At 66.0% G+C, this 115,343-nt stretch carries 102 protein-coding genes, 1 tRNA gene, 1 rRNA gene and 1 pseudogene (2 of these 105 only partly in view); 47 read left to right on the forward strand and 58 right to left on the reverse strand.

Annotated features, from left to right (window positions below; translation table 11 throughout):
* The 6 genes from ABD05_RS34170 to ABD05_RS34195 all read right to left on the reverse strand — a co-directional run.
* Window positions 1–652, reverse strand: the 5' portion of a protein-coding gene (locus ABD05_RS34170) for a dicarboxylate/amino acid:cation symporter (protein ID WP_047904730.1). It extends 638 nt beyond the left edge of the window; only the first 652 of its 1,290 coding nucleotides appear in the window; the start codon lies at window positions 650–652; its stop codon lies beyond the left edge, outside the window.
* Window positions 653–834: 182 nt separating this feature from the next.
* Window positions 835–1,749: a LysR substrate-binding domain-containing protein gene (locus ABD05_RS34175; RefSeq protein ID WP_047904522.1), complete on the reverse strand. Its 915-nt coding sequence runs from the start codon at window positions 1,747–1,749 to the stop codon at window positions 835–837.
* Window positions 1,750–1,881: 132 nt separating this feature from the next.
* On the reverse strand, window positions 1,882–2,841 hold the full coding sequence (locus ABD05_RS34180) for a D-alanyl-D-alanine carboxypeptidase family protein (protein WP_082146332.1): 960 nt from the start codon (window positions 2,839–2,841) through the stop codon (window positions 1,882–1,884).
* Window positions 2,842–3,177: 336 nt separating this feature from the next.
* Window positions 3,178–4,527: a reverse transcriptase family protein gene (locus ABD05_RS34185; RefSeq protein WP_047904523.1), complete on the reverse strand. Its 1,350-nt coding sequence runs from the start codon at window positions 4,525–4,527 to the stop codon at window positions 3,178–3,180.
* A 270-nt stretch (window positions 4,528–4,797) separates the two neighbouring features.
* Complete coding sequence (locus tag ABD05_RS34190) at window positions 4,798–5,763, reverse strand: dTDP-4-dehydrorhamnose reductase family protein (RefSeq protein WP_047904524.1); 966 nt, start codon at window positions 5,761–5,763, stop codon at window positions 4,798–4,800.
* Between the two features lie 189 nt (window positions 5,764–5,952).
* Window positions 5,953–6,366, reverse strand: a complete 414-nt coding sequence (locus ABD05_RS34195; RefSeq protein WP_047904525.1) for a DoxX family protein — start codon at window positions 6,364–6,366, stop codon at window positions 5,953–5,955.
* Window positions 6,367–7,442: 1,076 nt separating this feature from the next.
* On the opposite strand from ABD05_RS34195, the gene fliD reads away from it, so the two are divergent.
* A complete protein-coding gene (fliD, locus tag ABD05_RS34200; protein ID WP_047904526.1) occupies window positions 7,443–8,957 on the forward strand; it encodes a flagellar filament capping protein FliD in 1,515 nt (504 codons plus the stop codon).
* 295 nt (window positions 8,958–9,252) lie between these two features.
* Here fliD and ABD05_RS34205 read toward each other — a convergent pair whose 3' ends face one another.
* The 4 genes from ABD05_RS34205 to rbsK form a co-directional block, all read right to left on the reverse strand.
* Entirely contained in the window at window positions 9,253–9,900 is a 648-nt protein-coding gene (locus ABD05_RS34205) for a hypothetical protein (protein ID WP_047904527.1), read from the reverse strand.
* A gap of 637 nt (window positions 9,901–10,537) precedes the next feature.
* Window positions 10,538–11,485 (reverse strand): dihydrodipicolinate synthase family protein, encoded by a 948-nt coding sequence (locus tag ABD05_RS34210; RefSeq protein WP_047904528.1) that lies wholly within the window; start codon window positions 11,483–11,485, stop codon window positions 10,538–10,540.
* A 60-nt stretch (window positions 11,486–11,545) separates the two neighbouring features.
* Window positions 11,546–12,865 (reverse strand): MFS transporter, encoded by a 1,320-nt coding sequence (locus ABD05_RS34215; RefSeq protein WP_047904529.1) that lies wholly within the window; start codon window positions 12,863–12,865, stop codon window positions 11,546–11,548.
* Window positions 12,866–12,925: 60 nt separating this feature from the next.
* Window positions 12,926–13,852, reverse strand: a complete 927-nt coding sequence (gene rbsK / locus ABD05_RS34220; RefSeq protein ID WP_047904530.1) for a ribokinase — start codon at window positions 13,850–13,852, stop codon at window positions 12,926–12,928.
* A gap of 241 nt (window positions 13,853–14,093) precedes the next feature.
* Here rbsK and ABD05_RS34225 point away from each other — a divergent pair, with 241 nt between their 5' ends.
* Window positions 14,094–15,179, forward strand: coding sequence for a LacI family DNA-binding transcriptional regulator (locus ABD05_RS34225; RefSeq protein ID WP_047904531.1), 1,086 nt, complete (start codon window positions 14,094–14,096; stop codon window positions 15,177–15,179).
* A 25-nt stretch (window positions 15,180–15,204) separates the two neighbouring features.
* Here ABD05_RS34225 and ABD05_RS34230 read toward each other — a convergent pair whose 3' ends face one another.
* From ABD05_RS34230 to ABD05_RS34245, 3 genes are all read right to left on the reverse strand, one after another.
* Window positions 15,205–16,275, reverse strand: a complete 1,071-nt coding sequence (locus ABD05_RS34230; protein WP_047904532.1) for a lysozyme inhibitor LprI family protein — start codon at window positions 16,273–16,275, stop codon at window positions 15,205–15,207.
* Between the two features lie 326 nt (window positions 16,276–16,601).
* Complete coding sequence (locus tag ABD05_RS34240; RefSeq protein ID WP_202967918.1) at window positions 16,602–17,723, reverse strand: Fic family protein; 1,122 nt, start codon at window positions 17,721–17,723, stop codon at window positions 16,602–16,604.
* A 93-nt stretch (window positions 17,724–17,816) separates the two neighbouring features.
* Window positions 17,817–18,734: a LysR family transcriptional regulator gene (locus tag ABD05_RS34245; RefSeq protein WP_047904534.1), complete on the reverse strand. Its 918-nt coding sequence runs from the start codon at window positions 18,732–18,734 to the stop codon at window positions 17,817–17,819.
* 128 nt (window positions 18,735–18,862) lie between these two features.
* On the opposite strand from ABD05_RS34245, the gene ABD05_RS34250 reads away from it, so the two are divergent.
* Both ABD05_RS34250 and wrbA read left to right on the forward strand, forming a co-directional pair.
* Complete coding sequence (locus ABD05_RS34250; protein WP_047904535.1) at window positions 18,863–19,588, forward strand: pirin family protein; 726 nt, start codon at window positions 18,863–18,865, stop codon at window positions 19,586–19,588.
* 61 nt (window positions 19,589–19,649) lie between these two features.
* Window positions 19,650–20,252, forward strand: a complete 603-nt coding sequence (gene wrbA / locus ABD05_RS34255; protein ID WP_047904536.1) for an NAD(P)H:quinone oxidoreductase — start codon at window positions 19,650–19,652, stop codon at window positions 20,250–20,252.
* Window positions 20,253–20,375: 123 nt separating this feature from the next.
* On the opposite strand, the gene ABD05_RS34260 is transcribed toward wrbA, so the two are convergent.
* From ABD05_RS34260 to ABD05_RS34290, 7 genes are all read right to left on the reverse strand, one after another.
* Entirely contained in the window at window positions 20,376–20,681 is a 306-nt protein-coding gene (locus ABD05_RS34260) for a hypothetical protein (RefSeq protein WP_047904537.1), read from the reverse strand.
* A 227-nt stretch (window positions 20,682–20,908) separates the two neighbouring features.
* The gene (locus ABD05_RS34265) at window positions 20,909–21,643 is read right to left on the reverse strand and encodes an LrgB family protein (RefSeq protein ID WP_047904538.1); all 735 of its coding nucleotides are present in this window, start codon (window positions 21,641–21,643) and stop codon (window positions 20,909–20,911) included.
* Entirely contained in the window at window positions 21,640–22,011 is a 372-nt protein-coding gene (locus tag ABD05_RS34270) for a CidA/LrgA family protein (protein ID WP_047904733.1), read from the reverse strand. Before ABD05_RS34270 ends, ABD05_RS34265 begins: the two co-directional genes overlap by 4 nt.
* Before the next feature lie 332 nt (window positions 22,012–22,343).
* Window positions 22,344–23,378, reverse strand: coding sequence for an alpha/beta hydrolase (locus tag ABD05_RS34275; RefSeq protein WP_047904539.1), 1,035 nt, complete (start codon window positions 23,376–23,378; stop codon window positions 22,344–22,346).
* A gap of 54 nt (window positions 23,379–23,432) precedes the next feature.
* Window positions 23,433–23,861 (reverse strand): organic hydroperoxide resistance protein, encoded by a 429-nt coding sequence (locus ABD05_RS34280; protein WP_047904540.1) that lies wholly within the window; start codon window positions 23,859–23,861, stop codon window positions 23,433–23,435.
* A gap of 223 nt (window positions 23,862–24,084) precedes the next feature.
* Window positions 24,085–24,651 (reverse strand): TetR/AcrR family transcriptional regulator, encoded by a 567-nt coding sequence (locus tag ABD05_RS34285; RefSeq protein ID WP_047904541.1) that lies wholly within the window; start codon window positions 24,649–24,651, stop codon window positions 24,085–24,087.
* 151 nt (window positions 24,652–24,802) lie between these two features.
* Window positions 24,803–25,399: a TetR/AcrR family transcriptional regulator gene (locus ABD05_RS34290; RefSeq protein ID WP_047904542.1), complete on the reverse strand. Its 597-nt coding sequence runs from the start codon at window positions 25,397–25,399 to the stop codon at window positions 24,803–24,805.
* Window positions 25,400–25,556: 157 nt separating this feature from the next.
* Here ABD05_RS34290 and ABD05_RS34295 point away from each other — a divergent pair, with 157 nt between their 5' ends.
* Together ABD05_RS34295 and ABD05_RS34300 are read left to right on the forward strand one after the other, a co-directional pair.
* Window positions 25,557–26,576, forward strand: coding sequence for an alpha/beta hydrolase family protein (locus tag ABD05_RS34295; protein WP_047904543.1), 1,020 nt, complete (start codon window positions 25,557–25,559; stop codon window positions 26,574–26,576).
* 98 nt (window positions 26,577–26,674) lie between these two features.
* Window positions 26,675–28,528: an ABC transporter ATP-binding protein gene (locus ABD05_RS34300; protein WP_047904544.1), complete on the forward strand. Its 1,854-nt coding sequence runs from the start codon at window positions 26,675–26,677 to the stop codon at window positions 28,526–28,528.
* Window positions 28,529–28,591: 63 nt separating this feature from the next.
* On the opposite strand, the gene ABD05_RS34305 is transcribed toward ABD05_RS34300, so the two are convergent.
* The 9 genes from ABD05_RS34305 to ABD05_RS34345 form a co-directional block, all read right to left on the reverse strand.
* The gene (locus tag ABD05_RS34305; RefSeq protein WP_047904545.1) at window positions 28,592–30,082 is read right to left on the reverse strand and encodes an aldehyde dehydrogenase; all 1,491 of its coding nucleotides are present in this window, start codon (window positions 30,080–30,082) and stop codon (window positions 28,592–28,594) included.
* A 25-nt stretch (window positions 30,083–30,107) separates the two neighbouring features.
* Window positions 30,108–31,523: an amidase family protein gene (locus ABD05_RS34310; protein WP_047904546.1), complete on the reverse strand. Its 1,416-nt coding sequence runs from the start codon at window positions 31,521–31,523 to the stop codon at window positions 30,108–30,110.
* Between the two features lie 47 nt (window positions 31,524–31,570).
* Window positions 31,571–31,951 carry a cupin domain-containing protein gene (locus tag ABD05_RS34315; RefSeq protein WP_053060038.1) on the reverse strand — a complete coding sequence of 127 codons (381 nt, stop codon included), beginning with the start codon at window positions 31,949–31,951 and terminating at the stop codon, window positions 31,571–31,573.
* A 71-nt stretch (window positions 31,952–32,022) separates the two neighbouring features.
* Window positions 32,023–33,315, reverse strand: a complete 1,293-nt coding sequence (locus ABD05_RS34320; protein WP_047904547.1) for an NAD(P)/FAD-dependent oxidoreductase — start codon at window positions 33,313–33,315, stop codon at window positions 32,023–32,025.
* A gap of 26 nt (window positions 33,316–33,341) precedes the next feature.
* The gene (locus tag ABD05_RS34325; RefSeq protein WP_047904548.1) at window positions 33,342–34,904 is read right to left on the reverse strand and encodes a DUF3138 family protein; all 1,563 of its coding nucleotides are present in this window, start codon (window positions 34,902–34,904) and stop codon (window positions 33,342–33,344) included.
* A 21-nt stretch (window positions 34,905–34,925) separates the two neighbouring features.
* Window positions 34,926–35,858: an ABC transporter permease subunit gene (locus ABD05_RS34330; RefSeq protein WP_047904549.1), complete on the reverse strand. Its 933-nt coding sequence runs from the start codon at window positions 35,856–35,858 to the stop codon at window positions 34,926–34,928.
* Window positions 35,855–36,838: an ABC transporter permease subunit gene (locus ABD05_RS34335; protein WP_047904550.1), complete on the reverse strand. Its 984-nt coding sequence runs from the start codon at window positions 36,836–36,838 to the stop codon at window positions 35,855–35,857. The genes ABD05_RS34330 and ABD05_RS34335 overlap by 4 nt, the downstream gene beginning before the upstream one ends.
* Before the next feature lie 10 nt (window positions 36,839–36,848).
* A complete protein-coding gene (locus ABD05_RS34340; protein ID WP_047904551.1) occupies window positions 36,849–37,982 on the reverse strand; it encodes an ABC transporter ATP-binding protein in 1,134 nt (377 codons plus the stop codon).
* Window positions 37,983–37,993: 11 nt separating this feature from the next.
* Window positions 37,994–39,115: a polyamine ABC transporter substrate-binding protein gene (locus ABD05_RS34345; RefSeq protein ID WP_047904552.1), complete on the reverse strand. Its 1,122-nt coding sequence runs from the start codon at window positions 39,113–39,115 to the stop codon at window positions 37,994–37,996.
* Between the two features lie 240 nt (window positions 39,116–39,355).
* On the opposite strand from ABD05_RS34345, the gene ABD05_RS34350 reads away from it, so the two are divergent.
* Window positions 39,356–40,189: a helix-turn-helix transcriptional regulator gene (locus ABD05_RS34350; protein WP_047904553.1), complete on the forward strand. Its 834-nt coding sequence runs from the start codon at window positions 39,356–39,358 to the stop codon at window positions 40,187–40,189.
* Between the two features lie 152 nt (window positions 40,190–40,341).
* A complete protein-coding gene (locus ABD05_RS34355) occupies window positions 40,342–41,514 on the forward strand; it encodes a porin (protein WP_047904554.1) in 1,173 nt (390 codons plus the stop codon).
* 146 nt (window positions 41,515–41,660) lie between these two features.
* Here ABD05_RS34355 and ABD05_RS34360 read toward each other — a convergent pair whose 3' ends face one another.
* Window positions 41,661–42,152, reverse strand: a complete 492-nt coding sequence (locus ABD05_RS34360; protein WP_047904735.1) for a hypothetical protein — start codon at window positions 42,150–42,152, stop codon at window positions 41,661–41,663.
* Between ABD05_RS34360 and ABD05_RS38470 the strand changes: the two genes are divergently transcribed.
* A complete protein-coding gene (locus tag ABD05_RS38470; protein ID WP_158361732.1) occupies window positions 42,142–42,291 on the forward strand; it encodes a hypothetical protein in 150 nt (49 codons plus the stop codon). The genes ABD05_RS34360 and ABD05_RS38470 overlap by 11 nt on opposite strands.
* Window positions 42,292–42,370: 79 nt before the next feature.
* Here ABD05_RS38470 and ABD05_RS34365 read toward each other — a convergent pair whose 3' ends face one another.
* The 3 genes from ABD05_RS34365 to ABD05_RS34375 all read right to left on the reverse strand — a co-directional run bounded on the left by ABD05_RS34365 (window position 42,371) and on the right by ABD05_RS34375 (window position 44,770).
* A complete protein-coding gene (locus ABD05_RS34365; protein ID WP_047904555.1) occupies window positions 42,371–42,838 on the reverse strand; it encodes a hypothetical protein in 468 nt (155 codons plus the stop codon).
* A 112-nt stretch (window positions 42,839–42,950) separates the two neighbouring features.
* Window positions 42,951–43,613, reverse strand: coding sequence for a hypothetical protein (locus ABD05_RS34370; RefSeq protein WP_047904556.1), 663 nt, complete (start codon window positions 43,611–43,613; stop codon window positions 42,951–42,953).
* A gap of 170 nt (window positions 43,614–43,783) precedes the next feature.
* Window positions 43,784–44,770 (reverse strand): LysR substrate-binding domain-containing protein, encoded by a 987-nt coding sequence (locus ABD05_RS34375; protein WP_047904557.1) that lies wholly within the window; start codon window positions 44,768–44,770, stop codon window positions 43,784–43,786.
* A 57-nt stretch (window positions 44,771–44,827) separates the two neighbouring features.
* On the opposite strand from ABD05_RS34375, the gene ABD05_RS34380 reads away from it, so the two are divergent.
* The 3 genes from ABD05_RS34380 to ABD05_RS34390 all read left to right on the forward strand — a co-directional run bounded on the left by ABD05_RS34380 (window position 44,828) and on the right by ABD05_RS34390 (window position 47,908).
* Window positions 44,828–45,748 carry a DMT family transporter gene (locus tag ABD05_RS34380; protein ID WP_047904558.1) on the forward strand — a complete coding sequence of 307 codons (921 nt, stop codon included), beginning with the start codon at window positions 44,828–44,830 and terminating at the stop codon, window positions 45,746–45,748.
* A 615-nt stretch (window positions 45,749–46,363) separates the two neighbouring features.
* Entirely contained in the window at window positions 46,364–47,518 is a 1,155-nt protein-coding gene (locus ABD05_RS34385) for a branched-chain amino acid ABC transporter substrate-binding protein (protein WP_047904559.1), read from the forward strand.
* Window positions 47,519–47,605: 87 nt separating this feature from the next.
* Window positions 47,606–47,908 carry a hypothetical protein gene (locus ABD05_RS34390; protein ID WP_047904560.1) on the forward strand — a complete coding sequence of 101 codons (303 nt, stop codon included), beginning with the start codon at window positions 47,606–47,608 and terminating at the stop codon, window positions 47,906–47,908.
* Window positions 47,909–48,001: 93 nt separating this feature from the next.
* Here the strand turns inward: ABD05_RS34390 and ydiJ are convergent, their stop codons facing one another.
* Entirely contained in the window at window positions 48,002–51,049 is a 3,048-nt protein-coding gene (gene ydiJ / locus ABD05_RS34395; RefSeq protein WP_047904561.1) for a D-2-hydroxyglutarate dehydrogenase YdiJ, read from the reverse strand.
* Between the two features lie 153 nt (window positions 51,050–51,202).
* Between ydiJ and ABD05_RS34400 the strand changes: the two genes are divergently transcribed.
* On the forward strand, window positions 51,203–52,093 hold the full coding sequence (locus tag ABD05_RS34400; protein ID WP_047904562.1) for a LysR substrate-binding domain-containing protein: 891 nt from the start codon (window positions 51,203–51,205) through the stop codon (window positions 52,091–52,093).
* A gap of 28 nt (window positions 52,094–52,121) precedes the next feature.
* Here ABD05_RS34400 and ABD05_RS34405 read toward each other — a convergent pair whose 3' ends face one another.
* Window positions 52,122–52,973 carry a LysR substrate-binding domain-containing protein gene (locus ABD05_RS34405; protein ID WP_027792175.1) on the reverse strand — a complete coding sequence of 284 codons (852 nt, stop codon included), beginning with the start codon at window positions 52,971–52,973 and terminating at the stop codon, window positions 52,122–52,124.
* Window positions 52,974–53,083: 110 nt separating this feature from the next.
* On the opposite strand from ABD05_RS34405, the gene ABD05_RS34410 reads away from it, so the two are divergent.
* On the forward strand, window positions 53,084–53,731 hold the full coding sequence (locus ABD05_RS34410) for a LysE family translocator (RefSeq protein ID WP_047904563.1): 648 nt from the start codon (window positions 53,084–53,086) through the stop codon (window positions 53,729–53,731).
* 30 nt (window positions 53,732–53,761) lie between these two features.
* Here ABD05_RS34410 and ABD05_RS34415 read toward each other — a convergent pair whose 3' ends face one another.
* Window positions 53,762–55,099, reverse strand: coding sequence for an epoxide hydrolase family protein (locus ABD05_RS34415; RefSeq protein ID WP_047904564.1), 1,338 nt, complete (start codon window positions 55,097–55,099; stop codon window positions 53,762–53,764).
* 96 nt (window positions 55,100–55,195) lie between these two features.
* Entirely contained in the window at window positions 55,196–55,981 is a 786-nt protein-coding gene (locus tag ABD05_RS34420) for a sulfite exporter TauE/SafE family protein (RefSeq protein WP_047904736.1), read from the reverse strand.
* 292 nt (window positions 55,982–56,273) lie between these two features.
* On the opposite strand from ABD05_RS34420, the gene ABD05_RS34425 reads away from it, so the two are divergent.
* The gene (locus ABD05_RS34425; RefSeq protein WP_047904565.1) at window positions 56,274–57,617 is read left to right on the forward strand and encodes an aminotransferase-like domain-containing protein; all 1,344 of its coding nucleotides are present in this window, start codon (window positions 56,274–56,276) and stop codon (window positions 57,615–57,617) included.
* Between the two features lie 46 nt (window positions 57,618–57,663).
* Here the strand turns inward: ABD05_RS34425 and ABD05_RS34430 are convergent, their stop codons facing one another.
* From ABD05_RS34430 to msuE, 4 genes are all read right to left on the reverse strand, one after another.
* Entirely contained in the window at window positions 57,664–59,112 is a 1,449-nt protein-coding gene (locus tag ABD05_RS34430; protein ID WP_082146333.1) for an APC family permease, read from the reverse strand.
* A gap of 100 nt (window positions 59,113–59,212) precedes the next feature.
* The gene (locus tag ABD05_RS34435) at window positions 59,213–60,442 is read right to left on the reverse strand and encodes an SfnB family sulfur acquisition oxidoreductase (protein ID WP_042975765.1); all 1,230 of its coding nucleotides are present in this window, start codon (window positions 60,440–60,442) and stop codon (window positions 59,213–59,215) included.
* A gap of 174 nt (window positions 60,443–60,616) precedes the next feature.
* Window positions 60,617–61,720: a dimethylsulfone monooxygenase SfnG gene (gene sfnG / locus ABD05_RS34440; RefSeq protein WP_034182536.1), complete on the reverse strand. Its 1,104-nt coding sequence runs from the start codon at window positions 61,718–61,720 to the stop codon at window positions 60,617–60,619.
* 35 nt (window positions 61,721–61,755) lie between these two features.
* A complete protein-coding gene (gene msuE, locus ABD05_RS34445; RefSeq protein ID WP_047904738.1) occupies window positions 61,756–62,316 on the reverse strand; it encodes an FMN reductase in 561 nt (186 codons plus the stop codon).
* A 228-nt stretch (window positions 62,317–62,544) separates the two neighbouring features.
* On the opposite strand from msuE, the gene ABD05_RS38205 reads away from it, so the two are divergent.
* The 3 genes from ABD05_RS38205 to ABD05_RS34455 all read left to right on the forward strand — a co-directional run bounded on the left by ABD05_RS38205 (window position 62,545) and on the right by ABD05_RS34455 (window position 65,994).
* The gene (locus ABD05_RS38205; protein WP_148669206.1) at window positions 62,545–62,913 is read left to right on the forward strand and encodes a hypothetical protein; all 369 of its coding nucleotides are present in this window, start codon (window positions 62,545–62,547) and stop codon (window positions 62,911–62,913) included.
* Complete coding sequence (locus ABD05_RS34450; protein WP_082146334.1) at window positions 62,910–64,064, forward strand: sigma-54 interaction domain-containing protein; 1,155 nt, start codon at window positions 62,910–62,912, stop codon at window positions 64,062–64,064. Before ABD05_RS38205 ends, ABD05_RS34450 begins: the two co-directional genes overlap by 4 nt.
* 229 nt (window positions 64,065–64,293) lie before the next feature.
* Window positions 64,294–65,994 (forward strand): dihydroxyacetone kinase family protein, encoded by a 1,701-nt coding sequence (locus tag ABD05_RS34455; protein WP_047904566.1) that lies wholly within the window; start codon window positions 64,294–64,296, stop codon window positions 65,992–65,994.
* A gap of 43 nt (window positions 65,995–66,037) precedes the next feature.
* On the opposite strand, the gene ABD05_RS35395 is transcribed toward ABD05_RS34455, so the two are convergent.
* The 4 genes from ABD05_RS35395 to ABD05_RS34475 all read right to left on the reverse strand — a co-directional run bounded on the left by ABD05_RS35395 (window position 66,038) and on the right by ABD05_RS34475 (window position 68,813).
* A complete protein-coding gene (locus ABD05_RS35395) occupies window positions 66,038–66,508 on the reverse strand; it encodes a hypothetical protein (RefSeq protein WP_175804810.1) in 471 nt (156 codons plus the stop codon).
* A gap of 50 nt (window positions 66,509–66,558) precedes the next feature.
* Window positions 66,559–66,846, reverse strand: a complete 288-nt coding sequence (locus ABD05_RS34465) for a DUF1330 domain-containing protein (RefSeq protein WP_047904567.1) — start codon at window positions 66,844–66,846, stop codon at window positions 66,559–66,561.
* Window positions 66,847–66,988: 142 nt separating this feature from the next.
* The gene (locus ABD05_RS34470; RefSeq protein WP_047904568.1) at window positions 66,989–67,792 is read right to left on the reverse strand and encodes an HpcH/HpaI aldolase/citrate lyase family protein; all 804 of its coding nucleotides are present in this window, start codon (window positions 67,790–67,792) and stop codon (window positions 66,989–66,991) included.
* 160 nt (window positions 67,793–67,952) lie between these two features.
* Complete coding sequence (locus ABD05_RS34475) at window positions 67,953–68,813, reverse strand: HTD2 family dehydratase (RefSeq protein ID WP_047904569.1); 861 nt, start codon at window positions 68,811–68,813, stop codon at window positions 67,953–67,955.
* 319 nt (window positions 68,814–69,132) lie between these two features.
* Here ABD05_RS34475 and ABD05_RS34480 point away from each other — a divergent pair, with 319 nt between their 5' ends.
* The 8 genes from ABD05_RS34480 to ABD05_RS34515 all read left to right on the forward strand — a co-directional run bounded on the left by ABD05_RS34480 (window position 69,133) and on the right by ABD05_RS34515 (window position 76,181).
* The gene (locus ABD05_RS34480; RefSeq protein ID WP_047904570.1) at window positions 69,133–69,600 is read left to right on the forward strand and encodes a MarR family winged helix-turn-helix transcriptional regulator; all 468 of its coding nucleotides are present in this window, start codon (window positions 69,133–69,135) and stop codon (window positions 69,598–69,600) included.
* A complete protein-coding gene (locus ABD05_RS34485) occupies window positions 69,597–71,729 on the forward strand; it encodes an FUSC family protein (protein ID WP_047904571.1) in 2,133 nt (710 codons plus the stop codon). Before ABD05_RS34480 ends, ABD05_RS34485 begins: the two co-directional genes overlap by 4 nt.
* A gap of 34 nt (window positions 71,730–71,763) precedes the next feature.
* Window positions 71,764–71,976: a DUF1656 domain-containing protein gene (locus ABD05_RS34490; RefSeq protein WP_039369242.1), complete on the forward strand. Its 213-nt coding sequence runs from the start codon at window positions 71,764–71,766 to the stop codon at window positions 71,974–71,976.
* Window position 71,977: 1 nt separating this feature from the next.
* Window positions 71,978–72,955 (forward strand): efflux RND transporter periplasmic adaptor subunit, encoded by a 978-nt coding sequence (locus ABD05_RS34495; RefSeq protein WP_047904572.1) that lies wholly within the window; start codon window positions 71,978–71,980, stop codon window positions 72,953–72,955.
* The gene (locus tag ABD05_RS34500) at window positions 72,952–74,451 is read left to right on the forward strand and encodes an efflux transporter outer membrane subunit (protein ID WP_047904573.1); all 1,500 of its coding nucleotides are present in this window, start codon (window positions 72,952–72,954) and stop codon (window positions 74,449–74,451) included. The genes ABD05_RS34495 and ABD05_RS34500 overlap by 4 nt, the downstream gene beginning before the upstream one ends.
* A gap of 189 nt (window positions 74,452–74,640) precedes the next feature.
* Window positions 74,641–75,066, forward strand: a complete 426-nt coding sequence (locus ABD05_RS34505; RefSeq protein WP_047904574.1) for a TOBE domain-containing protein — start codon at window positions 74,641–74,643, stop codon at window positions 75,064–75,066.
* Between the two features lie 87 nt (window positions 75,067–75,153).
* Window positions 75,154–75,756: a nitrogen fixation protein NifQ gene (locus ABD05_RS34510; protein ID WP_047904741.1), complete on the forward strand. Its 603-nt coding sequence runs from the start codon at window positions 75,154–75,156 to the stop codon at window positions 75,754–75,756.
* A 59-nt stretch (window positions 75,757–75,815) separates the two neighbouring features.
* Complete coding sequence (locus ABD05_RS34515; protein WP_047904575.1) at window positions 75,816–76,181, forward strand: bleomycin resistance protein; 366 nt, start codon at window positions 75,816–75,818, stop codon at window positions 76,179–76,181.
* Between the two features lie 135 nt (window positions 76,182–76,316).
* On the opposite strand, the gene ABD05_RS34520 is transcribed toward ABD05_RS34515, so the two are convergent.
* Window positions 76,317–77,378, reverse strand: coding sequence for a DMT family transporter (locus tag ABD05_RS34520; protein ID WP_047904576.1), 1,062 nt, complete (start codon window positions 77,376–77,378; stop codon window positions 76,317–76,319).
* Window positions 77,379–77,873: 495 nt separating this feature from the next.
* The gene (locus ABD05_RS34525) at window positions 77,874–78,593 is read right to left on the reverse strand and encodes a ProQ/FinO family protein (RefSeq protein ID WP_082146335.1); all 720 of its coding nucleotides are present in this window, start codon (window positions 78,591–78,593) and stop codon (window positions 77,874–77,876) included.
* Window positions 78,594–79,350: 757 nt separating this feature from the next.
* Here ABD05_RS34525 and ABD05_RS34530 point away from each other — a divergent pair.
* Window positions 79,351–79,935, forward strand: coding sequence for a DUF2889 domain-containing protein (locus tag ABD05_RS34530; RefSeq protein WP_047904577.1), 585 nt, complete (start codon window positions 79,351–79,353; stop codon window positions 79,933–79,935).
* 97 nt (window positions 79,936–80,032) lie between these two features.
* Here the strand turns inward: ABD05_RS34530 and ABD05_RS34535 are convergent, their stop codons facing one another.
* Both ABD05_RS34535 and ABD05_RS34540 read right to left on the reverse strand, forming a co-directional pair.
* A complete protein-coding gene (locus ABD05_RS34535; RefSeq protein WP_047904578.1) occupies window positions 80,033–80,524 on the reverse strand; it encodes a flavodoxin family protein in 492 nt (163 codons plus the stop codon).
* 193 nt (window positions 80,525–80,717) lie between these two features.
* Window positions 80,718–81,374: a TetR/AcrR family transcriptional regulator gene (locus ABD05_RS34540; protein ID WP_047904579.1), complete on the reverse strand. Its 657-nt coding sequence runs from the start codon at window positions 81,372–81,374 to the stop codon at window positions 80,718–80,720.
* Between the two features lie 83 nt (window positions 81,375–81,457).
* Between ABD05_RS34540 and ABD05_RS34545 the strand changes: the two genes are divergently transcribed.
* From ABD05_RS34545 to ABD05_RS34555, 3 genes are all read left to right on the forward strand, one after another.
* A complete protein-coding gene (locus ABD05_RS34545) occupies window positions 81,458–82,585 on the forward strand; it encodes an MBL fold metallo-hydrolase (RefSeq protein ID WP_047904580.1) in 1,128 nt (375 codons plus the stop codon).
* A 2,025-nt stretch (window positions 82,586–84,610) separates the two neighbouring features.
* Window positions 84,611–85,306 (forward strand): ParA family protein, encoded by a 696-nt coding sequence (locus ABD05_RS34550; protein ID WP_006759638.1) that lies wholly within the window; start codon window positions 84,611–84,613, stop codon window positions 85,304–85,306.
* A complete protein-coding gene (locus ABD05_RS34555) occupies window positions 85,299–86,330 on the forward strand; it encodes a ParB/RepB/Spo0J family partition protein (RefSeq protein WP_047904581.1) in 1,032 nt (343 codons plus the stop codon). Before ABD05_RS34550 ends, ABD05_RS34555 begins: the two co-directional genes overlap by 8 nt.
* 93 nt (window positions 86,331–86,423) lie before the next feature.
* On the opposite strand, the gene ABD05_RS34560 is transcribed toward ABD05_RS34555, so the two are convergent.
* On the reverse strand, window positions 86,424–87,740 hold the full coding sequence (locus ABD05_RS34560; protein ID WP_047904582.1) for a replication initiation protein: 1,317 nt from the start codon (window positions 87,738–87,740) through the stop codon (window positions 86,424–86,426).
* Between the two features lie 2,598 nt (window positions 87,741–90,338).
* On the opposite strand from ABD05_RS34560, the gene ABD05_RS34565 reads away from it, so the two are divergent.
* On the forward strand, window positions 90,339–90,647 hold the full coding sequence (locus tag ABD05_RS34565; RefSeq protein WP_047904743.1) for a hypothetical protein: 309 nt from the start codon (window positions 90,339–90,341) through the stop codon (window positions 90,645–90,647).
* 179 nt (window positions 90,648–90,826) lie between these two features.
* On the opposite strand, the gene gcvA is transcribed toward ABD05_RS34565, so the two are convergent.
* Complete coding sequence (gene gcvA / locus ABD05_RS34570; protein WP_047904583.1) at window positions 90,827–91,732, reverse strand: transcriptional regulator GcvA; 906 nt, start codon at window positions 91,730–91,732, stop codon at window positions 90,827–90,829.
* A gap of 140 nt (window positions 91,733–91,872) precedes the next feature.
* Here gcvA and ABD05_RS34575 point away from each other — a divergent pair, with 140 nt between their 5' ends.
* Window positions 91,873–93,171 (forward strand): adenylosuccinate synthase, encoded by a 1,299-nt coding sequence (locus ABD05_RS34575; RefSeq protein WP_047904584.1) that lies wholly within the window; start codon window positions 91,873–91,875, stop codon window positions 93,169–93,171.
* Window positions 93,172–93,469: 298 nt separating this feature from the next.
* The gene (locus ABD05_RS34580; RefSeq protein WP_047904585.1) at window positions 93,470–94,411 is read left to right on the forward strand and encodes a LysR family transcriptional regulator; all 942 of its coding nucleotides are present in this window, start codon (window positions 93,470–93,472) and stop codon (window positions 94,409–94,411) included.
* 269 nt (window positions 94,412–94,680) lie between these two features.
* On the opposite strand, the gene ABD05_RS34585 is transcribed toward ABD05_RS34580, so the two are convergent.
* From ABD05_RS34585 to ABD05_RS34595, 3 genes are all read right to left on the reverse strand, one after another.
* Window positions 94,681–95,394, reverse strand: a complete 714-nt coding sequence (locus ABD05_RS34585; RefSeq protein ID WP_047904586.1) for a dienelactone hydrolase family protein — start codon at window positions 95,392–95,394, stop codon at window positions 94,681–94,683.
* Window positions 95,395–95,716: 322 nt separating this feature from the next.
* Window positions 95,717–96,028 carry a DUF4148 domain-containing protein gene (locus tag ABD05_RS34590; protein ID WP_047904587.1) on the reverse strand — a complete coding sequence of 104 codons (312 nt, stop codon included), beginning with the start codon at window positions 96,026–96,028 and terminating at the stop codon, window positions 95,717–95,719.
* Between the two features lie 343 nt (window positions 96,029–96,371).
* The gene (locus tag ABD05_RS34595) at window positions 96,372–97,337 is read right to left on the reverse strand and encodes a GlxA family transcriptional regulator (protein ID WP_047904588.1); all 966 of its coding nucleotides are present in this window, start codon (window positions 97,335–97,337) and stop codon (window positions 96,372–96,374) included.
* 214 nt (window positions 97,338–97,551) lie between these two features.
* On the opposite strand from ABD05_RS34595, the gene ABD05_RS34600 reads away from it, so the two are divergent.
* The 3 genes from ABD05_RS34600 to ABD05_RS34610 all read left to right on the forward strand — a co-directional run bounded on the left by ABD05_RS34600 (window position 97,552) and on the right by ABD05_RS34610 (window position 99,670).
* Entirely contained in the window at window positions 97,552–98,193 is a 642-nt protein-coding gene (locus ABD05_RS34600) for an HD domain-containing protein (protein WP_047904589.1), read from the forward strand.
* Window positions 98,194–98,738: 545 nt separating this feature from the next.
* Window positions 98,739–99,194 carry a type II RES/Xre toxin-antitoxin system antitoxin gene (gene parS / locus ABD05_RS34605; protein WP_031403156.1) on the forward strand — a complete coding sequence of 152 codons (456 nt, stop codon included), beginning with the start codon at window positions 98,739–98,741 and terminating at the stop codon, window positions 99,192–99,194.
* Window positions 99,191–99,670 carry an RES family NAD+ phosphorylase gene (locus ABD05_RS34610; RefSeq protein WP_047904590.1) on the forward strand — a complete coding sequence of 160 codons (480 nt, stop codon included), beginning with the start codon at window positions 99,191–99,193 and terminating at the stop codon, window positions 99,668–99,670. The genes parS and ABD05_RS34610 overlap by 4 nt, the downstream gene beginning before the upstream one ends.
* A 37-nt stretch (window positions 99,671–99,707) precedes the next feature.
* Here ABD05_RS34610 and ABD05_RS34615 read toward each other — a convergent pair whose 3' ends face one another.
* The 3 genes and pseudogenes from ABD05_RS34615 to ABD05_RS39225 form a co-directional block, all read right to left on the reverse strand.
* Window positions 99,708–100,646, reverse strand: coding sequence for a site-specific integrase (locus tag ABD05_RS34615; protein WP_047904744.1), 939 nt, complete (start codon window positions 100,644–100,646; stop codon window positions 99,708–99,710).
* Between the two features lie 83 nt (window positions 100,647–100,729).
* Window positions 100,730–100,954 (reverse strand): annotated as a pseudogene (locus tag ABD05_RS34620) (DUF2165 family protein); the annotation flags it as partial.
* 22 nt (window positions 100,955–100,976) lie between these two features.
* Window positions 100,977–101,132, reverse strand: coding sequence for a hypothetical protein (locus ABD05_RS39225; RefSeq protein WP_238594206.1), 156 nt, complete (start codon window positions 101,130–101,132; stop codon window positions 100,977–100,979).
* Between the two features lie 335 nt (window positions 101,133–101,467).
* Between ABD05_RS39225 and ABD05_RS34625 the strand changes: the two genes are divergently transcribed.
* From ABD05_RS34625 to ABD05_RS34665, 9 genes are all read left to right on the forward strand, one after another.
* On the forward strand, window positions 101,468–103,453 hold the full coding sequence (locus ABD05_RS34625; RefSeq protein WP_047904591.1) for a gamma-glutamyltransferase family protein: 1,986 nt from the start codon (window positions 101,468–101,470) through the stop codon (window positions 103,451–103,453).
* 79 nt (window positions 103,454–103,532) lie between these two features.
* On the forward strand, window positions 103,533–103,901 hold the full coding sequence (locus tag ABD05_RS34630; protein WP_047904592.1) for a hypothetical protein: 369 nt from the start codon (window positions 103,533–103,535) through the stop codon (window positions 103,899–103,901).
* Between the two features lie 311 nt (window positions 103,902–104,212).
* Window positions 104,213–104,755: a hypothetical protein gene (locus tag ABD05_RS34635; protein WP_047904593.1), complete on the forward strand. Its 543-nt coding sequence runs from the start codon at window positions 104,213–104,215 to the stop codon at window positions 104,753–104,755.
* A gap of 378 nt (window positions 104,756–105,133) precedes the next feature.
* Window positions 105,134–105,913, forward strand: a complete 780-nt coding sequence (locus ABD05_RS34640; protein ID WP_047904594.1) for a hypothetical protein — start codon at window positions 105,134–105,136, stop codon at window positions 105,911–105,913.
* A gap of 153 nt (window positions 105,914–106,066) precedes the next feature.
* On the forward strand, window positions 106,067–106,366 hold the full coding sequence (locus ABD05_RS39390) for a CbrC family protein (protein WP_274521918.1): 300 nt from the start codon (window positions 106,067–106,069) through the stop codon (window positions 106,364–106,366).
* Window positions 106,332–107,582, forward strand: coding sequence for a metallophosphoesterase family protein (locus ABD05_RS34650; RefSeq protein ID WP_047904596.1), 1,251 nt, complete (start codon window positions 106,332–106,334; stop codon window positions 107,580–107,582). The genes ABD05_RS39390 and ABD05_RS34650 overlap by 35 nt, the downstream gene beginning before the upstream one ends.
* Window positions 107,583–107,585: 3 nt before the next feature.
* Complete coding sequence (locus ABD05_RS34655; RefSeq protein ID WP_047904597.1) at window positions 107,586–111,056, forward strand: YhaN family protein; 3,471 nt, start codon at window positions 107,586–107,588, stop codon at window positions 111,054–111,056.
* Window positions 111,057–111,177: 121 nt separating this feature from the next.
* Window positions 111,178–111,702 carry an HD domain-containing protein gene (locus tag ABD05_RS34660; protein WP_047904598.1) on the forward strand — a complete coding sequence of 175 codons (525 nt, stop codon included), beginning with the start codon at window positions 111,178–111,180 and terminating at the stop codon, window positions 111,700–111,702.
* Window positions 111,703–111,711: 9 nt separating this feature from the next.
* A complete protein-coding gene (locus ABD05_RS34665; protein WP_047904599.1) occupies window positions 111,712–112,398 on the forward strand; it encodes a DUF429 domain-containing protein in 687 nt (228 codons plus the stop codon).
* A gap of 174 nt (window positions 112,399–112,572) precedes the next feature.
* Here the strand turns inward: ABD05_RS34665 and ABD05_RS34670 are convergent, their stop codons facing one another.
* Window positions 112,573–113,010: an ATPase gene (locus tag ABD05_RS34670; protein WP_167347870.1), complete on the reverse strand. Its 438-nt coding sequence runs from the start codon at window positions 113,008–113,010 to the stop codon at window positions 112,573–112,575.
* 698 nt (window positions 113,011–113,708) lie between these two features.
* Here ABD05_RS34670 and ABD05_RS34675 point away from each other — a divergent pair.
* Together ABD05_RS34675 and ABD05_RS34680 are read left to right on the forward strand one after the other, a co-directional pair.
* A 16S ribosomal RNA gene (locus tag ABD05_RS34675) occupies window positions 113,709–115,241 on the forward strand.
* Between the two features lie 62 nt (window positions 115,242–115,303).
* Window positions 115,304–115,343: transfer RNA gene (locus ABD05_RS34680), tRNA-Ile, on the forward strand (it continues 37 nt past the right edge of the window).

The following is a 115,343-nucleotide window of genomic DNA, read 5'->3' on the forward strand; positions in this document are numbered from 1 at the left end:
CCAGGCCGTTCATCGTGATCGCGGATGCCAGCGCGCCGAACACACCGACGGGTGCGAGCCGCATCACATAGTCGGTCAGCTTCAGCATTGCAGGGACGAGCGCATCGATGCCGGCGATCAGCGGCGTGACACGCGGGTCCTTTTTGATCGCACTCAGAACGACGCCAAACAGCACGGAAAAGACGAGGATCTGCAGGATGTCATTTCGAGCCATCGCATCGATGATGCTGGAAGGAAACGCATGCGTGACGAAGTCCTTGAAGTTCAGACCCGCGGTGTTGAGACCGGTTGCCACATCGGCACTGGTCTGCGTCATATGCAGCCCCGCGCCGGGCTGCAGCGCATTCGCGAGGACGAGGCCAAGCGCGAGCGAGAAAAGCGACGCGCACACGAACCATCCCACCGACCTGAACCCGATTCTGCGCACGTCGCTCGTCCCTTCCATGCCGGCGAGCCCGGACACCAGCGTGGCGAAGACGAGCGGTGCGATGATCATCTTCACAAGGCGCAGGAAGATGTCCGTGATGATCGAGAAGTACCCTGCGATTGCCTTGGCTTCTGCAGCACCGGCGACACTCCGATGACACACGTAACCGACGACGACGCCGAGCACCATGCCAGCCAGAATATAGAAAGTCAGGCGATTTTTCATTTCCATCAGTCCGAGGAATGCGTACAAGGGTCCGACGTGACCGCAGTACGCTGGCAGGAGGCAAAAACGTCGTTAGCGGCGCGACGTTTCTGTGTATGGGACGGATGATAGAGATGATCGAAAAAGGCTCGATGCGGGTCCTGCATGGGGATATGCGAACCTCACATAACGCGGGATAACCCCTAATCGGCGGCCGGCGACGCGGCGCGAAGATGGCGCCAGAGCGCGTCCAGAAACTCACTGCGATTCGATGCATCGCGGTAGACGCGAAGTTCGATTTCGAGGTTCCATGCGTCCCGGCCCGCTGGAACCAGTTCGCACGCGTCGAGCTCGGCGACGATCGAGCTTTTCGGAAGCCACGCGACGCCTTCGCCTTCCAGGACCAGTTTCTTGACAACCTCCGCCATGTCGGACTCGTAATGCAGCCGCAAGGCCGGGCTCGTATCGACTCGACTCAAAAGGAGTGCGAGGCAGCGGCCGAAATAGCTGGTTTCCGTATACGAAATCAACGGCAACGCATGGGTCGCCGTTCCAGGCAACCGGAACGCGGGCCCACCACGCGGGTTCGGCCGGCAGACAGGCATCAGTACATCGACGCCCACGGCGAGATGCTCGTACTTGGTCGGGTCGAGATGGAGGGGAAGCTCCGGGTGATGATAGGCAAACATCAGTTCGCAGTTGCCGTTCACGAGCATCAGGATCGAGTCGTGGACATTGGTGGGTATCACCCGCGCACGTACATCCCCGAAACGGCCAGTGAGCGCTTTCAACCAGCCGGGCAAGAAGCCCAGCGCGATCGTATGACCCGCCGCAATCCGCAGGCCTTTGCCCGCCATGCGCTGGTCATTGCGAATGATGGCTCGCGTATCGAACAGCTTTCCCAGTATGTCTACCGCTGCCTCCCGAAACAATTGTCCGGCAGGCGTCAGGGTGGGAGGGAAGCTGCTGCGGTCGATGAGATCCGCGCCGACCCACTGCTCGAGCGACTGAATGCGCCTGCTGAACCCCGACTGGGTGACATTCCGGAATTGCGCCGCCCGCGAGAAGCTCTGATATTGCGAGAGGGCGATGAAGTCCTCGATCCACTTGATTTCCATATCGGGTCCTGTGACAAGGCGGTAGCTTCTGCGAGATCGATGGATTCTACGCCCGGCCCCTTTCCCGATAACGTCGCAGGACGCGGATGTCATCAGGCCCGGCACGACCGTGCGCTCCAGCGATCGATGCGTTCAGGTTCCGTTCGACTTTGCGCCGCTCGGCTGAGAGATGCGGGTGACGACGTGCGGTCCGCTGCCGTCATGGACCGGATAGTCCTCGTATCTCGAGAACGCGTAGTTCAACAGGCCAGCGGCGCCCGTTATCCGGTCACCAGCCGTTGGTGCACCCAGGAGCACGGCGAAGACTCGCCTGGTCATAGGGGGAGACGTCTGCTTTCTTTTCGCGGTTGCGACGATGCAGTAGCCGGCCGCCTGGGTATGCCCCGTCTTCATGCCATCGACCGACGGGTCCTTTCCAAGCAGCCAGTTCTTGTTCCGCTTCTCGAACTTGCCGAATGCGAAATGCTGCTCCGACGAGAACGCGTAGTACTCCGGGAAGTCCTTGGTGAGGCGCAAGGCCAACGTGGAAAGATCGCGAGCAGTCGAGTAATTTCCCGGCGTCGTCATGCCCGACGGCGTCGCGTAGTGGGTATGCTTCATTCCGAGCTGCCGTGCCGTTTCGTTCATGAGTTGCTCGAATCCAGCTGGCGAGCCTCCGACGCGCTCGGCCAGGACAAGTGCGGCATCGTTGGCAGAGGCGGCAATCAGACCGCGGACGAGCGCTTTGACCGGCACCCGTTGCCCCGGTATCAGGTACATTTTTGCCTCGTCGTTGCCGACTTCACCGATGGCCGCGGCGCCCACCTGCACTTTCTCGTCCCAGCGCACGGCTCCACGCTTCAAGGCGCCGAGCACGAGGTACGCTGTCATGAGCTTGGTGAGCGATGCCGGCTGACGTTCGGCGTCCGCGTTATGCTCCACGAGTATCTGATCGGATTCGCCGTCAACGACCATCCATGACACGGCCTGGACGTCGGACGGTGGCTGCGCGGCCGCACCTCCGGCTGTCAGGCATGAAGCGATTCCCGCCGTGACGAGAAGGCGTCGAAAAAGAAAATTGGAAAACCGGGGCGTCAAGTTTGAAACCTGCATGAAGACATTGTTGATCTTGCAGACGACGTTTTCCGCGGCAACGATGCGGCAAGTCGCGGTGCATGGACCGGGCCGCTCATCTTAGACGCGCGAAGCGCCTGGCTCCATGCCACTTTCGCATGACGTCATGCTGAATCAGCAAATGTGAGACTTTGGACCACTAAACGATTGCGGTCGAATTGTCGGCAATCGGCGCGCCCTGACGTCTTCGACAAGATAGCCGACAAAGCACGACGTGGCCCATCGAGCAATACGACAAACCTGTCCAGGTGACCGCTTGATGCTTGACGGAACGACGTGCCGTTTGCCGGCCGAACCCGATGTCTGCCCGGAGCCTTACCGGTCTGCGCCGTCGACGTCCCACGCGATCCGGTCGAACAACCCGCGCAGCTTCGCGCCGCGCGCCGCGTTCAACGCTGCCGCATGCGCGACCCGTCCGGCCAGATGCGCGCGGAAATCCGGATGCGCGTCGCGATTCTGCGACGTCGGCCCGCTCCGGATGCAGTTGGTCAGGATGGCCTTCAGCAGATCGAACTCATCGCGCGCCAGATTCGGATGACGGTTGACGACCACGCCGGCCAGATGCTGCCGCGTGCCCCGCCGCATCACGCGGGTCTTGCGCAGTTGCAGCGCGAAGCCCTCCTCGAGCGCGATCGCGGCGACCCTGACCTGCAGCCGCTCGACGTCGCGCGCGAGCGTGCCGCCACCCGAAAACGCGAGATCGTCGGCATAGCGCGTGTAGGTCGCATCGAGCGAACGCGCGAGCGCGGCGAGCCGCATGTCGAACCGGAATGCGCTCAGGTTCGCCAGCGCCGGCGACGTCGGCGCGCCCTGCGGCAGATGCCGGTTGCGATAGCGCTGCCGGGCGATCCAGTCGAGACGGTCATGCAGGTCCGGTGCGAGCAGCCGCGCCGACGGCACGCGGTTGGTGCACAGCCCGGTGAGCGTGCGCGCGACTTCGGCCGGATACCCGAGCGTGACGAACAGCGCATGGACCCGCGCGGCACGCACCGACACGAAGAAATCCGCGAGATCGAAGCGGACGACCACGTCGCGATCCGCGTGCGGCGCCGCAAACGACACGATTCCGTGCCCCTTGCGAAAACCGTGTACCGCGCCGTGCGGCGCAATGCGATCGAGCAGCCCGTGCAGGATGCGGCGCTGCGCTTCGCGCAGCCGCCCCTTCGGGATCTCGACCACGCGGCACCCGCCGCTGCGCTTGTCGACCGCAACGTACGTGTAGTGATGCAGCGGTGTTGCGCTGCCGCGCGCGTCGACGCGCCAGCGGTCGGACAGCCAGTCGAGCTCCGGCACGCTCACGCCGAGCCAGCCGGCGAGATCGCCGGGCGTCGCCCATTGCGGCACGTCGCAGCCGGCGAGCGGCGCCGGCAACGGCCGCTGGACCGGCGGCCGCCGTACGACGCGGATCACGGCCGGCCGATCGTCGCCGTACCACGCGCGCACGAATCCGGGCGCATCGGCCAGGTTCGCCGCCAGCGCGTCGATGTCGGTATCGGCCCAGTTCGCGCCGAAGCGCGCGAGCGCGGCATCCGCGACTTCGTGCGTCCACGGCGGCGCAGCACCGAGCACGGCCGTCATCCGGGCGATGACGCCATCGCGTTCGGGCGATCCGGCCAGCATCGCTTCAGCAATCGTGCGAACGGTATCGAACAGGGATACGTACATGGAAATCGATGGGCGGGACGATGAGCCAACGTGACTGGTGCTGCGAGAGCCGCCGTTGCGCAACGCGCAACGTCCGCTCTTGCGACGCATCGGGGTATCGAGCTCATCCACGGGGTAGCCCCGTAGTCCTGGAACATCGGCTGCCTGTTCCGGGCGTGTGCTTGACCCACCGCCCCGCGTCGCGACTTTAAAGGCCGGGCATGCAGGATGTCAAACCCGGCGGCAGGCCGGCGTCGCGCGGGCGACGCTGCCCGCGAGTGGCGCCCGATCCTACAGCACCTGCGGCGCATCGCGCAGCACGGTGCGCAACGCGGTATCGAACGGCGTCGCGTAATCGATCCCGAGTTCGCGCACGCGCGATGCGTCCAGATGGCAATCGTACGGGCGCGGCGTCGCGTCGGCCGGCGTGTCGATCGGCGCGAGCGATGCGTCGATGCCGAGCGCGGCCGCGATCCGCTGCGCGATCCCGTACTTCGTCATCGGCTCCTCGCCCGACCAATGACGGATGCCCGTGACGGACCCGCCCGCGAGATGACGCAACGTCAGGTCGCGGATAACTTGCGCGACGTCCGGCGTGTAGGTCGGGTAACGAATCGCCCATGCGTCCATGCCGACCGCGTCGGCACCCGGGCGCGCGGAAGCGACGATCGCGGGGACGAGGCTCGTGACGGCCGATTCGCTCCAGTCGGCGATCGGCCCGTAAAGCAACGGCAGGCGCAGCACGCACGACAACGGCGACGCGGCGAGCAGTGCTGCCTCGCCTTCCAGCTTCGTGCGGCCGTAGATGTTCAGCGGATTCGGGGTGGCGTCTTCACCGTACGGGGCGGCCTTGCCGTCGAATACGTAATCGGTGGAGATGCCCAGCGTCCATGCGCCATATCGCGCGGCGAGCGCGCCGATGCGAGCCGGGGCGGTGACGTTGATTGCGCGCGCCGCGGCCGGGTCGCGTTCGCAGACGTCGGGGCGGCGTTCGGCTGCGCAGACGATCACGGCGGCCGGCTTGCGGGTTTCGAAGAGGTGTTCGAGGGACGGCTGGTCGAGCGCGTCGAGTCGGGCGATGTTTTCCGGCGGCAGCGCGAGCAGTCTTGCGCCTGCGCTTTGTGGGTTCCGGATGGTCGCGAGCAGCGTCAGCGACGATTCGCGGGCCAGCGACGCGGCAACCGCTCGACCGAGCAGGCCGGAGGCGCCGATGAGGAGAATGGTCGGGAGTTCGGGCGACGAGGTTGGGCTTGGCATGGGCGGCGATTCGGTGACGTGGGGAAGCGCGAGGTCGCGTTCGGCGTTCGAGACCTGATCGTTCGGAGGATAGCGGAAAAGGTCAGCAATCTCCGAAACCGCCTCACCCCATCCATCGCTGAAAAAAGTAAAGCCCGGTGCGCATCCGCGCACCGGGCCCGTCACACCGGACAGAAACTTCGCCCCGCGTTACTTCCGGTCGAACGAATACCGCCCCGGCCCGGTCAGCGCGAGCAACAGCAACCCGCCGATGATGCTCACGTTCTTGTAGAAGTTGATCATCGCCATGTACTGGTCCATTCCCTGCAGCGCCCAGTAGCGATGGCCGATCAGCGCGGTCGCGAGCGTATAGGCGGCGAACACCAGCGCGAGCGGACGCGTATAGAAGCCGATCGCGATCAGCGCGCCGCCGGCCAGCTCGACCGCCACCGCGATCGCGGCCGCCAGCTCGGGCGCCGGGTTCCCCGTCGACGCCATGTACGCGACCGTGCCCGAGAAGCCGCTCAGCTTCTGCCAGCCGAACAGCACGAACAGGATCATCATCAGCACGCGAGCCGCCAGCAGCAGCTCGTCCTTCTTCGACTCCAGCGAAATGTAACGCATAGCAATCACCCTTGAATTGACGGTTCGATGCATCCGCTGCCGATACACGCCGAATCGGCGAGCCAGGCCGGCAACGGACCACTCCTCGCACGATCGGACAACGGACCGGCCGGCCCGTCGCCGAAGAATCCGCCCGGTTGCGCCGTTCCTGGCGCGCTCCGGATCGGTTCTGGCGAAGCACGGAACGAAGTCTACTGTCTCCTCATGAATCATCAATCCTTCAAAAAGCGATTCGCTGTCTCTCTTTAGTGGACAATCTGGCGCAACAAGGCCGTTCCACAGTGGCTGATTAGGCAGCGCCAACGAATCCCGGTCCCGCTCGATCCAATCCGTTCTCGTGTTTCCGGATCAGGAAAACTGCCACCTTCTTCCGGTCCACCTTATCCAATCGATATTGTTTTCGGCAATTGACACGTACCGGTCACAACAACGCGTCTCGACAGTTATATAGCGGCACGTTCGACGCGCGACTCAAACGCCATTGCTTCAGTCCGGAAATTCGACCGCCTTTGCAATCTGCGAACGATCTTCTTTCGAGCAAGGACACATGGCCCGGAAATGAGGATTGACAAACGAAAACGTTTCACGTGCATGCGGCCGATGTCGAATTTGGTGGGGAATCGTACGCCTGACAAGGCTCACAGCTCGACACCAACCACGATAAACGCCTGCCCCACGCAGCCGCTTCGCCTGATGTTTAGCGACATGAGCGAAAACTTCCTCATCAAACATCCATGCTTTCATCAAGTTTTCAATGGCGGCAAAAATCCCTGAATAAATACAAATAAAATCATGTGTTTACGCTGAAAGATTGCAGACTCCAGTCACACATTCACCCGCACCACTCCTGCCTACAGTTTTCTCAAGAAACATTACAAAAAATTACCAATTAATGCCGATTTAAATATACGATGGCGCACCGATTCGTTCTTACGTTTCCCTGACGCCTCCCGTGAACCCCGGAATGCGTCGCGCGGGAGGCAGCATGCAGGCGAATCGCGACGAGGCCGCCCGGATCACCGCAGCGGACTCGACAGCCGTTCGTCACAGGATCGCCATTCAACCGGAGTTCACCCATGCCAACGAACACGCCCGTGACCAGCGGCGCGAACGCGAACAGCCTGATGCAGCAGGCGGCGCAATCGATCATCAACGGCTCGACCGGCAATCCGTCGATGGACGTCGGCACGCTCGTCAAGACGCTGGTGAACGCGAAGACGGCCGGCCGGGCCGCGACGCTTGCCGCGTCGCAAGCGACCGGCAGCACGCGGATTTCCGCATTCGGCGCACTGTCGTCGGCGCTGGGCGCGCTCGAGGCGGGCCTCACGTCGCTGACGAACGGCGGGCTGCAGTCGACGTTCAACGCCGTCGCGAGCGGCAAGGGCCTCACCGCGACGGCCGGTGCGGGCGCGGTCGCCGGCACCTACACGGTCGGCGTCACGCAGATCGCGACCGCGCAGGCGCTGTCGTCGGCGGGTTTCAACGGGACCAAGGCGCTCGGCACCGGCACGCTGACGCTGTCGCTCGGCAGCCAGTCGTTCAAGGTCGAGGTCGGCAGCACGAACAACACGCTGTCGGGCATCGCGGCCGCGATCAACGCCGCGTCGAACAATCCGGGAATCAGCGCGACCGTCATCAACGGCACCGACGGCGCGCACCTCGTGCTCGCATCGTCGAAGACGGGCGCGGCGAACGCGATCAGCGTCGCGGTCGGCAACGTGGCCAATGACAACGGGCTGTCGAGCCTCGGCGTCACGTCGACGGCCGACACGGCCGGCGGCGCGTCGAAGATCGAATCGGCGAACAGCGCGGCCGCGTGGAAGCAGAGCGCCGTCGCGCAGGATGCGAAGTTCACGATCAACGGGATCGCGTCGGCCAGCGCGAACAACGCAGTGTCGGGCGTGCTGACCGGCATCACGCTGAACCTGTCGGCGGCCGCGGTCAGCGCGACCGATACGCAGACGCTGACGGTCAGCACCGACACGAAGTCGCAAGCGGCGACGATCACGAATTTCGTGAACCTGTACAACACGGTCGTCAAGACGATGGGCGCGCTGACGAGCTACACGCAGGGAGCGAACTCGCAGGGCGCGCTGATCGGCGATTCGACGCTGAACACGATCCGCAACTCGCTCGCGTCGATCGTCGCGCGCGGTGTCGACAGCGGCGCCACCACCGAAAAGGGCAACGGGCACGCGAGCCTGCTGTCGATCGGCATCAAGCTCGAGAAGGACGGCACGCTGAACGTCGACAGCGCGAAGCTCGGCGACACGCTGTCCGCGAACCCGACGGCGGTCGCTCGCCTGTTCAACCCGACGAACGGGATCGGCACGCGCCTGACCGAGCAGATCACGCAATTTACGAAGAAGAGCGGAATGATCGACGTGCGCACGACCGCACTGAACGCCGATCTGAAGCGCATCACGCAGCAGCAGTCCGATCTGTCCGACTACGCCGCGCAATTGACGAAGCAGTACCAGGCGCAGTTCACGGCGCTCAACACGCTGATGGCCAAGATGAACTCGAACACGCAGTACCTGACGCGGCTGTTCGGCGGCGCAAACAGCAGCGGCACGCTGGCGAAAAGGTGAACGGGCGGGCATAGCGGCGACCGCTTCGGCGGTTCCCGCGCAATGGTTCGAGCGGTTCGAGCGGTTCGAGCGGTTCGAGCGGTTCGAGCGGTTCGAGCGGTTCGAGCGGTTCGAGCGGTTCGAGCGGTTCGAGCGGTTCGAGCGGTTCGAGCGGCCGCGCCGCCGAACCGTGGTGCGTTGCGTACCGCCTGGAAGCGTTCACGCGCGGCGGTGCACAAGCGCTTGCGGTTACTTCATCAGGCCACACGATCGCGGCACGCAGCCCGCACGCGGCGTGCCCGATACGCGCGTGCCGTCAGCCCAGCCCCTCAACACGGTCCGCGAACAAATCGATCGCGCGCGACACCTGACGCCCGAAATAGCCGGGCCGCTCGCGTTCGTACGCGCGCAGCAACGTCGTGCATTCGCGCTCGGCCCAGCGCCAGACGGGGCCCTGCTTCGCGAACACCGGATGATCGTGCAACTCGGCCGGCACCGCGTGCTCGTCCTCCCAGCCCCAGAAATACGCCTGGTACGCGCGGGCGAACGGCATCCCCAGATTGTTCGCGACGGTCTCGTCGTGGCGCAGCGTGAAGTCGACGACCTCCTTGCGCACGCGGCCGCCGACATCGTCGTGGCGCGCTTCGATCCAGCAGTGATAGCGCGCGAGCTGCGACAGATGCCGCGCGGTGCGGCGCCGCTCGCGCGTCGTGCACAGCGCGTACAGGTTGCCGCCGCCGAAATCCATCACTTCGCCGCCCGCGAACGGCCGGTAAGGCTTGCCGGTCAGCAGCGTCAGCACCTGCGCGCCGACGATCGCGTAGTCGGCACACCGCATGTAACCGCTGCGCGTCGTCGCTTCCGATACGCTCCGGTGGACGGCCTCGTCGATCACGGCGTGCAGCATGGCATCTACCGGCGCCCCCAGGATCGGTGGCTGGCTAGTCGTCGTCACTGGTTGCATCGGAGGTGGATACGGATTCAACGGTTCATCGGTAAAAAACGCTCCGCGGCATAATATTACGAATCGTTACAAGCACCGATAGAAGGATTGAGCAGATTTGTGTGCTTTTGTCGTGGGCCGCTGGAGCGTGCCGGACAGGCCGGCGGACGCCACGGAAGCAGTACGCAACGCGGTAGACAGACGTGCGTCGGCACCGCGCTCGCGGATCGCGGATCGCGGGTGATTCGATTTTGTATGGCGGTGGATGAAGGCCGGACGGCGTGTCGGCCTCGTGTCGGCGTTGCGCCGCGTCGCGTGACAACGGGCACCGTGCCCGTCGCGGCCGGTTGCCATTGCGGCGCGGTCGCGAGCAGGTGGCATCGCCGCCACCTGATGCAATCGGGAATCCCGGTGGTTTTATCGCATTGCGCACCCGGCATGAACGCGGCGCCGCGTTCACACCATCCGGAACGTTGCAGATACACCGTTAACACCGCATCGCGCGACGCGTTCGAAACGCATCGCGAGACATCGATTTTTCTTGCGACAAACCTGCGCGCCTGCCGCACGCTTCTTGATGAAAAAATGCGAAAGCGACCGCATGCGCGCCACGCGATCCCGTCGCGCGCCGCGTGCTCCACACGGCGCGCCGCATCCGCTATTGCGCAACGATCCGCCGGCGGAAATGCTCGGTACCGGCCACGATCTTGTCGAGCACCGCGTCGAGCGCCCAGAATCGTTCGCGCACATCGTAATCGATCGCGCGGCATTTGATCGACCCGAAGGTGCCGATCCGCTGGTGATAGAGCTTCGCGAGCGCCGGGTAGCCCAGCACTTCCGACACCGCCGACACGACCAGGAACGTCGACAGTTCGTCGGCCAGCGCCGGGTTCGTGTCTCCTTGCGTGCGCAACCAACGGTAGAGATCCGGATGGAAGTTGGTGAATACGCCGTTGAAACCCGCGGACCCCGCCTTCATCGCGTCCCATGCAATCGCGGCGTTCGCGTTCAGGATCTTCAGCGGCGATCCCGCGGCGAGCGCGACCCGCCGCTTCACGGTCTCGAGGTCGCAGCTCACGTCCTTGAGCATCACGAACCGGCCCGTGTCGATGCACGCGCGCAATTCGTCATCCGACAGGAGCCGCCGGTAAGGCGCCGGGCACTCATACAGGCCGAGCGGCAGATCCGACGGCAGTCGCGCGAGCAGCTTGTGAAGACGGTCGAGCAACGCGGCGCTGCCCTTGCGCTGCGGATCGAGCCGGTTGGTCACGAGCACGACGCCCTGCGCACCCGATTCGGCCGCCGCGCACAGCTCGGCGACCTGCGCGTCGAGATCGTCGCTGATGTGCCCCGATGCGACGACGGGCACGCGCCCGGCCACCCGCTCGACCACGAAACGCGCCAGTTCCGCGCGTTCGGCAAGACTCAGGAACTGCATCTCGCTCGACTGCGCGACCGCGAACAACGCATCCGCGCCATGCGCCAGATACCATTCGATGAGCCGCTCGAGCCCTGCGTAGTCGATCGCGCCGGCGTCGTCGAACGGCGTCAGCATCACCGGTACGATCCCCTCGATGGTCACGCTCGATTGCTGCTGGTGTTGCATCTGTTTCTCCTTCCTTCAGTGAATACGTGGTGCAGGCTGCGTGCCTGGGGCCGGTTCACGCTAAGCCGGCAACGCTTCGGACGCGGCATTCGCGGCCTGCTCGGGAATCGGCTTGCGCACCAGCAGCAGGTAGGCCATCGCGCCGGCGAACGCGATCGCCGCGGCGGTCAGCAGCGCGGGCACGAACGACCACTTCTGCGCAATGATGCCCGTCAGGATCGGCGCAAGCGCACCGCCGATGAAACCGCCGAAATTCTGGATCGCACCGAGCGATGCGACGCGGTTCGGCGGCGCTGCCGCCGTCGCGAGCGCCCACGAACTGGCCGACGCCGCGTTGGCGAGAAAGATCACGACCGAAATGCATGCGAGCGCAACCGCATTGCTCTGCACGAGCGCGGCCGGGATCGTGAATGCGACCATCCCGAGCATCGCGACCACCACCGCATTGCGGCGGCTCACGACCGGCGAACGGCTGCGACGCGTGACCACGTCCGACAGCCAGCCGGCGACCAGCGAGCCGACGAATCCGCACAGGAACGGCACCGACGCGGCGAATCCGGTACGGATCAGGCTCATGTGCCGCTCCATCGTCAGGTACCCGGGCAGCCAGGTCAGGTACACCCAGTTCAGGTACACGGAACCGAAAAAGCCGATCAGCATCCCCCAGGTCGTGCCGTGCGAGAACAGGCTGCGCCATTCGCCGAAAGTCAGTTTCGGCGCCGCGACGACGCTTTGCGCATCGGCATCGAGATAGCCGCGCTCGTCGGCGGTCAGTTGCGCGCGCACCGGATCGCGGTACAGCGCAAACCAGACGACGGCCACGACGAGACCGAGTGCGCCCGTCGCAATGAACGCCCAGCGCCAGTCGAACGACGCGACGACGATCGACAGCAGCAACGGCGCGAGCGCGGTACCGAGCGGCGACGCGGCGTTGAAAATGCCGGTCGGCGTGCCGCGCGCACGCAGCGGAAACCAGTTGCTCACCACCCGCGCAGCCGACGGGAACTGCGGCGCCTCGCCGATGCCGAGCACGATGCGCGCGACGATGAACCAGCCGAAGGTGGACACGATGCCGCCGGACGCCTGCGCGAACGACCAGACGATCAGCCCGATACCGAGCAGCCGGCGCGGACCGATGCGGTCGACGAGCCCGCCCACCGGAAACTGGCACAGCGCGTAGCTCCACGAGAACGCCGACAGCAGCAGCCCCATCTGCGCGAGCGACAAGCCGAGATCGCCCCGGATCGCCGAGCTCGCGACGGCCAGCGTGCCGCGATCGAGATAATTGACGATCCCGCTCGCCATCAACAGCGCAAGCGCGATGCGTTGTCCGCGCCGGATACGCGGCGGCGCGTGCGGAACAGATTGGTTTTCGCTCATTACGTTTGTCTCCATGTCACTGGTATCGGCCGGGTCCGGCCTTTCCGTCTCATGCGGAATTCAGGTATCCATACGTGTCACTTCTTCGCGTGTCGGGATCGAGGTCTGTGCGCCGTAGCGCGTGACGCTGATCGCGGCCGCACGCTGACCGAAGCCGATCGCGTCGTCCATCGACGCGCCGCTCGCCCGCGCCGCCGCAAACCCGCCGACGAACGTGTCGCCTGCCGCAGTCGTATCGACCGCGACCACCGCCATCGCGCGATGGCGACCGTTCCCTGCGCTGCCGCGCCAGCAGACGCCGCGCGCGCCGAGCGTAACCAGCACGTTGCCGACGCCCTTCGCGCGCAGCGCATCGGCGGCGCGCACGGCCGACGCATCGTCGCCGACGGCGATGCCGGTCAGCGACTCGGCTTCGGTTTCGTTGACGACGAGGTAGTCGATCCGCGCCAGCAATGCGTCGAACAGCGGCTGCGCAGGCGCGGGATTGAGCAGCACCGGCGTGTGGTGCGTGCTCGCACAGGCAATCGCGCGCGCCACGGTCGCGATCGGCACTTCAAGCTGGCAGACGAGCAGCGCCGCCCCGGCGATCGTTTCGCGCGCCGCGTCGATCCGGTCGGCATCGAGGCACGCATTCGCGCCGGGCACGACGACGATGCTGTTCGCGCCGCCGTCGTCGACCGTGATCGCGGCAACGCCGGTCGTCGCGCCGCCGATGCGATGCAGGTGCGTCACGTCGATCCGTTCCGCCGCCAGCGCGCCGTGCAGGCGTGCACCGAACGCGTCGTCGCCGACGCAGCCGATCATCGCGACCGGCGCACCCAGGCGCGCGGCCGCGACCGCCTGGTTCGCCCCCTTGCCGCCGTGAACGGTCTGGAATTCCGTGCCGAGCAGCGTCTCGCCCGGCACCGGCAGGCGCGGCGCACGCGTGACGAGGTCGATGTTCACGCTGCCGACGACAGCGATATGCGATGAACGGGCACTGTTCATTTTGAAATGTAACCGCTTACATTTGAGGCGGACAAAATGGCCGGGAAGGCCGTCGTCGATGAAAATTTCGCGATGCGGATGGAATATGTGTCTGACATAATACGGAACAGCATCAAGATAGCGCTTACATTCTCACAGGATCGAATCGGGATGCAAGCGGGACCACCATGAATCGAGGGTAAACAATGACGGTTTCGACAGCGCATGGCGTCGGCAACACCGCCACGCCGGGAGACGGCCGATGAGCACGCCCCCGTCCCGCGGCGGCGCGGCGCGTGCGCGCCGCGGCAGCGGCCGCTCGGTGCTCGGCGATGTCGCGAAGCTGGCCGGCGTGTCGACCGCGACCGTCTCGCGCGTGTACAACGATCCCGGCAAGGTGTCGGCCGACGTGCAGCAGCGCGTGCGCGACGCGGCGCGCGCACTGAACTGGATTCCGAATGCGGCCGGCCGCGCGCTCGCGTCCACGCGCACCCATATCACCGGCGCGATCATTCCGACGCTCGACGACCAGGTGTTCGCGTCGCAGGTCGCGGGCATGCAGACGGTCATGGCGGAGCACGGCATCACGCTGTTCCTCGGCTGCTCGAACTACGATCCCGCGCAGGCGCTGGCGCAGGTGCGCGCGATGCTGTCGCGCGGCGTGGAAGCCGTGTCGCTGGTCGGCGAAGCGTATCCGCCGGAACTGTTCGAACTCCTTGCGATGCACGGCGTGCCGTATGTCGTCACGTACGCGTATCGCGACGACAGCCCGCACTGCTGCATCGGCTTCGACAACCGCGCGGCGTTCGCGCGGCTCACCACGCACCTGCTCGATCTCGGCCACCGCGATTTCGCGATCATCATGCAGCCGTCGGCCGACAACGACCGCGTGCAGGCCCGCCTGCGCGGCATTCACGACACGCTTGCCGCACACGGGCTCGCGGTACGCCCGGTGCATCAGCACGAAGGCGCGGCCACGATCGCGTTCGGGCGGGCGAGCCTGCGCGCGATCGCCGACAGCGACGCGGCGACGCGGCCGACGGCCGTGATCTGCGGCAACGATGCGCTCGCGCTCGGCGCGTTGCTCGAGGCGCAGGCGCTCGGCATCGACGTGCCCGCGCAATTGTCGATCACCGGGTTCGACGATATCGCGCTCGCGCGCGAGATCCAGCCGCCGCTGACGACGATGTGGGTCGACACCGATGCGATCGGGCGCCAGGCCGCACATGCGTTGCTCGACGCGCTCGAGAATGGCGCAACGGGGCCCGGTCATGCCGTCCTGCCCGAGTTGCGCATGCGGGAATCGGCCGCGCCGCCGGCGCAGGCTCGCGTGTCGCGCAAAAAATGAAGACGCGTCGGGCGACTCCGGCTGCTTACTGCATCACGTCGATCGGCAGCGTCTTGTCGAGATTGTCGTGCCACGCCTGGATGGTCTTCGGCACGTTTTTCTTCCACGCCGGCGCGTTCGAGTAATAGCGCATCCGGACCTTGTTCTGCGCGTCGAATACGAGCAGCCCGATCCACAGATCGGTGCCGCGGCTCATCACGATCGCCGCGTTCGTCGTCGCGATGCCGCGCACCCAGTACGACTTCACGCGCGCGTTGAGCCCGTCGAGATCCTTTTCTTCTGCGCTGTAATTGACCATGTCGACGAGCGTCGAGTAGTCGGCGCCGAGCAGCTTGTGCGCGGTCGCGTTCTGCGTCGCGTCGGTCACGACCTTGAGGCTCAGCAAGTCGGCCTGCGGCTTGGCCTGGAACTGCGATGCGGTCACGTAGTCGCCCGAGTAGACGACGCCCGCGCCGGCGCCGCAATCGAAATCCGCGCCCTGTTGCGTGACGCGAATGCGTCCGCCTTTCCGGTCGAAATCGAGCCGGCATTTGTCCTTGCGGTAGGTGCCGCTGTCGCCGTGCAGCACGATGTCGCCGTCGAGCCCGCCGGTATTCGCGCCGTTGTTGGCGCTCAATTCGAAATGCAGGCGAGGCGCGGTGCCGGTCAACGTCAGCACGCCGCCGAACGACGGATTGTCGCTCGTCAGGTACCACGTCTGCTGCCAGCGGTCGGCGGCAAGCGGCGTGCCGTTCAGGCTCGCGAGCCGTTCGCGATAGCGGTCGCCGAGGCACGGCGCATCGTTGCCGCACTGGTCGCGCTGCTTGAGCCACTTCAACTGCGCGGCCTTCAGCGCGGCCGTATCGCCGCCTTTCGCAAGCGCCTTCTTCCACGCGGCCGACAGGTCGCCGTCGAGCTTCGACAGCGCGGTGTCGGCGCAGATCGTCTTCTCGGCCGGCGAAGCGGCCTTCGCGCAGTCGAAGCCGGCCGCACGCGCGGCGATCGGCAACAGCGCCAGCAGCGCGGCCGCCGCGACGGATCGCAGGTGCGTGTACCGCGCATCACGTGCGGGAATCGCGGCTTGCCCGCGCGCGTTCGATCGGTTCTGGATGGTCATCGGCTTGGATCGTCGCTGGGTCGCGTGCCTGTAGAAGCTACCTGCACGCGACATTCGAGGTAAAAACGCCCGGCCCGGCATGCGACGCATGCCGTCGCCCGCCGCAGCGTAACCCGAATGCACGACGCCGATCAATCGACGTTCGATGTCGGCGCAACCGTCCCGGCGGCCACGCTGCGTTGCACGATGCCGTCGCGTGATGCGGCTTTCGCGGCGGCATCGATGATCCCGATGAACGCCATTGCGCCATCGCCTTCGTGTGCGGGTGCGGGTGCGGGTGCGGGTGCGGCACCCACCGTCGAAGCCGGTTTCGATGCGAGCCGGCGTCAGCCGTCGAACGGCACCAGCTCGTAACTCGTGCTCCGCCCGCCGGACGATGAGCGACGCAGCACACCGTGCTCGACGAGTTCCGTGATGTCGCGCAGCGCCGTGTCTTGCGAGCACTTCGCGAGGGCCGCCCACTTGGTGGTCGTCAGCTTCCCTTCGAAACCGTCGAGCAAGCGATTCATGACCTTGACCTGACGTTCGTTCATCGCGAAGCCCGCACGTCGCCGCCAGAAGCGCGCCTTGACCAGCACCGCGTCGAGCGTCGTGTGCGCGTGATCGATGGCGCTGCCGAGTGCATTCAAGAACCACGCGAGCCATTCCGTGACGTCGAGCGAACCGCGCTGCGTCCGCTCCAGCACGTCGTAATACGCGTTGCGCTCACGCTGGATTTGCGCCGACAGGCTATAGAAGCGTTGCGGACTCCGATCGGCGCGCGCGAGGACGAGATCCCCGAGCGCTCGCGCGATACGGCCGTTGCCGTCGTCGAACGGATGGAGCGTGACGAACCAGAGGTGGGCCAGGCCGGCCCGGATCAGCAGGGGTTCAACCGGCGCGGCATTGAACCAGGCGAGAAAGCGCGCGATCTCGCCGGTCAGGCGCGCGGCGGGCGGTGCTTCGAAATGCACGCGCTGTCGACCGATCGGCCCGGACACCACCTGCATCGGCCCGCTTGCATCCGTACGCCATGCGCCGACCGTGATCCGCGACATCCCCGAATAGCCGGTTGGGAACAGGGCTGCATGCCATCCGAACAGACGGCTTTCGGTGACCGGTGCCGCCGAATGAGTCGTCGCATCCAGCACCATGTCGACCACGCCCTCGACGTGGCGATCGACCGGCGCCAGCGCACCGATATCGACCCCGAGCCGGCGCGCAATCGACGACCGGACCGATGCGACGTTCAGGTTTTCGCCCTCGATGGCGCTGGTCTTGACGACGTCTTCCGTCAGCGCAACCAGGCTCGCCTCGTCGCGCAGCGCCAGGCCGACATCCGCCAGTCGCCCGGCCAGCATGCCTTGCGCACGGCTGACGTCGGCGAGTGACGTGGCAAGTGCAGGGAGATCGAAGCGCCATGCAGGCCAGTCGGCCGATTCCCAGATGAAGGTGTAATCTCCGCTCATGATGCGGAGATTATCCCATCGATTCACCGCATGGCTCAATATTCTCCGCAAATTCTACGGAGAATAACGTCTCTATTCACCGCACGCCGCCCGCTACCGCCGCCTGCCGGCCCCGCCCTTCGCCGCCGGCGCGGCCTCCCCGAGCCGCTCCGCGAGAAACCCGATGAACGTGCGCAGCGTGACGAACCCTTCGCGATGCTGCGGAAACACCGCGTTGAGCGTGATCGGCGACGGCGCATACGCGTCGAGCACCGGCACGAGCGCGCCGCTGTCGAGCGCCGCGCCGACGATGAAGTGCGGCAGCAGCGCGATGCCGAGCCCCGCGATCGCCGCGTCGCGCACGACTTCGCCGTTGTTCGCGACGAGCGGCCCCTGCACGTCGAACGTGCGCGCCGCGCCGTCGACGCGGAATTCCCAGCCGACGCGCCGCTCGCGCCCGTACAGCAGGCACGTGTGGCCGGCGAGATCGGCCGGCGTCTCGGGCGTGCCCTGCCGCTTCAGATAGGCGGGGCTCGCGCACGCGATCATCCGCCACGCACCGAGCGGGCGCGCGATCAGCGACGAATCCTCGAGCGAGCCGATCCGCAGCACCAGATCGAAGCCCTCGCCGATCAGGTCGACGCGCCGGTCTGTCAGGTCGAGGTTCAACCGCACGGCCGGGTGCGCGGACAGGAATTCGGCGATCAGCGGCGACACGTGCGTGATCCCGAACGACAGCGGCGCGCTGATCTTCAGCGAGCCGTGCAGCTCGGTGCTGCGCACCGACATCGCCTGCTCGGCGTCGGCGATCTCCGCGAGGATCCGCTGCGCCCGCGCATAAAACTCCTGCCCCGATTCGGTCACCGCGAGATTGCGCGTGTTGCGGTGCAGAAGCCGCACGCCGAGCGACGCCTCCAGCGCCATCGTGCGCCGGCTGACGAACTGCTTGGACAGCATCAGCTGGTCGGCCGCCGCCGTGAAGCTGCCCGCGTCGACTGTCGCGACGAAGATCCGCAAGTCGTTGAGTTCCATATTGTCCACTCCATAGCGACAGTCATTATCGCTACAGCCATTTATTTGTCAAATCGATTGACCTAAGATTCATCTCAACGAACGGCCGGGCCCACTTCCGAGGTCCGGCGACTTCAAGGACAGAAATCATGATCGAAATCCGTGCAGCAAACCAACGTGGCCGTGCGGAGCATGGCTGGCTCAGCTCCCGTCATACGTTTTCGTTCGCGAATTACTACGATCCGAAGCAGGTCGGCTTCTCCGACCTGCTCGTGATCAACGACGACCGCGTCGCGCAGGGCGGCGGCTTCGGCACGCACCCGCACCGCGACATGGAAATCCTGTCGTACGTACTCGACGGCGCGCTGGAACACAAGGACTCGATGGGCACCGGGTCGGTGATCGTGCCGGGCGACGTGCAGTTGATGAGCGCGGGCACGGGCGTGCGCCACAGCGAGTTCAACCATTCGGCGGAAAGGCCGGTCCACTTCCTGCAGATCTGGGTCGGGCCGGCCGAAAAGGGTGCCGAGCCGCGTTATCAGCAGACGAATGTCGCGGCCGACGACAAGCGCGGCAAGCTCACGCTGGTCGTGTCGCCGAACGGCGACGCCGGTTCGCTGAAGATCCGCCAGGACACGCGGATCTACGCAGGCCTGTTCGACGGCGATGAACGCGCTACGCTGGAACTGGCACCGGACCGCTTTGCTTACGTGCACGTTGCACGCGGCAGCGTGACGGTCAACGGCGTGACGCTCGGCGAAGGCGACGGCGCTCGCATCCGCGGCGAACAGGCGCTGACGTTCGCCGACGGCAACGATGCCGAAGTGCTGGTGTTCGACCTGCGTCCGGTCGAAGTGACGGCCGAGTGGGCATGACGCCCGTTCGGGAAACCGGGCCCCGCTGAAAGCGGGGCCCTTTTAATCGGAGATTCGCAACATGGCCAAGGTACTCGTTCTTTACTACTCGTCCTACGGGCACGTCGAAACGATGGCGCAACACATCGCGGAAGGCGCGAAATCGGTGCCCGGCGTCGAGGTCGCGCTCAAGCGCGTGCCGGAAACGATCCCCGTCGACCAGGCCAGGGCCATCGGCGTGAAGGTCGACCAGGCCGCACCGGTCGCGACCGTGGACGAACTCCCCGATTACGACGCGATCATCTTCGGCACGCCGACCCGCTTCGGCAACATGGCCGGCCAGATGCGCACGTTCCTCGACCAGACCGGCAGCCTGTGGATGAAGGGCGCGCTCGTCGGCAAGATCGGCAGCGTGTTCGCGTCGACCGGCACGCAGCACGGCGGCCAGGAAACGACGATCACGTCGTTTCACACGACGCTGCTGCACCAGGGGATGGTGATCGTGGGTGTGCCGTACGCATGCAGCGGGCTCGTCAACATGAGCGAAATCACCGGCGGCACGCCGTACGGCGCGACGACGCTCGCGGGCGCGGACGGCAGCCGCCAGCCGAGCGCGAACGAACTCGAAATCGCTCGTTATCAGGGCAAGCACGTCGCGGAACTCGCGAGCAAGCTCGCGTCGTAACGCGCCGCACCATCCGGGAAAGCGCCGGCCGCGCCCGGTCCGGCATTCCCGGAAAGCCGCACATGAACGGACGGCGCCGAGGCAACCCGGCGCCGTCCGTTCATGCCGTATACCGGCCGGCCGTTACTGCCCGGAAGCCGGCGCGGCGGGCGCCGCGTTCGTCGCGGGCGCCTTCTGCACGGCGTTCTGCGGATAGTTGCTCTGGTCGTTGGTCAGCCGATAACCGCTGCCGGTGCCGATCGCCTTCAGGTCCGACGCGTGGCGCGCCCGGGCCGCCTTGCGCGCCGCCTTCTTCTGCGCCTTGTCGAGCTGCTTCTGCGTCGGCGCGGACGCCGGATCCTGCGCGTATGCCGCCGGCGCGGCGGTCAACAGCAGACCGAACGACGCCGTTACTGCTACTGCCACCGAAACCACGCGAGACTTCGTCATGGCCGGACCTCCTTGTCGATTGTTGGTTGTGAGTCGAACACCGGTACGCACGCGACGACTTGCGAGAACGGCGCCGATGCAACGTTAGCCGATCGCTGCGCAAATGTCCGTGTGCGTTCCTGAATTCTCCCGATAACGGCAGCGATACGTGCGCGCCGGGCACGCCGTCGTGCCGGCAAGCCCTCCGCGCCCATCAGGGAAACCGATAACCCGGGGGCAGCCTGCGCTCAAACCCAGCGCGACAACACCGGCAGCAGGATCGGCACGACGAAGGCCGTCAGCACGCCGTTCAGCCCCATCCCGAGCCCGGCGAACGCGCCGGCTTCCTCGCTGACCTGGAACGCGCGCGCGGTGCCGATCCCGTGCGACGCGACGCCGAGCGCGAACCCGCGCACGGCCGGCTCGTCGATCCGCAGCGCGTTGAGGATTCCGCGCGCGCACACCGCGCCGAAAATCCCGGTCGAGATCACGAGCACGGCGGTCAGCGACGGAATGCCGCCGATCTCCGCGGCGACCGCCATCGCGATCGGCGTCGTCGCCGATTTCGGCGCGAGCGACGCGATCGTCTGGTGCGATGCGCCAAACAGCGCGGCGATGCCGACCGCCGACACGATCGCGGTCAGCGAGCCCGCGAGCAGGCCGACGAGCAGCGGCAGCGCGCTGCGCCGCAGCTTCGACCACTGCCGGTACAACGGCAGCGCGAGCGCGACGGTCGCGGGGCCGAGCAGGAAATGGACGAACTGCGCGCCTTCGAAGTAGGTCGGATACGGCGTATGCGTGATCGTCAGCAGCACGACGATCAGCGCGACCGCGATCAGCACCGGGTTCGCGAGCGGATTGAAGCGCGCCCGCGCATACACGGCCTGCGCGAACAGATACGCGACCAGCGTGATGGTCAGGCCCAGCAACGGGCTCGCGGCGAGGTAGACCCAGATCGCGCCGAGTTTCGGGAAGGCCGTCATTGCGTGCCCTCCGCGGGACCGCCCGCGCGGCGTTGACGCCGCAGCAGCGCGCGCGTGACGAGCGCCGTCACCGCGATCGCGAGCGTGGTGCTCACCGCCAGCGCGACGACGACCGCGACCGCGTCGCCGCGCACGCGGTCGGCCGACACCATGATGCCGACACCGGCCGGCACGAACAGCAGCGACAGGTGGCGCAGCAGTTCGAGCGCGGTCGGCTCGATCGCGTCGGCCACCTGCGGGCGCAGCATCACGAAGCCGAACAGCAGCAGCATGCCGATCACCGGGCCCGGCACCGGCAGGCCGAACAGATAGGACACGCCTTCCCCGAGACACTGGAAGACCAGCAAGACCGCGAACGCCTGCAGCATGAACCGCTTCTCCAGAAGGTGGCCGCGATACCGCGCGGCCAATATGCCGGCGGCTTGCGGCGCCGGCGTGGACGATATGCGCGATCGTATCAACAATGCCCGCAGGCGGTCGCGACGACGCAATCTCACGATCGCACGATCCCGCTTCGACCGTTTCAATCCGGTCGGATCAGGCAAGAGATCGGGTGGAACCGGGCGGGACGAAGGAGCGATGTCGCGCCGGTCCGGACGCCAGTGATGTCGCCTTTCGCCGCGCCTGTCGTCCGCATGCAAAAAAACGGCGGGAATGAGCCCGCCGCCTCTTCGTTCGCATCCAAATGCCACCCGGCGCGTTACTTCAGCCGCGTCGCGATTTCATTCGCCAGCGCCTTCGTCGCGGCCTTCGTCGGTGCATCCGCTGCCAGCGCGTTCAGCAGACCGAAATCATGGATCGTGCCGTCATAACGCGTGGTCGTCGCATCGACACCGGCCGCGTCGAGCTTGCGACCGTATGCTTCGCCTTCGTCGCGCAGCACGTCGAACTGCGCAACCTGGATCAGCGCGGGCGGCAGGCCCTTCAACTGCGCGGTGCTCGCGCGCAGCGGCGACGCGTAGATCTCGTTGCGCTGCGCTTCGTTCTTCGTGTACGCGTCCCAGAACCACTTCATCATCGGCCGCGTCAGGAAGTGGCCCTGCTGATACGCGTTGTACGAGCCCGTGTTGAAGTTGTGGTCCGTGACGGGCCACATCAGGCCCTGGAAGCGGATCGCCGGGCCGCCCTTGTCCTTCGCCATCAGCGACACCACGGCCGCCATGTTCCCGCCGACGCTGTTGCCGACCACCGCGAGGCGGCTGCCGTCGACTGCGATCTCCGCACCGTGCGCAGCCACCCACTTCGTCGCCGCATACGCCTGGTTGATCGCGACCGGGTAATGCGCTTCCGGCGACGGGGTGTAGTTCACGAACACCGCGACGGCGCCCGATTGCACGACCAGATCGCGCACGAGGCGTTCATGCGTCGGGAAGTCGCCGAGAATCCAGCCGCCGCCGTGGAAGAACATGAACACCGGCAGCGTGCCCGTCGCGCCCTGCGGGCGGACGATCGTGATCGGCACCGACAAGCCGTCCTGCTCAATCGTGCGGTTCGACACGTCGATGCCCGACAGGTCCACCTTCGCGCCGTTCTGCGCGTCGACCAGCACCTGGCGCGCCTTCGCGGGGCTCAACGTTTCGAGGCCGGGCCCCTTCTGGCCGTTCAGCGCGGCGAGGAACCCGCTCGTCACCGCATCGGGCCGGACGGCTTCGGCGCCGGCGGCAAATGCGGTGGACGCGGTGGACAACGCGGCTGCAACAGCGGCGGCGATCAGCAGCGGCTTGACGATCTTCATGATGAAACTCCTGGGCTTAACCGGTGAATGACGATGGATGATTCGCAGTACGATTTATTCGACGAGCGTGAGCGTGACGTCGATGTTGCCGCGCGTCGCGTTCGAGTACGGGCAGACGAGGTGCGCGCGATCGATCAGCGTTTGCGCGGTATCGCGATCGAGGCCCGGCAGCGAGATCTTCAGTTCGACTTCGATGCCGAAGCCGTTCGGGATCGCGCCGATGCCGACGCTGCCTTCGATGGCGGCGTCCGCGGGGATCGCGATCTTGTCGCGGGCCGCGACGAACTTCATCGCGCCGATGAAGCACGCGCTATAGCCGGCCGCGAACAGTTGCTCGGGGTTCGCGCCTGCGCCGCCTGCGCCGCCGAGTTCGCGCGGCGTGGTCAGCTTCAGGTCCAGGCCGCTTTCGGGCACCGTGGCACGACCGTCGCGGCCGCCGGTGGCTTTTGCATGAGCGCGGTACAGCACTTTTTCGATCGACATGACAGACTCCTTTTCAACCAGTGAGTGAAACAGCCTTCCAACCCGGGACCGCGCGCCGAAAGCCTTGCCGCCGGCGTCACGCTTATTTATCTACTCATAGATAGATAAACGTCCCCAAAAAATGCAGGCGGTCGATCCACCTGCTCCGATTATCTATCTACCAACAGATAGACAACAAAACCCAACAAAAGGCGGCGAACCGCCTGACTGCCTGCCCCGCCCGTCAGGACCGGGTTTTCCAGACGGCCTCGACATCCTCGAGACGCGCCCGCGTGTGAAACAGCCGGCTGGCCAGCACGCTGCCCTGGAACGCCGCGTACAACGTGCGCGCCGCCGTTTCGGGCTTGCCGCTGAACTGCAGCGTGCCTTCCTTCGCGCCGTGCGCCAGCAATTCGGCGAGCCAGTTCTCGTTGGCCTTGAAGAATGCCTGCACGGCCTGCCGCACGTTCTCCGGCAACGATTCGATGTCGGCCGCGAGCATCCCGCACAGGCAGATCTGGTTGCCGTCGCCGAGCGTCCGGCCGAACAGCTTCGTGTACAGGCTCAGCTTCACGTCGGCCGGCAACGCGGGATCGATCGCCCGCATGGCCGCGAGGACTTCGTCGCTGTACGCCGCCACCGCTTCCAGCACGAGATCGTCCTTCGACGGGAAGTAGTAGTGGATGCTCGACGTCTTCACGCCCACCAGGTCGGACAGGTCTCGATAGCTGAAGCCGTTGTAACCGCGCAGCATCATCAGCGTGATCGCGTGGTCGAGAATCTGTTCGCGGACGGTCGGTTTCGTTTCCATGGATCGAACTTTATCTACTCGTAGATAGACAGTCAAGGACTTTTTTGGGGGCGGGATGCGCCACCTATCCGCGCGCGTCTGGCTAGAGCCGTCGAAGGCGCTGGCCTGGATGGCGTCACGCTCGAATCGCGTCATGCCGGCGCCACCGAGCTCACTGCGGCCTCAGCATCCGCTGAATGATCGTCCGCAACATCGCGCGGTGCGTGCGCGGCTTGAACCCCGGCTCGAACACGACGCGCCCGACCGCGCCTTCCGCAAGCGCGAGCAGCCATGTCGCGACCAGGTCGGGCTTCAGGCTCCCGTCGATCCGCCCTTGCGCGATGCCGCGCTTGATCAATGCAACCATCCGCCCCTTCACCTGCGCCTCGTTCGCCGCGAACAGCGCGGCGACTTCCGGATTGCGCGTCGCCTCGGCCGCAGTCTCGATGCTGATGCGCGCATAGACGGGATCGCTCGACAGTTCCATCAACGCCAGCGCGATCTCCTCGATCGCGACCAGCGCGTCGTCCGCTTGAGCGTGCTGCGCGAACAGTTCGGCCATCTCGCGCTGGTCTTCCTGCGCGACCGCCTCGATGATCGCCGCCTTCGTCGGGAAATAGTGAAACAGGTTGCCGGGGCTCATGCCGGCCGCCTTGCATATCGCGGCCGTGGACGTCGCATGGAAGCCGTCGCGCGCAAAACAGTCGATCGCGGCATCCAGGATCTGGCGCCGCTTCGCTTCCACTCTTTCGGGATCGATCTTTCTCAACGGGAACTCCGGGCTCGACGATGGCTCAAATATTTATTAGACTGATCAGTCGATCTATTATCATCGTGATGTCCCGTTGGCGTCAAGGCGCGGTGCTCGAGCACGTGCCGCCAGCGGGTTCGCATTGTCAACTTCACACCACCGGTCAGAAGGCCCCTTGAAACGCATCGTCATCACCGGCATCGCACTCGTCCTGCTCATGCTCGTCGCGCTCACCGCGCTTGTGCTGCGCGGCCTGTCCGATTTCGAGCTGAGGGGTGCAAGCGTGTCGACGCTCGTATTCCGCGCCGGCGGCGCCGATCTCGCCGGCACGCTCGCGCTGCCGGCCCATGCACCCGGCGCGCCGATCGTGCTGCTCGTCCACGGCGACGGGCCGCGCACGCGCTTCTCGGACGACGCGATGCTGCCGCTCGTCAACAGCCTGCTCGACGCCGGCATCGGTGTGTTCGCGTGGGACAAACAGGGCACCGGCCGCAGCGGCGGCGACTGGCTCACACAATCGATGCAGGACCGCGCGAACGAAACGATCGCGGCGATGGCGCGCGTGAGCGCGGCCGCCGGCCCCGCGCACAAGGTCGGCCTGCTCGGCTTCTCGCAGGGCGGCTGGGTCATTCCGCGCGTCGCCAATGCGGTGCGGCCCGCGTTCTCGGTGATCGTCGGCGGCGCCGTCAACTGGCGCCGGCAAGGCACCTACCTGACGCGGCAGCAGCTCCAGGCAACCGGCCTGCAGCCGGATCGAATCGATGCGACACTGGCCGCCGAGCGACGCGACAACGACGCAATCTTCGGCCGGGCGGACGTGCCGGCCGATCCGGGCCGGCGGCCCGACATCGAGCCGCGTCGCTTCGGCTTCATCGCGCGCAACTATCTGGAAGACGCGTCGCAGGCGCTCGCGACGATGCAAGGGCCCGTGCTGGCCGTGTGGGGCGCGATGGACCGCAATGTCGATCCGGTCGACGAGGCCAACACCTATGCGCACGCGTTTGCGAGCCGGCCCGACCGGCGCGTCGTGGTCGTGCCCGGTGCGACCCACGCGTTGCTGCGCGCCGGATGGTTCGACTACCAGCTCGAGTCCGACTGGCCGAAGTGGAAGACGTGGCTGTATGTGGCGCTCGGGCGCCACGCGTATGCGCCGGGCACGCTCGACCCGATCGAGGCCTGGATCCGGTCGCAATGAACACGCGTGCAGCACGGCCGCGACGCGGATCGCGCCGCGCATGAAACAGGCAATAACGGCCACGCCGATCGGCGCGGCCGCATCAAGGAGAAGTTCCAATGTACTCGTGGTTTGAACGGCGCCTGCCGACTTTCCCGCTCGAAGATCCCGTTACGCCGCCGCGGGGATTCTTCTCGTTCGTCTGGGCGTGCACGAAAGGCGCGCGAGGCTGGATCCTGCTGATCGCGCTGACGTCCGCCGCGCTGGCCGCATACGAAGCCGCGCTGTTCGCGATGATGGGGCGCGTGGTCGACTGGCTGTCGTCGGCGACGCCGGCGGAGTTCGGCGGCCGCCACTTCGGCACGCTTGCCGGCTTCGCGGCGATACTCGCCGGCAGTGCGCTGCTGATCGCGCTGCATACGATGGTCAAGCACCAGGTGCTCGCGATCAACTTCCCGATGCGGCTGCGCTGGCTGTTTCACCGGCTGATGCTCGACCAGAGCCTGTCGTTCTATGCGAACGAGTTCGCGGGCCGCGTGACGACCAAGATCATGCAGACCGCGCTCGCCGTGCGCGACGCGTTGTTCATGTCGGTCGACGTCGTGATCGGCGTCGCCGCGTACCTGATCGGCGTCCTCGCGCTCGCGGCGAGCTTCAACTGGCAACTGATGATTCCGCTCGTGCTGTGGGCGCTCGGCTACGGCGCGGCATGCGCGTTTTTCGTGCCGCGCCTGGGCGCCGTCGGCAGCCGGCAGGCCGACGCGCGCGCGTTGATGACCGGCCGCATCACCGACGCGTATTCGAACATCACGACCGTGAAGCTGTTCTCGCATACGCGCCGGGAAGCCGACCACGCACGCCGCGCGATGGAAGCGTTCAAGGCGACCGGCGATGCGCAGATGCGGCTCGTCAGCGCGTTCGAGATCGTCAACCACCTGCTTTCGACGCTGCTGCTGATCGGCTCGACCGGCCTCGCGCTGTATCTGTGGATGCATGGCGAGGTGAGCGCGGGCGTCGTCGCGGCCGTGATCGCGATGGCGTTGCGCCTGTCGAGCTATTCGCACTGGATCATGTGGGAGATGACCGAGCTGTTCGAGAACGTCGGCACGATCCAGGACGGCATCAACACGCTGACGAAGGTGCGCAGCGTGGTCGACGCGCCCGATGCGAAGCCGCTCGCGGTGCAGCGCGGCGGGATCGTGTTCGACAACGTGCAGTTCGCGCACGAGGACAACGATCGTGCGGTGTTCGACGGGCTGAACCTGACGATCCGGCCGGGCGAGCGGATCGGGCTGATCGGCCGCTCGGGCGCCGGCAAGTCGACGCTCGTGAACCTGCTGCTGCGTTTCTACGACGTGGGCGGCGGCACGATCCGGATCGACGGACAGGACATCGCGCACGTGACGCAGGACAGCCTGCGCAGCGCGATCGGGATGGTCACGCAGGATACGTCGCTGCTGCACCGGACGATGCGCGAGAACCTGCTGTACGGTCGCCCCGATGCAACCGAGCGCGAAATGCAGGACGCGGCCGTGCGCGCGGAGGCGTCCGAGTTCATCGACCGGCTGCGCGACCGCCACGGGCGCAGCGGCTACGACGTCGAGGTCGGCGAGCGCGGCGTGAAGCTGTCGGGCGGCCAGCGGCAACGCGTCGCGATCGCACGCGTGATGCTCAAGGACGCGCCGATCCTCGTGCTCGACGAAGCGACCAGCGCGCTCGATTCCGAAGTCGAAGTCGCGATCCAGCGCAGCCTCGACAGCCTGATGAGCGGCAAGACGGTGATCGCGATCGCACACCGGCTGTCGACGATCGCGGCGATGGACCGGCTGATCGTGCTCGACGAAGGCCGCATCGTCGAGGAAGGCACGCACCAGCAACTGCTGCAGGCGGGCGGCATCTATGCGGCGCTGTGGGCGCACCAGAGCGGCGGGTTCCTCGGCGAAACGGCGGAGACGGAAGGCGCGGAGCAGTAGGCCGCGCATCACGAAACGTGCGACGCGCGGCCTCGTTGCAAAGGCCGCGCATCGCACCGGACGTTACAACCGGACGATCGTCGATTTCAGCTCGGTGTACTTGTCGAGCGCATGCAGCGACTTGTCGCGCCCGTTACCCGACTGCTTGTAGCCGCCGAACGGGAAGTTCATGTCATCGCTGCCGTCGCCGTAGCAGTTGACCCACACGGTGCCCGCGCGCAGCCGCCGCGCAACCTGATGCGCCGTCGGGAGATCGGCCGACCATACGGCCGCGGCCAGCCCGTAGTCAGTGTCGTTGGCAATCCGCACGGCCTCGTCGACGTCGTCGAATTCGATCACCGACAGCACGGGCCCGAAGATCTCTTCGCGCGCGACCGTCGCATCGGCTGCGACCTCGAACACCGTCGGCTCGACGTAGAACCCGCCCGTCTCCTCGCGCACGCGCGCGCCGCCTGTCACGAGGCGGCCTTCGTCACGCCCGAGACCGATATAGCCCATCACGCGATCGAGCTGCACGCGATCGACGATCGCGCCCATCGTCACCGTCGGATCGAGCGGATGCCCGGGCGCGAAACGCCGCGACGCGTCGACCAGCTTCGCGACGAACGCGTCCTTGATGTCGCGATGCACGAGCAGACGCGAGCCGGCCGTACACACTTCGCCCATGTTGAAGAAGATCGCATCGGCCGCCGCCTGCGCGGCACGGTCGAGATCGGGGCAATCGGGCAGCACGATGTTCGGCGACTTGCCGCCCAGTTCGAGCCACACACGCTTCAGGTTCGACTGCGCTGCGCACGCCATGATCTGCTGCCCGGTACGCGTCGACCCGGTAAACGCGATGCAGTCGACATCGCGATGCAGCGCCAACGCCCTGCCCGGCTCCGCGCCACCCGGCACGACGTTGAACACGCCGGGCGGGATACCGGCGTCGCACGCGAGCTGCGCGACGCGGATCGCGGTCAGCGGCGACTTCTCCGACGGTTTCAGCACGACGCTGTTGCCGGCAGCGAGCGCCGGCGCGAACTTCCATGCGGCCATCAGCAGCGGGAAATTCCATGGCACGACCGCCGCGACGACGCCGATCGGCTCGCGCGTGACGAGCCCGACGAGATGATGGTCCGCCGGCACGACCTCGCCGCCGACCTTGTCGATCGCTTCCGCATACCATTCGACGCAATGCGCGGCCGCCGGCACGTCGATCGCCGTGGTGTCGGCGACCGGCTTGCCGGTGTCGAGCGTCTCGAGCAGCGCGAGTTCGTCGAGATGCTCGCGCATCAGCGCGGCCCAGCGTTGCAAAACGGCCTTGCGGGCGCGCGGGTTCATGCCGGCCCAGACCTGCGCGTCGAACGCGCGGCGCGCAGCCGCGACAGCGGCATCGACATCGTCGCCGCCGCAATCGGCCACGCGCGCGAGCACGCAGCCATCGATCGGGCTCACGCAGGCGAAAGTCGCGCCGGAATGCGCGTGGCGCGCTTCGCCGTCGATGAACGCGCGCCCTTCGATCCGCAGCACGGCCGCGCGGGCCTGCCAGTCTTCGAATGTCCGTTGCTTCATTCGTCATCCCGTGAAAAGTCGTGCGTCACGATCCGGTGACCGGATCGATCGGCGTGAAGATGCCCGCGCGCGCCTCGATCGCCTCGCCCGCGGCGAGACACAGCGCCTCCTGGAAACGTCCGGCGACGAGCTGCACGCCGGCCGGCACGCCGTCGCGGATGCCGGTCGGCACCGACAGCCCCGGCAACCCGAGCAGCGCGGTCGCGAGCAACGGTCCCTGCCGGTCGACGATCTCGCGCATTGCGTCGTCGCCGTGCTGGTCGGCGTCGATCGCGAACGGCTGCGCGCACGACACGGGCATCAGCAACAGCGGATAGCGCGTGAAGAACTGCTGCCAGTCGCGCAGCAGCGCGGTACGCCGCGCGAGGCCGTTCATGTAACCGGCGAGATCCAGCGGCGCCGCGAGATTGCGCTGGCTCGCGAACGCGGTGCGGATCGCCGCGTCGCCGTGCTGCATGATCACGTCGCCAAGCCCGCTGCGCGCTTCGTTGGTCACGAGGTCGAGCCACAGTTCGCACGCTTCGGCGATCCGCGGCGGTTCGACTTCCTCGACGATGCAGCCGGCATCCTCGAGCCAGCGCGCGGCCTGCCGGATCGCGTCGACGACCACCGGATCGGACGGCACGCCCGGCAGCGCCGGACACACGGCCACGCGTGCGGGGAACGCGGCCTCGTGCGCGGCCGGCGCGACCGGCATCCACCATGCATCGCGCGCGTCGCCGGCCGCCATCGCGTCGAGCGCGAGGCGCAGGTCGCCGACCGTGCGCGCGAGCGGCCCCTGAACGGACGCGAGCTGCACCGCGAGCGTGCGGTCCTTCGCCTGCGTCGGGTTGTATGCGGGGACGCGCCCGGTGCTCGGCCGCAGCCCGGCGACGCCGCACGCATACGCCGGGTAGCGGATCGAGCCGCCCAGGTCGTTGCCGTGCGCGATCGCGCCGATACCGGCGGCCACCGCCGCGGCCGCGCCGCCGCTGGAGCCGCCCGGCGTCAGCGCCGGATTCCACGGATTCGACGTGCGGCCGTGCAGCTCGTTGTCGGTGAACCAGCGATACGAAAACGCCGGCGCATTGCTGCGCCCGATCACGATCGCGCCGGCCTTGCGCAGGTTCGCGGTCACCGGGCTGTCCTCCTGCGCGACCAGGTCCGAAAACGCACGTATGCCGTTGGTCGTCGCGCATCCGGCCGTGTCGACGTTGATCTTCACGGTCACCGGCACACCGTGCAGCGGGCCGAGCGGCGCGCCGCGCGCGATCGCTGCATCGGCGGCGGACGCCGCCTGCAATGCGCTGTCGGCCATGACGTCGACGATCGCGTTGATGACGGGGTTCACCTGTTCAAGCCGCCGCAGGCAGCTTTGCGTGAGTTCCGTCGCCGACACGTCGCGCCGCGCGACATGCGCGGCCATCTCGGCCGCGCTGAGACGCCACAATTCCTGGGTCATGGGTTGCTCCTCGTTGATCTCGATGGTTGGGTTGATTCGACCTCGCACTACGCGCTCAACGGCCCTGCCTGCGGTGAGTGCGACGCATAGATCTTGCGGCACGTTTCGACGACTTCCCACGTGCCGCGAAAACCCGGCGGGATCACGAACCGGTCGCCGGCGCGCAGCACGCGTTCGCGGTCGTCCGCATCGCGCACGATCGCGACACCGCTCAGCATCTCGCAATACTCCGACTCGTCGTACTCGATCGTCCAGCGGCCCGGCGTGCATTCCCAGATCCCGCAACTGAACTGCCCGCATGGGCTGATGTAGTGATGCGACAGCGTCTGCATCGGGTTGCCGTCGAGCAGAAGTCCGCTCGGCACGCGGCTCTGCGTGAGCTTCGCCGGCGCCCGCATCAGGTCGACGAGATTCGTGATGTTGGTCATGTGTGCCTCCAGGGCATGAGTGGTTCGAAACGTTTCGGTGCCGCGCGGCCGTGCGAGCCGGCCCGCACGGGTCAGAGCAGGTCCATCGTCCGGTGCCACGCCATCGCGAGCGCCAGCATCGGCGTGCGCAGCAGGCGTCCGCCCGGGAAGTCGCGATGGCGAATCCGGCCGAACAGGTCGAAGCGCGCGGCCTGCGTGTCGATCGCTTCCGCGATCAGCCGCCCCGCGAGGCCGGTCACGTTGACGCCATGCCCGGAGAAGCCCTGCGCGAAATACACGGTCGGCTCGAGCCGGCCGAAATGCGGCGCGCGATTCATCGTCGCGTCGATCAAGCCGCCCCACGCGTAGTCGACCCGCACGTCGGCAAGCTGCGGAAACGTCTTCAGCATGTCGCGCCGCATCGCGGCTGCGAGGTCGCGCGGCGTGTTGGTCGAGCTGCTGGCCTTGCCGCCCCACAGCAGCCGGCGGTCGCGCGTCAGCCGGAAATAGTCGAGCGCCGAATTGCTGTCGCAGACCGCCGCGTCGGCCGGCATCGTCCCGGCCGCGCGCGTGTCGCCGAGCGGCTCCGTCGCGATCAGGTAGGTCGCCACCGGAATGATCTTGCGCGCGAGCGCCGGCGCAAGCTGCCCGAGGTACGCATTGCCCGCCAGCACGACATGGCGGGCGTCCACATGCCCGCTCGCGCACCTGACGCGGTGGTGCGGCGCGGCGCGATCGAGCGCAAGCGCGGGCGTGTCCTCGTGGATCGTCACGCCGGCCTCGCGTGCCGCCCGCGCGAGGCCGAGCGTGTAGTTCAGCGGATGCAGGTGGCCGCTGCCGTCGTGACGCAGGCCGCCGACATAACGGTCCGATGCGACGAAGTGCTGCATGTCGGCACGTTCGACGATCTCGTAGCCGCGATAGCCGAAGCGGCTCGCCGCGGTATCGCGCCACTTGCGCAGCCCGTCGAGATGGCGCGGCTTGTTCGCGGCGGTCAGGTAGCCGAACGTCAGGTCGCAATCGATGCCGTACCGCTCGACCCGCTGCCTGACGATATCGACCGACTCCAGCCCCATCGCCCACACGCGCCGTACGTCGTCGTCCGGCAGGTACGCCGAGAACGTATCGATGTCGCACGCGTACCCGGCAATCAACTGGCCGCCGTTGCGGCCGCTCGCGCCCCAGCCGATCTTCGACGCCTCGACGAGCACGACCGAATGGCCGCGCTCGGCGAGATCGAGCGCCGCGGACAGGCCGGTGAGCCCGCCGCCGATCACGCAGACGTCGGCGGTCACGGCGCCGTCGAGCCGCGGATGGCGCACCCGGTTGTTGACCGTCGCTGCATAGTACGACTGAACATGTTGCTGGTTTTTGAACTTGAGCATGAATGAGACTCGCGAACGGCGTCGCGTCAGAATGCGTAGATGAGTTGGGTCGCGAGCAGGTCGTTCGACTTCGCATACGATCCGTCGTGACGCAGGAAGACCTTGTTGCTCGCCCAGTCGTGCCGGTATTCGACCTTCACCGTCACCTGCTGGGTCGGATAGAACAGCAGGTCGAACGCGGCGGCCTGACGCGTCGCGCCCTTGCACTCGAAGCCGACGCCGCCGTTCGCCTTCGACAGCGCGAGGCAGTCCGCATCGATGCCGAAGCCGTTGTTCGGATCCATCCCGTTGCCGTTCAGGCCGATCGACGAACCGCCGCCGCCGTTCTTCCGGTTCACGAGCAGGTCGTAGCGCAGCGTCGCACCCATCCGGCCGACCACCGGCGCATTGAACTTGCGGTGCGCGAGCAGCGACAGCCCGAACCACTGCGCGAGCCCGCCGTTGAACGCGCCGTGCTGCTGCTGGCCGTAGTCGATCTCCGCGTTGTACTGCGCGTCCGCGAGCGTGTAGGTCGCGTCGGCTTCGCCGAAGAAGAACGCGCCGTACGCGCTCGGTGCGTTGCCGCCGACGCCGTAGCGCACGTTGCCGGTCGCCGGATCGATCGCGCTCGGCAGTGTCTGGCGGCCGATGTTGATCGAGCCGCCGATATCGAGCGCGCTGCCGCGCAGGTAGTCGACGCGCGCGGTGAAGGTCGGCACCTTGTTGCTCGTCGTGATCGGGTCGCCGAGCGCGTTGACGCCCGTCTGCGTGACCGCGCCCGCGCTGCGGAACTGCTCGTTGCCGACGAAGAACTTCCACGCCCAGTGGCCGTCCGCGCTCTGGTAGTTGATGCCCGCGCCGATCGACGAGCCCGGATCGGAGAAGTCGTACAGCAGGTTGTGCGTGAGCGTGAGCATCTGGCTCGACTGCTGGTACTCGTAGCCGCCGAAGCCGAGCACGAGCCCGCCGACGAACGCCGTCGTGCCCGACAGCGGCACCGTGACGACCGCCGTGTTCACGATGTCGAGCCCGCTCGCGCCGCTGCCCGTCATCATCGACAGGCCCGCGCCCCGGTTCGGCATCAGCGTGATTTCCGCGGATGGCGCGGTCGGGCCGACGCCGAACGTCTTCTTGATGTCGAGGAATACGTCGCCGAACGTGCTGTTGTAGTACGTGTATGCATTCTCATGGTTCGCGAACTGGAACGACGACGTGCCGGCACCGCGGTTGTATACGTAAGTCGGGTCGAGGTAGCCGGTCACCGACAGCCCCGCGATCGGGCCCGTGCGCGCGGCATCGGTCAGCGAATCGACCTTCAGTTGCTGGTTCGCGACCTGCTGGCGGATTTCCGTCACGTCGTCGTTGGTCAGCACGGCCGGCGCCTGCCCGTAGCCGGGCGCCGACGTGTCGGCCGTGGCCGCGCCGTTCGTTACGGGCGCCGCGTTGGATGCAGCCGGCTTCGCGGCGAGTTGCGCTTGCATCGCGCTCATCTGCCGCTGCAGCACGGCGAGTTGCTGCTGCAGCGCCCTGATCCGGTCGGCGCTCGAATTCGCGACGGCGAGCCCCGGCAGCGCACCGGCGATCAGCGCGCACAGATACTTCTTCTTCATGGAAAGTCTCCTTGTCGTTCTTCACTTCACAGGATGCGGTGCGGGGGTGTGCCGAGGGTGTGCGGCCGACGGGCGCGCGGGCGGCAAAGTGGAAGGCGGGGCAGGCGCATCCGGCACGGACGCCGCGTGCCACGCACGCGCATCGCGTGCCTGCCGTCGCTCGCGGGCCAGCATTGCGCGGTTCACGACGACGACGCCGATCGTCACGACCGTGATGAACACCGTTGCGAGCGCATTCATTTCCGGATTGAGACCGAGCCGCACGCGCGAGAACACGACGAGCGGCAGCGTCGTCGAACCGGGGCCCGACAGGAACGCGGACAGGATCACGTCGTCGATCGACACGGTGAACGCGAGCAGCCAGCCGGACACCAGCGCCTGCGCGATCAGCGGCAGCGTGATCACGAAGAACACTTTCCACGGCTTCGCGCCGAGGTCGAGCGCGGCTTCCTCGATCGAGCGGTCGAGCTCCTTCACACGCGACTGCACGATCACCGCGACGAACGACAGGCACAGCATCACGTGGCCGATCCAGATCGTCAGCCAGCCGCGCCCGGCCGGCCAGCCGAACGTCTGCTGCATCGCGACGAACAGCAGCAGCAGCGAGATGCCCTGGATCACTTCCGGAATCACCAGCGGCGCGTTGATCATCGCGGCATAGAGCGTGAAGCCGCGAAAGCGCCCCATGCGGGCCAGCACGAAGCCGGCCCACGTGCCGATCGCGACCGACGCGGTCGCCGTCAGCAGCGCGATCTTCAGCGACAGCCACGCGGCCGCGAGCAGTTCGCCGTCGTGCAGCAATGCGCCGTACCACTTCAGCGAGAAACCCGACCACACCGTCACGAGCTTCGACTCGTTGAACGAATAAACGACGAGACTGACGATCGGCACGTACAGGAACAGGAAGCCCGCGCCCAGCACGCACGCGGACAGGATGCGATTCGCGCGCGTCATTTCTGCGCCTCCGCTTCGGTCTGGCTGTAATGGAGCAGCGCCATCGGCACGAGCAGCAGCAGCACCATCGTCACCGTCACGGCGGAGGCCATCGGCCAGTCCATGTTGTTGAAGAACTCGTCCCACATCACGCGCCCGAGCATCAGCGTGTTCGCGCCGCCGAGCAGTTCGGGAATCACGTACTCGCCCACTGCCGGGATAAACACCAGCAGGCTGCCCGCGACGATCCCGTTCTTCGACAGCGGCAGCGTGATGCGCCAGAACGCGGACCACGGCGTTGCGCCGAGATCGTTGGCGGCCTCCAGCAGCGTGAGGTCCATCTTCACGAGGTGCGCGTACAGCGGCATCACCATGAACGGCAGGTACGAATAGACCATGCCGATGTAGACGCCCGCGTCGCTGTGATACAGGCGCAGCGGCGTCGCGATCACGCCGAGCGCCGCCAGCACGTGATTCAGCAGCCCGTCGTCCTTCATGATCCCGACCCACGCATACACGCGAATCAGGAACGACGTCCAGAACGGCAGCATCACGGCCATCATCAACAGGTTGCGGCGGGCCGGCGCCGAGCGCGCGATGCAATACGCGATCGGATAGCCGGCCAGCAGGCACATCAGCGTCGACGCGGCGGCCATCTTCAGCGAGCTGACATAGGTTTTCAGGTACAGGTCGTCCTGCAGCAGCAGCGCGTAATGCTTCAGCGACAGCACGAACTGCACCGAGCCGGCCTCCAGCCGCGCGAGCGCGGTGTATGGCGGAATACCGAGCATCTGGTCGGCGAAGCTGATCTTCAGCACCAGCACGAACGGCAGCGCGAAGAAGACCGCGAGCCACAGGAACGGCACGCCGATCGCGACGCTGCGGCCCGACGGCAGGAAGCGCGACAGCGCGGTGAAGCGGCCCGGGCGGGACCGGCCGGCGCCGGTGCTCGCGGCGCCGGTCGATACTGGCGCGGACGGAGTGGAAGCGGAGGTTCTCATCGTGTCGTCCTCACTGCGTCAGCACGACGCCGCTGGCCGGCGACCACGACACGAATACGTCGTCGTTCCACGCCGGCGCGTTGTCGTTCATCAGGTGCGAGCTCGACAGGTTCGACACGACCGTCTTGCCGCTCGGCAGGCGCACGTGGTACAGCGAGTAGCTGCCCATGTACGCGATGTCGGTGACGACGCCGCGCGCCCAGTTGTGTTTCGAGCCCGGTTTCTCGCGCGACACGTGCACGCGTTCCGGGCGCACCGAGATGCCGACCGGCATCCCGAGCGGGCCCGTCACGCCGTGGCTCACGTACATGCGCGCTTCGAGGTCGTCGCTTTCGACGAAGATATGGTCGGGCTCATCTTCGACGACACGCCCTTCGAACAGGTTGGTCGAACCGATGAATTCGGCCGAGAAGCGGCTGTTCGGGAATTCGTACACTTCGCCGGGCGAACCGATCTGCACGATCTTGCCTTCGCTCATCACCGCGAGGCGGCTCGCCATCGTCATCGCCTCTTCCTGGTCGTGCGTGACCATCACGCAGGTCACGTCGACCTTCTCGATGATGTTCACGAGTTCGAGCTGGGTCTTCTGGCGGATCTTCTTGTCGAGCGCGGACATCGGCTCGTCGAGCAGCAGCAGCTTCGGGCGCTTGACCAGCGAGCGCGCCAGCGCGACGCGCTGCTGCTGGCCGCCGGAGAGCTGATGCGGCTTGCGCTTCGCGTACTTGCTCATCTGCACGAGCGCGAGCGCGTCGGCCACGCGTTCCTTGATCTCGCTCTTCGGCGTGCCTTCCTGCTTCAGGCCGAACGCGACGTTCGATTCGACCGTCATGTGCGGGAACAGCGCATACGACTGGAACATCATGTTCACCGGGCGGCGGTACGGCGGCAGCGACGCAAGGTCCTCGCCGTCGACGAAGATCTTGCCGGAGGTGGCCGTTTCCAGCCCGGCGAGCATGCGCAACAACGTCGACTTGCCGCAGCCCGAGCTGCCGAGCAGTGCGAACAATTCGTTTTTCGCGATCGCCAGGTTCACGTTGTCGACGGCCGTGCTGTCGCCGAATTTCTTCACGACGTTTTCGATGCGCACGAACGCGTCGTGGCGCGCGCCGGCCACGGCCGGCGCATCCGGGGGGAGTTGGATCATCGTCGTCGCCCTCAACCGCCCGACTTCAGCTGCAGCCACAGACGGTTCTGCATCCGCGCGATGTCGGCGCTTCGCGGCATCGCGAGCGACGTCTTCGCGAGCGTGCCGTCAGGCAGGTAGACGTTCGAATCCTGTGCGATCGCCGGCGTCACGAACGCGCGCGCGGCCTTGTTCGCGCTCGGATAGAAGATCTCGTTCGTGATCGCCGCGTTGGTCTTCGGGTCCTCGATATAGTTGATCCACTTCAGCGCGGCTTCCGGGTGCGGCGCATCCTTCGGGATCGCCATCACGTCGAACCACAGCAGGCCGCCTTCCTTCGGATTCACATAGCGGATTTCGTACGAGCGCTTCGCGTCCTGCGTGCGCCGCCGCGCGATGCTGACGTCGCCCGACCAGCCGAGCACGACGCACACGTCGTTGTTCGCGAGATCGTCCGCATAGCCGGCCGAGCTGAACTGCGTCACGTACGGGCGGATCTTCTTCAGCACGTCGTAGGCCGCCTGGTAGTCGGCCGGGTTCTTGCTCTCCGGATCCTTGCCCATGTACTGCAGCGCCGCCGCGAACGCGGCGTCCGGCGCATCGAGCAGCGAGATGCCGCAGCCTTTCAGCTTCGCCGCGTTCGCCGGGTCGAACAGCAACGCCCAACTGTCGGTCGGCGCGGTATCGCCGAGCCGCTTGCGGACCGCCTCGACGTTGTAGCCGAGGCCCGTCGTGCCCCACGCCCACGGCACGCCGTACTGGTTGCCCGGGTCGGCCTTCGCCATCATCTTCATCAGCGCCGGGTCGAGGTTCGCGAGATTCGGCAGCTTCGACTTGTCGAGCTTCTGGTACACGCCGGCCTGGATCTGCTGCGCGAGATAGTTCGATGTCGGCACGACGATGTCGTAGCCCGAGCTGCCCGCGAGCAGCTTGGTCTGCAGCGTATCGTCGCTGTCGTAGCTGTCGTAGCGGACCTTGATGCCCGTCTGCTTCTCGAAGTTGGGCACCGTATCCTTCGCGACGTACTCCGACCAGTTGTACACGTTCAGGTTGGACTCGCCAGCGTGGGCGGACAGGCTGGCCGCGAGGGCGAGCCCCGCCGAGGTGGCGAGCGCAGCGCGGAAGGCCGGACGACGGCGGATACGGATACGCATGGGGATTCTCCTTGTGATGGGGATCGGCCGTTGCGCCCGGTCCGGTCCGGACTCGCGTCAACGCCGTCGAGCGGTGTTCAGCACAAGGGTCAATGTAGAGATCGCGGCCCGCAGCGTCAGTCCCGAAAACCGGGACAAACGTCGACGTCGATCGGGGCCGTTTGGGTAGATTCCCGCGTAGGCAGTCGAAAATATTCGTGATACCTGTAGCGCCACCTGAAATCTTCGAAACACCACGCCATGAGCGCTGCGCTTCCCGCCCCCGACCTCCCGCTGAGCCACGTCGCATTCGTGACGGAAACGCTCGGCGACATCGCGCAAGCCGTCGGGACGTCGCAGTTCATGCGCGCCGTCTACGACACGCTCGTGCGCTACGTCGACTTCGACGCCGTGCATCTCGACTACGAGCGCAGCGCGTCGTCGGGCCGGCGCAGCGTCGGCTGGATCGGCAGCTTCGGCCGCGAGCCCGAGCTGGTCGCGCAGGTGATGCGCCACTACTACCGCAGCTACGCGAGCGACGACGCCACGTACGCGGCGATCGAAACCGACAGCGACGTGCAGTTGCTGCAGGTATCGTCCCAGCGCGTCGCGAGCGAGCTCCGTCATCTGTTCTTCGATGCCGGCGACATTCACGACGAATGCGTGGTCGCGGGCGTGACGGGCGGCACGCGCTACTCGATCTCGATCGCGCGTTCGCGGCGGCTGCCGCCGTTTTCGCTGAAGGAGCTGAGCCTGCTGAAACAGCTTTCGCAGGTCGTGCTGCCGATGGCGTCCGCGCACAAGCGCCTGCTCGGCGCGATCCCGGCCGACGACGGACAACGCGACGAACTCGATCTCGATCTCGTCGCGCAATGGCTGCCGGAATGGCAGGAACGGCTGACCGCACGCGAGATGCATGTGTGCGCATCGTTCATCCAGGGCATGACGTCGGCCGCGATCGCGCAGGCGATGGGGCTCAAGACGTCCACCATCGACACGTATGCGAAACGCGCATTCGCGAAGCTCGGCGTCGAGTCGCGCAGGCAATTGATGACGCTCGTGCTGAGAAACGCGTCGCGGCGGCACGACGCGTAGGTTCCCCACGCGCCGGGCACCGGCTCGTTGCGTGCGCATCCATCTTCGCGCCGCCTCATAACGATTCGAAAATTTGTTGGTTCCCTTGACGATGCGCCGTCCGTATCGTTCACCGAATCGTCAGACAAATCGACCAACGGGGGAATCCGACCATGCAACGAATCCGCTCATTTTCACTGCTCGCGCTGCCGGCCGCGCTCTGCGCCGCCGGCGCGCACGCGCAAAGCAGCGTCACGCTGTACGGCATCGCCGACGCGGGCATCGCCTACGTGCACAACGCGCAGAACGCGAGCGGCGGCAACGCGTCGAGCCTCGTCAAGTTCAGCAGCGGCAACCTGTCCGGCAGCCGCTGGGGGCTGCGCGGCATCGAGGATCTCGGCAGCGGCCTGTCCGCGCTGTTCCAGCTCGAGAACGGCTTCAACATCGGCACCGGCGCGCTCGGCCAGGGCCAGCGCGAGTTCGGCCGCAAGGCCGTCGTCGGCCTCGCGAGCAGCACGTACGGCACCGTGACGCTCGGCCGCCAGTACGATCCGGTCGTCGATCTCGTGCAGGGCCTCACGCAGGACAACTACTTCGGCGGCGTATTCTCGACGCCGGGCGACCTCGACAACTACGACAACAGCCTGCGCGTCAGCAACTCGGTGAAATACACGAGCCCGCTGATCTCGGGCTTCCAGTTCGCGGCGCTGTACGGCTTCGGCGGCGTCGCGGGCGCCACCGGCAACGGCCGCACGTACAGCTTCGGCGCGAGCTACGCGAACGGCCCGCTGTCGCTCGGCGCCGGCTTCTTCTACGCGAACGGCGGCTCGACGGTCGCCAATGGCGTGCGCACGTGGTCGAGCAGTTCGGACACGCTGTTCAACACCGTGATCAATCAGGGCTTCTCGAGCGCGAAGTCGATCCAGATCGTGCGCGTGGCCGGACAGTACGTGGCCGGGCCGGCGACCTTCGGCCTCGCGTATTCGAACACGCAGTACGGCGCGGACACGCTGTCGGCGTTCAGCCAGAACGCGAAGTTCAACAACGGCTCGGCGTTCTTCAACTGGCAGTTCTCGCCGGCGCTGCGCGCGGGCGTCGGCTACAACTACACGTCGCTGACGGGCCCGGCTTCCGCGCACTACAACCAGGTCAACCTCGGCGCGGACTACGCGCTGTCGAAGCGCACCGACCTGTATGCGCTGTTCGGCTATCAGAAGGCGAGCGGCAACACGCTCAACGCGAGCGGTGCGACCGTGAAGGCCGCCGCGTCGGTCGGTTCGTACGGCGTGAACTCCGGCACCGATACGCAGGAACTCGCGATCGTCGGGATTCGCCACAAGTTCTGATCGCGAAGTCGCATCGCGAGAACGGCGCAGGCGCGCACCGTGGTGCGCGCCTGCGCCATTTACGCTGTCGCGTTCCCGCTCGAGGCGTTCGGATCGACCTGGCGTTCGAACCGGGCAACGCGGTTACCGTACGTCGAAACACCGGCCTAATGCCGCCGCATTCCGCCACCCCCGTTCATGCCACCGAATTGATGCATGCCGCCGAACCCGTGGCCCCCGCCGCCGATGAACGGACCACGGTGAAAGCCCGACCCCACCGGCATGCCGAAGTGACGATGATCCATCCGATTGAAGTGATCGAAGTGGTGGAAACGATGGAAACGATCGACGAAGATGAAGCTCACGCCCGCGCCGATGAAAAGCGGCGGCCCCCAATACCACGGGTCGGGATACGGATAGGCCGCCGCCGGGTACCACCGCACGCTGCCGTCGTCACTTTGCACGATCCGCCATGTGCCATCGCTTTGCAGGCAAGCCCGCCCCACGATTTGCTGCTCCGTACCGTCGATGTTCGCTTGCGCGACGACCGCGCGGCAGTTGGTGCCGTAGTCCGGCAATTCGTCATCCATTTGCGCAAGGACAGGCGCGGAAAGGCAAAGACAGACGATGCCTATCCCGAATCGAAACATGTTGTACATGATCGGCTCCTGCATTGTTGCCCCCGACCATTTCACCTTTGGCGCCACTGGCGGCGTCCGGCACATCGATTTGCTTGCGCAAGATTCGTCGCGCGGCGGTAACGGCACGCCGCTTCGTATCGGGTCCCCTGTCGGCTAAACGAAGCAGCCCGCCCGGTTATTCCAGGGGTCAGGATGCGAATGACGGAAGCGGGAACCGTCGGCAATCGTTGCCGCGGTCAGCGTCTGACCGGGCGTTCGACGACGTGGTAGACAGCCGCTGCGGTGACCCCGAATACCAGATGGGCCAGCAGCGTGATCGCGCCGCGAACCGGGATGAACCACGGGAAGATCGCCGTGAAGGCGTGCAGGTTGACGCCGTACAGGATGAGGCCGAACGCGCCGCCTGCGAGAAGCGCGGCCCCGGGCGACATGTTCCGGACCACCTTCGCCAGCACGGCCGCATAGACAAGCGAGAGCGCGGCATGCACGAGTGTCGCGACACCCATGACGATCGGATCGAAGCCGGCGGACGGGCCGAGCACGCTGCGCCCCATCACGATGGCTGCCGTCAGGCGCGCGTCGCGAAACAGGTTCCGGATGGCGTCATCGCCGGCGATCGACCAGAGCAGCAGCTCGATGACGGTCGACCCGACCGCCGCGCCAAACGCTGACCAGAGAATCGGGACGGGACTGGTTCGTTTCAATTGGCGCCCCCATGGCGACCGGCCCGTGAATCGAAGCGAAGTGCGGCCCATCCGCTGCGATCATGATCGGGCAACGTATGCCCGCGAAACCGAACCGGGCGACCACGCAACGTTACGACGCCCCTTCGCAGTCCGTCCAGTACGCAAACGGATCGCGATGTTTGGGATAGTTCTCGTCGAGCCATTTCACCAACGTCGCGCGGGCATTGTCCATATCGGCCTTCAACGACGAGGTCGTCAATTCGTGCACTTCGATGGACTTTTCCCGATCGATCACGAAGCAGTTCCAGTCGGGGCCATCGAGATCCGGATCGTCGGACGCCTTCGACGACTTTCCCCAGCCGAACCCCTTGCGTGCATCGATGTAGTACCGCGGGTTCACTTTCAGATACGACATCTCGCCGCCCTGCAGGCTGCTCTCCGCGCGCAGCACATCGTGTCCGTCGACGATCTGCGTGACTTCCGGAAGCCGGCGCGAGCGCCATCCGGCAGGCAGCTTCGCGATGGCCTGAACGCTGTCATACGTCCCCCACTCGAGGCCCCACGCTTCGGCCATGCGCTTCATGAACGCATCCGCACCCGGATAGCCGCGCAACTGGATTCTGGTCGACAGCGTCACTTCAACCCGGCCGCTGGCGTCGGCGCGCACTTCGTCGCCCGCCGCATCGAACGGATTGCCCGGGCGTGACGCGCTCTTCGCGTCCGCGGGCGCAATGCCCGAGAACAACTGATCGAGCGCAGCACGCGCTTTCGACGACTTGTCTGGTCTGTTCATCGTGTACCTCCTGTGCATCCGAACGGCTGCAAAATGCCTCGATTTACGTTCATCTCTCCAACCTCATCGTTTTCCGCGGTCGCATTGTCGACGATCCCGCGGCCCATCTGTATGACCGCACGCACCGGCCCCGAGCGCGCTGCCGAAGCAGGCCCCGACGCCCCCACAACCTAACGCCATTCCCCCAACGCCGCCCGCATCCGCTCCATCAACGCGAGCACCTCCGGCCGATTCTCCCCCTTCGCGTGCACGAAGTGATACCGGAGCTGCGAATCGACCTCATGGCGGCTCACCCGAACGAGCGCGCTGCGCTTCAGATACGCGTCCGCGAGCGGCGTCCGCGCCAGCGCCACGCCGAGCCCCGCTTCGGCTGCCGCCAGCACCAGGTTGTAATCCTCGAAACGGCGATCCTGCGCCCGCGGCTTGAACGGAATGCCCAGCGCCTCGAACCAGGTGCGCCATCCCGTCACGTCGGAATCGTGCAGCAGCGGCATCTCGAGCAGCGCGGCGTCGCCGCGCCGGCGGCGCACCTTTGCCAGTTGCGCGGCGAGCCGCGGATGCGCGACCGGATAAAGCCGCTCCGGCATGAACGCGCGGGTTTCGAGCTGACGCCAGTTGCCGCGCCCGTACCGGATCGACAGATCCGCTTCACCGCCGGCGATATCGACGTTGCGAACATCGATGCCGAGCTCGATGCGCAACGCGGGTGCCTCGCTCTCGAGCGCATGCTGCCGCTCGAACAGCCACAGCTGCGCGAAGGCCGGCACCACGCTCATCCTGACCAGCCGCGGCGTACGCGGCGAGCGCCACTGGTCGGCCGCGCTGTCGATGATCGCGAACGCCTGTTCGATCCGGCCGACGAAGCGCTGCCCGTCCGGCGTCAGCCGCACGCCGCGTGCATGACGTTCGAACAGCGCCATGCCCAGCCAGTTTTCCACGGCGGCCACCCGCCGGCTGATCGCGCCGTGCGTCACGCCGGAGACGTCGGCGGCCGCCAGGAACGAGCCCTGACGCGCAACCGTACACACGGTCTCCAGGCTGGCGAGCGGCGGCCGCGGGCCAGGCGCCGACGCTGCATCCGGCAGCGCATCCATAACCTGACGCGCTCGCGCCGGACTATCGGCTCGCCGCCGAACCGAGCTGTGAGCCATAGTCATATCCGGATGTTGATCTGTGCGCTAGCTTAACATCTCGCCACATCGCACCATTGCCGCATGAATACCCTTTCCTCACCGTCGTCGCGCGGCGCGCGACAACCGCTTGTCGCGGCAGGCGCGGTCGCGTTCACGATCGTGTCGTGGGCTTCCGCATTCCCGTTCATCCGGATCGGCCTGCACGGCCTGGCGCCCCTGCAACTCGCGGCGGCGCGCTTTGCTACCGCCGCGTTGCTCGTGATCGCGTGGCTTGCGTGGCGACGGCCTCCGAGGCCCGCGAAACGCGACGCGTTGCGCTTCCTGGCCTGCGGTTTCCTCTGCATCGCGCTCTATAACGCACTGCTCAATACCGGCGAGCAAACCGTGTTGGCCGGCGCGGCGAGTTTCATCGTGAACACGCTGCCGATCTTCACCGCACTGCTTGCCGCGGTGTTCCTCGGCGAACGATTCAATCGGTGGGGATGGCTCGGTTCGCTGGTCAGCCTGGCCGGCATCGGCGTGATTGCGCATGGGCAGCCGGGCGGACTTGTCCTCGGCTCGGGGAGCACGCTGATTCTCGGCGCGGCCCTGTGTTCGGCCAGCTATTTCGTGTTGCAGCGGCGGCTGATTCCCGTGTACGGCGCACTGCCCTGCGCCGCGTACACGCTGCTGGCCGGCGCATTGCTGCTCACGCCCTGGTTGCCCGGCGCGCTCGGCTCGCTCGACGGCGCGTCGCACGACACGACGCTGGCGGTATTGATCCTCGGCGTATTTCCCGCTGCGCTGGGTTACGCGACCTGGACCTTCGCACTAGGCTACTTCGGTGCGGCGCGCGCCGCCAACTTTCTCTATCTGACGCCGGCGGTTGCGACAGCCCTGTCGATGGTGCTGACGGGCGAACGGCCGGGCATCGAGACGGTGTGCGGCGGCCTGCTGGCGATTGCAGGCGTGATCTTCGTCGCATTGCGCGGGCGTTCGCAGGATCGCGGTCGCATCGGATGACGTTACCTGCCCGACGATCCGGAAGCGTGCCGGTCCAGGCGAGCCCCGGCATGTGCAAAGCCGAATGCATTGTACCGGCTGTCGACCTGCGCCAATTCGTCGGCGCTGCCGGGCTTGACCGTTAGTTGCATGTGACGGTTATCGAACTCGATGAAGCTTTTCCATGAACCCGGCTGCGCGATTGCGGGTGTCCAAACTGTGCAGACAAATCGACCGAACAGTTCCCGACTGACCGCGCATCAGTGTGCATGGCTTCACCCCGGCGACCGGCCGAATAATGGATGCGGACGTAAGGCCATCGACAGCGAACTGCAGCCTGTGGTCCGCTGCGGCGCACGATTTCCGGCATCCGGAACCCTCGAAATCCGGGCGCAAACCGTGCCGTGCTGGCCCCTTTGCGCGATTCGCCGCAGCGCGCAAAATCGGCTTCGGATATATTCATACGAATTGCATGGTGCCAGGCGATAGCCCTCCGGCTCGCCCGGGCGGCCCGTCACACGGCCGGGCGCGATGCAAGCGAAGCCCATGATGGGTATGGAGACTCGTCCGATCGCCCCGGCCCGCAGCCGGCCGATCGAGACGTCATTAGAAAGACATTCAATTCGGAGATGGCAGATGGAACGAAGCACTGTCGGCATGCGCTGCAAACCCCTGATCACCGTCGCACTGGCCGCCGCCGCGTTCGCGGCCGCGTCGAGCGCAATGGCCGACCAGGTCGTGAAGATCGGCAGCGTCGAACCGACGACAGGCGGTATCTCGCACCTCGGCAAGGACAACGAGAACGGCGCGCGCCTCGCGGTCGAGGAAATCAACGCGAAGGGGCTGACGATCGGCGGCAAGAAGGTCACGCTGCAGCTCGACGCGCAGGATGACGCGGCCGACCCGCGCCAGGCCACGCAGGTCGCGCAGAAGCTCGTCGACGACAAGGTCGTCGCCGTCATCGGCCACCTGAACTCGGGCACGTCGATCCCGGCGTCGAAGATCTACAGCGATGCCGGCATCGTGCAGATCTCGCCGTCGGCCACGAACCCGACCTACACGCAGCAAGGCTTCAAGACGACCTACCGCGTCGTCGCGACCGACGCGCAGCAAGGCCCGGCGCTCGCGAGCTACGCGCAGTCGAAGGGCGTGAAGAGCGTGGCGGTGATCGACGATTCGACCGCTTACGGCCAGGGTCTCGCGAACGAGTTCGAGAAGAAGGCGAAAGCGCTCGGCCTGAAGGTGCTGTCGCACGACGCGACCAACGACAAGGCGGTCGACTTCCGCGCGATTCTTACGAAGGTCAAGGGCGAGAACCCCGACGCGATCATGTACGGCGGCATGGACGCCACCGGCGGCCCGCTCGCGAAGCAGGCGAAGCAGCTCGGCCTGCGCGCGAAGATCCTGTCCGGCGACGGCGTGTGCACCGACTCGCTGGCCGAACTGGCCGGCCCGGCAGCCGACAACGTGCTGTGCTCGCAAGCCGGCGCAGCGCTCGAGAAGATGCCGGGCGGCGCGGCGTTCGTCGCCAAGTACGAGAAGCGCTTCAACCAGGGCATCAAGTTCGATGCGCCGTTCGCGTATGACGCGGTCTACATCGCCGTCGACGCGATGAAGCGCGCGAACTCGACGGATCCGGCGAAGATCCTCGCGGCGATGCCGGCGACGAAGTACGACGGCGTGATCGGCACGACGACGTTCGACGCGAAGGGCGACCTGACGCACGGGATCATCTCGATCTACGGCTACAAGACCGGCAAGAAGACCTTCCTCGACCAGGTCAAGATGTAACCCGCCGGCGCGCCGGCACGACGGGAACGCCACCCGTCGGCGCCGGCGCCGCGCGGGCCGATTTCTGAATCACGGAGACGAAGCAACATGTGTGCAATGGCGTATACCGAATTTCAGCAGGAGTTGAGAAAAGCGCAGTTGACTGCGCGCGAGTTCGCCCGACTGATCCGGATGAACGAAAGCTCGATCACGAACTATTCGAGCAAGGGCACGGTGCCCTCCCACCTCGCGGTCATCGCGAAGCTGATCGGCGCGCTGGCCGCGCACGAGATCGACTTCCGGCGCGTGATCCGGCAGATGCGGATCGAACCGAAACGGCCGCGCGGTGTCGGCGCGTTTCCCGCAGCCGACAAGCCGCGTGCGCGGAAAGCCGCGAAAACCGATTCCTGACTGACCCTTTCGCATGCGTCGATAGCGGCACGGAGATTGCCGCCCGGCGCGCGATGTCGTCACACGGGCAGCGCAGCGCGCGCCGCCCGAACGTCACCCCGCCGCACGAACGTGATCGAGCAGCGCCTGCAGCGGATGACGCAGCTGCGTCGACGACATGCGCTTCACCTGGCTGCGACATGAATACCCGGTCGCCAGCGCTTCGCCTTGATCCTCCGGCGCATCGACGTGCGCAGCCCACGACTGCGAATAGATCGTCTTCGACGTCTGCTGGTTGCGCGCCTCGTGCCCATACGTACCGGACATCCCGCAACACCCGGTCGCCTGAACCTGCAAACGCAGCCCGCGCCGCGCGAACACCTGTTCCCATTGCTTGCCGCTGTCGGGCGCATTGGTTTTCTCGGTACAGTGCGGCAGCAACCGGTACGCACCGGACACACCGCCCGCGCCGCCTTCCGGCAGCGCCTGCAGCAGCCATTCCTGCGGCAGCGCAACCTTCGGCACATCGGTGAGCCCCGTCACCTTCCGGTATTCCTGCCGATACGTGAGCGTCATCGCCGGATCGAGGCCGACCAGCGCGACGCCCGACCGCGCCAGCGCCGCCAGTTGCCCGGCATTGCGGATCGCCGCCTTCTCGAACGCGCGCAAGAAGCCTTGCACGTGCAGTGCCTTGCCGTTCGGCGCGAGCGGCGCGAGCCACACCTGAAAACCCGTGCGCGCCGCCAGCTCGATCAGCGTAGCAAGCTGCTCGGTATCGAAATAGCGCGTGAACGTGTCCTGCACGATGACGACGCTGCGCGCGCGCTGCGCGTCGCTCAGCGCGGCGAGCGCCTGCGGGTCGGCCAGCTTCACGCGCCATTCGCGGATCACGGCCGCGAGATCGAAGCGGCTCAGGAGCGGGCTGTCGACCATGCCGACGTGCCGCTCGAGCAGCGTGCGCATCCAGCCGGCGCGCATCAGCCCGTTGTACAGCGCGGGCACGCGCGCCATCCACGGCATCGTGAATTCGAGCGAGCCGATCAGGTAGTCGCGCACCGGCCGCAGGTAGCGCTGGTGATACAGCTCGAGAAACCGCGAGCGGAATTCGGGCACGTTGACCTTGACCGGGCACTGCCCGGCGCACGATTTGCACGCGAGGCAGCCGGCCATTGCGTCGTACACCTCGTGCGAGAAATCGGCCTCGCCGTTGCGCGCCGCGCGGCTGTTGCGCCAGCGCGCGGCCAGGCCGCGCAGGAACGGCTGCCGTGCGCGCGCCGCCGCGACGACGTCGACGCCGGCCTGCCCTTGCAGGCGCAGCCATTCGCGCATCAGCGACGCACGCCCCTTCGGCGACTGCACGCGTTCGCGCGTCGCCTTCCACGACGGGCACATCGCGTCGTCCGGATCGAAGTTGTAGCACGCGCCGTTGCCGTTGCAGTGCATCGCCGTGCCGTAGCTCTGCCACACGCGCTCGTCGATCTGCCGGTCGTGGTCGCCGCGCGTCGGCACTTCGTCGATCTTCAGCAGCCGCATCGTGTGATCCGGCGGCGTCGCGATCTTGCCCGGGTTGAACTGGTTGTGCGGATCGAACGCGGCCTTCAGCTGCTGCAGCGACGGATACAGCTCGCCGAAGAACGCCGGCGCATATTCGGAGCGCACGCCCTTGCCGTGCTCGCCCCACAGCAGGCCGCCGTGGCGCTGCGTGAGCTCGGCCACCGCATCCGACACGGGCCGCACCAGCGCCGCCTGCTTCGGGTCCTTCATGTCGAGCGCCGGGCGCACGTGCAGCACGCCCGCGTCGACGTGGCCGAACATCCCGTACTGCAGCCCGTGACCGTCGAGCAGCGCGCGGAATTCGGCGATGTACGCGGCGAGGTTCTCGGGCGGCACCGCGGTGTCCTCGACGAACGGCTGCGGGCGCGCCTCGCCCTGCACGTTGCCGAGCAGGCCGACCGCGCGCTTGCGCATCGCATACACGCGCTTCACCGCGTCGTCGCCGGCCGCGAGCGTGTGGCCCAGGCGCTCCACGCTGGCATCGGTGCGCAGATGGTCGACGAACGAACGCACGCGTGCGTCGACGTCGTCCGCGTCGTCGCCGCTGAATTCGATCAGGTTGATGCCGAGCGTCGGACGCGCGTCGTCCTGCGGGAAATACTCGGCGACGCTGCTCCACACGAAGTCCTTCATCGCGAGCATCAGCACCTTCGAGTCGACCGTCTCGATCGACAGCGGCTCGTGCGCGAGCAGTGCGCGCGCGTCGCGCAGCGCATCCATGAAGCCCGCGTAGCGCACGTTGACCAGCACCGAATACTTCGGGATCGGCAGCACGTTGAGTTTCGCCTCGACGACGAAGCCGAGCGAACCTTCGGCGCCGCACAGCACGCTGTTCAGGTTGAAGCGGCCGTCGGGGTCGCGCAGGTGCGCGAGGTCGTAGCCGGTCAGGCAGCGGTTGAGCTTCGGAAACTTCGCCTCGATCAGCGCGGCCTTGTCGTCGCTGATGCGTCGCGCGGTGCGGTAGACCTTGCCGATGCGGTCCTGCCGCGCGCAGCGGCGCTCCAGTTCTTCGTCATCGAGTGCGTCGCTGTGCAGCCGCTCGCCGCCCATCAGCACGAAGTCCAGCTCGAGCACGTGATCGCGCGTCTTGCCGTACGTGCAGCTGCCCTGCCCGCTCGCGTCGGTGTTGATCATCCCGCCGACGGTCGCGCGGTTCGACGTCGACAGTTCCGGCGCGAAAAACAGCCCGTGCGGCTTAAGCGCCGCATTGAGCTGATCCTTGACGACGCCCGCCTGTACGCGCACCCAGCGGCGCTCGACGTCGATTTCGAGGATCCGGTTCATGTTCCGCGACAGGTCGACGACCACGCCGTCGGTCAACGACTGCCCGTTGGTGCCCGTGCCGCCGCCGCGCGCGGCCACCGCGACGTCGCGATGCGCGGGCTCGGCGAGCAGCCGTGCCAGCAGCTGGACGTCGTCGGCATGCGCGGGGCAGATCACCGCTTGCGGCAGGCGCTGGTAGATCGAGTTGTCGGTGGCCTGCACCGTCCGGTTCGCATGGTCCGCGCGGATCTCCCCGGCGAATCCGGCGGCCCGCAGCGCGGCGAGAAAGTCACGGTACGCATTCGCGGGCGGGCTGGCGGGACGGGGCAACGAGGCGATCGACATGGGGCAAAAGCGCAGTGTGGGTGGAGCCGGCCGGTTCGCGCGCTTCGAAACATGATTTTTTGGCAAGTTTCCGCGCGACCGGGAATTCCAGTATCTTTGGAATTTCCGTGAGGAACAAACGAATTCTCACCCGGCGAATATTGCATAAAACTCATGAATTACCGTCGCCTCACCCCGTCCATGTCGCTGCTGCTCGTGTTCGAGGCCGCCGCGCGGCATGAAAGCTACACGCGCGCGGCCGAGGAGCTGTCGCTGAGCCAGAGCGCGATCAGCCGGCAAGTCCAGACGCTCGAGGATCAACTCGGCGTGCCGCTGTTCCGGCGCGAGGGCCGCTCCGTGAAGCTGACCGAGGTCGGGCGCCGCTACTTCGCCGAGCTGAGCGGCGCACTGGGGCGCATCCGCGGCGCGACGCTGCAAGCGATGTCCCATCAGGCGGGCGCCGGCACGCTGCGGCTCGCCACCTTGCCGACGTTCGGCTCGAAATGGCTGTTGCCGCACCTGCACGACTTCTACACCGCGCATCCGGGCGTGACCGTGCACCTCCATTCGCGGATCGGCGCCATCGATTTCCTCAACGACGACCTCGATGCGGCCATCACCGTCGGCACGGGCGACTGGCCGGGCCTGCACGCGCACCGGTTGTACAACGAGTTCCTGATCGCGATCGCGCCGCCGGACACCGGCAGCCGCCGCAAGGCCGACGCGCGTTCGCCGGCGTGGGCCGCGAAACAGACGCTGCTCGGCGTGACGAGCAACCAGCAGGCGTGGGCCGAGTGGTTTTCGCACTATCGGCTCGACCATCGGCAGATGCGCATCGGCCCGAGCTTCGAGCTGACGTCGCACCTGATCCAGGCCGTGCGGGCCGGGATGGGGATCGGGCTGGTGCCGAAGGTGCTGGTGGAAGACGAGCTGGGCCGCAACGAACTCGTGTCGATCGGCGACGCGATCACCAGCCAGCGCAGCTACTACCTCGTCTATCCGCCGGGGAACGAGACGCTGCCGTCGCTCGTCGCGTTCCGCGAATGGCTGCTGAAGTCGTGCTGAAACACGGCCGCCGGCGGACTGCCCGCGTTCAGGTACGCCATTCGCCGAGAATCTGCTCGGCCAGGTAGTCGCACGGCGGGCGCGCGGACTGCGCGCTGCGCGCGAGCACGACCTCGAGTTCGCCCAGCGGCGGCAGCCCGTGGCTTTCCGACAGCTGCACGAGATGATCGGGAATGCAGCAGCGCGCCAGCGGCGCGACCGCGAGCCCGGCCTCCACCATGCTGAGGAGGCCGAGGTGGCTCGGACTCTCATAGGACATCCGGTACGGGATCTTCCGCCGGTTCAGCGCCTTGACCGCCTGATCGCGCGCCATGCTGCCGCCGTGCGTGAAAAAGGCCACCGGCAGCGGCCGCTCCTCCCATACGTTGCGTTTCGGCGACCCGGCCCACACGAGCGGTTCGAGCCGGATCAGCTCGCCGGTCACGCCCTTGATCCGCGTGAGGCACGCGAGGTCGACCGTGTTGTCCTTCAGCATCGGCACGAGCGCGCTGCTCGGCTGGCCGATCACGCGCACTTCCACACGCGGATGCATCGCGGCGAACTTGCCGAGCACCTGCGGCAGCAGCGACGAAATGTAGTCGTCGGGCACGCCGATTGTCACGCGGCCGCGAATCTCCGGGCGCACGACCGACGCCCAGGCCTCGTCGCGCATCGCCAGCATCCGGCGGCCGTATTCCGCAAGCATCGTGCCTTCGCCGGTCGGCGTCACGTTGCGCGTGTCGCGGATGAAGAGCGGCTTGCCGAGCGCATCTTCGAGCGCCTTGATCTGCATGCTCACCGCCGACGGCGACCGGTGCACGGCCTGCGCGCCCTGAGCGAACGATCCGGATTCGGCGACGGCCACCACCATCGCGAGCACATCGAGGTCGAGCTTTTTCATCGTATTCAGAAAAACTGATCAATCGATTCAGTTTATCCCGTTTTACTGTTCGCCTCCACGATCGGACAATGATTCCCGTCAGCACTCACTCGTTGCAGGAATCGTCAGACATGCATACGTCCGGATCGCTCTACGGGTTTCTCGTCATCGGCGGCATGCTCGCGGTCACGCCCGGGCCGAACATGGTCTACGTGATGTCGCGCTCGATCGCGCAGGGCCGCACGGCGGGGCTCATTTCACTCGGTGGCGTGATGATCGGGTACCTGTTCTACATGTTCGGCGCGGCGTTCGGCATCACCACGCTGTTCATGAGCGTGCCCTATGCGGGCAGCGGGCTGGCCATGGTCGGTGCGGCGTACCTGTTGTATCTGGCATGGCAGGCCGTCAGGCCCGGCGGCCGCTCGCCGTTCGAGGTGCGGGCGTTGCCCAGCGAGCGGCCGCTGCGGCTGCTCGCGATGGGCGCGACGACCAGCGTGCTGAACCCGAAGCTCGCGATGCTGTTCATTTCGTTGCTGCCGCAGTTCATCGACTACCGGAACGGCAGCGTGCTGGGCCAGTCGCTGTTTCTCGGTTCGCTGCTGATCGCCGCATTCGCCTGCGCGAACGGGACGGTGGCGATCTGTTCCAGCAGCATCGCGAAGTTCCTGCACGGGCGCCCGACGCTGCTGCTCGCCCAGCGCTGGGCGATGGGGCTCATCCTCGGCGGTCTCGGCGTGCAGATGGTGGTCGATGCGTCGAGGATGGCAGGTGTGGCGTGATCCGCGAATCATACGGTCGGGCGAATGCGTTCAGCGCAGTGACCGGAAGCTCGCACGCAGTTCTTCCGACAGCGCATTCGGCTGCTCCCAGGCTGCGAAATGCCCGCCACTGGGCAACCGGTTGTAGTGAATCAGTTTCGGATATGCGGCCTGCGCCCAACGCTTCGGCGCGGCGTAAATTTCATCCGGAAACACGCTCACGGCCACCGGAATGGTCACATGCTTCGGCGCAAAGAATTCGAGCTTGCTCTCCCAGTACAGGCGCGCCGACGAGACGCCCGTGCGGGTCAGCCAGTAGAGCGTGACGTTGTCGAGCACGTCGTCGCGCGTCAGTCCCTCGGTATGGCCATCGAAAACGCGTGCGATGAGCGCGAGGCCGCTCGCGTCGTGGTCAAGCATCCATGCGGCGAGTCCGACCGGTGAATCCTCGATGCCGTACAGCGTCTGCGGGCGGTTCGCCATTTCCTGCGCATAACCGAGGCCGTGCCTGTAGAAACGATCGAGCTGCTCGTACGCGTGCCGTTCGTCCGGCGGCAAACCGGCGGGCGCGGGCTCACCGGACTTGAGTGCCTTCGCGATATCGTCCGGCACCGTGGCCGGCATGTTCGTGTGAATCGCGACGAGCTCCGGCGGCGCGATCAGCGCCATCTGCTCGGTCACGGCATTACCCCAGTCGCCACCCTGCGCCACGTAACGCCGGTATCCGAGGCGTTTCATCAGGACGATCCACGCACGCGCAATGCGCACGGGATCCCAGCCGGTCGCAGCGGGCTTGCCCGAGAACCCGTAGCCCGGCAACGATGGAATCACCACGTCGAACGCGTCCGATGCCGTGCCGCCATGGGCCGTCGGATCGGTCAGCGGCCCGATGATCTTCAGTTGCTCGATGATCGAGCCGGGCCATCCGTGCGTGACGATGACGGGCAACGCATCCGGATGTTTCGAGCGAACGTGGATGAAATGAATGTCGAGCCCGTCGATCCGGGTGACGAACTGCGGAAGTGCGTTCAGCGTCGCTTCGACCTTGCGCCAGTCGTAGTCGGTCGCCCAATAGCGCGCGAGTTTCTGCATCGTCTCGAGAGGCACGCCCTGTGATGCGTCGGCGACCGCTTCCCGTTCGGGCCAGCGCGTTGCGTTGATCCGCCGCCGCAGCTCGGCAAGTTGCACGTCCGGCGCATGCACCCGCAGCGGGCGCACGGCGGACGCGTCGCCGCCGGCCGGTCGGGCAACGCCCACGACGGCCCTGCTCGTTTCGGTTTCGGTTTCGGCAAACGTGAGGCGGCTCAATGAACCTGCCACCGCGGCGGTCGCGGCTACGCCCATGAAATGACGCCGCGACGGCGTCCGCAAAGAAGTATCAGTCGACATACACGCTCCTGTTGGTCGGACGAACGACATCTGCACTACTGATTACCTGTCATTCGCAAGAACTTCGCACCGGGAACGGGCGCCAGTGCGCCCGCTTCACGCGAGATAGCCGGAAACGCCGTCCCAGAAGAGTTTCAGCGCGGTCACCGCCAGCAATCCGTAGCAGATCCGATAGATCAGGCGCTGGTCCAGCCTGCCGTGCAGCCGCCAGCCCAATACCACGCCGGCCGGAACGGCGAGCAGGCAGACCGCCATCAATGCCCAGACGTTCATGGTCGGCCGCACGATCAGCATCCACGGCACCGCCTTGAGCGCGTTGCCCACGGTAAAGAAAAGACTCGTCGTTCCCGCGTACATCTCCTTGCTGAGACCAAGCGGCAGCAGGTACATCGCGAGCGGCGGCCCGCCAGAATGCGCGACCATCGTCGTAACGCCCGACGCGAGACCGGCGGTCACGGCCTTCGGTCGCGAACGCGGACGGACCGTCAGCTGCGCGCCGCCGGCCACCCACAGGCCGACGAATATCAGCGTGACCGCCGCCATCAGGAGTTCGATGGCCCGATGGTCGAGAAACCGAAATGCCAGATAGCCGCATCCGATACCCATCACCAGCCCGGGCAGCAGCAGAAAGAGATCCGGCTTCGACCACGTCGAAGGCTTCCAGTACCGCAGCGCGAACAGATCCATCGCGATGAACAGCGGAGCGAGCAGACCGCCGGCGGTCACCGGGTCCATCACGAGCGACAGCAGCGGTATGCCGATGATCGCGAATCCACCGCCGAACGCGCCGCGCATGAACGCGATCACGAACACGCCCGCGAACGCGATCAGGATGGTGGTCAGCGTCAGTTGCAGCCCCACCGCGACCGGTGCGGCCGTCATGGCCGACTCGCCGACACGGAACGCCACACGGCGGGCTGCCGCGAGCCGGCTCGAAGCTGCGGCGCCGCCATGCGAGCGATCAGGGTTGAACGCGTTCCATGCATACTGCCTCTCCAATGGGTATGCCGGGGCGATGCAGTGCGCCGGTCAGGTGCACTGCCTGCAGCCCGAGTCGTACAAGCGTTGCAGCCCCGGTACAATCGACTCGACGAAATCAGAATGCACCGCCTCATATCTCAGTGCAATGAAAACATTGACCTCGGTGCAATAATCATTGTTATCGGTGCAATCCATGTCCAAATCCGAGTACCTGCAACTGGCCGACGCGATTGCCACGCAAATCGCCGACGGCACACTGGCGCCCGGCGATCGCCTGCCTCCCCAGCGTCTTTTCGCCGACCAGCATGCAATCGCCGCATCGACGGCGGGCCGGGTCTACACGGAGCTGTTGCGACGCGGGCTGGTGGTAGGTGAAGTCGGCCGCGGCACCTTCGTGTCGGGCGAGACGCGGCGCGGGGCGGCGGCGCCCGGGGAGCCGCGTGGCGTACGGATCGATCTCGAGTTCAACTATCCGAGCGTCCCCGATCAAACGGCGTTGATTGCACGAAGCCTGAGCGGATTGCACCGACCGGCGGAACTCGATGCCGCGCTGCGCGAGGCCACCAGTATCGGCACCGCGGCCATCAGAAGCGTAGCTGCCGCCTATCTGTCGCAACCGGCATGGTCGCCGTCGCCGGATCAGCTCGTGTTTACCGGCAACGGGCGGCAAAGCATTGCCGCAGCCGTGGCCGCGGTCGTTCCGACAGGCGGGCGCTGCGGCGTGGAAGCGCTGACCTACCCGTTCATCAAGGGCATCGCCGCCAAACTGGGCATCTCGCTGGTACCGCTGGCGATGGACGACGACGGCGTGCGTCCCGACGCAGTGCAAAAGGCGCACCGTGAAGCCAGGCTGTCGGCAATCTATATCCAGCCGGCCATCCAGAACCCGCTGGGCATGACGATGAGCACCGCGCGTCGCGCCGAACTGTTACGCGTGGTCGAAAAGCTCGACATTCCCGTCATCGAGGACAACGTGTACGGCTTCCTCGGCGACGAACCGCCACTGGCCGCGCTCGCTCCGGACGCCTGCATCGTGATTGACAGCCTGTCCAAGAAGGTCACGCCCGGCATGACCCTGGGATTCATCGTGCCGCCGCCGCGGCTACGCGAAAGCGTCATGGCATCGGTACGCTCGGGCGGGTGGACCGCCTCGGGATTCGCATTCGCGGCCGCGCAGCGGTTGATGCGCGACGGCACCGTGGCCGAGCTCGCGCAACTCAAGCGCATCGATGCGAGCGAGCGCCAGGCGCTGGCAATCGATCGTCTCGCGGGTTTCGATATCCGGACCAACGGCAAGTGCTACCACCTGTGGCTGACCTTGCCGGCGCACTGGCGCTCACAGGCGTTGGTCGCGGCCGCGGCCAGGCGCGACATCGGGCTGACGCCGTCGACCACGTTTGCCGTCTCGTCCGGCCATGCACCGAACGCGGTAAGGCTCGCACTAGCCGCGCCGACCATGGACCAGCTCGACGCCGGGCTGCGGACACTGACCGCGATACTGAACGGCCGCGAAGAAGATTTCGACTTGACCGAATAAGCACCGTCCAGCCGACCGGCGCGCCGAAGTCCGACGGCGCGCCCCGTCACTTCGTCAGCAACTCGGCCTCCAGCTCGCGCAACCGCTCCGGAAACCGGACGCGCAGCACCAGGAACCACCCGAGCCCGATCGTCAGCAGCGCGACGAACACATAAGGCAGCCACGCATACACGCCCTCCGGCACCGGATACACGCTGCCGGCCAGCGGAATCGCGAGCAGCACGACCGCAATGACGCTGATCGCCACATGCCGCGCGCGAAGCCGGCGCTGGCGGCGCAGATAGAGCGGCGCGCCGATCGCCACCAGCACGTATGTAAGCAGCCAGCCATACGTGGCAATCGAGCTGAGATAGCCATACGAATCGAGTAGCGCAGTGCCGCGCGCGGTGAATACCAGCGCGGTGACCAGCGCCAGCACCGCGATCAGCGCCACCGCGACGTGCGGCGTCGCATTGCGCTCGTGTGCGTGGCCCGTCGACGCATGCAGCACGCCCTGCCGCCCGAACGTATAGACGATCCGCGCCGCCGCATTGATCGACGAGAAGAACGCCGCGAAGAAGCTCAACGCCACGCCTGCGTCGATCAGCACGCCGACCCAGCCGGCGCCGAGCCGATGCGCGAGCACCGCGAGCGGGCCGTCGACCCGGTCGAGCGGCGGCGTCTGCCCGTGGAACGCGCTCACCATCCCGTACGCGCCGATCACGAACAGGATCGCCGGCCCGACGACGCTGATCAGCACCGCGCGCGGAATCGCGCGGAACGGGTCGCGCGCTTCCGCGCCGAGCACGGTTGCACTCTCGAACCCCGTGAAGCTGAAGAACGCGAGCACCATTCCGAGCTGCAGCTGGGTCGGCTTCACGCCTTCGAGCGTCAGTTGCGCGCGATCGACCGGATGCCCGCCGAACGCGATCGTCCCGATCACGACGACGGCGATCAGCAGCAGCGTCGCGAGTTCGACGAACAGCGTGAAACGCGTGGACAGCCGGATGTCGCGAAACGCGATGTACCACGCGGCGAACGCGGTGACGACCGTGAGCCCGAGCACGGCGCCGAGCGGCGTCGCGCCGCCGAGCAGCCCGGTCTCGCGGCCCAGCACGAGAAACGTGTTGATCGTCCCCTGCAGGATGCCCGCGGCGGCCACCGCATAGGCAATCAGCAGCGACCAGCCGCAGATCGCGCCCCAGACCGGCCCGATGCCGGCCGACACGTATGCATACAGCGCCCCCGGCGACGCCGAATCGCGCGCGAACACCGAGATGCTCCACGACGCAAACAGCAGCGCGACGATCGCGAACAGGTACGCGAGCCACGTGCCGTTGCCGGCCGTCGCGAACACGGCGGGGATCAGCACGCCGATCCCGCCGGACACGCCGACGAGGCCGATCGACTGCGCAATCAGTTCGGGCAGGCTCAGGTAGTTGCGCCGCAGGCCGCCCGCCGGCGGTGCGGCATGCTGCGCGGGCAGTGCCTGCGCGGGGCTTGCTGGATGACTCATCGATTGACCTCGTCAGGAATGAAGCGGCGCCGCGTGCGTGCCGTCCGCGGCGGTGGTGGTGGTGATGGTGTGGGTGGTGACGGCGGCCGGCGCGAGCCGGTCAGTTCCAGGAATGGCGCGCGGGCTTCACGCCGTTGAGGTAGTAGTTGCCGATCGCGTGATACTTCCAGCGCACCGGGTCGTGCAGCGTATGCACGCGCGCGTTGCGCCAGTGGCGGTCGAAGTTGTATTTCGCCAGCGTCGACTTGCTGCCGCCGAGCTCGAACAGCTTGCTCGCGGCAAGCAACGCCACCTCGGTCGTCGCGATCTTCGCCTCGCCCACCGCGATCGCGGCCTGCGCGACCGTTTCCTCGCCCGGCTCGCGCTTCGCCGCGTCGACGAAGCGGCCCGAGCGCGCGAGCAGCGCTTCGGCCGCGTGCACGCGGTACGCGATGTCGCCGATCTGCGCGACCGTCAGCGGGTCCTCGCTCGCGCGCTCGACGCCGCTGTCGATCCACGGGCGCGCATGCTGCTGCACGAACGCGATCGTGTCCTGCAGCGCGGCGCGCGCGATCCCGAGGTCGATCGCGGCGGTCGTGATCTGCGCGAACGGGCCCGCGAAGGTCGGGCGATCGTACGAACGCTGCGTGTGGAAGATTTCGAACGGGCTCACGCGCACGTTCTCGACGATCACCGTGCCGCTCGCGGTCGTGCGCTGCCCGAAGCCGCTCCAGTCATCCACGACGGTCAGCCCCGGCGCACCCTGCCGCACGAAGGCGAGCACGGCCTGGTCCGACTCGTCGAGCGCGAGTACCGGAATCCAGTGCGCGAACAGCGTGCCGGTCGAATAGAACTTGCGGCCGTTCAGCACGAACGCGTCGCCGTCGCGATGCACGCGCGTCCGGATATCGAGCACGTTCTTGCCGCCGGCTTCGGAAAACGCGTTCCCGTAGCGTGTGCCCTTCAGGACGAGATCGAAGAAGAAGCGCTTCTGCGCATCGCTGCCCTCGAGGCGGATGTCCTCGATCAGGCAATAGTGGTTCTGCGGGATCTGGCCGAGCGACGGGTCCGCCTCTGAAACGATCGCGATCACTTCCGCGAGCGTCACGTTCGACACCTCCGCACCGCCGTACTCGCGCGGCACGGTGATGCCCCACAGCCCGCTCGACGAGAACAGTTCGATCTCGTCGAACGGCAGCTTCCGCTCGCGGTCGCGCAACGCGGCGTGCTCGGCCAGCCGTGCCGCGACCTGACGCGCGACGTCGAGCGCCTCGGCATCCGAGCCGATGACGGGAACGGGCGTGGCGCCCGCTTGCGGTTGCACGTTTTCTTCGATGATTTCCGTAGACATGTCGATTCCGGCAAAACCCATGAACCGGCCGGCGGCGCCGGGAAGCATCCGCCGACCTCCTGTTTCGATATCCGAAACGTCAAACCGGGTCGACCCGCGAGAACCGCCGGTGTCGCCCCTTCGATCGGCCGGTGCGCGGCACGTGTACGTGCCCGCCGCGCACCGGCCCCCGCGTCACGCGGCAACCGCCTGCCGCTGCGCCTCGAGTTCGCGCACGAGCGGCAGCACGCGCTGGCCGAAGTACTCGACTTCCTCGATGAAATGCAGGAACCCCGCGAGCACGAGATCGACGCCGATCGCCTTCAGCGCGACGATCCGCTCGGCGATCTGCTGCGGCGTGCCGATCAGGTTCGTGCGGAAGCCGTCGTTGTACTGCACGAGATCCTCGAACGTGGATTTCGCCCAGTTGCCCTCGCCTTCCGGAGACGCCTTGCCGGCCTCCTTCACCGCATCGCCGAACGCATGCACGGCCTCGACGTGCGCGTGCCGGACGATGTCGTCGAGCACGGCCCGCGCCTCTTCCTCGGTGTCGCGCGCGATCACGAACGCGTTGACGCCGATGCGCACGCGATGGTTGTTCGCGGCCGCCTTCGCGCGGATGTCGTCGATCTGCGCCTTCAGGTTCTCCGGCGTATTGCCGTTCGTGAAATACCAGTCCGACACGCTCGCCGCGTTGTCGCGCGCCGCGCGCGAGCTGCCGCCCTGGAAGATCTCCGGATGTGGTTTCTGCACCGGCTTCGGGCTCAGCGTGTAGTCGTTGAAGCGGTAGAAATCGCCCTTGAACGTGAAGTTGTCCTGCGTCCAGATGCCCTTCAGCGCCTGGATGAATTCCTTCGAGCGCCGATAACGTTCGTCGTGCTCGAGCCACGGCTCGCCGATCGCGGTGAATTCGCCCTTGAACCAGCCGCTCACGACGTTGATCGCGATGCGCCCGTTCGAAATATGGTCGATCGTCGCGAGCTGCTTCGCGACCACGGCCGGATGCCACGGCCCCGGCAGGATCGCGGCGAGCACCTTGAGCTTCGTCGTCGCATGCAGCAGCGCCTGGCTGAACGACACCGACTCGTGCTGGTATTCGGCGCCGTAGCCGGCCGTGAAGCGGATCTGGCTCAGCGCATAGTCGAAGCCGGCCGCCTCGGCCGTGCGCGCGAGTTGCTGGTTGTATTCGAGGCTCCAGTCGGTGCGCTGCTCGATCGTGCTGACGACAAGGCCGCCGCTGACGTTCGGCACCCAGTAAGCGAATTTGACGCCGTCGGCGGAAGGGTCGGTAAGGCTCATGAAGATGTCCTGGTCGAAGGGGAAACGGAAGCGGCCTACGCGGCCGCGGCGGAAAGCGCATGCGGACGCAGTTGCGGCACGGCGCGATCCACGGCGAGCGCGATGCGCGCCCGTAGCGCCGGGTTCGCGATTTCGTATCGGTCGAAATCGCTTTCGGACGCGTACACGCCGATCGGCAGCGTGCGCGCCTGGAAGAAGCTGAACAGCGGCCGCAACTGGTGGTCGATCACGAGCGCATGACGCTCACTGCCGCCGGTGGCGGCGAGCAGCACGGGCACGTCGATGAGCGCGTCGTGCTGCACGAGGTCGAACAGGTGCTTGAAGAGGCCCGTGTATGACGCGCGATACACGGGGCTCGCGACGACGAGTGCATCGGCCGTCTCGATCGCGCGAATCTGCGCTTCGAGGTCGGCCGGCACCTGCGCGCGCGTCAGCGCACCGGCCAGCCGGCCGCCGATCTCGCCGAGTTCGATCAGCCGCGTATCGATCGGCAGCGCGGCGCCGAGCGCCGCGACGATCGCGTCGGTCAGCGCCAGCGTGCGCGACGGCCGTTGCAGGCCGCCCGATATCGCGACCACGTTGATGGCATGGCTCATCGTTGCATTCCCATTGTCGAGTCGGGCGCCAACGCACCCGTCACGCCATGGTTCCGCAAGGAGCGTGCCAATGCTGCGATCGCCATGAAAATCGATCGTCTGCATGACGAAATGCATCGCGATCGACGGCCTGTCGCGGCGCACTCGTCGATCGCCGCATATCGATAAGCGTGCCAGCCGGCGCATCACAACCATATTCCGCAGCGAGATGAACTGTGGGAAACAGCCGTGCTGATTCGCTGCTGCGTGATCAGCAGCGCAGCGTGTGTCGAAGGCGTTCTTCCGTTTCAGCGTGGAATCCGCAACGCACGCTGCACCCGTTCGCCGCGATCGCGCGCCGCCGCAATGCGATGCATCGCTGCAGCAGTGTCGAAGCTGCTGCTTCATCGACATCCGCACGATGCATTTCGCTTTACCGAACGACATCGCGTTACGCAACTGCGTCCAGCGCAGCAATCCGGCATTGGTTATCAGAAATCGATGTTTCCCGCGTTGCACGAAACGTTGAACACTCTGCTGATCACGCAGCACCCGGGCAGCAACGTCCATCGTGGCCCGACCGAACCGTGCAGCGACCCGATGCCTACACAGCCATGACATCCATTTCCGTATCGCCACGCGCGGCCGACCTGCGCGTCGTCGCACCGTCCCGCGACGAACCGGGCCCTCCTGATGCCCTGCAAACGGCCGAGCGCCTTGCGCCCGTCCTCACGCTGCCCGACAGGCCCGCGCTCGCGACGTCGATCCGTGCCCGTGCGCAGGTATTCGTCGATCCGCGCTCGGTCGCGCTGCTCGAACGGATTCGCCTGGTCGCGCCGAGCGACGCGAACGTGCTGATCGTCGGCGAGACGGGCACCGGCAAGGAACTGATCGCCCGACATGTGCACAACCTCAGCCGCCGCAACAACGGGCCGTTCATCGCCGTGAACTGCGGCGCGTTCTCCGAAACGCTGGTCGAGAGCGAACTGTTCGGCCACGAGAAAGGCGCGTTTACGGGTGCATTCAGCGCGAAGCCGGGCTGGTTCGAAGCCGCGAACGGCGGCACGCTGTTTCTCGACGAGATCGGCGACCTGCCGCTGTCGATGCAGGTCAAGCTGCTGCGCGTGCTGCAGGAGCGCGAGGTCGTGCGGCTCGGTTCGCGCACGGGCATGCCGATCGACGTGCGCGTGGTCGCCGCGACCAACGTCGACCTGCAGCAGGCGGTCGCGACCGGGCATTTTCGCGGCGACCTGTTCTACCGGCTCAACGTCGTGCAGCTCGCGGTGCCGACGCTGCGTGAGCGCCCGGGCGACATCCTGCCGCTCGCACGCCACTTCTTCGACGACTACCGCAGCCGCCTCGGCTACGGGCCGCGCAGCATCGATCCGCGCGCCGAACGCCGGCTCGAGGCGCACGGCTGGCCCGGCAACATCCGCGAACTGGAGAACGTGATCCATCACGCGCTGCTCGTGAGCCGTCACGATTCGCTGCAGGACTCCGACCTGCACATCGCGTCGCCATGCGCGTCGGCCACCGCGCATGCGCCGGAGCCGGCCGCCGGCGCGCAGGCCGCGCTCGAACGGGCGCTGCGCGACCTGTTCGACGCGGATCACGGCAACCTGTTCGAACGGATCGAGGACACCGTGATGCGCGTCGCGTTCGAATTCAGCCACCGCAACCAGATCCAGGCCGCACGGCTGCTCGGCATCAGCCGCAACGTGCTGCGTGCGCGGCTGATTCGCGCGAAGGAGATCGCGGCGGCAAAGTAGCAGCATCCGGGGCGGGCCCCCGCCCCGGCACGGCACGATCGCGCCCGCGATCCGTGCGGCGACGTCCAGACCTGATGTATCGTGGTGCGAAGCGCGCCCGTTGCCGCATGCGGCCGGCGATACCGCCCCTGCCTGCGACAGGGCGCCCGCACGACCATCCGTTACACGAAAGCCGTCCGGCGCCCGCGCGGGCCGGGCGAGCCCCGTTCACCCGTCAGGAACCGTCGCCATGAAAAAGCTTGTGAACCACCCGTCCGATGTCGTGCGGGAGATGCTGGAAGGCATCGCGCGGCAGTCGCCGCATCTCGCGATCCTCGGCGACGAGCACGTGCTCGTCCGCCAGCCGCTGCCCGAGCCGGCGCAGCGGCCCGTCGCCGTTCTCTCCGGCGGTGGCAGCGGCCACGAGCCCGCGCACGGCGGCTACGTCGGCGAAGGGATGCTGAGCGCGGCCGTGTGCGGCGAAGTGTTCACGTCGCCGTCCACCGATGCCGTGCTCGCCGCGATTCGCGCGAGCGCCGGCCCGAATGGCGCGCTGCTGATCGTGAAGAACTACACGGGCGACCGGCTCAATTTCGGGCTCGCCGCCGAACTCGCGCGGGCGGAAGGCATTCCGGTCGAGACCGTCATCGTCGCCGACGACGTGTCGCTGCGCGGCCGTGTCGAGCGCGGCCAGCGGCGCGGGATCGCCGGCACCGTACTGATCCACAAGCTCGCCGGCGCGGCCGCCGCGCGCGGGCTGCCGCTCGCCCGCGTCGCGGGAATCGCGCGCGACGCGGCGGCCGAGCTCGGCACGATGGGCGTCGCGCTCGACGGCTGCACGATCCCGGGCGCCGACAAGTCGGGCTTCAGCCTCGCCGATCACGAGATCGAGCTCGGCCTCGGCATCCACGGCGAGAAAGGCGTCGAACGCCGCGCGCCGCTGCCCGCCGACGCGCTGGTCGACACGCTGCTGTCGAGCATCGTCGCCGATCTCGTACTCGACAGCGGCGAACGCGTCGCACTGTTCGTCAACGGTCTCGGCGCGACGCCGGACATGGAACTCGCGATCGTGCTGCGCGCCGCGTACGACAACCTGAGCCGGCGCGGCATCGTCGTCGCGCGCGCGTGGGCCGGCACGTTCCTGTCGGCGCTGAACATGCCCGGCTGCTCGATCTCGGTGCTGCGGCTGAACGAAGAACGCGCGGCGCTGCTCGACGCGCCGACGCAGGCGCGTGCATGGCCGGGCGGCGGCACGGTGAATACGCACATCCGCGTGGCCGCGGCCGACTCGCACGACGCACCGCTGCCGCCGCTCGACGCGGCCGGCCGCGCGTGGGCCACGCGCCTGCAGCCGGCGCTGCACGCGGTCGCGCAGACGCTGATCGAGCACGAGCAGACGCTGACCGACCTCGATGCGGCGGCCGGCGACGGCGATCTCGGCGCAAGCATGCTGCGTGCCGCGCACGCGATCCTCGACCTGCCGGAAACAGCGTACGGCACGCCGGCCGGTACGCTCGCGGCGCTCGGCGCCGCGTTGCGTCGTGCCATTGCAGGCAGTTCGGGACCGTTCTATGCGACCGCGCTGCTGCGCGCGTCACGCCGGCTGGCCGATATCGCCGAGCCGTCGGCGCGCGACTGGGCCGCGGCGTTCCGAAACGCGGTGGATTCGATCAGCGAACTCGGCGGCGCGCACGCCGGCGACCGGACGATGCTCGATGCGCTGGTGCCGGCCGCCGATGCGTTCGACCGTGCACTCGACAGCGATCGCGATCCCGCGAGCGCATGGGCGGCAGCCGTCGAGGCTGCCGAACACGGTGCACAGGAAACGGCGCGCATGACGCCGCGCGCGGGGCGCGCGAGCTATCTCGGCGAGCGTGCGATCGGCACGCCGGATGGTGGCGCGGTTGCGGTGTCGTACTGGTTGCGTGCGTTGCAGCCGCACGTGCGATAAGCAGCGGCGGCGCGCGCGATGCGGGCCGGCCGCGCCGCCCGCCTCAACCTGCCGCGCGCGTCTTCGTCCGCCCGGGCAACAGTGCTGCGCCGATCAGCGCGGCGCCGAAACTCGCGAGCCAGCACCAGTAGCCGATCGCATCGAGATGAACCGGCTCGACCCCACCGCCTTCGTTGACGACGATCTGATGCTGCGACAGGAAGCTCGATCCGAACAGCAGCGCGAGCACGGCCAGCACGACCGCCTGCGCGCGCAGGCGCTTCGTCGTCAGCAACCAGGCCGCGAACACGAGCGGGTTTGCGAGCCATGCGTAGATGCCGAAGAACACGCCCATCCAGCCTGTCAGCAGCACCTGCCAGCCATCGGCCCACGGATGCGGATCCGGCGCGCCCGTACGGAACGGTGCGGCGACCATCGCGACGAGAAAGAACAGCACGCTGATCGCCAGCAGCGACGTGGCGGCACGGCCCATCGGCGGGCGGACGGCGTCAGCGGACGAAGTCGTCGTGTTCATCATGCGTCAGGCATTGCATCGCGTTGAAGGAAGCGCCCGAAGCGTTGCGTTCAAACGCCCTCGACCAGCACCGCGCGATAGCGCGCGCCCTTGAAGCGGTGCTGGACGACGGCCTGGTATTCGGGGCCGTGGTACCACGCGTGCGCGGCTTCCTTCGACGGAAACTCGACGATCACGACACCCTCCGGCCCTTCGCCTTCCAGCGTTTCCTGCGGGCCGTAGGCGGCGAGCACCTTGACCGGATGACCGGCAAGCGTCGCGCCGACCTTGCTCCCGTAGACGTCGAGTTCGTGCTGATCCTGTGTGCTTTCCCGCGTAAACACGATGTAGGTTGCCAAGATGCGTACCCCTTGTGCGATGGATGGGAAATCGGACGCAGGTCGCCGTTCCGCCGGCTGCATGCGCCGCCCCGGCCGTGGCCACATGCCGTGCGGCCGGTTGTGCGGATTATAGAGCTCGCCCGCGAACCGCGCGGGCCGCCTAGCTGCGCAGGATATGCCGCGCTTTCAGGATCACGGGCGTGTCGACCATTTTCCCGTCGAGCGCGACCGCCGCACCGGCGCTCGCCGCCACCGCTTCGAGCACGCGCCGCGCCCACGCCTGCTCGGCCTCGCTCCATGCATACGCGCGATGCACCGCGTCGAGCTGCTTCGGATGAATGCACAGCTTGCCGCCGAACCCGAACCGCCGCGCGGAACGCGCATGCCGTTCGATCGCTTCGGAAGCGTCGATGACCGTCGACACGCCGTCGACCGGCGGCGCGATGCCCGCGAGCCGCGACGCGAGCACGATCCGCGAGCGGAACGCGTTGAGTTCCTCGCCGTCGCCGTCGATTCCGAGATCGACCTGGAAATCGAGCGTGCCGAATGCAACACGCGCGACGCGCGGCGCCGTGCACACTTCATCGAGCCCCGCGATGCCGGCCGCCGTCTCGATGATCGGCAGCAGTTCGAGCGAACGATGCGCATGCGCGAGCACCGCGTCGACCTGCGCGCGCGCCTCGCACTTCGGCAGCATCACGCCGGCCGTACCCGGATGCGCGGCAATCGCCGCGATGTCGTCGGCGAACCATCCGGTATCGGCCGCGTTCACGCGCACCCACGCGGGCCGCGCGGCATCGAGGTACGCGACGACCGCTTCGCGCGCCGCCGGCTTGACGTCCGGCGGCACCGCATCCTCGAGATCGAAGATCACCGCGTCGGCGCCGGCCGTGCGCGCCTTCTCGAAGCGCTCCGGGCGATTGCCGGGAACGAACAGCCACGAACATGCGGATGCGGCCATCATGCCGAACCCTCCAGAAACAGCGTGTCGATCGCATCGCGCGACGCGAACATCGCGAGCAGCGGGATCATCCGATCCGAATGCCGCACGCACGAAATCCGCACCTTCTGCCCGTTGATGATGTAGCGGTCGCCGATGAATGGAAGGGAACACAGCGCGTGCGCTATGCGAGCGTCGCGGTGGCCTGCATCGTCAACCAGCCGTCGCGATCCTTCGCCCACAGCTCGATCGTCCCGCCATCATCCGACGGCTTGCCGCACAGCGTGAACGGCTGCCCGTCGAAGGTCGGGCGCACCGCGCGGAACGCGAAGCTCGCGAGCGTTGCGTCGGGCCGTTCGCGGTGCACGAGATCGACGAGCAGCGTCGCGATCAGCGGGCCGTGCACGACGAGGCCCGGATAACCTTCCTCCTGCGTCACATAGCTGCGGTCGTAGTGGATGCGATGACCGTTGAAGGTCAGCGCCGAATAGCGGAACAGCATCACGGCGTCGGCGGTGACGATGCGCGACCACGTTTCGCCCGCGGGCGCCACGATCGGCTTTGGCGCGCTCGCGCCCGGCTGCGGCGCGTCGCGATAGACGATGTCGTGCTCTTCCTCGACGCACAGCTCGCCGTCACACTCGATCCGATGCTGCACCGTCACGAATACGAGCCGGCCGCTGCGGCCCGTCTTGTCCTCGATGTTCGCGATCGTCGATTCGCGCGTCGCACGACGCCCCGCGCGCAGCGGCACATGGAACGTCAGGCGGCCGCCCGCCCACATCCGGTTCGGCAACGGCACGGGCGGCAGGAAACCGCCACGCTTCGGGTGACCGTCGGGGCCGACCTCGGCCAGCGGCGCGACGGGCAGGAAGTACAGCCAGTGCCACAGCGGCGGCACGACGTCGCCGGGCGACGCGCGGTCGAGCGTGGCGGCCAGCGCGTTCAGCGGAAACGCGGTGATGTCGTCGCCGAGCGTTTCGGTCTTGCCGAGCCATGCGTCGATCGGCGCCGCGTCGGCGGGCTGGAAGGATGAGGTTGACACGTGCGAAGTCTCCGATGCAATTGCAATGGTCCTAATATGCGCGCCGCACGCCGTCTCGCGAAGTCGGCTTTCCCGAACCCTTGTTCCGCATTTTCCTGATGCACGGCCCTGCCCTGCCCGACGATTCTCGTCTGACCATTCAATATAGTCGCCCGCGCGGCCGCATGCGGCTCCGGGACGCCAACCTTACAGCTTGACCATCGCCGGCACGCCGCCTAAATTGCTCCAAACGGCCCGGCCGGGCCCCGCGCGACATGACACCCGGGTGACAAAATCCGATAGTTTGCTATCGAATGTTTTTGCCCCTATCATCTCGCCCATGACCAATCTGCACGATCTCCGTCTCGCCGTCAGCAGCCTGCTCGTGCTGTCCGCGCGCAAGTGGCGCCGTACCAGCGACGGCGTGCTGAACGCGTACAACGTGTCCGAAGCCTGCGCGACGCCGCTGCTGATCGCCGGCCGCCTCGGCGAAGGCGTGCGGCAGGGCACGCTCGCCGAACACGTCGGCATCGAAGGGCCGTCGCTCGTGCGCCTGCTCGACCAGCTGTGTGCGGCCGGCCTCGCGCGCCGCAACGAGGATCCGCATGACCGCCGCGCGAAAACGATCTCGCTGACGGCCGCCGGCCGCGCGGTCACCGCGAAGATGGAGGAAGACCTGCGCGTGCTGCGCGCGCAGGTGCTCAAGGGCGTCACGCGCGCCGATCTCGAAACGACGCTGCGCGTGCTGAACGCATTCAACGCGTCCGACGCGGTGAACCCGCCCCACGCCTCCGATTCCACACCATGACCTATCCGAGCCTTCGCGACTGGCTGTTCTCGGGCAAGACGTTCGCCGCGTCGATGCTGGCGCTGTACCTCGGCCTGTATTTCCAGTTGCCGCGCCCGTACTGGGCGATGGCGAGCGTCTACATCGTGTCGAACCCGTTCGTCGGCGCGACGCGCTCGAAGGCGCTGTATCGCGCGCTCGGCACCGCGCTCGGCGCGGCCGCCGCGATCCTCTTCGTGCCGCCGTTCGTCGAGACGCCGCTGCTGTTCGCGATCATCGTCGCCACCTGGTGCGGCACGCTGTTGTACCTCGCGATCTCCGATCGCACCGCGCGCAGCTACGTGTTCATGCTCGCCGGCTACACGATGCCGCTGATCGCGCTGCCCACCGTGACCGATCCGTCCACGGTATTCGACGTCGCGATCGCGCGCACCGAGGAAATCGTGCTCGGCATCGTGTGCGCGAGCGTGGTCGGTAGCGCCATCTTCCCGAACCGGCTCGCGCCGACGCTGATCGAGCGCACCGACGCATGGTTCAAGGACGCCGCGTTCTACGGCCGTGAAACGCTGTCCGGGCACATCGCCGGCAAGGCGCTGTCGGCGTGCCGGCAACGCCTCGCGATGACGATCAACGGCCTCGAGTTCCTGCTGAGCCAGTTGAGCTACGACCATGCGCACCCGCGCATCCTCGCGCGCGCACAGGCGCTCGCGGGCCGGATGCAGTTGTTCCTGCCGCTGATGTCGTCGCTCGCCGATCCTCTGATCGCGCTGATGCGCGACCTGCACGTGCGCCCGCCCGCGCTCGACGCGCTGCTGGCCGACGCCGCGAAGTGGTTCGACGCGCCGCTGCCGGCCGTGAAATCCGGCACCGACGGCGACATGGCGCACGACCCGATCGCGGACAACCTGCGCGAACGCATCGCCGCGCTGCAACCCGCCGACAGCGCGCTGACGAGCTGGGACGGCGCGCTGCTGTCGAATGCGCTGTGGCGGCTGCGCCAGGTCATCGACATCTGGCAGGACTGCCGCTCGCTGCGTGCGCTGATCGCGAACGAGTCGGGCATCTGGCAGCCGCGCTACCGGCACTGGCGGCTCGGCGGCACCGAGCGCTTCTTCGATCGCGGGATGATGCTGTTCTCGACGCTGACCGTGATGCTCGCCATCGTGTTCGCGTGCTGGCTGTGGATCTCGTCCGGCTGGCACGACGGCGCGGCCGCCGTCACGCTCGTGGCCGTGTCGTGCAGCTTCTTCGCCGCACTCGACGAGCCCGCACCGCTGGTGTTCAAGTTCTTCCTGTCGACGGCCGCGAGCGTCGTGTTCGCAGGCCTGTACCTGTTCGTCGTGCTGCCGCACGTGCACGACTTCGCGATGCTCGTGCTGATGTTCGCGGGCCCGTTCATCCTGATCGGCACGCTGCTGCCGCGCCCGCAGTTCAACATGGTGACGATGCTCGTCGCGGTGAACACGGCCACCTTCATCAGCATCCAGAGCGCGTACGAAGCCGACTTCTTCGTGTTCCTGAACAGCAACCTCGCCGGCGTTGCCGGGCTGCTGTTCGCGTACCTGTGGACGCGCGCGACGCGGCCGTTCGGCGCGGAACTCGCGGTGCGGCGCCTGCTGCGCTCGGGCTGGGAAGACGTCGCGCGCTCCGCGTCGACGCAGCCGCTCGACGACCAGCGCAACCACGCGTCGCGGATGCTCGATCGCGTGACGCAGCTGCTGCCGCGTCTCGGCGCATCCGACGACCACCGTCACCCGTCGATCGAAAGCTTCCGCGACCTGCGCATCGCACTGAACGCGCTCGACCTGCGCCGCGCGCGCCGCCGGCTGTCGGGCGACGTGCCCGACGCGATCGACCGCGTACTGGCCGGCGTCACCGACCACTACGCACGCTGCGTGGCCGCGAACGCGCGCCAGCCCGCGCCGCCGGTGCTGCTCGCGTCGATCGACGACGCACTGCACCGCGTGGCCGGCCGCAACCTGCCGGGCGCCGCACCAACCGACGGCAGCACGGCGCCCGCAGCGCCGGCCACGCCCGCGACGCACCGCCGGCTGCGCGACACGCTGCACGCGCTCGTCGGCCTGCGCCTGTCGCTGTATCCGGCCGCGGCCGCGCAAGCGCCGCAGGCACCGGACGGAGCACGCGCATGAGCCGGCTTTCCAACCTGTCTTTCCGACCGCGACCATGATCGGCGAAATCGACATCTTCGGCGTATTCGTGCCGGCTCCGCTCGTGCTGATGCTGATCGCCTACCTGATCAACATCGTCGTGCGCGCGGTGCTCGAGCGCGTCGGCTTCTACCGCCTCGTCTGGCACCGTTCGATCTTCGACCTCGGCATCTACGTGTTCGTGTTGGCCGCCGTCGTGATCGTTTCCCACCATCTCGTGGCTACCTAACGTGAAAAAATCCTGGCTCTCGGCAGGACAAATCCTGCTCACCCTGATCGTCGTCGTCGTGGCCGGCCTCGTGCTGTGGCGAATCATCAACTACTACATGTTCTCGCCGTGGACGCGCGACGGGCACGTGCGCGCCGACGTGATCCAGGTCGCGCCGGACGTGTCGGGCCTCATCACGTCGGTACAGGTGGCCGATAACCAGGAGGTCAGGCGCGGCCAGGTGCTGTTCGTGATCGACCAGGCCCGCTACACGCTCGCGGAACGGCTCGCCGAAGCGACGCTCGCCCAGCGCCGCGCGACGCTCGCGCAGGCGAAGCGCGAATACGCGCGCAACCTGCAGCTCGGCAACCTCGTCGCGAGCGAACAGGTCGAGGAAAGCCGCACGCGCGTCGAACAGGGCGAAGCCGCGGTCGCCGATGCGCAGGTATCGCTCGACACCGCGAAACTGAACCTGCAGCGCACGACGATCGTCAGTCCCGTAGACGGCTACCTGAACGACCGCGCGCCGCGCGTCGGCGAATACGTGCCGGCCGGCCGCGCGGTGCTGTCGGTCGTCGACCGCAATTCGTTCCGCGTCGACGGCTACTTCGAGGAAACCAAGCTGCGCGGCATCCATATCGGCCAGCCGGTCGACATCATCGTGATGGGCGAGCCGCATGCGCTGCGCGGGCACGTGCAGAGCATCGTCGCCGCGATCGAGGATCGCGACCGCACGCAGGGCGCGAACCTGCTGCCGAACGTGAACCCGGCATTCAGCTGGGTGCGGCTGGCGCAGCGCGTGCCGGTACGCGTCGTACTCGACGAGGTGCCCGACGACTTCCGGATGATCGCAGGCCGCACCGCGACGGTTTCGATGCGCGAATCCGACACGCGCCGCCGCGACAACGCGAAGCCGGCTGCCGCCAGCGCGGCGTCCGCAGTCACGCCGGTATCGACGGCTTCCGGTGCGGCCGCAAACATGGCGGGAGCGTCGCAATGAAACGGCACGGTCTGCGCCTCGCGGCGGCGCTCGCACCGCTCGCGCTCGCCCTCGGCGCGTGCAAGTCCGTGGGCCCCGATTACACGCTGCCGCAACAGGCATACGTGAATGCGCCGCTCGCGAACCATGCGCTCGACGACGCGAACGGCACGCTCGTATCGCGCGACGCCGTGCCCGGCAACTGGTGGCAGCTATACGACGATCCCGTACTCGACGAACTCGTGCGCAGCGCGCTGAAGTCGAACACCGACCTGCGCGTCGCCGCGGCCAACCTCGCGCGCTCGCGCGCAGCGCTGGAAGTCGCGAACCAACAGGGCGGTTTCTCGGGCGGCGCGGAGGCGGCCGTGCAACGCGCGCAGGAATCGGCTGAACAGTACCTGCTCGAAAACAAGCTGCCGGTCGTCAACGAAGGCGCGGTCGGCGTCAACGTGTCGTACGAGATCGACCTGTTCGGCAAGCTGCGGCGCGGCGTCGAAGCCGCGCGCGCGGACAGCGAGGCTGTCAGGGCAGCCGGCGACCTGGCGCGCATCACGGTCGTCGCGGACGTCGTGCGCGCGTACGTCGAATCGTGCTCGGCCGGCGACGAGCTGGCGATCGCGAAGCAGTCGCTCGCGCTGCAGAAGCAGCGCGTGGCGCTGTCGCAGCGGTTGCGCGATGCCGGGCGCGGCAACCAGACCGACGTGACGCGCGGCGTGACGCAGGTGCGCACGCTCGCCGCAGACATCCCGCGCTTCGAAGGCCGACGCAAGGTCGCGCAATACCAGCTCGCCGCGCTGCTCGCGCGCTCGCCGGCCGACCTGCCGAAGGCCGTCGCCGCATGCGAACGCCTGCCGAAGCTGCGCCAGCCGATTCCGATCGGCGACGGCGCCGCGCTGCTGCGCCGCCGCCCCGACGTTCGCGAAGCCGAGCGGCAGCTCGCTGCCGCAACCGCGCGAATCGGCGTGGCAACCGCCGCGCTGTACCCGTCGATCAGCATCGGCGCGTCGGCCGGCTCGGTCGGCCTCGCCGCCGACCTGTTTTCGTCCACGACCAATCGCTGGTCGTTCGGACCGCTGATCAGTTGGTCATTTCCCGTCAACGGCCAGCGAGCGCGTGTACGCGAAGCCGAGGCTGCGACGGGCGGCGCGCTCGCGCACTTCGACGGTGTCGTGCTGAACGCGCTGCGCGAAACGCAGTCGAGTCTCGCGACCTATGCCGCGGACGTGCAGCGCACCGACGCGCTGCGTACGGCCTACGAATCGGCGCGCAATTCCGCCGACGAAACGCATCGTCTCTATGCGGCCGGCCGCGAGTCGTTCATCTCCGACCTCGACGCGACGCGCACGCTGACGAGCGTGCAAGCGCAGGTCGCGGCGGCCGAAGGACAGGTCGCGGCCGATCAGGTGCGACTCTTTCTCGCACTTGGTGGCGGTTGGGAGCCCGACAGCGCAGCGACCGCACAGGACGCCCGTCCCGCCGCCACGCGTGCCGCCGCGGCACCCGCAGCCAGCGAGTAAGCGCCGCAGCGTTATCACCTTCGCCACATAACGCGAACCTGGCGAAACGCGCCGTGCCAGCGTGTTCTCCTGATTCGCGCCATAGCATCCGGAGAACGACGGATGCGCGCGTTGACGGTAAACTGGCCGACGCACTTCCATTCATCTGCCGCTGCCGATCCAGCGGCGGCATCCACTCGGAGAGTCATCATGCGAACCAGCGCACGCAACCATTTCGCCGGCCAGGTCAGCGCCGTCAAGCCCGGTGCCGTCAACGACGAAATCACGCTCCGCACGCAGGACGGCCTCGACATCGTCGCGGTGATCACCCACGGCAGCGCGGCTTCGCTGGGCCTCGCGGCCGGCTCGAAGGCGTTCGCGCTCGCCAAGGCATCGTCGGTCATCGTGATGGTCGACGTCGACAGCAGCAAGGTGTCGGCCCGCAACTGCGTCGCGGGCACCGTGTCGTCGGTCGCAAAGGGCGCGGTCAATTCGGAAGTCGTGATCAAGGCCGCAAGCGGCGCCGAGATCGTCGCGATCGTCACCAACGACAGCGTCGATCGTCTGGGCCTCGCGAGCGGCAAGGCCGCATCCGCGATCTTCAAGGCATCGAGCGTGATCGTCGGCGTCGAGTGATCGCATGACGAGCGCCGCGATCGCGATCCGGTTTGCGCCGCGCATTCGCGCGGATCGTGTCACCCTGCTGTCGCGCGGGTGCGCACGATGACCGCCGCACTCGATCGCGCCGATCCGTCCTCGCATGAACCGGCGGTGCAGTCGCTGCTGCTCGCGGCAGCCAACGCCGACACCCCCGACGCACGCCTGTTCGGCGCCCTCGTCGCGGCCCGCGAGTGCCGCAACGAACTTGCGCTGCTCGGCCTGTCTCATGGTCAACTGGCCGGGCTGCTTGCCCGGCAGTTTCCACACCTGCCTTCCGTCAATGCCGCCGCACTCGTGTCGACGGTTGCGATCGCGCTGCTGCCATCCGCCCACGCGGCATTCGTCGCGACGCTGCACGCGCGGCTGATGGACGACGCGAATCCCGCCGCTACCCGCGACGACGCCGACTGTCTCGCGTCGATCATCGCGCATGCGTGCCTGCGCCCCGATCATCTGTGGCGCGACCTCGGGCTCGACGGGCGCGACGCGGTATCGGCGATGCTCGATCGCTATTTCCCCGCGCTCGCCGCGCGCAATGTCGCTCACCTGCGCTGGAAAAAATTCCTCGCACAGGAAGTGGCGGCATCGCTCGGCATGCCGCCGGGCCCCGCACCCGGATGCCCGGGCTGCGAAGATTTCGGCTTCTGCTTTCCTCACGCGCGATAGCCGCCGCGGCGGCTGCGCTGCCCGCGCGTTGCATCGCATCGCCAACCGGAGAAACCGCCTTGACCGACATTGCGAGCCCCAACCTGCCGTCGCGCGATTTCGAGACCACGTCCCGCTTCTACGAAAAACTGGGGTTCGTCGAAACATGGCGCGACGAAGGCTGGATGATCGTCAAACGCGGCGACCTGTTGCTGGAATTCTTTCCGCACCCCGAACTCGATCCGGCCACGAGCTGGTTCAGTTGCTGTTTCAGGCTCGCAAATGTCGGCGCGTTCTTCGACGACGTGCTCGCCGCGGGCATTCCGGAGCAAGCGACCGGCTGGCCGCGCGCACACCGGCCGACACGCGAAGCGTGGGGCGGTACGGTCGGCGCACTGATCGATCCGGACGGTTCGCTGATCCGGTTGATTCAGACGGAAGACTAGGCTTGCCTCCTCCGTCGCCGCTGCGATCGAGCGGCGATGGAAATGCATGAGCACGCGATGCGACGCACGCCCCATAAACGGTCACCTTGCGATGCGTATCGCAGGTGGCCTGACCGTCCACCGTTCACGACATAGTCAATGCCGATGCCGGTGATGAATGTCCGGGAAATGTGCGTGACTATGCGTGATCGGCAGATGCACATGCGGATGCGTGTGCGGTTCGTCGCCATCGTACGGAAAGTCGTGCACATGCTGGTGATGTTCGTCGTGTCGATGCCGGTGCGTGTGCTCGAGCCGCTCGTGCGCATGCGTGTGTTCGTGTCGTTCGCGCACGTGCAGCCAGATGCCGAGCGCCATCAGCGCGGCGGCGATCCAGAACGTCGCGGGCGGCAGCGCGGGCCAGATCAGCAGCGACAGTACGACGCCGAACAGCGGCGCGATTGAAAAATATGCGCCCGTCCGCGCGCTGCCGAGATGACGCAGCGCGACGACGAACAGCACGAGGCTGATCCCGTAGCCGCCGAGCCCCGTCAGCATCGCGGCAGCCGTGACCGGCACGGCGGGCAGCGTCGCGCCGGTCGCCAGCGCGATGCCGATGTTCACCGGTCCGGCGAACAGTCCTTTCATACACGCGATGACCATCGCGTCGTTCGCGGCGACCTTGCGGGTCAGGTTGTTGTCGATCGCCCAGCACAGGCATGCGCCGACGATCAGCAGCGCGCCGACCGGCACGCCGGCCCGGCCCGGCGCCCACGACAGCAGCGTGCCGCCCGCGACGATCGCGACCATCCCGAGGAACACCTGCGTATCCACGTTTTCGCGAAACACGACCCATGCGATGACGGCCGTCAACACACCTTCGAGATTGAGCAGCAGCGCGCTCGTCGCCGCCGGCGTGCTCGACAGCCCGAGCATCAGCAACGCCGGGCCGGCCACGCCGCCCGCCGCGATCGCGCCGGCCAGCCACGGCAGGTCGGCGCGCTGCAGCGGCGCGGCGGTCGCGGCCGGTGCGCGACGGTTGTGCAGCCGGCGCAGCAGGATCCCGATGCCGAGCCCGACGCCGCTACCGAGATAGAACAGGCCGGCGACCATGAACGGCGACATCGCGCCGATCAGCGCCTTGGCGAGCGGTGTCGCGGCGCCGAACAGCGCGGCCGCGGTGAGCGCGACGAGAATCGCGGAATGTCTCGAGTTCATGATCCGGTTTGAGTGGACGTTGAAAGGCGGTTGCTTCGGGTCGGGTCGTATCGGAGCAAGCCTCCCGCACCTTTCGAAATGCAAGCTGCATCGCAGCCGGACAACCTGCACGTTGTCTTACGATTCAGCCGGGATTATCGCGCGTCAATCTGTCACGATGACCGGGCGTGATCGGTCACATGCCGATCGACGATGCCGATATCACTATTTTAGGAAACCGAATTATCGGATTGGAACGTCATCGCAATCAGGCATGCGTACTAGCCATGCGCAAACCTCAACGTCGACGCATCACGCATGCTGGATCGATTGACGGACTTTGTTCGTCCGGTCGCGTGTCTGTCCGACGTTGGAAAAGGGCGTGCCTGAGGGTCAACCAACGGCGGAGGCAGTCCTGACCTGCCCCTATCAGGGCAGGTCAGTCTGTCGTGTGATTCGCCGCATGCGACGTGCATGCGGGCGAGCGCCGTACAGTCGACGGCGACGCGGAGTGTGTTACTCGTTTCCTGCCGTTTGCCGCGCGACTTGCTGTTCGACTTGCTGTTCGACTTGCTGTTCGACTTGCTGTTCGACTTGCTGTTCGACTTGCTGCTCGACGTCGGTCTGCGCTTCCGCGTTTGCCGGTTCCGGCGCGGCGGCGGCCTCGGCCTGCTGCTCGGCCTTCGGCGGCTGCTGCGCACCCTTGGCCGATTGCGCGGCACCCTTGCCGGGGCGGCGTGCCTTCAGCCGGCGCGCCCGTGCAGCGTCGTCATGCGTCACGCGCCCTGCTTCGTTGCCCTGCAGATCGACCCGCACCGCGTCTTCGACGAGGCACGACCAGTAGCGATTGCCGCGGCACCACGTCGACATCGCTTCGCGCAGTTCGGCTTCGTTGAGACCCACGGCCTGTGCCTCGCGTGCGAGGTCGTCCCAGATGCCGACCTTGAGCGGTACTTTCGGGGCCGGATTCTTCGGGAACGCGCGCGGAAACTTCCGCTGCAGTTTGCCGATCGCAACGATGACCGGATCGACCGGCGCCGACGGCTTCGCCGAAGCCGGCTTCGCGCGATGCTGCGCCTTGGCGCCGGCACCCGGTTTGGCCCCGCGAGCCGGCCGGTCGCCGGACTTCGGTTTCGCGCCGGCGTCCGTCGGCGCTGCCGGCTGCTTCGCGTTGCGCTCCTGCTTGGCCTTCGCTGCGAGCTGCGCCCGCAATTCGGCAAGTTGTTCAAAACCCATAAATTCAATCCACCAGGAATATAAGGTGTGGTTCGTGCGGCCATTCCGCGCGGCACAAAAGCTTCGCCGCCACGCGTGCGACCCGTCTGCCGCCGATGCGGAACACTACGGGGCCGCATCGCGCACGCCACTCTGTTTTCAGGCACCCGGCCACGATGCCGGACAAGGCAGGAGTGGAAGTATACCGGTACGCGCGGCGGCCGGCTGACTCGCCGGTCTGCGTTTGCCCGATTCGGGGAACGGGAAATGCGTCCGCGCGGTCGTGTTGCGCATTATATGGATACGTTTCCGGAAGTCACGTCGTTCACCGCCGTCGTCGGAAATCGGGACAGCTTCGCGCGATACGATCGGCCCGGCGGCGGCACCGATCGACGCCCGACGCGCGGTGTTCCGCCTTGCGGAGTCGAAAGCGATCGTGCCGCGCGAGCGCGCCGTTGGCCACGGCGGCGATTCCGGATCGCGAACGGTGCCGGCGACCGCACGCGAGTCAACGACCGTGACGACGTGAGGCACACGGCGAGAGATCAACGCAACGTGCCGCGACCTGCCGGTCTGCCCATCGATTGCCCCGGTGCCCGTACCCGACTCGTTGCGTCCGCATCGATCGCGTGGCGGACGAAGATGCCGGAAAGTGCGTAGTATGGCCAGGTCAACGTCGTCGGCAGCGTACCTCGGCCTGTTTCGCTGCGCACCCGGTCAGCCGGCGACATCCGTCTTTCCGGCCAAAAGAACCGGTTGTACGAAACGGAGCGGATACATGGTTCCCCCATACGACATCCCGCACGACGGCATTACACGCGAGGAAATTCACCATCGGCAGATCGACATGCGCGGCTATCGGCGCAGCGACGGCCTGTTCGAAGTGACGGCCTGCCTCGCGGACCGCAAGACCAGCGATTTCACGCCACCGGGCGGCACACGAACGGTCGCGGCGCTGTCGCCGATCCACGACCTCGGCGTGACGCTGGTCTTCGATGCCGACATGGTCGTCCGCGCCGTATCGACATTCATCCGGTCGCATCCGTATGCGCAGTGCCCGGGCGGCGGCGACTCGCTGCAGGCGGTCGTCGGACTGAGCATCGGTGCCGGCTGGAACAGCGAGATCCGCAAGCGCCTGCCGTCCTGCGATACGTGCACGCATCTGAAGGAATTGCTTGGCCCGATCGCAACTACGGCCTATCAGACGATGGTCGGCGTGCGGCGGTCGTCGCTCGACGCCCGCGACAGCGAAGGCAAGCCGCTCAAGATCGACAGTTGCCATGCGTATGGCGCATCGCGCGATCTCGTGAAGCGTCTTTGGCCCGAATACCACCGGCCTTCGGCGACGGCAAAAGTCAGCTAGGGTTTCGGCATTCGGCCGGTTCGGCGTCCGCAGGATCGGCAGCGCACTTGGATGCGTGCGTTGCCTGTGCGGCCCGGCGCCGCCGGCACACCGAGAATCAGAAGACGCCCAGCGCGAGTCCCGCGGCAAGGCCCGCGCCGAGTTCGGCGCAGCGCGCACGATCATCGTCGTCGATCGTCTTCGGCGCGAGGATGCGCTCAGGCGTTTGCGCGTGAGTACAGACGATCAGGCCGGGCGCCACGTTCTTCAATCGCCATCCGGTCGCGATCCGGTCGATCTGGCGCAGCGCGTTCTGTCCGTCGCTTCCCGCGCAAATCATCGCCGCGTACGGACGGCCGTTCACACGATCGATCGCCGCGTAGTAGCAGCGATCGAAGAAGTCCTTCATCAGCCCGGACATCGCCGCGAGGTTCTCCGGCGTCGCAAACAGGTATGCGTCGGCGGCCAGCACATCGTCTGCGCTCGTCGCGTCCGCGCGTTGCAGCCTGACGTCGACGCCAGGTTGCTCGCGCGCCGCGGCGGCTGCCGCTTCTGCCATCTGTTGCGTGCCTCCGGTCATCGTGTGATAGACGATCAACAGCGTCTTCATTCGTAGTCGCTCGCGTTCGGCTTCTGGTGCACCGGCGGCGGCGCCGGTTTCCGTTGGATGGCCAGTCATCACGTGTGTGGGGGCGGTTCTGCGTTCGCTTTTGCGGATCCGCCGGTTTGCCGGCTCAGCGGTGCCAGGCGTGCGTCGATCGCGTGCATGACATCGATTCGCGCATGATCCTCCTGATGTTCGGTCAATCCGGCGCGATGCGTCGCGATGCGTCGCCGTCGTCCGGACGCGCGTAGTACGCGAGAAACATGTCGGCAGCGGATTCCGCGACTTTCTGTTGCTCGGGCGCCGCGAGTGGCGGCTGGCCCATCGTTACTTGCGGCCAGAACGCGAATGCCTTCACGACACCATGCAACTGATGCGCGGCGAACACCGGATCGGTGACCGACAGGCGGCCGGCCGCCGCTGCCGCACGCACCCAGACCGTCAGGTCCTCCTCGCGCTCGCCGAGGCGTTCGACCATGTCGCGCGCACGCTCCGGCGAATGGATGGCCGCGCCGATCGCAACGCGTGCGAGCGCGAGAAACGCTTCGTCGTTCAGCAGACGCAATTTGCGGCTCAGCAATGCGAGCAGTTGCTCGCGCAGCGGCACGTCGGCGCGATAAGTCGGGGAACTGCCGGTTTGGGTCGTATCCCACAGCTTGTGCAGGATCGCTGCGAACAACGTTTCCTTGCCGGGAAAGTGGTTGTAGACCGTGCGCTTCGACACGTCCGCGCGCGCAGCGATGCGATCCATGCTGGTCGCATCGTAGCCGGCCGCGAGGAATTCCTCGATGGCCGCGTCGATGATGGCCGCACGCTTTCGATCGGTCAGACGCTGGGGGGGAGTGCTGGTATCCATACGGAAATTTTACACCGGGCAGTTTACTTATCCCAGAAATAAACTACACTGTTTAGTGTACTTTATTCTTCGGACGAACCGATATGGCATCGCCTCTCGTTTTGATTCACCGCATTCTGGGTTTTGCGGCCGCCAGGCGCGGCCGCGCGCTGTCCGGCGGTTCGCCGCAACACAATGGTGAGCGCTTCAGCAATGTCGCGCCTCGCCCCGCCGAAGGTATCGGCAAAACGCTGGCAATCGCGTGGAACATGCTGGTCAACAAGCCGCGCAATACCGTGCCCGCAGGCGCACTGCCTGTCGATGTGCTGACCCGAGCACAGCTTGACGCGGCTCCAGATCGCAGCCTGTTCCGGCTTGGCCATTCGACGCTGCTGTTCAAGCTGCGCGGCGAATTCTGGCTGACCGATCCAGTGTTTGCCGAGCGCGCATCGCCGTTTCGGCGCGTCGGTCCCAAGCGCTTCCATGCGCCGCCGATTGCGCTTGAAGATCTTCCGCCGCTGCGCGGCGTGATCCTGTCGCACGATCATTACGATCACCTCGACCGCGACACGGTGCTCGCGCTTGCGGCCACCACCGATGTGTTCGTGACAACGCTAGGCGTCGGCGACCGCCTGATCGAATGGGGTATCGATGCAAAGAAGGTCCGTCAGCTCGACTGGTGGCAGAGTGTCGACGTCGCCGGCCTGACGCTGACCGCGACGCCCGCACAACACTTCTCCGGACGCAGCCTGTTCGACGGCAACAGCACGCTGTGGGCGTCGTGGGTCATCGTCGACGACGAACTGCGCGTGTTCTTCAGCGGCGACACGGGCTATTTCGACGGGTTCCGGGCGATCGGCGAGCGCCTCGGGCCATTCGACGTGACGCTGATCGAAACGGGTGCATACGATGCGCAATGGCCGTATGTGCACATGCAACCGGAAGAAACCGTTCAGGCGCACATCGATTTGCGCGGGCGTTGGCTGATCCCGATCCATAACGGCACGTTCGATCTCGCGATGCATCGCTGGCAGGAGCCGTTCGAGCGCGTCACGGCGTTGTCGATCGTTCGCGGCATCGAACTGTCGACGCCGAGGATGGGCGAGCGCGTCGACCTCGGCGAGCCGCATCGAGGCGAGCGGTGGTGGCGCACGGTAGACGAGCGCGCGAAGGCAACTGCAACAACGAAATCGCGCCGGTGGCAGTTTTGCGCGACGCAAGCGACGAAGTAGGTTTGCCAGTCGTGGCGTCTTTCATTCGGGAGCGCGGAGATGCCGCGTTTCCGGACATGGCGTACTCGGGATATCTGCACGTTGGCGGCTGGCCTGCCAACCCGCCCGCTCGAATCGGAAATGGTGCACTCGGCGCCGGTCCGATATCTTCATTCGACAATACGGAGCGCGGAGCGACCAACCGCGAGTGCGGGCTTCGATAAATGCTGGTGGATCACATCTGCAAATTCGGCCGAAGACGTTGAATGCCTCGCTACTGCCGTTCCGAATCCGGGTTTCCATCGAAGGGAAGCGCCGCCCAGCCTATAGACTGCATGATTGAATCCGGCTTCAGCCCGGTGGTTCAGGGCACGAACCGGGCAATTCGAAGGCGCTTACCTTATATCGACCACTACAACGACTCTCTGCTCAACAAGTCGTTACGAGTCGATAAGCTCGCACGCAAATTTAGATGAGCGGTTCGATCTTCCATCATTACTTCCGCCAGCTCACGGGCATGAGTCCGCAGAAGTAGAAATAGATGCGGCTCTGCCGTCCAACCGATTTGCAACGGCAGATGAGCCGCAGGTCAGGTCTCGAAAGTTCCACGGCCCTATGGGTCGTGCGGTCGGTGAGTTGCGTTGTCACGTGACAACTCGCGTTGAACGTTCGTGCCTGACATCAAGTTCAGCGACTCTACGGATCACGTCATGCAGCGGACCGACACTCACGGGCTATTGTCCAGCGTAGCGTCAAGCACGAAGCGTATCAAAAACCATCAAATACGTATCAGTACATACAGATTGCGCTGAGCAACTGCCTGGAGGCACTGCTAGTGTACGAAAAGTTCATACGCCCCTATTTCTCGGCATGATCGCGTGCATTTTGCGTGAAACAACATGAAGAATCTCGTGCAAACCATTGCCGGACAAGGATTTCCGAGAATGCCCCATTTTTCGCCAGTGTTTCACGACTTGCCTCGTCTGTATTGGCACGCGGCCTTTGACGCATGGATTTGCCCTCATTCCGGTGTTTTTCGCCGTCACGGCTGTAAATAGACGCGACATCGCACCGGTTGTAGCGCTGGATAGACGCGATGAAACCTCGCGCCCCTCCCCTGCCAGAGAACTCTCGCATCGCACGACCCAAGCTTATCCGGATTAAATGGGGCCATATCATGACCGACAACAACTGCCCGCATCAAAATGCGGCTCGATAAGTGACCTGAAGCATTCAGTCGATGCAAGAACGATGGAGCTTTGCTCCGATGGGTACGGACCAGGAAGGCAATGTTGCCCGGCCATCGTCAAATACAAGTGTTCTTGACGGGTGCAACGGCCGCGAGGGCCGTCCTGTCTTTCGTCGTGAGGTCGTGGTTGTCCTTGTTGTCACGTGACAACTCCCCAGCAACCATATGCGCGCACTGAGATTAACAACAAGTGCCCCGATAAATTAGCTCCGCTTTGATCCGCTTGTCGCGCCTTAAGTTTGACCGATCGCAATCGCCCTCGAGAAATTGGCAACGCCGCGGCGTTACATCCTAAGTGGCTTGTCACGTGACAACTCACCCCGCGCCCAAGCAATCGAAGCAGCCAAGCGCTTGCGTATCAGGCGTTCAGCCACCGCCGCGACCCACATCGCGGTCGAATAAAGCCATTCCTGTCGATGAACAACATCGATTGCGACTAACTCCTGCCGACTTGTCACGTGACAACCACACGCCTCGACGACATCAGTGACCCAATCAGATTCGCAACGGATTCTGTCGGAACCCAAGACACCGGTATCCGACCAGTCTCCGCGACCGAGCATCATCATCGACGCCAAAGACAGCCGAATCTTCTTCTGCCCTTCGTAGATTCTTCGTGACCGGAGACGATAATTTTATTTTTACTCGATCACTAATCAGGAATGATTTGTTGGCCGTTCGGCCTAATTGTCACGTGACAACCACAACGATCATCAAGATATGTATCAAATCAAATGCTTTTCTGGACATTTCGATAACATCTGCATATATTACGCAAAACTCCTTGGAGGAATTTAATGGCTTTCAAGATCGCCGTCAGTAATCAAAAAGGTGGGACGGGGAAGACAACCATCTCCGTCAATATCGCGGCTGCGTTCGAGGCCGGTGGCAACAAGGTCGCGCTGATCGATGCCGACCCTCAAGGCACTTCCGTCCGATGGGTAACGAGTGGCGAGAACACGCTGCCGATGACGGTCCTTTCGCTGGCCCCCGCCGGTCGCGGTATCGGTGGCGAGATCAAGAAGCAGGACGCGAACTTCGACGTGATCGTCGTCGACTGTCCCGGCAACCTCGAAGATCCGCGCATCGCGTCCGTGCTCGAAGTAGCCGACTTCTGCCTCGTGCCGCTGTCTCCGTCGCCGGCGGACCTGTACAGCACCGTCGCGATGATTCGCATGATCGAATCGATGCGAGCCGTTCGTAACCCGAATCTTTCTTCCGCATTAATGCTGAATAGTGTTAATGGAAAAACTAAAATGCGTGAAGAAATTTTAAAAATTCTAAGGGCTGAAGAAATAGGGGAGCATCTGCTCGACAGCCAGATCGCGCAACGCGAGGTCTACCGACAGACGTTCGCACTCGGCACCACGATCCATCATCACAATCGATACCTGAAGGGGCTGAAGGAAGCCCGCGCGGAAATCGAAAGGCTGGTCACGGAAATGGCCCAATACATCGCGTCGACGCGCGCTACCGGAGCCGCCCATGGCTAAGGACACATCGAAAGACAAGAAGCCCACCGGCAACCTGCATCTCGCAGCCGGCCTGTTGCGCGGGCTCGCGCAGGAAAACGCTGCACTGGAAACCCGCTTGCCCGAGCCGCCGGCCGCACCGAACGTCGCAGCCGAAGCGGCGCCCGCCGTCCCCCCGGCCGCGGCCGCACCCGCCGGCACATCGGATCTCGGCGCGCCGCAGAAGGTGCTGGTCAAGGACTGCATCCCGAACCCGTTCAACCCGCGCGTGTTCTATTCGGAGTCGAGCCTGCACGAGCTCGCACTGACGTTGAAACGGGAAGGGCAGATCGAGCCGATCAAGGTCACGCGGCTCCCCGAGTTTCCCGGCAAGCTCGTCGTGATCGACGGGCAACGCCGGCTGCGCGCGACGAGCATCAACGGCGATGAAACCATCAACGCCACGTTCCGCACGGACCACACGCCCGAGCAGCTCTATACGATCGCGTACCGGGCGAACCACGATCACGAACGCCAGACGATCTTCGACGATGCGGTTGCGTGGAAGCGTCTCCTCGACGAGAAAGTCTTTCTCGACCAAAACACGCTGGCGGAGAAGATCGGCAAGGACAAGGCATCGATCAGCAAGACGCTGTCGCTCAACGCACTGCCCAACACGCTGCTGGAGCGGATGGCCGGCGCGAACGACGTGGTCGGCCTGCAGGCCGCGTACTTCCTGAAGCTGATCTTCGAGCGCCTGGGCGAACCGACGGCCGACCGGCTGCTCACGGCCGTGATCGACCGGAAGAAATCGGTCCGCGATCTAGAGAATTTCCTGCGAGTGCAGAGCGACGGCAACAAGAAAGCAGGACGCACGCGTTACAGCGTTCGTCACGACTTCGCGCTCGAATCGCAGGCGATCGGCCAGTTGAAGACCTACCCGGACGGGCGTCTGGACCTGCAACTCAAGGGCGTCGACACGTCCCACCAGGAAGCGCTCGCCGACAAGCTCAAGACCGTCATCGATGCCTACGTCGCCGAGTTGGCGACGGCCACGCAAAAGTAACGCGCCAAAGCAAAAGGCCTGGCATCCGCGTTGCGCAGCGAAACCGGACGATGAAATCCGGCGCACGACGCACCTCCGGTTGCGAGGCCTTGTTCAGTTGCTTGCGAGACTGCTCTTGAGCAGGAATTCAAGCAGGTCGTCCGAGGTCGGTTCGCCCCAGGTATCCAGTGCGAGCCATCGGAAAAAGCTGGTCTGCGCGAGCTTGCTCGCTTTCTTCTTCGGCGACAGCGTGAGATCCTTCGAGCCCGCCACCGTCTCGTTGTAGCGATCGATCAGCTTGGTCTGGTCGTCGATCTCCAGCTCGCGGAAATACGCGCCGGCTTCCTCGACCTTGGCCGCCAGATATTTGTCGCGAATCTGCTCCTGCTTGCTCTGCGCGGATTCCTTCGCCGGTGCGGCCGCCTCCGCTCCCTGCCCGTCGGCCAGCGTGTAGCCGTGCGTCAGCGCCTTGCGGAAATACGCGGCCACGTTGTCGATCGGTGCCGCGTTCTTCTTCGTAGTCCGATTGAGCGTGTAGGCAATCGCCGCCTTGATGCGCTGCACGCCGTATTGGGTGATCAGCCGGCGCGCTTCCGAACGCGGAATGCCGAACTTCGCGACCTCCTCGACCAGCGCTTCGTTCTTGACGTCCCCATCTTCGACCGTATCCGCACTCTGCTTGCGCGTCACCTTGAACTGAACGGCTTCCACGCTGCGGCCAGACTTGTGTTCGATCAGCTCAAGCGTGTGATCCGATACTTCGTTCACCTCCTGAATGCACGGCACCAGGACCTTGCTCTTGAACAGCTTGTATTCCTTGTACGACTGCGACGCCTTGTCCTGACCGAGAATGAGGTCACGGAATTTCGGCAGCGGAATCTTCGCGGTGATGCCGATCCCTTCGTAGCGCACCGTGTTTTCCCACAGCGCGAGCGAGTGCGAGCGCCGGAACTCGCGGGCGATCCGCATATCGATCAGCGCGTAGATTTCCGGATTGAGCAGTTCGCTGCGAATCTGGTCGGAGAAGCTGTACTTCAGCACCGATTGTTCGAGCTCGGCACCCGCGAGCAGGCCCGACGCTTTCCAGACCGTCGAACGATCCGCGGCCAGGTAGTCCCAGTTCACGACGGTACTGATCAGCGAGTTGACCGTGTCCTTCACGTACTTCGTGTTGTTGCTGTTCAGCCCGCTCTCGTGCGAAAGCGACGCAATCGAGATCGAGAAGCTCGTCCGGCCCGGCTCGAATGCCTCCTGCCGAAGCGCGTTCTTGATCAGCGAACTGAACATCTTGCGCTGCTGCAGACCGATCTTTCCCGACTTGGGTGCGATATGAATCGCCTGGACCGCCTTGCGCAGCAAGTCGGGAGGCTCTGGTGTCTGAAACAGTGAAACCTGCTTGTCGGAGCCTTTGCTTGCGGGCTTGCGCGGCATCGTGATGTCCGGATAAGGTGACCTTGTTGAGAGCGGACTTTATACCTTTTCACGCCGCAGGGCAACGTCCTTGCTCCTGCATCACTTGCACTGTCGCGGCTAAGCTTCAGATCTAAAAGGGAAAATTATGATGAAGCGATCTGTGCGAAGCCCCATATCCATCTACCTTTTGGCCAAAATTCCTCCCAAAAGCCGCTACCTTTCGTGTCCGGGCACAGAAACCCGGCACGAGAATTGCCCCGGGAAGGTACCCATCCATGGGGAGCAAACGAGCCGAATCTCGATCCGCGAGCGGATTCGTGGTGCCCTGCAGCACGGGTCTGTTTTCCTCCCATAACTAGCTACCTTCATTGATTCCCATGGAAGGGTACCTGTCGACAGGCAGCGGCATCGTCGATTGCGTTACTTTCGGCCTCGAAGGAAGAAATCGCTCCCATAAACGGTAACCATTTGATTTCCCCATAAAAGGTTACCTGTCCGCGGCTTCGATCCTGCCTATGGGAACAGATAGCAGAGGGGCCTCTGTGAAATGCGAACGCCCGGGACAATTGACCACCCATAAACGGGTACCTTCGAGATGCCCCATAAACGACTACCCGAAGAAAATCACTGTGCGGGCAGGCATTCATGAACCAAGAAAACCGCCCCATAAAAGGCTACCTGCCGGCGTTCCCATAGACGACTACCCAACGCGTTTCCGGGGGAATCTCCCATAACCGGGTACGGTTGCCCCATATCCACATCCCCGATTCCCCACAACACGGTACCCTAATCCCCAAATCCACAGACCTGAAACCCCAAGCCCTTCCACCTGTGCTCCCATAAATGGGTACCGAACACCCCTCAAACCCTTGTCGGATAAGGCTGTGAGCCGTCTAAAAGTAGTTAAAGAAGTAAACGTGGTTTACCAAAGATGTAAACACACGTGTGCCGACACAGAAAGACAAGCCCCATAAACCGCTACCCATCGGATCCGTCTGCGGTTCGCCAGGCACCTCGATCCTCCGATTCATGCCTGCTGGACAGCAGCCCGACGCCTCGTTCCACCAAGGCTTCAGGCCCGACAAGGCTTCCCGGAGAGGTGAGTGCCTACTCACAAGCGCCTAAAAGTAGAAACCTATGGGAGGAAATCGGCAGAAATCATCGGTTTCCACGTTCAGGTTCCCGTTTATGGGACCAAAAAACCGGGGCTGCGACCACCCACGTTCCGGTGATCGACGGGCGAATCGGATCTACGACCGGACGCGCGAACATCATCGGTTTCACCCACAGCAGTTCGAAATCATCCTGGACTGCGCGCGAGTGGATTTTTGTACTCATGCTTCCCGGTCTGTGGACAAGTTTTTTGCCAATCGCCTATCGACGACGCTCGACATATTCAGCCTGCGAACTGTGCGCCGGGGAAATGGATGCAGCTTGCTCCGCCGCCCCGAGGTACCGCAACTTTCTACCTTTGGATCAACCGAAGAACAATGCTGTGCCCCTGGATGGCAACGAGAGGCCAGCACAGCCTTCCTGAAACAAGCGTCGGCATCCTCCCTATCGTCGGCACAGGTCGCCGGCTCCTGGGCCGATCTCGTGGGAGTGACGAGCGAACGTGAAGATGCTGTCGCTGACGAAGCTCACCGCAATCGAATTCGGGAAACGATCCCGAACATTCTCACCCTCGAAAGCTTCGCGATCCCGTAAAAGCTCACCGACAAGGCGCCCCCACAGGTATATGCAAGCTGTGCGGTCGTGGCACATGCACGGGATACCCGACGGCCAAAATCATCGAATGAAAAATCTGTGATCCGCGGGCACGTTACCTAATGCATTCGCCAGCAGAGTGGGGCCGGCCGCCAAGCGCTGCCGCAACGTCAACTCTATGCGCAACGTTCGTCGGACGCGTGTCGCAACGCATGCCCGGCTCCCTCCGCGCATTCGTGAGGTCGTTCCGGTCAACGTCTTCACCCTACGCAAGACATTTCTCGTTTTCGTCATACACACCGAACGACGATGAACTTCGCCGGCCAAGGTAGCCATGCACGTCACAGTGCAGCGACCGGTTCCCGACTGTTCACCGCCCCGGGTGGCGACTCGAGACGACCGCGTCGACCATCGGACGAATCGAATCGTGACCGTTTATGGGAGGAACCGTCGCTCGAGCCGCGCTGAATGGCAACGTGACGCACAGTTTGGCAACTGCTGCGGTGATTGGGCTTCGCGTGACGAAGATCACGTCGGGCATGAGCGTGTCGCCAACACCACCTATGAAACAGCCATTGACATGCGAGCAAGACACGGCGAAACGAAGGTCGTCGGAATCGGCATCTCTCATCTCACCGCGTGATCGATTCACTTTACCGACGCGCGCCGTACATCGGACGTTTCTACTGCGTCGACCACACGATCTTCACGCGCGCGGCAACGGAGAAGCGACGTCCGCGCGTTCCCCCATACGTGTATCCCCAATTCCGTTTGCACGTTGACGCCACATTTTTCGCGACGCGGTTATGATGCACAGGTCCCGATCGCGACATGACGACCGATCAGGACAGGGGCGGTATCTCGATGGTCTTTCAATCCGTGATAATCATCAGAAAAGAGAGTTCAGCGATGCAAATCCAGATCAGAAAACTCACGCTGGCTGCTACCGCAGCCGCGTTCCTGTTCGGCTCGGCAGTTCCTGCGTTTGCCCAGACCGACGCCAGCGCGCCCGCTGCACAAGACGCCAAGGCGGCGAAGAGCCAGGCACGCAAGGCGGCCAGGGCCCAACACAAAGCAGAGCGCAAGGCTGCGCGCGCGAAAAATACCGCCGAGCTGAAGAAACTCGAAGACGCCGGTTACAAGCCGGCGGCCAACGACCCGAACTATCCGCAGAACCTGCAGAATGCGGAGAAGAAAGCCGCCGGCGCAAGCCAGTAAGCGCTGTTCGGTGGCAAGCCACGGTTCGATCCGCGGCTTGCCGTGTGCATCGCGATCACGCGATGCACATCAAAAGCAGCATGCCCGTCATGAACGATCGCAAACCCGATCCGCGCGTTTGCACCATTTGATTCGGAATCCTTCATTTCATGGCGGGCATGACCGGCAGGTCGATCCGGTCAGTGCCGCGCGCCCGATGCGGCTGCGTTCCCCGTCACCTTCAGCCAGTCCTTGAACGCGCGCACCGCATCGTCGGCCGCGCGTGCGGATGCCACGTACGTGAAGTAGCGCCACGGCGGCAACGCCGGTTCGCTGAACGGCTGCACGAGCCGGCCTTCCGCGATGTCGTCCGCGACGAGCGCGATCGGTCCCATCGCGACGCCGAGCCCGTCGAGTGCGCCTTGCAGCGTCAGGTAGAAATGCTCCAGCGTAAGCGAATGTCGCGGCACGAGATTCGGATGCCCGGCCGCCGCGAGCCATTCGGGCCACATGCCGGGATAGGTCGCGGCGTGCAGCAGCGTGAAGCCGGCGAGATCGGCGGGCGTATGCAACGGCCGGCCCTCCAGCAGCTTCGGCGCACACACCGGCAGCCGGACTTCGGACAGGAATTCTTCCGCGACGTAACCGTCGATGGCTTGCGGGCCGCCTCGAACGATCAGGTCGACCTTGTCGCGGAGTTTCTCGATCGGTTCGTTCGACGTCGACAGCCGCACCTCGATCGTCGGATGGGCGACCTGGAACGACGACAGTTTCGGCACCAGCCAGCGCAACGAGAACGTCGCGGGTGCGCTGACGCGCAGCACGCGCTGCTGTGCGTGGCCGAAGTGCTGCGCGGTGGCGAGTGCGATCCGGTCGAACGATGCACCGACCTCGGCGAGATACGCGCGGCCGGCGTCGGTCAGCTCAACCCGCCGGTTGTGGCGTTCGAATAGCGGCCGTCCGAGCCACGCCTCGAGTTGCTGCACGTGCCGGCTGATCGCGCCGTGCGTCACGCACAGCTCGTCGGCGGCAAGCGTGAAGCTGCCGAGTCGTGCGGCTGCTTCGAACGCACGCAGCGAATTCAACGGAGGGAGACGTCGGGCCATTGCGTCGTTTCGCGTGATATTTCTTCACGCGATAGTTCAGGTTTAATCGTTTGATCGGGCGATCCAGCTCCGCCAATATGGCACACAAACGGCCAGCTCGGCCGAACGAGTGTCTGAATTTCTCACATGGAGTGCGGAGCATGCCGAACGTGGTGGTAGTGGGCGCCCAATGGGGCGACGAAGGCAAGGGGCGCGTCGTGGACTGGCTGGCGGCACAGGCCGATCTCGTCGCACGCTACAACGGCGGCCATAACGCGGGTCATACGCTGGTCGTCGGCGGCAAGACGTACAAGCTTGCGCTGCTGCCGAGCGGCATCGTGCGCGGCAAGCGCGGCGTGATCGGCAACGGCGTGGCGCTCGATCCGGAAGCGCTGCTCGCGGAGATCGCGCGGATGGCCGAGCTCGGGCTGTCGGTGACGCCGGACAATCTGTCGATCGCCGAGAACGCGACGCTGGTGCTGCCGATTCACCGCGCGATCGACCAGGCGCAGGAGCGCTTGCGCCGCGAACCGATCGGTACCACGCTGCGCGGGATCGGGCCGGCCTACGAGGACAAGGTCGGGCGCCGCGGGCTGCGCGTCGGCGATCTCGCGGAACCCGGCCGGCTCGCCGACAAGCTCGCCGTACTCGTCGACCATCACAACGCGTGGTTCCGTGGCCTGGGGCTCGACGAATGTTCGCGCGACGCGATGCTGGCGACGCTCGTCGATATCGCACCGAAGATCCTGCCGTTCATGCGCCCCGTCTGGGCCGACCTCAACGACGCGACCGATCGCGGCGAACGCATCCTGTTCGAGGGTTCGCAGGCCGTGATGCTGGACATCGACTGGGGCACGTACCCGTTCGTGACGTCGTCGGGCACCGTCGCATCGGCGGCAGCGGCCGGCACGGGCCTCGGCGCGTCGAGGCTCGGCCACGTGCTGGGCGTGACCAAGGCGTATGCGACGCGTGTCGGCGGCGGGCCGTTCCTCACCGAGCTGACCGACGCAACCGGCGAAACGCTGCGTGCGCGCGGGCAGGAATTCGGCGTCAACACCGGCCGGCCGCGACGCTGCGGATGGCTCGATGCAGCACAGTTGCGCCAGGCGGTCAGGATCTCGGGCATCGATTCGCTGGCGCTCACCAAGCTCGACGTACTCGACGGCTTCGAGTCGATCGAGCTGTGCGTCGGTTACGAACTCGACGGCGCGCGCGTCGACCATCTGCCCGCGAGCCTCGATGCGCAGTCGCGCGCGAAGCCGGTCTACGAACGGTTCGACGGCTGGCACGGCACCGTGAAGGGCGTGCGCGAACGTGCGGCGCTGCCGCGCGCCGCACAGGATTTCATCGCGCGCATCGAAGCGGTCGCGGGCGCGCCGGTATCGATGATCACGACCGGCGCGGAGCGCGACGACACGATCGTCTTGCGTAATCCGTTCGATGCAGCGGCCGCCGCGTAACTGCCGTCGATGGCGTAAATTGCGGAAAGGTATCGTGGTCGTGGGGTAGTTTTTGCCGACCCGATGCCGTTCCCGTGCCGGCGTGTTCGATCGCGTTCACGCCCGGCCCGGACGCCGCGTGAAAGGCGGCTCCGCGACACGATTCGGCGTCCGGATCACGCCGCATACGGCGAACTGGACACGCCTGCAGCGCTGCTGTACTGTTCCGCACAATTCGCGCCAGACCGGCCTGCGCCGGAGCCGCCGGCACCACGGCCGCACGGCAGCGCGCCGTGATCTCAATCCCGGGGACAGGTCGATGGACACGTTACAGATGATGCGCATTTTCGTCCGGGTCGCGGAGGAGGGCAGCTTCACGAGCGCGGCCCAGCGCCTGGACATCACGACGGCGTACGCATCGCGTTCGGTCGCGCAGCTCGAAACGCATCTGCGCACGCGCCTGCTCAACCGCAGCACGCGCCGCATCGCGCTGACCGACGCCGGGCAGCGCTATCTCGATCGTTGCCAGCGCATCCTCGGGTATATCGACGAAGCGGAAGCCGAGGCAGCGGACGCACAGGCGAAGCCGTCCGGACGGCTGCATGTTCACGCGACGACGAGTTTCGGCCAGGCCTATGTGTTGCCCGCGGTCGTGCGCTATCGTCAGCGTTATCCGTCGGTCGCGGTCGAGCTGACGCTGTCGCAGCACGTGCCCGACATCATCGACGAAGGCTACGATGTATCGCTGCAGTTGAGCACGACGGAACTGCCCGATTCCGGGCTCGTGTCGCAGCGGCTCGGCGACGTGCACAGCGTACTGTGCGCGTCGCCCGCGTATCTGAAGGAGCGCGGCACGCCACGCACGGTGCGCGAGCTCGAAGGGCATGCATGCCTGCAGATGGTCACTTCGGTGTTCCCGCGCGATCGCTGGCATCTCGACGGCCCGGACGGCCACGAGACATTCGACCTGCCGTTGCCCGATTTCCAGGTGAACATCGCCGATGCGCTGGGCGGTGCATTGCGTGCCGGCCTCGGGATCGGCTCGCTGCCGATGTCGTCCGCACTGCCCGCGCTCGCGAGCGGTGCGCTGGTGCGCGTGCTGCCCGAATACCGGTTGCAGAAGCTGACGGTCTACACGCTGTACGCGTCGCGTCAGTACCTCGATGCGAAGATCCGTACGTTCGTTGATTTCCTGCGCGAATGCGTGCCCGAAATGCTGGCCGCCGACGAGGCCGCGCTGAACGCATCCTGCAAATCCTGAGGCAGCACGGGCGCCGTATGCGTACGGCGCTTTGCTTAGCGAAATAAAATAATCTGCAATCCTGCCTTTTAGGTGCGCGTTGACGACGTGTTCGATATCGGCCCGGGAATCACTCGACGGCGGAACGGCAGCGCGATGTCGTCCGGAATCGGGCACCGGTACGGCCGGCTGCCGCGCCGCTCGCGGCACCCGGAAAACAAAAACGCCACGGAGGAAAGTCCGTGGCGTTTCGCGTTGCGCCGGCTGGTCGCGAGCGCGCCGGCCGCGTATTACTGCGGCTTCGCCCAGAGCGTGCGGCCGAAGAACGTCAGCGTGCGATCCCACGCGATTTGCGACCACACCGGATCGAACTGCGTGCCGGAGATGCGGCCGGGGCCGACGGCCGTTTCGTTCGCGAATGCGTGATGCGCGAGATAGCGATGGAATTCGACACCGACCTTCGCATCGGTCAGCTTCTTTTCCAGCGCGTTGACCTGGTCGATCGCGAAGAATGCATCCTGCGTGGCCCAGTGGCCCATCAGCGGCACCTTGAGCTTCGCCGGATCGAGGTAGTCGAGCGGCGGGAAGCCGTACCACGTGACGCCCGCGTCCGCATCGGCGAACTGCAGCGACAGCAGCGTCAGCGCACCGCCCATGCAGAAGCCCGTCACCGCGACGCGCGGCGCCAGCGTCTTCAGGTACGTGACGGCGCCGGGAATGTCCTGCGATGCGGCGTCGCCGAAATCGAGGCCGGTCATCAGGTGGTGTGCCTCTTCTTCCTCGACCGTCGACTTGCCGCGATACAGGTCGGGCACGAGCGCGAAGTAGCCGCAGCGCGCGAGGCGATCCGCGACGCCGCGGATCTGGTCGTTCAGCCCCCACCATTCCTGGATGACGACGACCGCGGGCGCGCCTTCGGTCTTTTCCGGCCTGGCGAGATAGCCCTGCAGTTCCTGGCCGTCCGGGCGGCGAAACGTGATCATGGAACCGGATGCTTGAGACATGAAACCGCTCCTTTTCGAAAAATGCGATGAGTGCGGCATCGGGCCGGCCAGCGGGGGCGGCGACGATCCGGCATGCCGGGCGTCGTGGTTCCGCTCGCGTTCGTTTCGGCCGACGTCGACCACGCGGCCATTCTATGCGCAAACGCCGGCTGCCTGCGTGAACGGCACCGCGCAGCGCGCGATCGGCAGGTGCGCGTCGATCGACGGTCGCGATCCGGTCACGGAGAGGATCGCCGTAAAACGAACACCCCGCCCCCGATGAACGGGAGCGGGGCGTTTCGTTTGCCGCGCGCGGATCGGAATGCGCGCGTGTGCGTCCGGCTTACTGGCCGAAGTACACGGAGTCGCGGCCGTCCTGCCTGACTGCGATCGTACGGCCGGCACGCACGCCGGCCGCGGATTGTGCGCCGTAACCGGCTTCATCGGCGTTCGTCACGCGGGCCTGTGCCGTCTGCAGCGCGCGCGGGTAGTACTGATCGGAGACTTCGGGCTTGTAGCCGGCCTGTTCGAGCTGGACGAGCTCCGCGCGCACCTGGGCACGCGTCAACTGACCCGACGGGTTCGATTGTGCGAATGCGCCGTACGACGCGGACAGGGCGGTTGCGGCGACGACAGCGTAGATGAACGACTTCATGATGACCTCCGGTTTCGTTGATTTCGCGCTTCGCTTGTTGCGTTCAGCGGTTGATTGCATCGTAGCGATCGCGTTACCGGTCGGAAATACGCGTTCCAGCGAATAATTATTGCAACTGGGTAAACGATCCGCGCGGATTGACGATTTGGTCTGGTGATTGTCGGCGTGCCGGATGGCCGGACAGCCATGTCGGCTCACGCTGCATGGGGACGCCAGGTGCAGCCGTTCCGGCCTCGATGTGGTCGATCGGCCGGCGGTCGCGCGACGATCAATTGAATCGTATTCCGAAGTATTTGAACGGGATTGTCGGCATCGCTCGTGCGGCATCGCGCATGCCACCGCGTCACTCGGCCAGGACTGCCTGCCGCTTCCGGTATTCGGCGGGCGTGATCCCGACGTGCCGCGTGAACGACCGCCTGAGCGTATCGACGTTCGCGAAGCCGCATTTCGCGGCGACCTGTTTCGGCGTGTCGTGTCCGTTCTCGAGCAAGTGGCGGGCCGCCGAGATGCGGGTCGCTTCGACCCACGCGGCCGGCGTCATGCCGACTTCCGCGCGGAACAGCCGCGCGAAGTGGCGCGGGCTCATGCCCGCATGCTTCGCCATGTCGGCCACCGAGTGTTCGAGTTCCGGATTCGCCGCGATCCAGCGCTGGACTTCCTGCAGCACCGAACGTCCGGCGGGGCGCGCCTCGCCCTTGCGGCTGAACTGGAGTTGCCCGCCCGGGCGCTTGAAGAACATCACCAGTTGCGCGGCGACGCGCCGCGCGATCTCGCGGCCGAGATCTTCCTCGACCAGCGCCAGCGCGAGATCGAGCCCGGCCGTGACGCCGGCGCCGGTGCGCAGTTTGCCGTCGCGTACATACAGCGCGTCCGCATCGACGGCGAGCGACGGATAGGCTTCGGCCAGCGCGTCGGCGGCGGCCCAGTGCGTGGTCAGGCGACGCCCTTTCAGCAGGCCGGTGGCCGCGAGGATGAACGCACCGGTGCAGATCGAGCCGTAGCGCTTGCTTTGCACGGCGGCCGACCGCAGCCATGCGAGGACGTCGGTGCGCAGCGCGATCCGGCCGGCGTTCGGTGCGCCGGCAACCAGCAGCGTGTCGATGTGCTCCGGGATCTTGGGAACGATCCAGTCGGGCAGCAGTTGCGCGCCGGATGAACAGCGGATCGGACCGGACTCGCTTGCGATGATCCGCAACGTGTAGAACGGCTTACCGTATTCGGCGTTCGCTTGCGCGAAGACGTCGAGCGGCGCGGAGACATCGAGCAGCTGGACGCCCGGTACGGCGAAAATACCAATGACCTTCGGCATGATCGATTGCGTGTCGTGTCGAACGTGACGCGTAGCAGTATAGAGGCGCCAGTGGCACATGGAGCGGGGCGGCCGGGCATATTTCCGGCGCCTTTCCATCGCGCACGCATCATGTCCGTCCGTCGCGCAAAATGGCAGGATTTGACGTGACACGTCTATTGAAGACAGCTATCGGGCTCCGGAGAATCGAGGGTGTTTCCAATGGAGGTCGATCATGACTGAGAACGTTGCAGGCATCGCCATTCCCGATAGCCAACTGACGCGCGAGATCACCGAACTCGTTCGCGATACCGCGTCTCCGCTGCTGTTCCATCATTCCAGCCGCGTCTACTATTTCGCGGCGCTTGCGGGCCGGCGTCGCGGGCTCAAATACGATCCCGAACTGCTCTACTGCGGCTGCATGTTTCACGACATGGGGCTCACGCACAAGCACAGCAGCGCATGCGAGCGCTTCGAAGTGGATGGTGCCAACGCGGCTCGCGATTTTCTGAAGGGCAAGGGCATCACGCAGCAGGATATCGATGTCGTGTGGACCTCGATCGCGCTGCATACCACGCCGGGGATCCCGCAGCACATGCATCCGGTGATCGCGCTCGTCACCGCGGGTGTCGAGATGGACGTGCTGGGGCTGACGTATCCGGAATACAGCGACGTTGAGCGCGAGGCTGTCGTCCGTGCGCATCCGCGTACGCCGCACTTCAAGGAAGACATCATCCAGGCGTTCTACGACGGGATCAAGCACAAGCCGGACACGACGTTCGGCAACGTGAAGGCCGACGTGTTCGCGGACAAGGATCCGCATTTCCACGCGGGCAATTTCTGCAGCGTGATCCGCTCGTCCGCGTGGGCCGGCTGATCGCCGTCGGTATGGCGTACGATCCCTGGCGCTGGCGCGGCTGGCTGCGGAGGCGAAGTAAGTGGGGCGGCCCGGCGACGCGGCACAGACCGCCTTGCCGACGGCAAGGTACCCGCATATGGGGGCGGGTCGTTGGGCACCCGGAATCGGGTGGTGTCGCTGGTGCGATTCCGGGCGCATCGACGCCTGGAGACGGTACCGTCGAAAGCGGAACGGGCGTGTAGCGGCCACGCTCCGGCGAAACGTGCTCGAGAATGCTTCGCGAACACCGCCGCGGGCAGAAGCGACTTAAATCAGTAGAAGAGTTGTTACGTGACAATCGCAAGAAGCTTTCCCGGACTTTATATACTGAACAATCGCACCCCCTCACCCAGGCGAATCTTCGATTCGCGACCACCGGAATCTGCTGCCAGACAGGTGGGTCACGTCCGCTGCATCCTTTGCCGACACCTTGGCGGAAAGGCCACAGACGCTCCCCCAACCCCGCTCCCGCAAATCTCCGGCAAAACGCCTATAATGATTGGGCAAATTGCCGGAGAGAGGTCATGAGCACCATTGCTTTCCATCCTTCGGGCGTCGCGCATCCGCGTCAGGCCGAATTCACGATTCTCGAGCAGCTGCTGGCGATCCGTGTCCGATCGGGCGCTGATCTTGCCGAGCTGGCGAGCGCACGCGTCGACGTTTCGGTGATCGACCGGTTGTCGGAGCGCGGGCTGAAATCGGACGAGCTGGCCTTCATCATCCCGCGTCGCACGCTGAGCCATCGTCGCCAGGCGCACGAACGCCTGTCGCCGGAGGAATCCGACAAGGCGATCCGCCTCGCGCGCATCGTCGCGCAGGCGACGGCCACGTTCGGCGACCAGGACAAGGCGATGGCGTGGCTGCGCAACGGGCTCCAGCGCTTCGGCGGTCGCACGTCGCTCGACATGGCGAGCACCGAGCATGGCGCGCGGCTCGTCGAAGAGGTCCTCACGCAGATCGACGAGGGGTACTTCGCTTGACGACGCTGTGGCGGATCAGCAATTACGCCGACCTGAAAGGCATCGGCGGGTTGCGCGCCGGCGGGCGCTGGCATTTTGCCGGACAGCCCGTCGTGTATCTCGCCGAGCATCCGGCGCTCGCGCTGCTCGAAACGCTCGTGCATTTCGAAATCGCTACCGTCGCGCAATTGCCGAGCGGATACCAGTTGCTTCGTATCGAGGTACCGGAATCGGTCGACGTCGCCGAAATCGCGGAAGGCGACGCGCCGGACGACTGGCGAACGAACGTCGACTGGACCCGCAGCGCCGGCACCGAGTGGCTGCAAACGCAGCCGAGCGCGCTGCTGCGCGTCCCGAGCGTCGTCGTGCCGCACGCGCACAACTTCCTGCTGAATCCATTGCATCCCGTCGCGTCCGAGGTCCGCGTCGCGGAAGTCATGCAATCGCCGTACGACACCCGGATTCTGCGGCTGATCGAGTCGAAGCCGGGCGAATAGGGAACAACAAGGAACAGGGCCCGTGCCGTGAACTCGTTCAACGCTCGTGTGCGGCGCGATCCGCGGCCGCATCGGACGGGAGTGTCTGCCGGATGCGCGTAACCGTTCGCGTACTGACGAGACCGAGCATGGCGCTGACATCGGCGTGCGCGTGGCCGGCGAGCAACTGGCGGCGCGCATACGTGTTGCGCAGCACACGCGGGCTCATGTCCGCTGCGTGGAAACCGATCGAGGTCAGCGCGTCGCGCACCACGAGCAGCAGAAACATGTCGTTCATCGCGCCACCGCCGCGCGGCGCGGGAAACAGCAGTGTCGATGCCGGTGCGTCTGCCGAGCGCGCGCGCCATGCGGCGAGCGGTGCCAGCGCGAACGCGGCGAGTTCGATCCGGCGTGCCGGCCGCGCGCGATCGCGCGGCACGTACAGCGCCGACGGCAGCGCGTCGAGATCGGGTGCGTCATGCGTCGTCGCGCGAATCTCGGCGGACGTGATGCCGCTCGCGAGCAGCAGCGCGACGATCGCTCGATTCCGGCAGTCGGCCGGCGTGTCGTCCGAGTGCGGTTGCACATGGCGCTGCAGCGCCACGTCGGCATCAGGCGGCAGGTAGCACGGTTCGGGCTCGCCGTCCGGCCACGCGAGATGGCGCGTCGTCCGTCCGGCCGGATGGATCGTCCGCACGCCGGTGTCGACCAGATGCCGGCCCAGCCGGTCGATCAGCTTCGCGTAGCGCACGCGCGTCGACGTGCCGGGCGCGCACGTGCGCTCGAGTTCCGCCAGGAAGGTCGCGACGTGGTCGGGCCCGAACGTGGCCAGCGACACGCGGTGCGCGATCAGATGGCGCAGGAACCGTTCGAACATCGCGACGTGCTGCACGACCGAGCGCGGCGCGAACGGCCGGCGGCCGGCGCCGGTCGCGGCGGTTTCCTGCCACGCGCGAAAGGCGCCGACGGGGTCGTGAATCCAGCGATTCGTATCCATCCACGATTTATAGCCGGACGCGGTGACGCCGGCAATCGTCCCGATGTCCATTCCCACCTGGCCTGTGCAACACAATCGGCGCATCAGTGCGCGGCACGCGTCTCGTCGACGCCGTCGAGCATCGTCAGGGAAACAAGCACGAGCAGCAGCGTGATGAAGAACCGGAACGCATCCGGCACGCCGTTCCATCGCTTCGACATCCACATTCCGAACCAATCGTCGCCTACCGACACGAACCCGACCTGCCACGTGAGGAAGCCGAGCGTCGGGCCGGCGATCGCATACGACCTGGTTGCGCGGAACGCCGCATATCACAGGCTGCCGTTGCCACTACGCGTCGCGTGAAGGTGCCTGCGACGCAGGCATTCCCGCGTGCGTTTGTCCGCTCAGTCGCGCGAGCACGGCGAACGCCAGTTGCGTCGCGATGGCCGCGAGCGTGTACTTGTTGGCGCGCGCGTGCAGGTCGACGCCGGAGAGCAGCCGCATGCTCATCACGCCGATCATCGCGAACGCGACCAGCGCGGTGCCGCCGGCCGCGGCTGCCGGAATTGCCTACGCGAGCCGCGCGAGCGGCGTGGCCTGCGCGGTTTCGACAACGCGCTGACGCGGGTCGAGGACCTTTGCGCGCCGATGCAGTGCAGCAAGTGAACCCTCATGCCGGTTCGTTGACGTTGCGCATGCAACGGTCGACCGAATTGCTTCATTTCCTTATTGCGGAAAAAAATTTGTTCATGGGACTATCGAACGCGTTGTCCGCGCACCGAGGGGGTCGCAGGCAGCGTGATGTCCATCGCAACGACCTACAAGAACATCGACAGACAATGAACAGAACAGCGATTTTCCCGTATGCATCCGCGTTGCTCGCGGCCGCCCTGCTGACGGCATGCGGCGGCGACGTCGAGACCGAAGCGGGCCGCACGCCGACACCTTCGACCGATACGAGCTGCCTCGCGGTCGACAACAGCGGCGCGACGGTCGTGGTGGGCTCGAACCAGCCGGGCGATCCGTCGCTGCCGGAAGCGTCGTCGGGCTATCGCACCGGAATGAAGCCGGTCCATGCGAAGACCTATCTGGTGGCGACGTCCAACGCATACGCGAGCGCGGCCGGCTGCGCGGTGCTGAAGAAAGGCGGCACGGCCGCCGACGCGGCGGTCGCCGTGCAGGCCGTGCTCGGCCTGACGGTGCCCGAGGCGACGGGCCTCGGGTCGGGCGGCGTGCTGCTCTACTACGATGCGCGCGGCAAGACGCTGCAGGCGTACGACGGCCGGGAAGCCGCGCCGGCCGCCGCGACGGAGAATTACCTGCGCTACGTCGACGACACGACCGACCATTCGGCGCCGTTGCCGAACGCACGCGCCAGCGGCCGCTCGATCGGCACGATCGGCGTGCCGCGGCTCATCGAGGCACTGCAGCAGGATCACGGCCGCTTGCCGTGGCAGAACCTGTTCGGCGATGCGATCACGCTTGCGACCAACGGCTTCCCGATCGGCGGCCGGCTCGCCGACGCGATCGCGGCGAATGCCGCGAACCTGAAGCGCGACCCCGAGGCAGCCGCGTATTTCCTGAATGCCGACGGCTCGCCGAAGACGCTCGGCACCGTACTGAAGAACCCCGCGTACGCGCACACGCTGACGCTGATGGCGCAGTCGGGTGCGAACGCGCTGTACACCGGGCAAATCGCGCAGGACATCGTCGCGAAGATCGCGACGACGAAGGGCGCGGACGGCTCGACGCTCACGCCGGGCAAGACGACCGTCGCGGATCTCGCCGCGTATCAGGCGAAGCGCCGCGCCCCCGTGTGCACGACCTATCGCAGCTACTGGGTATGCGGGATGCCGCCGCCGTCGTCGGGCGGCATCGCGGTCGCATCGGCGCTCGGCATTCTCGAGAACTTCGACCTGAAGTCGCTGAAGCCGACGGCGATCGATCTCGAAGGCGGCAAGCCGACCGTCGCGGGCGTGCACCTCGTCACCGAGGCCGAACGGCTCGCGTATGCCGACCGCGACAAGTACGTGGCCGATACGGATTTCGTGCCGTTGCCGGGCGGCACGTGGGACACGCTGCTGAACAAGCCGTACCTGAAATCGCGCGCAGCGCTGATCGATACGACCAAGACCATGGGCACCGCGCAGCCCGGCAATCTCGGCGCGGTGCCGCTCGGTGTCGACACGACGCTGATCGAGCACGGCACGAACCAGTTCACGATCGTCGACGGCGACGGTAACGTGCTGAGCGCGACGACGACGGTCGAGTCGAGCATGGGCTCGTTCCACATGACCAACGGCTTCCTGCTGAACAACCAGCTGACCGACTTTTCCGCGAACCCGGTCGACAGCGCCGGCAATCCGGTGGCCAACCGCCTGCAGCCGGGCAAGCGGCCGCGCAGCTCGATGGCGCCGACGATCGTGTTCGGGCAGGCCGCTGACGGTTCGCGTGGCGATTTCGTGATGGCGACCGGGTCGCCGGGCGGCGGCACGATTCCGCAATATGTGGTCAAGACGCTGGTCGGCGCGCTCGACTGGGGGCTCGATGCGCAGCAGTCCGCGGGGCTCGTCGACTTCGGCGCGAGCAACAACCCGACGACCACGATCGGCGGCGAGCATCCGAATGTCAATGCGGCCAATAACGGTGCGAACGATCCGCTGATCACGGGCCTGCTCGCACTTGGGCACAAGGTGTCGACGTCCGCGCAGGCGAGCGGCGTCAACACCGTGATGCGCGTGACGGTCGGCCAGTCGCCCGCGTTGCAGGGCGGCACCGATCCGCGTCGCGAAGGCGTGGTGCTCGGCGATACGTTCCGGCCGTAACCGGTCGGAACGCGCACGGCCCCGATCTGCCTGTGTCTACCAACAGGCGATCGGGGCCGTGTTTCTCGAAGGGGCTGCAATGACGAACGCACACCTGCTTGAAATGGACGCAGTCCTGTCGGCGCCGGGCTTCTTCGATTTCCTCGGCGACGTCGATTGCGACCGCGCGCTGGACAGTCGCGATGCCGAGCCGTTCGATGCGCAGTGGATGGCAGCATTCGACGCAATCGACGGCGATCCGGGTACGGCGATCGACAGGCCGGCAGTGGACGCATTGCGGGAAAAGGCGTTCAAGCTCGCCTTCGGCGCATCGGGCAACGCCGACGTGGCGGCGTGCGTGTCCGACGACATCGAACTGATCGCGAGGAGTCGTCTGTCGGGCCGCACCGACGACTGGCCGACACAGATGCTTTGGGATGCTTATAAAAACGGCCGGTTTCCCTGCTAGTCGTTTCGTCTGGATGGTTTACCGATGCGTGGCAATAGGACGAATCTTGATCGCGGGACGACCCGCGCCGCACGCCACCGGGTTCGCGCCTGATCGCCGGCAAATTCGCCATCCGTCCCGTCGCAAGCCCCGATTGTCAAACAGTGTGAGTCAATCGTCAGCATTTGCAACGGAAGTAACAGTCCCCGCAAATCGATCGTTTTGCCCGTCGACGCCGCTACATTAGCTCCACCTGCCGCACTTCGCGGTGAGGCATGCGACAAGCCGCACGAAGGCGGCCCGCAGCAACAACGTCTTTGGGGAGAATGACCATGAACAAGATTCGTACGATTCTGCTGGGTGCCGCACTGACGGCGATGGCGACGTCGGCTGCTTTCGCACAGACGGCCCAGACCGGTGCCGAGGGTTCCGCAGGCGTCGGCGCACAGGTCCAGACGCCGCTGCTCGGCGGCGGCGTGGGCGTGCAGGCAGGCGCCGGCGCGAATGCGGCAGGCTCGGGTTCGGGCGCGGGCAACCTCGTCGGCGGCGCGCTGAACGGCGTCGGCAAGACGGTCGGCAGCGTCGGCTCGGCAGCCGGCAATGCGGTGGGCGGCGCGACCCAGGCGGTGGGCTCGGCAGCGGGCACGGCGAAGGATGCCGCGGCATCGGCCGTACACTCGACGAAGTCGCACGTGAAGCACGTCGCAGGCACGGCGAAGAGCCACGCGCAAGGCGCGGTGTCGACGGCGGGTGACGTCGCGGGCAGCGCGAAGGCGAAGGCCGGCGAAGCGCTTGAAGGCGCGACGAACTCGGTGCAGGGCGGCGCATCGGTCGGCCTGAAGGGTTCGGCGTCGGCGCAAGGCGGCGCGCTGTAAGCAGCACGCATCCCGTCACGGCCCGGCCCGCTTCGAAGCGGGCCGGGCCGTTTTGTTTTCGGCGCGCACGGCGCGTCGTTCGACATTCCTCGAAATGCAGTGATGCATCGAAGTTCGTCGAGAATCCGACGACGCGATGGGCACGTTCGCGCGACCGGATGCCCCGGGCACGAGCCTGCGGCAAGCGACGCGCGCGGCCCCTGCCCATTGCCCGCCGGCCATGCTTAAATAGCGGGGCTCCCGGTTGCCGGGCCGCCGCGATGGCAGCGCCGGCCGACGCGGGCAAGCATGTCCGATCGACATCGTGACGACAGACGAAACCAAAACGCCGTTCCGGCCGGCCCGGCGCGGTCCGATAACATTCCGAGGCATCACGTCATGACTATCCTGTTCCGCCTTCTCGCGCTCGCCTGCGCGCTCTGGCTGGCTGCCTGTGCGGCGCCGCCCCCGCCGTCAGGCAGTATCGGCGCGTCTGCGGCTGCACCGCAGGCTCCGGACGCCAGCGAACGCCGCGGGCTCGGCACCGCGTGGGGCGAGTCGGTGCGATCCGAAACCCGCAATGTCGAATTCGAACGTGCGGATCCGGCGAAGCCGACGGATCTCGCGTCGGTCTACTACAACGACGCGCTGCCCGGACATCTTCCCGCATCCCAGGTGCGCCGACTGCCGACCCGCGTCGCGCTCGCGAACGGCGACATCGCACTGTCGTTTACGGACGAGAAGGGTGCGCCGCTGCGCCTTGCGCGCAGCAACGGCCGCTGGCACATGGCGGGCGTCGAGGGTTCGCGCTACATGATCGTGCTGCGCAACCAGGGGCGCCGCACGTTCGAAGTCGTGTCGACCGTCGACGGGCTCGACGTGCTGTCGGGGCGGCCGGGCAGTTATACGAACGGCGGTTACGTGCTGTATCCGGGCCGTACGCTGACGATCGAAGGCTTCCGCAAGAGCCGCGACGAAGTCGCCGCGTTTCGCTTCGCGGCGGTGCCGGACAGCTATGTCGCGAACTCGAAGTTCGGCGATGCCGCGAACGTCGGCGTGATCGGCGTTGCGCTGTTCGCGCAGAAGGAGAATGACGAGGAAGCGCTGCGCCGCAACGCGAATCCGTTCCCCGGCAATGACAACGGCTTTGCGCCGCCGCCCGTGCCGCGCGGCGAGTGACGGTACGCGGCGGATCGGCCGCGTTCGTCGCGATGAACGACGCACGCGGCGCGATCCGGAAACGGTATCGCCCGGGCGGCATGCCGGCGCATACGACGAACCCCACGAATGGCGGCGCAACACATCGCGTCTATCGTTTCGTGAACGGCACGTTTGCCGAAGTCGAGGTTCCGCGGTAATACAGTCGCGCCACGGCACAATGGCCGTTCGAATTCGCATCGCGTACTTCCCCCCCCATCCGGACCGACGAAGATCACCAAGTCGTTACCCGCTTTCAGGTACCATCCCGACCCGCTGGCAACCGGCAGCGTGATCCGGTCGGACGCGCGCTGCGTGTGTTGCGGCGATGCGCGCGGCTACGTCTACGCCGGGTCTGCGCAAGCGGCGTCGCCATTCGTCATGAAACTGAGGAATCTTCGTGAAGTTCATCCACGCGGCAGACATTCACCTTGACAGTCCGTTGCACGGCCTGAGCGCGTATCCCGACGCGCCGGCCGCGCAGTTGCGCAACGCGTCGCGCGAGGCGCTGCGGCAACTCGTGGATCGCGCGATCGAAGAGGAAGTCGCGTTCCTCGTGATCGCCGGCGACCTGTACGACGGCGACTGGAAGGATCACAACACCGGCATCTTCTTCGGCCAGCAGATGGGGCGCCTGCGCAAGGCCGGCATTCGTGCGTTCGTCCTCGGCGGCAACCACGATGCCGAAAGCGAGATGACGAAGAAGCTGACGCTGCCCGACAACGTCACCGTGTTCGGCCATCGCAAGCCGGAAACCCACAAGCTGCCGGAATTCGACGTCGCGCTGCATGGGCAGAGCTTCAAGGACAAGGCCGTCGTCGACAATCTCGCGATCGGTTATCCCGACCCGGTGCCCGGGTACTACAACATCGGCGTGCTGCACACGGCGCTCGAAGGCTACGCGGCGCACGCGAACTATGCGCCGTGCACGCTGGCCGAACTGCACGCAAAGGGCTACGACTACTGGGCGCTTGGCCACGTGCATGAATTCCAGCAATGGACGGGGCCATCGACTGTCGTGTTTCCCGGCAACCTGCAGGGGCGCCATATCCGCGAGACGGGCCGCCGCGGCGCGGTGCTCGTGACGGTCGAGCAAGGCCGCACGCAGGTCGAGCGCCTGTATCTCGACGTGCTGCGCTGGGAAACCGTGTCGGTCGACGCATCCGATTGCTTCACGGTCGCCGACCTGTCGAGAAAGATCGGCCAGTCGCTGGAGGCGCTGCTGAACGTCGACGGTCACGTGCCGCGCGCGGTGCGCGTGACGGTCACCGGGCGCACGCCCGCGCATGGGCTCTTTTTCGGCCGCGCGCCACAGTTGCGCGCAGAGGTGCTCAACCAGATCGGCATCATCGGCAACGAGCGGCTGTGGCTGGAGAAGGTCCGGCTCGCGACGTCCGCCGCCGATCATCAGCAGGGCGAGAGCGAGCAACTTGAAGCGCTGGAGGATTTGAAGCAGATCCTGGCCGAAGCCGCGCACGATCCGGATTTCCTCGCGCTGCTCGAACGCGACCTGAAGCCGTTCGTCGGCAAGGTGCGCAGCGATGTAAAGGAGGAAGTGCCGTTGCTGACGATGGCGCGCGCAGGCGAGCTCACTGCGCTGGTCGAGCAGGTCGGTCCCGCGCTGCTCGCGCGACTGGCAAGGGGGGAGTAAGCGATGCGCATCAGCCAGCTCGATCTGATCAGGTACGGCAAGTTCACCGACGAGACGCTGCGGTTCCCGTCGGCCGGCGAGGATTTTCATGTGATCGTGGGGCCGAACGAGGCCGGCAAGTCGACGATCCGCACGGCCGTGTCGGAGCTGCTGTTCGGGATGAAGCTGCAGACGCCGCTCGATTTCCTGCACAGCACGCCTGAACTGCGGATCGGCGGCGTGCTCGAGAGCGGTACGGGCGAGCTCGCGTTCCACCGCGCGCGCGGGCGCACTCCGTTGCGCACGCCTGCCGACGACAAGCTGCCCGACGACTATCTGGCCGCGATCCTCGACGGCGCGACGCGCGAGTTCTTCGAGCAGATGTTCGGGCTCGATCACGGGCGGCTGGTCGACGGCGGCCGGAGCATTCTCGACGCATCCGACAAGCTCGGCCAGGTGCTGTTCGAATCGGCCGCCGGTGTCGGCAGTCTCGGGCCGGTGCGCGAGGAACTCGACGCACGTTCGGGCGAACTCTGGGCGCCGCGTCGTAGCGGCAGCGCGTTCGCGCTGGCCGAAACGTCGTTCAACGAAGCAGTGACCGAACTGAAGACGGTCCAGGTGCGCACGCGCGACTGGGTCGATCGCAAGGACGCGCGCGAAGCGGTCGAACAGCAGATCGAGCACGCGCGCGCGGAGCAGCGCCAGCTCGAAGCGCTGCGCTCGAAGCTCGAACGCGTGCGGCGGCTGGCGCCATACCTGAAGGAGCTGACGGTCAAGGACGCGGCGCTGGCCGAACTCGGTGCGGTCGTCGAGTTGCCGCCGACCGCGTATGCGGATTTATTGAAGGCGCAGGGCGATCTCGCGGCCGAACAGAAGGTGCTCGAGGAACGGCGTACCGACCAGCTCGCGAAACGGCAGGCGCGCGATGCGATCGATGCCGACGCCGACACGCTGGCGCTCGAAGCCGATATCGAAGCGCTCGATCGGCTGCGCGGCGCCTGCATGAATCACGCGCAGGATCTGCTGCTGCTCGGCGCGGACGTCGAGCGGCACCTGTCCGCCGCGTGTTCGGCGGCCGCCCAGCTCGACTGGCCGACAGACGAAGCGACGCTGCGTGCGTCGCTGCCGACGGCGCTGTCGCTGAAGACCGTCGCGAACCTGCTGCGCGAACACGGCGCGCTGCACCAGGCGCTCGCCGGTGCGCGCGAATCGCTCGACGAACGTACGCGCGAGCTTGCGCAGGTGCACGAGCAACGGGCGCGCCTGTCGACCGTCGACGTGCCGGAAGCGCTGCGCGCGGCGCTCGCCGATGCGCAGGGCTTTCGCAACAGCGGCCAGCGCGAACAGGCGCTCGAACACGAAATCGCCGCCGCCGAACGCACGCTGTCCGGCGCGCTCGATGCGCTCGGCCAGTGGCGCATGCCCGTCGACACGCTGCGCGCGCTCGACGTGCCGTCGGCGGCGCGGCTCGGCGCGCTGCTCAAGGACGACAGCGAGCGCGCAAGCGCGGCTGCTGCCGCACGCGACGCGCGGGACGGCGCGCTCGAAGAGCTCGAGCGGCTTGAGCTGCAGGAGAAGCATTTCGCGGAGAACCACAAGGTCGTCACGACCGCCGACGTGCTGGCGGCGCGCGGACGACGCGACGGCGCATGGGGCGACATCCGCAACGGTACTGTTGATCTGGCAACCGGCGCACCGGCGGTCGACGACGCGATTCGCCTGGCCGACGAACTGGTCGATGCGCAACTTGGTGCGACGCAGGCGGCGGCGACGCTGCAATCGCTGCGTCAGCAGGTCGAATCCGCGCGAGCCGGCGTGGCGCGCAGGCAGGCTGCGCTGGACGAGCGCGAACGCGAACTGGCCGCGCACCGCGACGCATGGGCCGAACTTGCGACGACGGCCGCGGTGCCCGGCATGCCGCTGGCGGCGATGGGCGACTGGCTCGCGAAGCGCGACACGGCGTTCGCCGCGCAGGTCGATCTCGATCGTCAGCGCCGCGAATTCGACACGATTCGCGCCGCGCGGGCCGGTGCCGAAGCCGCGTTGCGTTCGGCGCTGCATACGGTGTCGCGAGGCAGCGAGTCGGACGGACTGGCGGCACTCGTCGCCGCCGCCGAGACTTTCGTGCAGTCGGCCGAGAAAGCAATCGCGCAGAAGGACAGCCTCGACGATCGCGCACGGGAAGCCGAACGCGGATGCGCGACGGCGCAGTCGCGGGCCGGCCATGCGCAAGCAGCCTACGATGCGTGGCATGCGCAATGGCGCGACGCGCTGGCCGACGCGAAGCTTTCCGCGAGCGCGGCGACGCTGGCCGCGGCGGAAGGCGCGCTCGGGCTTGCGAATGCGGTGACGGCCGAACTGGCCGATGCCGATGCGCCGCGCAACCGGATCGCCGCGATCCGTGCTGAGCTGGCCGCGCTCGAGGCCGGAGCGCGGCGGCTTGCCGAAGCGCTTGCGCCGGAATGGCTGACGAGCGGCGACTGGCCGGACGTTGCACGCAGGCTGGCGACGCGTCTCGCGGCCGCCAGGGAAATCGCGCGCGCGATCGAGCGTGCCGACGAGGCCGTGCGGCAGGCCGACGGCAAGGTCACGGATGCCGCCGCCGCGGTGGCGGGCGCCGATGCGCGCATTCAACCGCTGCTTCATCTGGCTGGCGTGGCGTCGATCGATGCGGCGCTGCCACTGGCCGAACGCTCGGATCGGCAGCGCCAGCTTCGGCAGGCGGTCGATGCCGCGCACGAGGCGTTGGTGCGCGACGGCGACGGGCTGTCCCGTTCGGCCGTCGAGGCTGAGGTTGCGGAACAGGACATCGCCGACGTGCCGGCGCGTCTGGAGGCTGTGAAGCAGTCGCTGGGCGATGTCGGCAAGCGGCTGAACGAGCTCGCGCAACAGCAGGTCGTGGCCGACCAGGCGTTCGGCGCGATCGACGGTCAGGCGAACGCGGCCGTCGCCGAATCGAAGCGCCAGGAAGCGCTGGCGGCGATGGGCGACGCGGCCGAACAGTATCTGGAGGCGGCCACCGCGAGCCGGTTGCTGAAGTGGGCGACGGACCGCTATCGCGACCAGAAGCAGGGGCCGATGCTCAGACGGGCGGGCGAGATCTTCGCCGTGCTCACGCTGGGCGAGTTCGCGAAGCTGACCGTCGATACCGAACGGACGCCGCCCGCGCTGTATGCACGGCGGACGAAGGGAACGTCGGTCGAGGTCGCCGGGTTGAGCGAAGGGACGCGCGACCAGTTGTTCCTCGCGCTGCGGATCGCGGCGCTGGAGTTGCAGCTCGGCAGCAGGACCGCGCTGCCGTTCGTTGCCGACGACCTGTTCATCAACTTCGACGACGCGCGCGCGAAAGCCGGGCTCGACGCGCTGCGCGATCTGTCGACGCGAACCCAGGTGCTGTTCCTGACACACCACGACCACCTGCTGCCGCTCGTGAAGGACGTATTCGGCGCGCGGGTCAACGTGGTCGAACTGCAGCGCGCGCCGGCCGGCGTGTGATGCGGGGCGCGAAGGGATGCCGATGCGCGGGAAGCGTCATCGCGTGCAGGTAGTATGTGCGGTTCCGAAAGGCACGCGGCCGGTTTTGCCGGTCGCGGGACTGGCCACACGAGGGGGGAACATGAAAAAGCTGGTAGCCGCCATCGCGTTCGCGGCGGACAAGCATCGCAATCAGCGGCGCAAGGACGAAGAAGCGTCGCCGTACATCAATCATCCGATCGCGCTCGCCGACGTGCTGGCCAACGAAGCCGGCGTCGAGGACGAACGCGTGATCGTCGCGGCCGTGCTGCATGACACGGTCGAGGATACGGAGACGACGGAGCAGGAGCTGCTGCGGCTGTTCGGCAAGGACGTCGCGGACATCGTGATGGAGGTGACCGACGACAAGTCGTTGCCGAAGGACGAGCGCAAGCGCCTGCAGGTCGAACATGCGGCGACGATCAGCCGGCGCGCGAAGCTCGTGAAGCTGGCCGACAAGATCTGCAACCTGCGCGATATCGCGCGCCATCCGCCCGCGGACTGGCCGCTCGAGCGCAAGCAGGCGTACTTCGACTGGGCGAAGTCGGTCGTCGATCCGATGCGCGGCGTGCATCCCGGTCTCGAGGCAATTTTCGACGCTGCGTACGACGCACGGCCGGCGGACTGAGGCGCCCGCATGCGATCGGCCCGATCCATCGGATCCGCCGCGCGGCAATCGCCTGTCGTGGCGGGTGTCGACGTCGGGGGCAACAGGAAGCTATGCGATCTCGTGATCCTGCACGGGTCGACGGTCGTCTGTCGCGAACAGCGGGTCGCGCCAGAGGCGTTGCCTGCACTGTGTCTCGCCCATGACGTCGTGGCCGTCGGTGTCGACGCACCGAGCCTGTGGTGGGCGGGTGTCGGACGCCGGGCAGCCGAACAGGCGCTCGCGCGCGAACGGATCTCGTGCTTTCCGACACCGTCGCGGGAGCAGGCCGTTGCGAGCACGTCCGGCTTCTTCGACTGGATGTTCATCGGGGAGCGCGTGTACCGGGCGCTCGCGGACACCTATCCTCTGCTGACCGGCGCGCGCTATGCGGGCGGACGCGCGAGCTTCGAAACCTATCCTTACGCGATTACCTGCGCGATGCTGGGCAAGGCGGTTGCGTCGGCGAAGCAGAAGCGCAACCAGCGCCGGCAATTGCTGGAGCGACTGGGGATCGACGTGTCGACGTTGCAATCCGTCGATGCGCGAGACGCAACCCTGTGCGCGCTGACGGCGCAATACGTCATCGACGGGAACGCGCACGCGTATGGCGATGCGGACGGCGGATATATCCGTGTACCGATCGTGAGCGAGACGATCCTGCTCGACTCACTGTAGTGGCGGCGCGCGGCGATCTCAGGACAGTTGCCACGACAAGGTGAGCTTTTGCGGGAGAGGCGCGTTTTTCCTGACGTCGACGGAGTCAGGCACTGATTGTCGACCGGCAAACATGCGGATGGCGGGCGCACACGACACGAAGCCGGTGCGCCGCGCGATCCCGAGCGGCACTGCTCAATCCTCGAGGATGGATTTCGGCACGCTGGACAGATCGCAGGCTTGCGCCTGGTCGAAGTAGTCTTCCGCATCGTCGATCATCACGACCGCGACGTCGATCAGTTCGTCGAGCCGTTGCAGCAGTGATTCACGCCACTCGATGTCTTCGTCGCGCTCGGGCGTCTTGTCCATCTGCTCGATGATCGAGTCGGCCGTCTGCAGGAAAGGAATCGCCTGCTGATAGTTTTCGATCGAAACCAGCGCCGCATTGCGTGCGCCGATGAGCCGTTCGCGATGTTCGTCCGCGAGTTCGGATTCGCCGCTGATCCGCGGCAATACATCCGAGATGCGTTGCAGAAGTGGCGGGGCCTGTTCTTCGAGCAGGATGGCGCGCTCGCGCAGCGCTGCATATTCGTCGCGAAGATCGGCGTCGCCGGGTTGAGTGGTGCTGTCCATCGTCGATGTGAGTACGTGGTTCGGTCGCGGCATGATACTCGACAGCGCGAGCTCCCTCGTCCGATCCGCAGGAAGGACGGGGTTGCGAAACCCATGAAGGCACGAACGCGCGACGTTGCAGCCGGGCAGTGCGGCATCGCGGTCGGCAACCCGTTGATTTGACGGACCGCGGAACCCGGAGCGCGCCTGGGAAGGGCATGCCGACCGCCTCGCATATATATGAGGAAAGAGAGGCTTTCTCAAAATAATTTCACAAAGGGCTTGCGGAGATGGAGGCGGGTGCTTAGAATCACGCCTCTTTCGCGCTAACGGAAACGCGGCGCGGGAGAGGGGAAGCGAAGTCGGTGGTGTGCAGCAGGTTGGGCGCACGGCTGGCGAAGGAAGATGAACCTCGCAGTCGCAACGAAGCAGTTTAAAAAGTTGTTGACGATCTGCGAAACACGGTTCATAATCTCGCTTCTCTGCTGCTGAAAACGCAGCGCTGCTGAGAAACACGATGTTCCTCGCAGAAATGCTCTTTAAAAATTAACAGCCGATAAGTGTGGGCGCTTGATGGAAGCGAGCTGATCCTCGGATCAGATAGCAAAAGTATCAAGAGTCTCACACTAAAGTAAGTCAGGTTTATGAAGCAATTCATATACCTGTCAGCTTTGAGTGAGCGACCGGTTCTTAACCGAACCGAAAACAGTAACAGGTTTAAACTGAAGAGTTTGATCCTGGCTCAGATTGAACGCTGGCGGCATGCCTTACACATGCAAGTCGAACGGCAGCACGGGTGCTTGCACCTGGTGGCGAGTGGCGAACGGGTGAGTAATACATCGGAACATGTCCTGTAGTGGGGGATAGCCCGGCGAAAGCCGGATTAATACCGCATACGATCTACGGATGAAAGCGGGGGACCTTCGGGCCTCGCGCTATAGGGTTGGCCGATGGCTGATTAGCTAGTTGGTGGGGTAAAGGCCTACCAAGGCGACGATCAGTAGCTGGTCTGAGAGGACGACCAGCCACACTGGGACTGAGACACGGCCCAGACTCCTACGGGAGGCAGCAGTGGGGAATTTTGGACAATGGGCGAAAGCCTGATCCAGCAATGCCGCGTGTGTGAAGAAGGCCTTCGGGTTGTAAAGCACTTTTGTCCGGAAAGAAATCCTTGGTTCTAATATAGCCGGGGGATGACGGTACCGGAAGAATAAGCACCGGCTAACTACGTGCCAGCAGCCGCGGTAATACGTAGGGTGCGAGCGTTAATCGGAATTACTGGGCGTAAAGCGTGCGCAGGCGGTTTGCTAAGACCGATGTGAAATCCCCGGGCTCAACCTGGGAACTGCATTGGTGACTGGCAGGCTAGAGTATGGCAGAGGGGGGTAGAATTCCACGTGTAGCAGTGAAATGCGTAGAGATGTGGAGGAATACCGATGGCGAAGGCAGCCCCCTGGGCCAATACTGACGCTCATGCACGAAAGCGTGGGGAGCAAACAGGATTAGATACCCTGGTAGTCCACGCCCTAAACGATGTCAACTAGTTGTTGGGGATTCATTTCCTTAGTAACGTAGCTAACGCGTGAAGTTGACCGCCTGGGGAGTACGGTCGCAAGATTAAAACTCAAAGGAATTGACGGGGACCCGCACAAGCGGTGGATGATGTGGATTAATTCGATGCAACGCGAAAAACCTTACCTACCCTTGACATGGTCGGAATCCTGCTGAGAGGTGGGAGTGCTCGAAAGAGAACCGATACACAGGTGCTGCATGGCTGTCGTCAGCTCGTGTCGTGAGATGTTGGGTTAAGTCCCGCAACGAGCGCAACCCTTGTCCTTAGTTGCTACGCAAGAGCACTCTAAGGAGACTGCCGGTGACAAACCGGAGGAAGGTGGGGATGACGTCAAGTCCTCATGGCCCTTATGGGTAGGGCTTCACACGTCATACAATGGTCGGAACAGAGGGTTGCCAACCCGCGAGGGGGAGCTAATCCCAGAAAACCGATCGTAGTCCGGATTGCACTCTGCAACTCGAGTGCATGAAGCTGGAATCGCTAGTAATCGCGGATCAGCATGCCGCGGTGAATACGTTCCCGGGTCTTGTACACACCGCCCGTCACACCATGGGAGTGGGTTTTACCAGAAGTGGCTAGTCTAACCGCAAGGAGGACGGTCACCACGGTAGGATTCATGACTGGGGTGAAGTCGTAACAAGGTAGCCGTATCGGAAGGTGCGGCTGGATCACCTCCTTTCCAGAGCTTCTCGCAAAATTGAGCGCTCACGCTTATCGGCTGTAAATTAAAGACAGACTCAGGGGTCTGTAGCTCAGTCGGTTAGAGCACCGTCTTGATAAG

The organism is Burkholderia pyrrocinia, assembly GCF_001028665.1.
Classification (GTDB): Bacteria; Pseudomonadota; Gammaproteobacteria; order Burkholderiales; family Burkholderiaceae; genus Burkholderia; species Burkholderia pyrrocinia.

Coding starts and splice junctions, on each gene's coding strand:
- ABD05_RS34305 (WP_047904545.1), bottom strand. CDS start 30,082: ATGAAGCAACGGACATTCGAAGACTGGCAGGCCCGCGCGGCCGTGCTG.
- ABD05_RS34455 (WP_047904566.1), top strand. CDS start 64,294: ATGAAAAAGCTTGTGAACCACCCGTCCGATGTCGTGCGGGAGATGCTG.
- ABD05_RS34535 (WP_047904578.1), bottom strand. CDS start 80,524: ATGAAGACGCTGTTGATCGTCTATCACACGATGACCGGAGGCACGCAA.
- ABD05_RS34335 (WP_047904550.1), bottom strand. CDS start 36,838: ATGAGAACCTCCGCTTCCACTCCGTCCGCGCCAGTATCGACCGGCGCC.
- ABD05_RS34330 (WP_047904549.1), bottom strand. CDS start 35,858: ATGACGCGCGCGAATCGCATCCTGTCCGCGTGCGTGCTGGGCGCGGGC.
- ABD05_RS34350 (WP_047904553.1), top strand. CDS start 39,356: ATGAGCGCTGCGCTTCCCGCCCCCGACCTCCCGCTGAGCCACGTCGCA.
- ABD05_RS34580 (WP_047904585.1), top strand. CDS start 93,470: ATGGACACGTTACAGATGATGCGCATTTTCGTCCGGGTCGCGGAGGAG.
- ABD05_RS34490 (WP_039369242.1), top strand. CDS start 71,764: ATGATCGGCGAAATCGACATCTTCGGCGTATTCGTGCCGGCTCCGCTC.
- parS (WP_031403156.1), top strand. CDS start 98,739: ATGAGCACCATTGCTTTCCATCCTTCGGGCGTCGCGCATCCGCGTCAG.
- fliD (WP_047904526.1), top strand. CDS start 7,443: ATGCCAACGAACACGCCCGTGACCAGCGGCGCGAACGCGAACAGCCTG.
- ABD05_RS34180 (WP_082146332.1), bottom strand. CDS start 2,841: ATGCAGGTTTCAAACTTGACGCCCCGGTTTTCCAATTTTCTTTTTCGA.
- ABD05_RS34670 (WP_167347870.1), bottom strand. CDS start 113,010: ATGGACAGCACCACTCAACCCGGCGACGCCGATCTTCGCGACGAATAT.
- ABD05_RS34505 (WP_047904574.1), top strand. CDS start 74,641: ATGCGAACCAGCGCACGCAACCATTTCGCCGGCCAGGTCAGCGCCGTC.
- ABD05_RS34400 (WP_047904562.1), top strand. CDS start 51,203: ATGAATTACCGTCGCCTCACCCCGTCCATGTCGCTGCTGCTCGTGTTC.
- ABD05_RS34285 (WP_047904541.1), bottom strand. CDS start 24,651: ATGGAAACGAAACCGACCGTCCGCGAACAGATTCTCGACCACGCGATC.
- ABD05_RS34355 (WP_047904554.1), top strand. CDS start 40,342: ATGCAACGAATCCGCTCATTTTCACTGCTCGCGCTGCCGGCCGCGCTC.
- ABD05_RS34510 (WP_047904741.1), top strand. CDS start 75,154: ATGACCGCCGCACTCGATCGCGCCGATCCGTCCTCGCATGAACCGGCG.
- ABD05_RS34185 (WP_047904523.1), bottom strand. CDS start 4,527: ATGTACGTATCCCTGTTCGATACCGTTCGCACGATTGCTGAAGCGATG.
- ABD05_RS34310 (WP_047904546.1), bottom strand. CDS start 31,523: ATGACCCAGGAATTGTGGCGTCTCAGCGCGGCCGAGATGGCCGCGCAT.
- ABD05_RS34555 (WP_047904581.1), top strand. CDS start 85,299: ATGGCTAAGGACACATCGAAAGACAAGAAGCCCACCGGCAACCTGCAT.
- ABD05_RS34600 (WP_047904589.1), top strand. CDS start 97,552: ATGACTGAGAACGTTGCAGGCATCGCCATTCCCGATAGCCAACTGACG.
- ABD05_RS34215 (WP_047904529.1), bottom strand. CDS start 12,865: ATGAGCGAAAACCAATCTGTTCCGCACGCGCCGCCGCGTATCCGGCGC.
- ABD05_RS34520 (WP_047904576.1), bottom strand. CDS start 77,378: ATGAACTCGAGACATTCCGCGATTCTCGTCGCGCTCACCGCGGCCGCG.
- rbsK (WP_047904530.1), bottom strand. CDS start 13,852: ATGAACAGTGCCCGTTCATCGCATATCGCTGTCGTCGGCAGCGTGAAC.
- msuE (WP_047904738.1), bottom strand. CDS start 62,316: ATGAGCCATGCCATCAACGTGGTCGCGATATCGGGCGGCCTGCAACGG.
- ABD05_RS34575 (WP_047904584.1), top strand. CDS start 91,873: ATGCCGAACGTGGTGGTAGTGGGCGCCCAATGGGGCGACGAAGGCAAG.
- ABD05_RS34205 (WP_047904527.1), bottom strand. CDS start 9,900: ATGCAACCAGTGACGACGACTAGCCAGCCACCGATCCTGGGGGCGCCG.
- ABD05_RS34210 (WP_047904528.1), bottom strand. CDS start 11,485: ATGCAACACCAGCAGCAATCGAGCGTGACCATCGAGGGGATCGTACCG.
- ABD05_RS34615 (WP_047904744.1), bottom strand. CDS start 100,646: ATGGATACGAATCGCTGGATTCACGACCCCGTCGGCGCCTTTCGCGCG.
- ABD05_RS34280 (WP_047904540.1), bottom strand. CDS start 23,861: ATGTCGATCGAAAAAGTGCTGTACCGCGCTCATGCAAAAGCCACCGGC.
- gcvA (WP_047904583.1), bottom strand. CDS start 91,732: ATGGCCCGACGTCTCCCTCCGTTGAATTCGCTGCGTGCGTTCGAAGCA.
- sfnG (WP_034182536.1), bottom strand. CDS start 61,720: ATGAGCCTTACCGACCCTTCCGCCGACGGCGTCAAATTCGCTTACTGG.
- ABD05_RS34635 (WP_047904593.1), top strand. CDS start 104,213: ATGAACAAGATTCGTACGATTCTGCTGGGTGCCGCACTGACGGCGATG.
- ABD05_RS34230 (WP_047904532.1), bottom strand. CDS start 16,275: ATGACCATCCAGAACCGATCGAACGCGCGCGGGCAAGCCGCGATTCCC.
- ABD05_RS34640 (WP_047904594.1), top strand. CDS start 105,134: ATGACTATCCTGTTCCGCCTTCTCGCGCTCGCCTGCGCGCTCTGGCTG.
- ABD05_RS34625 (WP_047904591.1), top strand. CDS start 101,468: ATGAACAGAACAGCGATTTTCCCGTATGCATCCGCGTTGCTCGCGGCC.
- ABD05_RS34565 (WP_047904743.1), top strand. CDS start 90,339: ATGCAAATCCAGATCAGAAAACTCACGCTGGCTGCTACCGCAGCCGCG.
- ABD05_RS34655 (WP_047904597.1), top strand. CDS start 107,586: ATGCGCATCAGCCAGCTCGATCTGATCAGGTACGGCAAGTTCACCGAC.
- ABD05_RS34540 (WP_047904579.1), bottom strand. CDS start 81,374: ATGGATACCAGCACTCCCCCCCAGCGTCTGACCGATCGAAAGCGTGCG.
- ABD05_RS34260 (WP_047904537.1), bottom strand. CDS start 20,681: ATGACGAAGTCTCGCGTGGTTTCGGTGGCAGTAGCAGTAACGGCGTCG.
- ABD05_RS34435 (WP_042975765.1), bottom strand. CDS start 60,442: ATGTCTACGGAAATCATCGAAGAAAACGTGCAACCGCAAGCGGGCGCC.
- ABD05_RS34525 (WP_082146335.1), bottom strand. CDS start 78,593: ATGGGTTTTGAACAACTTGCCGAATTGCGGGCGCAGCTCGCAGCGAAG.
- ABD05_RS34390 (WP_047904560.1), top strand. CDS start 47,606: ATGTGTGCAATGGCGTATACCGAATTTCAGCAGGAGTTGAGAAAAGCG.
- ABD05_RS39225 (WP_238594206.1), bottom strand. CDS start 101,132: ATGCGGCTGCTCTCCGGCGTCGACCTGCACGCGCGCGCCAACAAGTAC.
- ABD05_RS34405 (WP_027792175.1), bottom strand. CDS start 52,973: ATGAAAAAGCTCGACCTCGATGTGCTCGCGATGGTGGTGGCCGTCGCC.
- ABD05_RS34370 (WP_047904556.1), bottom strand. CDS start 43,613: ATGAACAGACCAGACAAGTCGTCGAAAGCGCGTGCTGCGCTCGATCAG.
- ABD05_RS34270 (WP_047904733.1), bottom strand. CDS start 22,011: ATGCTGCAGGCGTTCGCGGTCTTGCTGGTCTTCCAGTGTCTCGGGGAA.
- ABD05_RS35395 (WP_175804810.1), bottom strand. CDS start 66,508: ATGAACACGACGACTTCGTCCGCTGACGCCGTCCGCCCGCCGATGGGC.
- ABD05_RS34420 (WP_047904736.1), bottom strand. CDS start 55,981: ATGACGGCCGCACCGGTCGCGGTGGGGCTGCAACTGACGCTGACCACC.
- ABD05_RS34175 (WP_047904522.1), bottom strand. CDS start 1,749: ATGGAAATCAAGTGGATCGAGGACTTCATCGCCCTCTCGCAATATCAG.
- ABD05_RS34250 (WP_047904535.1), top strand. CDS start 18,863: ATGATCGAAATCCGTGCAGCAAACCAACGTGGCCGTGCGGAGCATGGC.
- ABD05_RS34195 (WP_047904525.1), bottom strand. CDS start 6,366: ATGCGTTACATTTCGCTGGAGTCGAAGAAGGACGAGCTGCTGCTGGCG.
- ABD05_RS34585 (WP_047904586.1), bottom strand. CDS start 95,394: ATGTCTCAAGCATCCGGTTCCATGATCACGTTTCGCCGCCCGGACGGC.
- ABD05_RS34275 (WP_047904539.1), bottom strand. CDS start 23,378: ATGAAGATCGTCAAGCCGCTGCTGATCGCCGCCGCTGTTGCAGCCGCG.
- ABD05_RS34265 (WP_047904538.1), bottom strand. CDS start 21,643: ATGACGGCCTTCCCGAAACTCGGCGCGATCTGGGTCTACCTCGCCGCG.
- ydiJ (WP_047904561.1), bottom strand. CDS start 51,049: ATGTCGATCGCCTCGTTGCCCCGTCCCGCCAGCCCGCCCGCGAATGCG.
- ABD05_RS34360 (WP_047904735.1), bottom strand. CDS start 42,152: ATGTACAACATGTTTCGATTCGGGATAGGCATCGTCTGTCTTTGCCTT.
- ABD05_RS34190 (WP_047904524.1), bottom strand. CDS start 5,763: ATGCCAAGCCCAACCTCGTCGCCCGAACTCCCGACCATTCTCCTCATC.
- ABD05_RS34560 (WP_047904582.1), bottom strand. CDS start 87,740: ATGCCGCGCAAGCCCGCAAGCAAAGGCTCCGACAAGCAGGTTTCACTG.
- ABD05_RS34385 (WP_047904559.1), top strand. CDS start 46,364: ATGGAACGAAGCACTGTCGGCATGCGCTGCAAACCCCTGATCACCGTC.
- ABD05_RS34665 (WP_047904599.1), top strand. CDS start 111,712: ATGCGATCGGCCCGATCCATCGGATCCGCCGCGCGGCAATCGCCTGTC.
- ABD05_RS34450 (WP_082146334.1), top strand. CDS start 62,910: ATGACATCCATTTCCGTATCGCCACGCGCGGCCGACCTGCGCGTCGTC.
- ABD05_RS38470 (WP_158361732.1), top strand. CDS start 42,142: ATGTTGTACATGATCGGCTCCTGCATTGTTGCCCCCGACCATTTCACC.
- ABD05_RS34375 (WP_047904557.1), bottom strand. CDS start 44,770: ATGACTATGGCTCACAGCTCGGTTCGGCGGCGAGCCGATAGTCCGGCG.
- ABD05_RS34595 (WP_047904588.1), bottom strand. CDS start 97,337: ATGCCGAAGGTCATTGGTATTTTCGCCGTACCGGGCGTCCAGCTGCTC.
- ABD05_RS34415 (WP_047904564.1), bottom strand. CDS start 55,099: ATGTCGACTGATACTTCTTTGCGGACGCCGTCGCGGCGTCATTTCATG.
- ABD05_RS34500 (WP_047904573.1), top strand. CDS start 72,952: ATGAAACGGCACGGTCTGCGCCTCGCGGCGGCGCTCGCACCGCTCGCG.
- ABD05_RS34240 (WP_202967918.1), bottom strand. CDS start 17,723: ATGAGCGGAGATTACACCTTCATCTGGGAATCGGCCGACTGGCCTGCA.
- ABD05_RS34320 (WP_047904547.1), bottom strand. CDS start 33,315: ATGCTCAAGTTCAAAAACCAGCAACATGTTCAGTCGTACTATGCAGCG.
- ABD05_RS34630 (WP_047904592.1), top strand. CDS start 103,533: ATGACGAACGCACACCTGCTTGAAATGGACGCAGTCCTGTCGGCGCCG.
- ABD05_RS34485 (WP_047904571.1), top strand. CDS start 69,597: ATGACCTATCCGAGCCTTCGCGACTGGCTGTTCTCGGGCAAGACGTTC.
- ABD05_RS34345 (WP_047904552.1), bottom strand. CDS start 39,115: ATGCGTATCCGTATCCGCCGTCGTCCGGCCTTCCGCGCTGCGCTCGCC.
- ABD05_RS34425 (WP_047904565.1), top strand. CDS start 56,274: ATGTCCAAATCCGAGTACCTGCAACTGGCCGACGCGATTGCCACGCAA.
- ABD05_RS34545 (WP_047904580.1), top strand. CDS start 81,458: ATGGCATCGCCTCTCGTTTTGATTCACCGCATTCTGGGTTTTGCGGCC.
- ABD05_RS34225 (WP_047904531.1), top strand. CDS start 14,094: ATGAGCACGCCCCCGTCCCGCGGCGGCGCGGCGCGTGCGCGCCGCGGC.
- ABD05_RS34480 (WP_047904570.1), top strand. CDS start 69,133: ATGACCAATCTGCACGATCTCCGTCTCGCCGTCAGCAGCCTGCTCGTG.
- ABD05_RS34590 (WP_047904587.1), bottom strand. CDS start 96,028: ATGAAGTCGTTCATCTACGCTGTCGTCGCCGCAACCGCCCTGTCCGCG.
- ABD05_RS34530 (WP_047904577.1), top strand. CDS start 79,351: ATGGTTCCCCCATACGACATCCCGCACGACGGCATTACACGCGAGGAA.
- wrbA (WP_047904536.1), top strand. CDS start 19,650: ATGGCCAAGGTACTCGTTCTTTACTACTCGTCCTACGGGCACGTCGAA.
- ABD05_RS34550 (WP_006759638.1), top strand. CDS start 84,611: ATGGCTTTCAAGATCGCCGTCAGTAATCAAAAAGGTGGGACGGGGAAG.
- ABD05_RS34660 (WP_047904598.1), top strand. CDS start 111,178: ATGAAAAAGCTGGTAGCCGCCATCGCGTTCGCGGCGGACAAGCATCGC.
- ABD05_RS34410 (WP_047904563.1), top strand. CDS start 53,084: ATGCATACGTCCGGATCGCTCTACGGGTTTCTCGTCATCGGCGGCATG.
- ABD05_RS34245 (WP_047904534.1), bottom strand. CDS start 18,734: ATGGAACTCAACGACTTGCGGATCTTCGTCGCGACAGTCGACGCGGGC.
- ABD05_RS34380 (WP_047904558.1), top strand. CDS start 44,828: ATGAATACCCTTTCCTCACCGTCGTCGCGCGGCGCGCGACAACCGCTT.
- ABD05_RS34315 (WP_053060038.1), bottom strand. CDS start 31,951: ATGACCAACATCACGAATCTCGTCGACCTGATGCGGGCGCCGGCGAAG.
- ABD05_RS34325 (WP_047904548.1), bottom strand. CDS start 34,904: ATGAAGAAGAAGTATCTGTGCGCGCTGATCGCCGGTGCGCTGCCGGGG.
- ABD05_RS34340 (WP_047904551.1), bottom strand. CDS start 37,982: ATGATCCAACTCCCCCCGGATGCGCCGGCCGTGGCCGGCGCGCGCCAC.
- ABD05_RS34300 (WP_047904544.1), top strand. CDS start 26,675: ATGTACTCGTGGTTTGAACGGCGCCTGCCGACTTTCCCGCTCGAAGAT.
- ABD05_RS34430 (WP_082146333.1), bottom strand. CDS start 59,112: ATGAGTCATCCAGCAAGCCCCGCGCAGGCACTGCCCGCGCAGCATGCC.
- ABD05_RS34470 (WP_047904568.1), bottom strand. CDS start 67,792: ATGATGGCCGCATCCGCATGTTCGTGGCTGTTCGTTCCCGGCAATCGC.